We start from the raw sequence: 113,437 nt of genomic DNA, 5'->3' as shown, positions 1-113,437 counted from the left end.
GTCAAGGTTGATGACGACTGCTTCCTGAATGCGCCGTTGTTCTTTCAGTCTCAAACTTACAAAAAGTTTGACTATTACGGCCGAAAACTCACGCGAGTGGTCGGGCAAATGGACCGCACCTGGCACCAATCAAAATCAACATCGGCGCGGGGCCGTTTGGAACTGGATAAATCCCCGGAGCCTTCGTTGTATGCCGATGGCGGTTCTGGTTATACGCTCAGCCGCACCGCAATGCAGGCGGCCCTTTCCGCTGCCAAAACCCCTATTGGCCAACAGCTCATTCAGACGTCCTTTATGGAGGACAAACTGTTGGGTGATTTGCTGGCGCTGCGGGGCATTTTTGTCGCTGAGGAGGATTACGTCGTGACCGTCCGGCGGCGTGCACACAAGGACTCCATCCCGGTGCCGTCGTGGCAAAATGGGTTTGACGCCAGTCGCACCGCCCCGGTGCATCTGGTGCACATGGACACAACCGACAAACAGCAAGAGGCCGTGACGCGCTTAGACATCCGCGAGCTGATGCCAAAGAAGATCTGGCCAAGTTTCCAGCCCGCGCGCCTTGGATACCAAAGCAACGCGCTGGAGTTGATATCACCGCAACACAAGGTTGATGCCGCCATAGAGGCTGAGGTCGCCGTTGTCTCCTGTATGCGCAACGAGATGTTTATGCTGCCGCATTTCTTGGCACACTACCGAAAGCTGGGCGTGGGCGCTTTCCTAATTGCCGACAACAGCTCTGACGATGGCACGCTGGAGTATTTGGCAGACCAACCTGATGTCGCGGTGTTCTCGGTGGACACAGACTACCGCTTTGCGCGCTACGGCGTGGCTTGGCAACAGGCCTTGCTGGCCGCCTATCGTGTCGACAAATGGAGCCTTGTGGCAGACGCCGACGAGTTGCTGGCGTGGCAGGCGGAACAGTTACAAACCTTGCCCAACTTGTTGTCTGAGCCAGAGTTCGCCACGGCAAAGGCGGTGCGTCTCCTGATGCTGGATATGTATCCCAAAGGCCCGCTTGAGGACGCCACATTTTCGGAAAGTCCCTTTGGCGAAGCGGCCTATTGCGATCGTGTTCCCTTCCTCACAAACACCCCCTACCGTGGGCCGTTTTCAGATCAGCCAACTTGGACAAGTGCGCTTCGGCATCGGCTACTCCCTGGCGCGCGTCCTGATTTGTTTGTGGCCCAGAAATTGGCCCTGCTACGCTATCAGCCATGGATGCGCTTGGCCGCCGGCCTGCACTACATTGGTGATGCGCAGTTGGCGCCGCGCGACTTGATCTTGGCGCATTTCAAATACAACGCCGAATTCCGCCGCAAAGCGCAGGCCGAAGTGGCCCGTGGCCAGCATTTCAACAATGCCGAAGAGTATCAGAAATATCTCGCCCTCTTGTCCGAAGGCCGCAGCGTGCTTTTTGACCCAGACCTCTCGGTGCGCTGGACAGAAACGGCCTTCGCGCAAAGCATATTCGCAAAGGCCGCCAACTAAGACGCGGTTTGTGCCATTGGCTCGTTTGAATAATGTTCCAACAGCTCGGTGATATGTACGTCCATTGTTGTTGGCGCACGGGCCGCCGCCCAGTAGGCGTCCAGGTCCACGCCGTTATTCAAAATGGCTGCGATCCGCGCATGGAACGCCGCGATATCGCCTGCGGCAAAGGTCATGTCCGGACTGTTGGCCAACTCTTTGGCTCCGCCCATATCAGACGTCAGCAGCGGTATGTGGCGGCTGTGCAGCTCGATGGCCACCTGCGGTAGATTGTCATGCCACAACACCGGCACCACGCCGACATCAACTTCCGCACACAGTGCGTCCAAATCGTCGTGTGAATACCCATCCTTATGGGTCAGCTCTGCCAATTTGGGCGCCAGATTGTGAAGCCGGGCCGCCATGGCCTCATCATCACTGCGCGCCGCCGCGACAAAGCGCAGCCGTTTGGCCAAATCCTCTGGCAGACTTTCCAGAGCTTCCAAAAGAAACAGGAAGCCTTTGTCCCGCCGCATATACCCCAGATACCCAAGCGCAAACGTGCCGTCTTGCCGCAAAATCGCATCCCGTGGCTGTGTGGTAGCAAAGGCATCTGCCTGTCGCGTGCCGATATAGCTGGTCGCGCATTTGGACGGCTGAAGCCCATAGTGAACCGCCAAATCGCGTACCGCATCTGACACACACAACACCAGGTCGCAGTTCTGGTTGATCGTATCGACCATTGTCTGGCGTCGCACCGCAAAGCCAGCCTCCGATTGCGGAAGGGAGGAGGCATTTGCGCCGCCTGCTTTGGATCCAGAGCGCAGAAGCTTTTTGGCACGCTTTAGAAGCCCCACAGCACGGCGCCCGAAACGCATCGTCCAGACAAACAAAAACTGAAACGCCCAGCTCCCTGGTTCCAGGCCACGTCGCTTCAGCGAATAGGCCAGGCCATTTGCCAATCTCAGGTGATGCGCGTCATGGCCTCCCGTCAGGCAGTTCACACATTTGGTTCCTTCCGCGAAGTCCTCACAGGTTTCGGTTTCTTTGTGCCAAAGGTTCACCTGCGGACAGAACGGGTAGTAGTTGTGCAGGGAAAATACGACTTTCGTCTCCGGCCAGCGCTCCTTGAGTGCCAACACAGAGGCGGGCACACCTTCGAGGTTGTTGAAGTGTACAACATCATAGGACCCGGTCTTTTCGATGAAATCCATAAACACAGCCTGAGTGGCCGCATGCTCCACCTGTGCAGTGTCGCCAAAACTGTGGTGGGCTGGCGCCAATACCCCGGAGTTCACAATGTCAAAGTGCTGTGGCTTGCCAGCATTTTTGCCATGCCGCAAGGCTTCCCATCGCGGCTGTTTGGCGGGCAAATCATAAGACAATCCAGCGGACAGAAAGCTCACATCCACGTCGACTCGACCTTGCAACGCTGCCATGACATTGCGCTGATAAATCGAAACGCCGCCGCCACGGTTCTCCGCGTCCTGATAGTCGACCCAGTTGTAAAAGAGTATCTTCACTTTTTGCCCGACTTCGAAAGGCCAAGCTTTTCCTCGATGGCGGCGAGACGCGCTTCCGACGCATTGCTGCTTTGCTGAATGCGTTGGCGCAACACAGTGTTTTCGTGAAGAAGTAATTGCACCAAATTTAGCATTTCCATGCGTTCGGTTGTATCGCCGCGCGGCGGATAATTGCCGAGCGCTTTGGCAACAGAGGATGTTTGAGAGTTCGACTTGAGATCTTCTAGACCCTGGCGGGATTGTTCAACAATGTCAGGGAACGTGAGCTGTGCTATGCTGTCCGGCCTTTGCGCCTCCAGCTGATTTACAAGATTTTTTCTGAGCCATTCGCTTCTTTCTTTGGTCAGGCACAGGTTCTGCGTAATGCGCGTCAGTTCCAAATAACGTTCTTCAAGACGCGCGTTGATGCCGTTGTCCGGTAAAATCCAGCGACTCCTATTTTTTCCGTCAAATGGAATATCGAGTATCGATAAGAAGTCGCGAAAAAGTGCTCCATCCTTTCTAAGATCCTCGGTATAGGCGCGCACAACGACGGCCTCTTGCCCAAAAATGGCCATCCATGGACGTAGCGCCAGACCAAAGTCATAGTGGATGGGTTCCATCACATTACAGACCGCGTTGTTGAAGTCAGGAACAGGCTGTTTGAGTTTGACCAGCTGATTATACCACGATCTCAAATGTGCGTCCGGACGTCGCAAATATGCGATGATCTTGAAGTTAAACTCGCTTTGCACTGGCGATATGATGTCTTTGAGCAGTTGCGCGGCTTTTGGATTGGCCCCCATGCGCATGAACTCTTCTGAACTGATAAGTATCGACGGGCATTTGCTCTGACGCACATAATCGAAAAAGCTGTGCCAACGTTCTTTCGCAGGAGTTTGGTCGCGGAAGCCATACATCAGCTTGGTCATACCCGCTTCACGGTAAATGGAAAAAGCCATCTGAGAATGCTTGGCAAAGTGGGCAAACTGATCTGGGTAATCGACCCCTTTGTTCCAAAGTTTGCCGAGGTTTTGCAAAGTATCTCGGTTGCTATCCAAAAAGACCTGCAGCGCTGTGGTGCCGGTTTTGTAATGCCCGATGTGGAGGTAGATCGTTTTGCGCATGAATATTTAGCTTAACAAGGTTTGAGTTTGAAAAGAGATATCAATGATTTGCTTTGTGTCGTGAAATAAGCTCCAAATGTGCTTCCACTGCATCGTTGACGTCATCAAAATACTGGAGTTGCCCGTCCGAAAGGACAATGCCTGAATCGCAAAAACTGCGCACCTGACCCATTTCGTGGCTGACCAAAATTGCGCTGGAAGACTTCATACGATCTTGAAAAAGCTCCCGACTTTTTTCTCGAAAAACGGCATCTCCTACTGCGGTGACCTCGTCGACCAAATAGGTGTCAAAGTGGATGCCCATCGATGCGCCAAAAGCCAATCGCGCTTTCATGCCAGATGAATAACTGCGAACCGGCATGTAAAAGTGGTTTCCCAGCTCAGCAAAGTCGCGCACAAACGCACACAATTCGTCGCTGTCCACACCATAAACCCGTGCGATGAACCGTATGTTTTGCACCCCTGTCAGGTTTGCGTGAAACGACCCGGCAAACCCAACCGGCCAAGAAATTGATCCATCGCTCACGATCTGCCCCGAGTCCGGACGCAATGTTCCAGCGATGATTTGCAACAGAGTGGATTTGCCAGCGCCGTTTCTTCCGAGAAGTGCAAGCGAGCGACCGCTGGGCAACTCCATACTGAGATTATTGATCACAACTTTCTTGTGACCTCGCACCCGAAAGCTTTTGACCAAATTTTCAATCCGCACCACGTGTCTGTCTCGCCTTAGCCGCGATCTCGAATGGAATAATACACTAGTGTCACAATGGACCATGCCAAAAAGAGGCAGGCCGCCACCAGCGCCGCCAAGGTAAAGCGTTTGGGATACTCACTCGATTCTGCGAGTGTCGGTGGCACAAAAGTGGCTAGATACCGGCTTTGGCGTTGCGCTTTTGCACGGGCCACTTCAACTGCAGCCAAGGTAGCGCGATAGGTTTCTTCCGCAAACTCCCGATCAACAATCAGTCCTTCGTATTCCGCGATCAAATCTGGGTAGTCCTCCTGTCCTACACCCGTCTCTATCGACTCGGTCGCAAAAGCTTCACGTTCGAGCGTGATGCGGTCTTTGATTGCGTTGATACGCCGTGTCGTTTGCGACAATCGCGGGTCCGTGGCAGACGCCGTATCTTTGAGCAGATCGAACTCAATAAGCGTTTGAGCCAGTTGCTGTTGCAAGTTGTTCATCACGCCCATCCGACCTTGGATGTCTGACGTTGGGTCGACAATGCGTGTGCGCGTTCGAAAGGCGGTCAGGGCTTCCCGCGCCTCTTTGAGGCGGGTTACAGATGTCTCCAAATCCTCGCGCGCATATCGCATGGCGTCGTCACGAGCTGTTTCGTTGAGCGCGTTGATCATAGATTGGCTGTGGTTGACGATGCTTGTTGTGATGGCATGCGCTGTGTTTGGATCAAACGCTTGCACGCGGACATCAATCAGTCCGGATGAGCTGTCCAAAGACACTTTAACAATACGTGTCCAAAAACTCTCCAGGTCTTCAATCGTCGCATCCGGCCACAAAGCGAAGACGGGATCTTCCTCCCAATATTGGCTATAGTGCGCACGCAAACCAACGCTGTCCTCCACCAGACGCACCATGCGTTGGCTTAAAATAAACTGGTACAGAATTTCGCCATCACCGCTTGAGTTGCCGCCCGCCAATTGGGCCAAGCCCCCCAAAATTTCTTGCGCTCCAGCGCTTTCTTCTTGACGAACGGTGAATCCAGTTACCGACCCATATTGGTCTTTTGCCACCCACCACAGATACCCAACGGTCGCGAAGATTGGTAACACAACCATGAGTACAAAAGATGCGACTATCACCCAGTGGCGTGTGCTCATTTTCGCCGCTCTGGCGGGTGGCTTTGCTTTCACTTTTGGCTGATCTTGCGGTTTTTTTTGAGCAGGAGCAGGAGCAGGAGCAGGAGCAGGAAGTTGTGTCTTTGGCGTTTCTGGTTTGGCGTTTCCCTCTGTCTCTGGTGGGTTTTGTGGTCTCTTATTGGCGTCGTGTTTTCCGCTTGGCGGCCCACCGGGCGTTTTGTTGGCGTTTTGTGGTCCACCAGCGTTTTTTTGCGTGGCTTTCTGTGGCTGCTTTTTTACCCCAGGCGCCGCTTTCGCAGGCCCGTTCCCGGTGGGTGGGTTGGCGACAACTTTTAAGCTCTCAGGTGCTCCGGCTGCCGCGCCGGCTTTGGCAGGACTCTTGGTCGCATTTGGCTTTGGCTGTTTCGGTGTGGTGTTGCCATTCTTAGAAACAGAATCCTGCGTAGCTTTAGGTGCACCTTGCTCCTGGGATGCATCTGACATTATGTGCCTTTACAAAGCATAATTGAAATTTGGTCCGTTTTTAGCATACTTCTCTCCAGAAACGCTAGCATTGGAAATCCTATTCATGTCCACCACTGGCAGTTCTTCGCTTCCACCACCGCAGAGACCAAGAAGCACCCGTGCGCCCAGATTTGCCACGTTACGGTCTATTATGGCATTGATGCTTCGCGAAATGGGCTCGCGTTATGGCCGCTCCCCAGGCGGATATCTGTGGGCGTTTCTGGAGCCTTTGGGTGGCATTCTGATACTTACAATTGGGTTTTCTCTGGTGATGCGCACGCCGCCGCTAGGAACCAGCTTTTTGTTGTTTTACGCAACAGGCATGCTGCCATTCACGCTGTATATGTCTCTGTCAAACAATATTATGCAGTCTTTTAGGTTCTCGCGATCCTTATTGATGTACCCGGCGGTGACATGGGTGGACGCTGTGCTCGCACGGTTCATTCTCAACACGCTGACAGGATTGATCGTTATGATTTGTCTATTGGTTGGCGTCGTTGTTGTGTCTGACACACGGGTCATTTTGGACTTTTCGGCCATGTTTACCGCTGTGTGGATGACTTGCCTGCTTGGGCTGGGCATCGGCGTATTGAATTGTGTGTTCCTTGGCATGTTTCCGGTTTGGGCACAGGTATGGAGTATCATCACCCGGCCATTGTTTATTTTGTCTGGGATTTTTTTTCTGATCGACGGTTTCCCAAAGAATGTTCAAAAGCTGATGTGGCTCAACCCTTTGGCCCATCCAATCGCAGAAATGCGGTCCGGCTTTTATCCAAGCTATCGCGCCGAAAATGTTGATGTTGTCTACGTTGGGCTATTCGGGTTGATAACGCTTTTCTTGGGTGTGGTGCTTTTGGTGCGTTATCATCGGGATATCCTCAACAATTGAGGGCTCGCCAGGTTATTCTGCCTGTTCCCACTTCAAAACTGATCCATGATCCACTGACGTACGCTTCAAAAGCCCGTCCCACATTGCGTGGCGCAGCAACCTAAGAAACACGCGTCGCTCGCCTTTGTGATGTCGGGTTTTTAAAAGCCACTTGGGAAACACAACAAACAGCAACGGCACAAAAAATAGGCCAGATGCCTCTCTATACAGCATCAGTAAATTGCGATGGTAGTAGTAGACTTTCCAAAGCGGCCGAAACCGGCGGTCGTCGTCTCCAAAAGTGGAGCAGTCATGCTCAAACCGCAGGTCAGGCATAAAACCAATGCGCCCACCCGATTTGCTGAGCGTCAGCGTATAAAGCCCGTCTTCGCCATAGACAAACAAGCGCCCGTCGGGGAAGCCAATTTGGGCGATTGCCTCACGTGACACAAACAGCCCTACAAAAGAGGACACATCAATCTGCTTGGGCGCGCCCTGGTAATCCTCCGGCGTGATGTGAAACCCGTCACGCCCGCCGCGCCCAAGCAAGGTGCGCAGAAACACTTTGCCGTGCCAAAACGGGTTCCGGGACGGGCGGTTCATGTCACATATCGCCCCATCCGGGTAGTAGACCGCCGCTGCAAGGGCATCCCATTGGCTGACGTCCATACCCTGAAACCGCTCGAAAGTGCCTGCTGTCGGGCGCCCATCGTCGTCCATCATCACAATCCAGTCGGGATCGTAGGTTTTAGTGACCAAACGCATGCCATGCTCAAACCCGCCAGCGCCCCCAAGATTGTCGGACATATGTTCCACAATCAGCCGCGGATCACGCTGCGCCGCAAGCCAGTCTCCGGTGCCATCGGTAGAGGCGTTGTTGACCACGAGCACTTTTTCCAGCGCATCAACTGGCACGTCCAACAGGCGGGCCACGGTCTCTTGCAGTTTTCCCAGGCGGTTGTAGGTGACGACAACAGCAATCAGTCGCTTCATGGATGGGGCTTCCCGCGCTCAAAAAACTTGGTCTCTTATGGGGCAACACATCCCAATTTCACTGCCGACTGTCAAATCCCGCGGTGCTGCGCACGTGACAAGCTGACAAGGGATTGATAGCACTCGCTTATTGTTTGCAGAAGTCCTTGAGGTCGCGGGTCATGAAGGTTGAAATCACAAAATTAGACGGTGTGTTGCGGCTCACCCCGGATCGGTTTGGCGACAGTCGTGGCTTTTTTAGCGAAAGCTGGAACAAGCGCCGCATGGCCGACGCGGGCATTGATCTGGACTTTGTTCAGGACAACCATTCGCTCTCTTCCAAAGTCGGCACGGTGCGCGGCTTGCACTATCAAACCCCGCCCCATGCGCAGGCCAAACTTGTCCGTTGTGGACAGGGCGCCCTTCTTGATGTGGCGGTGGACATCCGCGCCGGGTCGCCAACCTTTGGCCACTGGGTCAGCGCCGAACTCACCGCCGAAAACGGTTGCCAACTTTTGGTGCCGGTGGGATTTGCTCATGGGTTTGTGACGCTGCAACCGGACACAGAAATCATCTACAAATGCACCGACTACTATGCCCCCGATTGTGACCGCGCCATCGCACATGATGATCCTGCGCTGGGCATTGAGTGGGGGGTAGATCCCGCACAGCGCACGCTCAGCGACAAAGACACAGCCGCGCCAAATTTGGCTGATTTAGAGACTGTTTTCACATGGGAAGGTGCCGCATGAGGATCCTTGTAACCGGCGGCGCAGGCTTCATTGGATCCGCCGTCGTGCGGCTCGCCATCGCCCGCGATCATCAAGTGGTCAATCTGGATGCACTGACCTATGCGGCCTGCCTCGACAATGTCGCCTCTGTTGCTGACAGTCCGAACTATGCCTTTGAGCATGCCGACATTCGCGACGGCACAGCCTTGGCCAAAATCTTTAACAGGCATCAACCTGATGCCGTCATGCATTTGGCTGCCGAAAGCCATGTGGACCGCTCGATTGACGGCCCCGGCGCCTTCATCGACACGAATGTGACCGGCACCTACACCTTGCTTGAAGCGGCGCGCACCTATTGGGAAGCGAAGGGCAAGCCAGCACAGTTCCGCTTCCATCACATCTCCACCGATGAGGTTTACGGCACCCTGAAGGACGAGGGCCAGTTCACCGAGGAGACGCCCTATGCGCCCAACTCGCCCTACGCCGCCTCCAAAGCCAGCAGCGACCATTTGGTGCGCGCCTGGGGCGAGACCTATCAACTGCCTTTCGTGATTACCAACTGCTCCAACAATTACGGGCCGTTCCATTTCCCGGAAAAACTGATCCCGGTCGTCATCCTGAATGCCCTCGCGGGCAAGGACATCCCCGTCTACGGGCAGGGACTGAACGTACGGGATTGGCTTTATGTCGAAGATCACGCCGACGCGTTGATCACTGTTCTGGAGCAAAGCGAAAACGGCCGCACCTACAACATCGGCGGCGAAAATGAGGCGCGCAACATCGATCTGGTGGAAAGCATCTGCGCCATTCTGGATCGCCTGCGCCCCGCAGATCGACCCTATGCCAGCCAAATTACCTTTGTGCAGGACCGTCCCGGCCATGATTATCGCTATGCCATCGATCCCTCGCGTCTGCGCGAAGAGCTGGGTTGGCGTCCCTCGGTGACCTTGCAGCAGGGCTTGGAGAAAACCGTGCAATGGTATCTCGACAACCCCGATTGGTGGCAAGCCTTGCAAGCGCGAGAAGGCGTTGGGACACGTTTGGGGACGTCCAAAGGGACCTGAGCACACAATCCGGCGGAGAGTAACGATGAAAATTCTTGTGTTTGGCAAAACCGGTCAAGTTGCGCGCGAGCTGCAAGCCTTGGCGGGCGCAGATCTCCAAATCGAGGCGCTCAGCCGCACAGAGGCGGATCTTCTGGACCCGGCGGCCTGTGCTGCTCGCATTGCGCAAACCGATGCAGACGCCGTGATCAACGCCGCCGCCTATACTGCTGTCGATCAGGCCGAAACAGAGACTGATACAGCCCAAATCATCAACGCCGATGCGCTGGGCGCGATGGCCAAAGCTGCCGCAGAGCGTGGTCTGCCTTTCCTGCATATCTCCACCGACTACGTGTTTGATGGCGAGGGGCAGGGCGCCCGCGCGCCTGATGATCCCACTGCGCCAATCAACACCTATGGACGCACCAAATTGGCGGGTGAAGACAATGTGCGCGCCGCCGGTGGACCTCATGTGATCCTGCGCACCAGCTGGGTGTTCTCCGCCCATGGCGCCAACTTCGTGAAAACTATGTTGCGCCTCAGTGAAACCCGCGACGCGTTGACCATCGTGGCAGATCAGCACGGCGGCCCGACTCCCGCCGCCGACATCGCCGCGACATTGGTCGCCATGGCGCGCGGCCTGATGGACGGCAAAACCGGCGGCACTTACCACTACAGCGGCGCGCCATCCACCACCTGGGCCGACTTCGCCCGCGAGATCTTCCACATCGCCAACCGCCCGGTCACAGTGACCGACATTCCCAGCACAGACTTCCCCACCCCGGCAAAACGCCCGCTCAATTCCCGACTGGATTGCGCCACGCTTCTGTCGGATTTTGCCATTACACCTCCCGATTGGAAGGCGGGCCTGACCCGCGTGATTGCACAACTGGAGCAGGGCACCTCATGACCACGCGCAAAGGCATCATTCTGGCCGGTGGCACCGGCTCCCGGCTGTATCCGATCACCATCGGCATCTCCAAACAGCTGCTGCCGATCTATGACAAGCCGATGATTTACTACCCTTTGTCGGTGCTGATGCTGGCTGGCATCCGCGAGATCGCCATCATCACCACGCCGCAGGATCAGGCCCAGTTTCAACGCACGCTGGGCGACGGCAGCCAGTGGGGCCTCAGCCTCACCTACATCGAGCAGCCAAGCCCCGACGGCCTGGCTCAGGCCTACCTCTTGGCCGAAGACTTCCTGAACGGCGCGCCAAGCGCCATGGTGCTGGGTGACAACATCTTCTTCGGCCACGGCCTGCCGGAACAACTTGCGGCTGCCGATGCGCGCCCCACGGGCGGTACCGTGTTTGGCTATCGCGTGGCCGATCCGGAGCGCTACGGCGTGGTCGATTTTGATGCCTCCGGTGCGGCGCGCCACATCATCGAGAAACCCGCCAAACCGCCGTCGCCTTACGCGGTCACCGGCCTCTATTTCCTAGATGGCACCGCGCCAGATCGCGCCCGCACCGTGACGCCTTCGGAACGGGGTGAGCTGGAAATCACCACCTTGCTGGAAACCTATCTGACCGAAGGCGCGCTTCAGGTCGAACTCATGGGCCGCGGCTATGCCTGGCTTGACACCGGCACCCACGCCAGCCTTTTGGATGCGGGCAATTTTGTGCGTACCTTATCGGATCGTCAGGGCCAACAGGTTGGCAGCCCCGAAGAGATCGCCTGGAGCAAAGGCTGGATCAGCGACGCAGAGCTTGCCGCCCGCGCAGAGGTGCTTGGAAAGTCCGGCTATGGCGCCTATCTCGCCGCGCTTCTGGCGGAAAAATAGGCACTAATTCGTCTGAACTCAGCTCTCCGCCAAGTCCTTCAATTCATAAATCAGGTTCAACGCCTCCCGCGGGCTGAGCGTATCTGGCGACACATCGGCCAGTTTCTCCTGCAACGGCGACGGCCCACTGGGCGCAGCTGCCACGGGTGGAGGCGCCACAGCAAACAGCGGCAGATCATCAATCAACGCTTTCTGCGCCTTGCCTTCCCGCTCACCTTTTTCCAGGGCATCCAGAACCACCCGCGCCCGATCCACCACCGCCGCAGGCAAGCCTGCCAGCTGCGCCACTTGCACGCCATAGCTGCGATCCGCCGCCCCCTGCGTGACCTCATGCAGGAAGATCACTTCACCTTCCCACTCCCGCACCGCCACGGTCGCATTGTCCACGCCGGCCATCTTCCCAGCCAACTGCGTCATTTCATGATAATGCGTGGCAAACAGCGCCCGCGACTTGTTCACATCATGCAGATGTTCCAGCGTTGCCCATGCAATCGACAACCCGTCATAGGTCGCTGTCCCACGACCAATTTCATCCAGAATCACCAGCGCCCGGTCGTCGGCTTGATTGAGGATCGCGGCGGTTTCCACCATCTCCACCATAAAGGTCGAGCGTCCTCGGGCGAGGTCATCACTCGCGCCAACACGGCTGAACAGCTGGCTCACCAGCCCTATCCGCGCGCTGTCGGCGGGCACGAAGCTGCCCATCTGCGCCAACAGCGCGATCAGAGCATTCTGCCGCAGAAAGGTCGATTTACCGGCCATGTTCGGACCGGTCAGCAGCCAGATGCTCGCCGCATCGCCTCCGGACAGGTCACAGTCATTGGCCACAAACGGATCACCAGACTTGCGCAACGCCGCTTCAACCACCGGATGCCGCCCGCCTTCAATGGCAAAATCACGGCTCTCATTCACCTCTGGACGGGTCCAGTTGTCATTGGCCGCCAGTTCCGCCAGTGCCGCTGCCAGGTCAAACTCCGCCAACGCTTTGGACGCCGCCGCCACTTGCCCAGCCCGATCCAAAATCGCGCCTTTTAAGCTGTCATAGAGCCGCTTTTCGATCTCCAACGCCCGGTTCCCGGCGTTGAGAATCTTGGTCTCCATCTCGCTCAGTTCCACGGTGGTGAAACGCACCTGATTGGCCGTGGTCTGGCGGTGAATGAAGGTCTCTGACAAAGGCGACGACATCATCGCATCCGCATGTTTCGCGGTGGTCTCGATGAAATAGCCCAGCACATTGTTGTGCTTGATCTTCAACGCCGCAATGCCGGTCTGTTCGGAATACTGCGCCTGCATACCCGCAATCACGCCACGGCCCTCGTCGCGCAACTCACGGCTTTCATCCAGCTCTGGATCAAACCCGGGCGCAATAAATCCCCCGTCGCGCGCCAGTAACGGCGGCTCCGCGATCAGCGCATCTTCCAATAGGTCGAGCAGTTCCTCATGCCCTTCCAGCGCCGCACGCGCCGTACTCAAATCTTCCGGCAATTCTCCGTCATACCCGCGCGCCGCCAGTTCCCCGGCCTGTCCAAGCCCATTGCGCACCGCCGCCAAATCCCGCGGCCCACCACGGTCCAGCGACAGCCGCGACAAAGCCCGGTCCAGATCCGGCACCTTGCGCAACGCCTCACGCAAATCAGACGCCTCACTGCGATGCTCCGCCATGTAAGACACAGAATCCAGCCGCCCGCGAATGCTCGAAAGCCGCAGAGACGGCGAGGACAACCGCTGCTCCAACAACCGCGCCCCGCTGGCCGTGACCGTCCGGTCAATTGTCGCCAAAAGCGACCCAGCCCGACCACCAGACAGGCTCGCCGTCAGCTCCAAGTTTCGCCGTGTCGCTGCATCAATTTGCATCACACCCTGGGTCGCCTCGCGCACCGGTGGCTGCAACAGCGGCAGTTTGCCTTTCTGGGTCAGCTCCAGATAATCCACGATGGCCCCAAGCGCCCCGGCTTCCGGCCGTGTGAAGGTCCCAAAGGCCTCCAGAGAGGAGGCTTTGAATAGCGCAGACACCCGCTTTTCCGCTGAAACAGAGTCAAAACTGCCTCGAGAAACAGATGTCAACGGCACGCCCATGTCTTCTACCACAGGCCCCAGATCCGCCTCAGTGCCCTCCGCCACCAAAAGCTCGCTTGGCGCCAGCCGTGCCAATTCCGGTCCCAACCGTACCGGCGACAACGGCATCACATGCAGCGCGCCGGTGGAAATATCTGCCCAGGCCAGCGCCGCCTCATCGCGTACCACGGCATAGGCGCCCAAAAAATTGTGCCGCCGCGCATCCAGCAAGCTGTCTTCGGTCAATGTGCCCGGCGTCACCAGCCGCACCACATCGCGTTTCACCACCGCCTTATAGCCGCGCTTCTTTGCCTCTGCCGGGCTCTCCAGTTGCTCGCAGACCGCGACGCGAAAGCCCTTGCGAATGAGCGTCAGGAAATAGCCCTCGGCCGCATGATGCGGCACGCCACACATGGGAATGTCGTTGCCGTCATGTTTGCCGCGTTTGGTCAGGGCAATATCCAACGCCTCTGCCGCCGCCACCGCGTCGTCAAAAAACATCTCGTAGAAATCGCCCATTCGGTAGAACAACAACGCATCCGGATACTGCGCTTTGATCTCCAGATATTGCGCCATCATCGGCGTGACGCCCGGCTTGCCGCCTTTCACTGCTCAGAACCCCCCAAGGTTTGGTTCCCCCCAGATAGCAAACCCCATCCCCTATCGAAAAGCGCAAAACGCGCGTAGGACTGGATTGGTAATAGACAAAGCATCAAAAAATTGATCACCTGATCAAAAATCAAAACAAAGCGGACCCCATGGCGATCTACAACCTCGGCAGCATCAACGCGGATTACTTCTATCACGTGCCGCACCTCCCCGGCCCCGGCGAAACGTTGGCGGCCACGGATATGACTCGCGGGTTAGGAGGCAAAGGCGCCAACATGAGCGTGGCCGCCGCGCGGGCCGGGGCACATACCGCCCATATCGGTGCCGTTGGCGGCGACGGCAAATGGGCCATTGATCGCATGACCGAGTTTGGCGTCGACACCCGCCACATTGCCACACTGACAGACACCCCCATGGGCCAAGCCCTGATCTATGTGGATGACGCCGGTGAAAACAGCATTGTGCTGCTCAATGGCGCCAACTTCCAAATCCCCGATCAAACCATCGCCAGCGCGCTGGCGGAGGCCTCCCCCGGCGACACGCTTCTGATGCAAAATGAGACCCTAAGTCAGCTGGGAACAGCCAAAATGGCTCGTAGCCTCGATCTCTACATCGCCTATGCCGCCGCGCCGTTTGATGCGTCAGCCGTCACCGCTGTGTTGCCCTATCTCGACTTCCTGATCCTCAACGAGGTCGAAGCCGCGCAGCTGGAAGAGGCCACCGGCAAAACACCAGAAGCGCTGGGCGTTACCGATGTGATCATCACCCTTGGCGCCAATGGTGCCCGCTGGATTCACAACGGTACTGCGCGCGATTTCCCCGCCATGCCGGTCACCCCCGTGGACACCACCGGGGCAGGGGACACCTTCACCGGCTACGTGCTGGCCGCGCGGGATCGAGGCCTGCCAATGGAGCAATGTATCGCGCTCGCCATGCGCGCCGGCGCCTTGATGGTCACGCGCCAAGGCACCGCCGACGTGATCCCGGACCTCAAAGAAGTCGACGAGGCTCGCTTCTAAGCGTGACCTTGTCTTTCTCATTCCAAAAATATCCTGGGGGAGTCGCCTTTGGCGACGGGGGCAACGCCCCCATCCTTCAGTGTCCTACAAACGGCGCGTCAGAGCCCCAAAGCGCCTTCACCCGCGCATCCCGACCACAGGCCTTGCGATAGCGTTTATACGCCTCACTCTGTTTCTTAGGACCAAAGCGGGTCAGCACAATCTTGGACCCTTTGTAGTAATCCTGATGATAGGCCTCAGCCTTGTAGAATTTTCCCTCGCGCAGGATCGGCGTCACAATGGTCTGACCCAATTGCGCCTGAGCTTTGGCCTTGGCGCTCTCTGCCAGACCCTGTTCCACCTTGTTTGCCACAAAAATCGCCGTGCGATAGCTGTCGCCGCGGTCACAGAATTGCCCACCCGCGTCGGTCGGATCGACGGAGCGGAAGAACAAATCCAGCAATGTTTCCCGTGTCACCGTGTCCGGATCAAAGGTGATCTTCACCGCCTCATAGTGGCCGGACCCGCCTTTGGTCACATCCTTGTAGCTCGGGTTCTTGGTGGATCCGCCGGTGTAGCCGGAGACCACGCCGCGCACGCCAGGTACGCTTTCAAAGTCACTTTCCACACACCAGAAGCAGCCGCCCGCCACCACCAGCGTATCGGTGCCCATCGCATGGGCGCGGTGGCCATGCGCCAACCCTCCCAACAGGATCAAAACGGACAGGGCCACGGTCTTCAGGTTCTGAAATCTGGTCATTGCGACACTCCTTCTTGCCGCCACCCTGCGCGCAAGATTGCTCCCGGCTCAATCCCTTGAAACCGGATGTCACAGCTTGGTGAAGCAAGGTGAAGTCCGGTTACAGCAGCCACTTTGTGCGGCCAGGACGATAGACTGGCGCCACTCTCCGAAACACCGTGGCCACTGTCAGCCGCTGGTCAAATCCCAAGGTGCGCCGTTTGGAATAGAGCAGATCCAGCCGCGCTTTGCGGGGCACACAGCGTCGCTCATAAACCGCCTCTGTCTCTTCCGGCGTTTTACACTCTTCCAACAGGCGTTCTTCGGTCCGATGGTAAATCAAAGTTGCCAAACCGGTCACGCCGGGGCGATCTTTGAGCACCTCCGAATACAGCTCGGGAAACCGTTCCACATAACGGCGCAGCGGCGGACGCGGGCCGACAAAACTGATATCGCCTTTCAGGATGTTGAACAGCTGCGGTAACTCATCCAGCCGATACCGCCGCAAAAATTTGCCGGTTTTGGTGATCCGATGGGTTTTGTCGCCACCGGACACACCGCTGTCCCGATCCACATTTCTCATGGTGCGGAACTTGTAGAGTTTGAACCCCTGCGTCGGTGTTTTCATGCGCTCCGACACATAAAGGATCGGCCGCCCATCGCGGATCAGGATCATCACCGCCACAATCAACATCACTGGCCACAAGATCAGCAGCAGGAACAGCACCCAGCCAAGGTCCATCATCCGCCGCCCAAAGGTGGTGCCGTGCCCGATCATGCCTGTGCCTCTGTCAACCTGCGCCATTCCGCAATCATTTCTTGAGGCGGTACCACAAGCGTTTGCCCCGTCAAGCGCCGAAGCCGCGCCATAGACATCGACACTTCCGCCACCGCCATTTCCGGCGCCGGGCGCCACACAAACGGGCATTGTGCGGCTTCGAGCAACTCATGCATGGCAACTGGATTGGAGGCCGCAACGTTAATTACGTCCGGCATGGCGTTAGCGGACAGCAGGCTCGCCACCGCGTGCCAGATCACGGTAGGTGTGGCGTAGCTGCGGATTGGACTTTGGCCAATGTCAAAAGCATCCAGCGTCACCGGTTGACCACTTTGGATCGCGCGAAACAAGCTGTCCGCCCCAACAACATTTGCCAATCGCAAAACCGCTGATTTTGGTTCAGGTGATTGACCTGAATCGTCCGAAAACAGGCTCTGTTCCATCTCAATCTTGGCCACGCCATAGGCATTCACCGGCGCCAGAGCACCGCCTTCAGTCGCCTCTCTTGCTGGTCCGTAAACCGCGCTGCTGGAACAATGCAGCACCCGCGCTGCACCGCTGTCTTGGGCGATTTCCACCGCTCGATGCGCCAGCGTGATGTTGTCGGCCAAATCCCCTTTGCCCGGCACCACGCCCCAAAGGGCCAGCACCGCATCGGCCTGCGGTGGCGGGTCTTCTGAGTAGACCCAATCGACACCTGCGTCTGCTTTCCGTCCGCCCCAAACAACCTGCCAGCCAGACAGCGACTCAGGCGCGACAGCCAAGCACGCCCGCAGCAATCGCCCAAGCTTTCCGGTGCTGCCCAGCACCAACAGGGTTTTTGAGGAGGAAGACGGCACAGCGCCCAAGTCTGTCACAGAAGTCAAAAGTCAAAAGTCCAAATCAATTGCACCCTCTAAAGTGCCGCCACGACACCTGCTGTCAACCGCGTGAAACGTATCCAATATGTAAAATTCAGCTTGGAAACCCCGCGTGACACAGATAGCGTCCCGTGACTTTGCCATAGGGAGCGCTCCATGACCGATCACGTCACCACCCACCAGGCCGCCGAAGACGCCCGCAACGAAGAGATCAAGATCTGGCTCAACGGTCGTGTTGTGCCCAAGGCGGAGGCAGTGGTGTCTGTCTATGACAGCGGCTTTATGCTCGGGGATGGCGTGTGGGAAGGGCTGAGGCTTTATGACGGCCACTGGGCCTTCCTGGACGAGCATATGGACCGCCTGTTTGAGGCCGCCAAAGCCATCGATCTGGACATCGGCATGGACAAAGCCGGCGTGATTGCAGCCTTGGAGGCCACTCGCGCCGCCAATGAGATGACCACCGATGCCCACGCCCGCCTGATGGTCACGCGCGGCGTGAAAACCCGCCCGTTTCAGCACCCCTCGCTGAGCCAGCAGGGGCCAACGTTCACCATCATCATGGAACATTCCAAACCGTCGATCCCGCGTCCAATCCGGTTGGCGACCGTGCCGCACATTCGCGGCTTGCCGATGACGCAGGACCCCAAGCTGAACTCCCACTCCAAGCTTAACTGCATTCTTGCCTGCATCGCGGCGGAGAAAGCCGGTGCGGATGAGGCGCTGATGCTCGACATCAATGGCTTTGTGAACACCACCAATGCCTGCAACTTCTTTATTGTGCGCAAAGGCGCGGTTTGGACCTCCACCGGCGACTACTGCATGAACGGCATCACCCGCCAAAAGGTGATTGACGTCTGTCGTGCCGACGGCATCCCGGTGTTTGAGCGCAACTATTCTCTGGTCGACACTTATGGCGCAGACGAGGCGTTTCTCACCGGCACCTTTGGCGCACAGACTCCCGTCAGCGAGATTGATGGACGGCCGATCTGCACTGGCGAGATGGGCGAGATGACCAAGCACATTCGCGCGCTCTACAAAGATCTCGTTGCGCAAGACGCCCTGCCGTAAATCCCAAATTCGCACTGTCGCGATACAGCCGCGATACCGACGCAATACCGATAGGAGTTTGCCCCGTGAAAATTGCCATGTGGAGCGGCCCCCGCAACCTTTCAACCGCCATGATGTACGCCTTTGGCAACCGCGCCGATTGCGCCGTGGTGGACGAGCCCTTCTATGCCGCATACCTCGCAATGACCGGTCTCGATCACCCTATGGGGGCGGAGATTTTGGCGTCCCAAGATCAGGACCCCAACAAGGTCGCGTCGGGCCTCATTTCTGCCAATCCGGACGGCAAACCGCACTTCTACCAGAAGCACATGACCCAACACATGATCGACGGTGTGCCCCGCGACTGGATGCAAAAGGTCACCAATGTCTTCCTGCTGCGCCACCCTGCGCGCGTGATTGCGTCTTATGCGGCCAAACGTGAAAACCCATCCCTCACCGACATCGGCTTTCCGCAGCAACTGGAGCTGATGCAGTTGGTTTCAAGTTGGGGCCAAACACCGATTGTGATCGACAGCCACGACATCCGCGACAATCCACAGGAAATGCTCGAAAAACTCTGTGATGCCATTGGTTTAAAGTTTGACGCAGCGATGCTGTCTTGGCCCAAAGGCGGCCACAAAGACGACGGTGCCTGGGCGCCCCATTGGTATGGCGCCGTCTGGGAGTCCACGGGTTTTGCAGGTGCTGAAGGTCCGCTTCCGGAGGTGCCCGACGGTTTGCAGCCGATTCTACAAGCGGCGCTGCCTCTCTATGAGGAGATGAAAGCGCACAAGCTTTAATGAAAAAGGCGGGGATCATCCCCGCCTTGTTTTCTTAGGTCAGCAGCTGGCCCAGCTTCATCGCCGTGCCCATGTCGCCAGACACTTTGAGCTTGCCCAGCATCAACGCGGTGGTGGGTTTCAGGTCACCGGCCAGCAGCTTTACAAGGTTCTCCTCAGAGATCGACACGGTGCAATCGGTTTCGCGGTCTTCCTGCGTGGCCGTGTTGTCTGCCAGAACCACAACCCCGGCATCGCCGCAGTCAAATTTCAATGTGCCGTCAAACGTCCGGTCTTTCAGCCCTTCGGCCATCTGTGCCGCGATTTGTTCTAACATGTGATCTTCCCTAAGTAACCTTGTTGCTCAAGTGGTTGCAGCCAACCAACTTTGACGCAAGGGTTACGTCGGGCCACTTAACGAACCGTTAAAACTCCCGCCAAGCGCGACATTCAAATCAACAAAATCAACTGATCTGTTGCGAATGTCCAAAGCCGCCTGGTTTTGCGTCTCCAGAAACCCGCGCTCCGCGTCCAGCACTTGCAGGAACGACGCCTGCCCCTCGCCATAGGCCTTGCGCGCCAATCGCAGAACCTCGGCCGAGGCCTCCACTGCCTTTTTGGACAGTTCCACCGCGCGGGTGTTTGCTTGCAGCGCAAACAGCGAACTGCGCACTTCCTCCACGGCCAGCACAATTTCCTTTTCCCAAGCTGCCTGCCGTTCTGCCATCAATCCTTTGGCGGTTTCCACTTTGCCACGCCGCACTGGCAGATCGTACCACGGGATGTCCAGTTCAATCCGCAGAAAGGCCGCCAGCGGGTCAAATCCTGAACTGTTCCCGGCCACATTGACGTTCCCTGTCAGCCCGAGGCTTGGGTACAAGTCTGCCTCTGCGACCCCGACCAGAGCCACCGCTTCCGCTAGTTTTTTCTCTGCATAAATCACATCTGGCCGGTTGCGCAGAAGGTCCGCAGGCACACCGGTTGAGACAACGCTGGTTTTGGGGCTGGGTTGCGGTGCGCGCACATCCAGATCGTCCCGTTCTGCCAACTCCGTGCTGCCGACCAAGGCGGTCAACCTGTTGACCATACGTACAAAAAGGATGCGCGCATCGGGCACAGTGGAGCTTGTGCGCAACACCAGCGCATTGGCCTGCGCCACGTCCAACTCCGTGGCACTACCGTCTTCGGCCAGCGATTTTGTGGCCTTCAGCGTCTCCTCGCGGCTGCTCAAAACGCGCTGCAAAATCCGATCCAGTTCTTGGGCATAGCGCATGTCCATATAGGCGGTGACCACCTCGTCCACATAGAGCAACGTCCAGACATCAAGATCGGCATAGCTGGCTTCCAGCCGTGCAAATGCCGCCTCTTTTTCCCGTTGCAACTTTCCAAACAGGTCCAGTTTCCACTTGGCCTCAGCCCGCACAAACCCAGACGTTTCAGCCGCATCCCCGCCGCCGCCACTGCGCCGGACCTCGCCCACGCGTGTGGTGCCGCCAATTGGAAATCCGGCCGAAGCCAGAATGCCTTGCGATTGCTGAATACGCGCCGCAATGCGTTGAATGTCTTTGTTGTTCTCAAGCCCGTAGCCAACGATTTTGTTCAGGAGTGAGTCGTTAAACGAGGTCCACCATTTGGCATCATGCTTGCGTGCCACGCCTGCGGGCTGTTTCTTCAGGAAATTCTTGGCAAGGTCAGTCTCCGGCCGCGCATAGTCTTTTCCGGCAGGGGCAATGGCGCAGCCGGACAGCAACCCCAGCATCATGCTGCGCCGTGTCAGACTGCCTGCAAACTCTCTGCTCATGCTCTACCTGTGACGCCTTATGTGTGCGCCTTATGCTTTTTGTGCTGCGGCCTCCGCTGCCGCTTCATGTGCCAGGGGTTCGTCCCAATCCACCTCGGAAATCTTCAAATCCGGCGTGTCGGTTTCATAGTTGGGCGTCATAATCTGCACCCCGTTTTCGTTAAACACATCGGTGATGTTCTTGTGCAATTCGCTCAGCAACAACGGCAAAGACGACCCGCGCGTGGTGAACGCGTTGATCTGATAGTTGGTCGCAAAATCCAACAGCCCGGTCACGAGAACAAAGGGCTCTGGTGACTTCTTCAGCCCCTTCGTGCGCCGCGCCGCCTCTATCAACATGGCCTCCACCTTTTTGCGCGGCTCTTCGTAGCCGATGCCCACCGTCGTATGCAGCAGCAGCCCCTTGCCGTCGATTTTGCTGGAGTAGTTGATCACCTCAGAGGACAAAAGCGTGGCGTTGGGGATCGAGATCAGCTCATTTTTGACCGACCGTAGATAGGTCTCCATCAGCCGGATTTGCATCACGTCGCCGTAGTGATCTCCCACGCGAATGCGGTCGCCCACGTTCATCGACCGTTTGTAGAGCACAAACAGGCCGGCCAGCACGTTGGAGATCACCGAGTTGGACCCCAAGGACACCATCACCCCCACAAGGATGGTCAGTCCCTGAAACGCCGCGGAGTCCGATCCCGGAATATAGGGGAAACAGATCACCGCCGCCGTCAGCACAATGCCACCACGGATCAGATTGTAGGTTGGCCAAACCCAGTGATCTTCAAAAGATTTTAACTCGATCACGCCCTGCTCAACACTTTGGAAAAACAGATACACGCCCTTAATCATCCACCGGGCAATCGCGGCGATGATCAGGATGGTGATCAGATTGGGCATGTAGCCCACAAATCCCAACAACAGCCCAATGATTGGGTCCGTAACATAGCGGATCAACAACGCCGCAATCGGCCGTGTGTTGGGGAAGGAGTGCAGCACAAACGACAGGTAGTAGTAAAACCCTGTGAAGAGCGTGATGTCGACCAGCAGCCGGATCAGGAATTTGGCAATGTTGGACACCGCCTGACTCTGCACAATATCCCCCGTGGCTTCCTGAATGCCCCTTGTGCGGTGCTCAACGATACCGGCCACCAGCCGGGGCACGCGCCGTCTTAGCCACAACAAAATGCCGCAATAAAAGGCAAACACCGCTGACCACGCCAGCGCCGTCAAGGTGCTTTGGGAAAAGGCCTCATCGGTGCGGTTGGCGCGATAGCGCAGAATGGCTTCTTCGATGGCTTCTGCATGCAGCGAGGCCAACACCGGCAACTCCATCTGCTCGTAATCGGCATCGGCCTGAGTGGTCACACTCACCATCACCCCATCAGCAAAGATCGTCTGGCCCAACTCGCCGCGCTCGATGCCCATGACAACTGTGGTTGCTTCGCTGCGTTCCGCCACCTCGACCACGCGTTTGGCCACCAGCGCGGCGCGCTCTTCGGCAGGCAGGGCGGTAGAGCCGCGCACCGCAAACAGCTGCTCCCCGTCCACTTCCACCGCCTGCACAAAGACTTCGTCGTCCACCGCCGGCGGACCTGTGTCCTCCACCTCTTCTTCTTGCGCCCAAGCCACGCCAAAGCTCAGCAGCAAAGCTGCAAAAATGCGCAAAAATTGCGTGAGTATCCCCATCCCAACTGCCTCCCCGGCGCAGTCCGTGCCTGTTGAAAACGTCTTTTTAGAAACGCTAACTGCCATGTCGCGCTTCTCAAAGGATTTTCTGGCAAGACTGAGGGCCGGAAACAAAAAAGCCCGCCACAACGGGCGGGCTTCCTTGGAATGGGTTGGCTTAGTTGCCGGTGCGTTTGTTGCGCATCGCGATCAGTTTCAGACGCAGCGCTTGCAGCTGGATAAAGCCCGCAGCGTCTTTCTGATCGTAAGCACCTGCATCATCTTCAAAGGTCACGTGCTCTTCAGAATAGAGCGAGTGGTCAGACCAACGGCCCACGGTGGTGGCGCTGCCTTTGTAGAGTTTCACACGCACAGTGCCGGTGACATGTTCTTGGCTCTTGTCGATCGCCGCCTGCAGCATCTCGCGCTCAGGGCTGTACCAGAAACCGTTGTAGATCAGCTCTGCGTACTTCGGCATCAGCTCATCTTTCAGGTGCATTTCGCCACGGTCCATGGTGATGGACTCGATGCCACGGTGCGCCTCAAGCAGCACGGTGCCGCCCGGGGTTTCGTAGATGCCACGGGATTTCATGCCCACAAAACGGCCCTCAACGAGGTCCAAACGGCCAATGCCGTGCTTGCCGCCGTATTCGTTCAACTTGGTCAGGATGGTCGCCGGGCTCATGGCCTCGCCGTTGATGCTGACCGCGTCACCTTTTTCAAAGCCGATCTCGATGAACTCAGGCTCGTTTGGCGCGTCTTCAGGATGTACGGTGCGCTGGTACACGTAATCCGGTGCCGCGATGGCTGGATCTTCCAGAACTTTGCCTTCCGAGGAAGTGTGCAGTAGATTTGCGTCCACAGAGAACGGTGCTTCGCCACGTTTGTCTTTGGCCACCGGAATCTGATGTGCCTCGGCAAACTCAAGCAACTTGGTGCGCGAGGACAGGTCCCACTCCCGCCAAGGTGCAATCACCTTGATGTCGGGGTTCAACGCGTAGGCTGCCAGCTCGAAACGCACCTGGTCGTTGCCTTTGCCGGTTGCGCCATGCGCCACGGCATCTGCGCCAGTGGCTTCGGCAATCTCAACCAGGCGTTTGGAGATCAGCGGACGCGCAATCGAGGTGCCCAGCAGGTACAGACCTTCATAGACCGCATTGGCGCGGAACATCGGGAAAACAAAGTCGCGCACAAACTCTTCTCGGACATCTTCGATGTAGATGTTCTCTGGTTTGATGCCCAGCAGTTCCGCCTTCTGACGCGCTGGTTCAAGTTCTTCGCCTTGACCCAGGTCCGCGGTGAAGGTCACCACCTCACAGCCATATTCGGTTTGCAGCCACTTCAGGATGATCGAGGTATCCAGGCCACCGGAATAGGCCAGCACAACTTTCTTCGGAGCCGACATGTTTCTTCCCTTCGTCCATATAACGTTCGCGCGATAGCGGTTTTTGGGTCTGTGGGCAAGGCGAGCAGATCGCCGCACTTGCTTTTCTTGCCCGAGTTCTGCCAGATGCAGGCGAAATTAGGCATATTCATTCACGTAAAGGGGTACACCAATGCGCGGCTTTGCACTTTTGCTTCAGTCTTTTCGGCTGATCTTTGGAAACCTGTCGCAATCCTTGCGCCTGTCTTCGCCGTTGGTGGCGGTTCTGGTGGCTGCTCTCCTGATGTTTGGGCCTAGCTATTTTATCCAAGACGTTGATCCAACGAGCGCCAACGCGCTGCCTCCTAGCGCATTTTTGCTGCAGTTTTTGACGCTCGTTGTAACGATGTGGGTGGCAGTTGCGTGGCACCGTTTTGTGCTGCTTGAAGAATACCCTGATGGCGTGTTGCCTGCGTTCCACGGCGGACGCATGCTCGCGTATTTCGGTTATGGTGTTTTGCTTGGTGCGGTTGTCGGCGCAGCCACGCTTTTGGTGGTCGTGCTAGTTGGACTGGCTCTGTTTGGGGCGCCGGTCCTGATGATTGCTGCAATTATGGTAGTAGTTATCGTCAGCGGTTGGACGTTCTATCGTTTGTCACCTATTTTGCCCGCCACTGCCATTGGAAAGACGATGCGGATGAAAGAGGCTTGGGCAGCAACCAAACCTTCGTCTGGGTCTATTCTTAGCGCGGTTGTCGTCTTTGTTGTGACCATTTTCGCTCTAGCGTTTTTGGGCGCGTTGATAGGCGGTGTAATCCCCATGCTAGGGGGCCTCATCTTGTTGGCGTTTAATTGGCTTTATATTCTTCTGGGCGTCAGCTTTCTGACCACTCTTTACGGCGTCGCGGTCGAAGGCCGCTCGATCGACTGATCGACGACCTTCCCCTTGCCAAAACCTTCGGCTTCGGCCACTCAGGGCACATGAGCGAATTTCGTAAATGTGCCCGCACTGCCGAAGCCGCCATGCGCAGCGTTTTCCCCGCCACGCCTCTGCAGCTGAATGCCCACCTCTCCGCCCGCTTTGGCGCCGACATTTGGCTCAAGCGCGAAGACCTCACGCCTGTGCGGTCTTACAAGCTGCGTGGGGCGTTTAATGCCATGCGCAAAGTGCGCACCGAAAATCCCGACCAGCGGATATTTGTCTGTGCCAGCGCGGGCAACCACGCGCAGGGTGTGGCCTATATGTGCAAACATTTTGATGTGATGGGCGTGATCTTCATGCCGGTCACCACACCGCAACAGAAGATTTTTAAGACGCAGGTGTTTGGCGGCGACAACGTCGAAATCCGCCTTGTTGGCGATTATTTTGACGACACACTGGCCGCCGCACAGGCCTATTGTTCCGAGGCTGGTGCCGCCTTCCTGTCCCCGTTTGACGATGATGACGTGATCGAAGGCCAGGCCTCGGTTGCGGTCGAGATCGAAGACCAACTTGGCAAAACACCAGACCACATCATCCTGCCGGTCGGCGGCGGTGGCCTGTCGTCTGGTGTGTTCAGCTACTTTGGTGCGGAACCACACTACACGCTGGTTGAGCCCGAAGGCGGCATTAGCCTCGCCGCCGCGTTAGATGTCGGCGCCCCAACCACCTTGGCCCATGTCGACAGCTTTGTGGACGGTGCCGCCGTGGCGCGGATAGGCGACAAGACCTTTGCCCGCCTAGCCGATCTCAGCCCGGAAGATGTGGTGGCCGCTCCTGAAGACCGCATCTGCGCCACCATGCTGGAGATGCTCAATGTCGAGGGCATTGTGCTGGAACCTGCCGGAGCTTTGGCGGTGGACGCGCTCACCGACGTGGCGGATCAGATCAAAGGCAAAACCGTGGTCTGCGTGACCTCGGGTGGCAACTTCGATTTTGAGCGCCTGCCTGAAGTCAAAGAACGCGCGCAGCGTTACTCAGGTGTCAAAAAATACTTCATCTTGCGCATGCCACAGCGTCCGGGCGCCCTGCGCGATTTCCTGGAAACCTTGGGACCGGAAGACGACATCGCGCGCTTTGAGTATCTCAAGAAATCCGCGCGCAATTTTGGCTCGGTTCTCATAGGCATCGAGACTCGGAAGCCGGAAAACTTCGACGCCTTGTTTGAGCGGATAGAAGCTGCCGGCATGACCTACACCGACATCACCAATGACGAGACGCTGGGTCAGTTTGTGCTCTAGCGCACCAGGGCGTTTTGCTGAAGCAATTTGGGGCAACGTCGCTACTGGCCAAATGCGAGGTCGCCAAGGGCCAGTTGCATGGCCTTTTGCATAGCTGCATAGCAACCCAACACTGCATCGAAACACACAACGATTCGCCCAGGGCACTCCTTGGGCGATCACATCTCGTTTTCTAAAGTTGCGCCGTTTCCGGCCGTATCAGGGGGCTGACTTTCAAGCGGCGGCGAGTTTTTGCGCAAACACGCCTTTGCTTTCTTCAAACGACGCGAGGATTGCGGGCACATCCACGGTGTCGCCTTTGCCTGCCGCGGCCGCTGCTTCACCGGCTTGGCACAGTTGCGAGAAGGTTTGGAAACCAAGGTTTAACGCACCGCCTTTAAGAAAGTGCAGGTCCGCTTCGAGCGTGGCAATGTCCAGGTTGTCGCGCAGGCGCGCAATCACTTCCTCAACTTCGTCAAGAAAGAGCTCCACCACTTCACCAAAGTCTTCCGCGCCGATTTCGTCGCGCAGTTCTTCTACTCGTTCCCAGTCAATCATGGGCATTTCCTCATCATTCACCCCTCGACAATGACAGAAAAGTGTTAACAAATCCTACACGATAAAATTTGAACTATCTCATTTTTACTTTTGACGGCATGTTAAGTAGCAAGAACATAGTTGTGTTACGAAAGAAGTCAAAACTTGTGCGAAGGTCAGGGAAGTTTGTCGACCAACACTGTACATTCTGCTGAAAACAATGACGCGCCTGATGTGGGCGTGATCAAACGTGTGCTGCTGGTTGATGACAGCCGCGTTCAGCGTCGCATCCTGAGCTTGTCGCTCAAACGGGATGGTTATGATGTGATCGAAGCCGCCTCCGGTCAGGAGGCGCTCGATATTTGTCGCGAAGAACTGCCAGATCTGATTCTGTCGGACTGGATGATGCCGGGCATGTCTGGTCTGGAATTCTGTCGCGCCTTCCGTGAGCTTAGCACAGACACCTATGGCTACTTCATTCTCTTGACCTCCAAGAGTGAAAAAACCGAGGTTGCTCAAGGCTTTGACGCCGGTGCGGATGACTTCCTGACCAAGCCTGTGAACGGCTACGAACTGCGCGCGCGGATCTCCGCAGCGGAGCGTATCCTGCGCATGGAACGCGAACTCACCGACAAGAACAAGGTGATCTCGGAAACGCTGGACGAGCTTCAGCGTTTGTATGACTCGCTGGACAACGACCTGCTCGCCGCCAAGAAGCTGCAGCAATCACTTGTGCCCGAACGGTTCAAGGATTTTGACCGCGGCGCGGTCTCGCTGTTGCTGCAGTCCTCCGGCCACGTAGGCGGCGATCTGGTGGGCCATTATAAGATCAGCGACACACGAATCGGTTTGTATGCCATCGATGTTTCGGGCCATGGAATCAGCTCTGCGTTGATCACGGCACGACTCGCTGGCTACCTATCGGCGACTTCGCCGGAGCATAATGTGGCGATGCAAGTGTTGCCGGATGGCAGCACAACGCACCTCCCGCCCGCCGAAGTTGTTGCCCGTCTTAATGAAATCATCCTCGATGAGATGGAGACCGAGCACTACTTCACCATGCTGCTCGCCGATGTCGATCTTGTCACAGGACACGTTATCCTTGCACAGGCTGGGCATCCGCATCCTGTGATTCAGCGCGCCGATGGCTCTATTGAGCAAGAAGGCCCCGGTGGTCTTCCGGTGGGGTTAATTCCAGGTGCCGAGTTCTCGCAATTCTGCATCGACCTCAACAAAGGCGACCGTCTGTTCCTGTTGTCTGACGGCGTGACCGAATGCCCGGACACGGGCAATGGTCTCTTGGGCGAAGAAGGTCTTGAGGCCCTAATGGTGGATTTGGCCGGTCACGCTCTAGAGGATACGCTGCAAGCCATGGTCTGGAAACTCGATGAGTTCTCCGGTGGCAAAGGCTTCCCGGATGATGTGTCCGGCATCTTGCTGGAATATCGCGGCGACTAAATAAACTTACCGTAGAAACTGCGCCGCAAAATGCCGGTCACCGGCATTGCCCAGCTGCGCGGTGGCTGCTGCGAGGCCCATCCAAACCGCCTCATGTCCCGGCTCACTTGGCGGGCCAATCCGCAAAGTCGGCGTCGCCATATAGATGGTGCAGAGCTTTTCGGCCCAGAGGTCATACTCCGGCATAAACGTGAACCGCCGAAACGCGCCCAACCGCCGTGGTTTGGCAATGCGGTACCCGGTCTCTTCAAACACTTCCCGCGTCAAGGCCACCACCGGGCTCTCCCCCGGATCAATGCCGCCACCAGGCAGCTGAAACTCCGACACCGGCTCCGCTTGATGGGTCAGCAACATCTGCTCCCCTTTGAGCAGAACCGCATAGGCTCCAGGGCGCAATTTATAGGTCACATCCCGACGCGGCGGTGTTCCGAAACGTGGTATCATGCGTGAAACCCCTTTTTATCGCCCTTGCTGGCCCTATATGGTCGCGGTATGGCAAGGGAAGGCCGATAAGGAAACCCCATGAAAGCTGCAAGCACAATTGCCTGGGACGACACAGTGCTGCCGTTCCAGTTGGACAACTCTGATATTCGCGGGCGCGTGGCCCGTCTTGATGGCGTGCTCTCTGGCGTCCTCAAACAGCATGCCTATCCTGAAAAGGTGGAGGCGTTGGTGGCCGAGATGGCCCTGCTGACCGCATTGATCGGCCAGACCGTCAGCCTGCGCTGGAAGCTGTCGCTGCAGGTGCAGACCAACGGCCCGGTGCGCATGATCGCCACCGATTACTACGCGCCGCAAAACGAAGGTGAGGTGGCCCGCATCCGCGCCTATGCCAGCTTTGACGAGGAGCGCCTGACCGATGGCACCCCGTTTGATCAGCTGGGCAACGGCTACTTTGCGGTGCTGATCGACCAAGGCGATGGCATGAAGCCCTATCAAGGCATCTCCGGTTTGGTGGGCGGCTCGCTTCAGGCGTCTGCTGAGGCGTATTTTGCCCAGTCTGAACAGCTGGCGACACGTTTCTCGCTGAAGTTTGGCAAATCCACCGAGCCTGAAGTGGGCGAGCATTGGCGAGCTGGCGGCATCATGCTGCAGCACATGCCCAAGGCCAGCCCCGAAGTCTCCGGCGAAGGTGGCAGCGGGGAAAGCGGCTATCTGCTGGCCAAAGATGTGGTCAATGAGGAAGACGCCGAAAACTGGAACCGCGCCAACATCCTGTTGGATTCGGTGGAAGATCTGGAAATGATCGGACCCTCCGTGCCGCCAACCGATCTTTTGGTGCGTTTGTTCCATGAGGAAGCGCCGCGGGTTTATGATGCGCAGTCGGTCAAGTTTGGCTGCACCTGTTCGGAAGAGCGCGTGCGTCAGTCCCTGTCGATCTATTCGGCGCGGGACATAGAAAAGATGACCACGCCAGAAGGGCGCGTGACGGCGGACTGCCAGTTCTGTGGCACGCACTACGATCTGGATCCGGCCACCGTGGGCATGCCGCCCAAGGATCGCTCCAAAGGTGGCAGCGCTGATGCCGCAGGCGCCTGATCCGCTCCAAAACATCAAGGCCGCGTTGTCCCGGGACAGCGCGGCCTCTTCTGATTTTGATCTCAACCCCGATGTGGTTTTGCCCAAAGGCCGTAAACTGCGCCCTGCGGGGGTGCTTGTGCCGATTGAGATCAAACAGAACATTCCCCATGTCATTCTGACCAAACGCGCCAGCCACCTGAAACACCATCCGGGGCAGATATCCTTTCCCGGCGGTAAGCAGGATGAGGGTGACGCAAATGTGATCGCCGCGGCTCTGCGCGAGGCGCGCGAAGAGATTGGCCTGCCTTCCAATAATGTCGATGTGCTGGGCACCTTGCCCACCCATGAAACCGTCACCAGCTTTCAAATCACACCGGTTTTGGGCCATGTTAGAGACGCTTTTGACGTGATCCCGGAGCCGGGGGAAGTCGAAGAAGTCTTCTCCGTGCCGCTGGCCCACGTGACCGATCCGGCGCTCTTCTCGATCCAATCCCGTCGCTGGCAAGGCCAGCGCCGCCACTACTTCACCGTGCCTTTTGGCCCCTATTACATCTGGGGCGCCACCGCTCGCATTCTGCGCGGTCTGGCAGAGCGGGTGTCTGGCACATGAAGGTCACCGGAGATTGGCTTACGGCTGCGCCAACACAGGCGGTTTGCGCCATGTTAGAGACACATGGACACCAAGCCTTGCTGGTTGGCGGCTGCGTGCGCAACGCGCTTTTGGGCGCGCCGGTGAATGACATCGACATCTCTACTGATGCTCGTCCAGAGCGGGTGATGGAACTCGCGAAAGGCGCCGGCCTCAACGCGATCCCAACCGGCATCGACCACGGCACCATCACTGTGGTGGCCGATGGCATCCCGCATGAAATCACCACTTTCCGCCATGATGTGGAAACCGATGGTCGTCGCGCCGTTGTCGCCTTCTCCGACAATGTCGAAGACGATGCCCGCCGCCGCGACTTCACCATGAACGCGCTTTACGCCCGATCTGACGGCACCGTGGTGGACCCCTTAGGCGGCATCGAAGATCTCAAGGCCCGTCGCTTGCGCTTCATCGACAACGCCGAGGACCGCATTCGCGAAGACTATCTGCGCATCCTGCGGTACTTCCGCTTTCACGCCTACTACGGCGACCCGGCCGAAGGCATGGACCCAGAGGCGCTGGCGGCCATCGCGGCCAACATCGATGGGTTGGCTTCGCTGTCGCGCGAACGAGTCGGTAGCGAGACCGTGAAACTGATGGGTGCCCCTGATCCGGCCCCGTCAGTGGCGGCCATGCGCCAGACCGGAGCGCTTACTGCCATCCTTCCGGGCACGGATGACCGCGCCTTGGCGCCCCTCGTGCATCTGGAAGAGATGCATGCGGTGGCCATCGACCCAATCCGCCGCCTGACGGTTTTGGGCGGCGACAACATTGCCGAGGCACTTCGACTGTCCAACAAGGCCGTCCGCCATCGCGACGTGTTGCGCAACGGGCTGGAGTCGTCCGACGCCCCCGGCGCGCTGGGCTATCATCACGGTGTTGAGGCCGCGACGTCCATCTTGCTCTTGCGCGCGGCTGTTTTTGAAATGCCGCTGATGTCGGATGATCTGGCCGCCGCGCAAAACGGGTCAGAGGCGCAGTTCCCGATCCGCCCAAAGGACCTGATCGAGCGCTTTCAGGGCGCGGCGCTGGGCAAGGCGCTCAAAGAACTCGAATCACGTTGGATCGCGTCCGGCTTCGCGCTGACAAAGCCCGAGCTACTTGACACGCTGTCCTGATTTTGCCGCGCTGATCCGGCCTGCGTGTTGCGCCGCCAGATCACGCAACACCTTGCGCACGTTGTGTTTACCCGTTCACCCGCCACAAGGGCCGCGCCTCCGCGAAACAGTCAAAATACCGACACAATACCGACGTGCCAAAGGTCGGGTAAATCATAGGTTGACGTATACGCAACACTGCGCCAGCATGCCGACAACTCAAACATGAGAGGGAGTGCATGATGTATCGCGGGATCTGGTTTTCATAAGCCTATCTGACCGCTGTGGCGGCCAGAGATGGCAAGTCACTTCATTTTGCACAATCCACTGTTTTTTCAGGACATTCTCATGTTCAAGTTCTTCGAGACCCTTGTTGACCCCTATTGCGACTACGACGAAGTAGATACGCCTCCCACCAAGCTGTGGCCTTTTATGCGGGAATACGCGCAGCCATTCCGCAAAGTCTTTGTTTTTGCTACGATAATGTCGATCATTGTGGCCGCGGTAGAGATCGGTCTTATCGCCTACATGGGCCGGATTGTGGACCTGTTGAGTGGCGACCCGTCCCAAGTCTGGGCCAACCACGGCACCGAGTTCATTCTGGTGATCCTCTTTGTGCTGTTCCTTCGTCCTGCGCTGCAAGCCTTTGACGTGCTCCTGCTCAACAACACGGTGCTGCCAAACTTCGGCACCCTGATCCGTTGGCGGGCCCATAAACATGTTTTGCGTCAATCGGTTGGCTGGTTTGAGAACGACTTCGCAGGCCGCATTGCCAATCGGATTATGCAGACGCCCCCGGCGGCTGGCGAAGCGGTGTTTCAGGTGTTTGACGCCATCACTTTCTCCATCGCTTATGTCGTTGGTGCAGCCATCCTTTTGGCCGATGCCGACCCGCGTTTGGTGCTGCCAATGCTGGGCTGGCTGGTGCTCTATGGGTTCTTGGTAAAATGCACGGTGAAACGGGTTGGCCCCGCGTCGCAAAAGGCCTCTGATGCACGCTCCAAAGTCACCGGTCGTGTGGTGGATGCCTATACCAACATCCACTCGGTGAAGCTTTTTGCGCACAACAAGCGCGAGCTGGATTATGCCAAGGAAGCCATTGAATACTCACGCGAAACTTTTCAGGCGGAGATGCGCATCTTTACTATGATGGATGTGATGTTGGTCATGTTGAACGGCCTCTTGATCGTAAGTGTGGTGGGCTGGGCCATCTGGCTCTGGATGCAGGGCTTGGCCAGCGTAGGCGTGGTCGCCGCCGCCACCGCCCTGAGCCTGCGTCTGAACGCGATGACCGGCTGGATCATGTGGGCGTTGACCTCGTTCTTCCGGCAGTTGGGTGTGGTGGCTGAAGGCATGGAAACCATCGCCCAACCGATTGATTTGGTTGATGCGTCCAGCGCCAAGCCGCTAGATTTTGCCGACGGTAAAATTGAGCTGCAGCAACTCACGCACCACTATGGTCGTGATAGCGGCGGCTTGGACAATATCTCGCTGACCATTGCGCCAGGCGAAAAGGTGGGTTTGATCGGCCGCTCCGGCGCGGGCAAGTCCACGTTGGTGAAGCTGCTTTTGCGGTTCTATGACGCCGAAAAGGGGCAAATTCTGATTGATGGTCAGGACATTGCCTCGGTCACGCAGAACAGCCTGCGCGATAAAATTGGCATGGTGCAACAGGATAGTTCGCTGCTGCATCGGTCTGTTCGCGATAACTTGCTATACGGTCGTCCAGACGCCTCAGAAGCGGACATGATCGCGGCGGCAAAAAAGGCAGAGGCGCATGACTTCATTCTGGATCTGGAAGATCCGCAAGGGCGCACCGGCTATGATGCCCATGTGGGCGAGCGTGGAGTAAAACTGTCTGGTGGTCAGCGTCAGCGCATCACTCTGGCGCGTGTGATCTTGAAAGATGCGCCGATTCTGCTGCTGGATGAGGCCACCAGCGCCTTGGACAGCGAAGTTGAGGCCGCGATTCAGCGCACGCTTTATGGCATGATGGCGGGCAAAACCGTGATCGCCATTGCGCACCGCCTATCCACGATTGCGGAGATGGACCGCATTCTGGTACTGGATCAGGGCCGAATTGTAGAGCAGGGCAGCCATGCCGAACTGTTGGCGCAGAATGGCCTTTATGCTGGCTTCTGGGCACGCCAGTCCGGCGGTTTCCTGAACGCAGACGAAGCGGCCGAGTAAAATTTGACCTCATGCCCGTCCCCCACTAAGGGACGGGCATGAGCCAGATTGAGATCCAGCGTTTGGGGCTGCACGGCGACGGGATCGCCAATGGCCCAATCTATGCCCCTTTGACCCTACCCGGCGAGACCGTGGAGGGGGACATTGACGGCGACGGCCTGACCAACATGCGGGTGGTGACTCCGTCCGAGCATCGTGTGAAAGCGCCTTGCCGCCACTTCAAGTCTTGTGGCGGGTGCCAGTTGCAACATGCCTCCGACGCGTTCCTCGCGGATTGGAAGGTGGACGTGGTGCGCCAGGCGCTTGCGGCGCAAGGTCTGGAAACAGTCTTGCGCCCAATTGCGACCTCTCCGGCCAAGTCCCGCCGCCGCGCCGTGTTCTCAGCACGTCGCACCAAGAAGGCGGCCTTGGTTGGGTTTCATGCCCGCGCGTCCGACGTCATCGTCGAGGTTCCAGACTGCCAACTTCTACATCCGGACCTTTTGCCTGCCCGTGATGTGATTGCGCATCTGGCCCAGATTGGCGGATCGCGCAAAGGCGAGTTGAGCGTCACTGTGAACCTGTCTGATGCAGGTCTGGACCTGTCCATTGTCGGCGGCAAAGAGTTGGACGGCCCACTGCTTGCGCGGATGGCGCAGGAAGTGGAGCGGTTCAAACTGGCGCGTCTGACGTGGGATGGTGAGGTGATTGCCACCCGCGTTGCCCCTGCCCAAAGCTTTGGCGCTGCCTCCGTTGTGCCCCCCCCCGGTGCGTTCTTGCAGGCCACAAAAGAAGGTGAATCGGCGCTACTGAGCGCGGTGGAAAGCGCAATCACGCAAGGCGATCGTGGCATTGACCTCTTTGCAGGCTCAGGCACGTTCACTTTGCCCTTGGCGGCTCAATACCAAATGCACGGTGTCGAGGGTGAGAAGGCCATGATCCAGGCTTTGGACGTCGGATGGCGCAAATCTCAAGGTCTCAAGCAGGTGACCTCTGAGGCACGGGATCTGTTCCGCAATCCGATTGTGACGGAAGACTTAAACTATGATTTTGCCGTGATTGACCCGCCGCGTGCCGGAGCAGAGGCTCAGGTTGCGGAACTGGCAAAATCCGACCTTGCAGAAATCGCCTATGTGTCGTGCAATCCTGTGACTTTTGCGCGGGATGCGGCTGTTCTGACTAAGGCTGGCTATCACCTTGATTGGGTGCAAACCGTTGATCAATTCCGCTGGTCTTCCCATGTGGAATTGGCTTCAAGATTTGTTCGGAAATAGCTGCTATCACGCAGCCGTGAGAGGCCAAAACGGCCAAAATCTGATAGACGACCTCAAAATGAGGCAGGGTACATAAAGGACCTACATGATGCGTTTGGTTTCCGCGCTGTTGATTGCGGTGTTGACGTTTGGCTTGGCAAGCTGTTCCAGCAAATTTATGCGATACAACGGGCCGGAAGTGACCCGCGTTGCGGTGTTCAAGGAGCAGCGTAAACTGTATCTCATGCACCACGATAAGGTGTTGAAATCCTACGATATGCACCTGGGTTTCCAGCCGGTTGGACATAAGCAAGTGGAAGGTGACGGCAAGACGCCAGAGGGCGATTACTACATCGACCGCCGCAATCCTAACAGCCAGTTCTACCTGTCGATTGGCGTATCCTATCCCAACGCAGCAGATCGCGCGAATGCGGCTGCATTGGGCAAATCACCCGGCGGAGACATCTTCATCCACGGACGTCCCAAGAAGTATCGGGACGGCAAGGATGATTGGACGGCGGGCTGCATCGCGGTCACGGATCGGGAAATGCGCGAGATTTACGCGATGGTGAACAACGGCACCGTGATCTCGATTTACCCCTGAAAATCGGCAAGCTGCACCGCTGTGCGCTTGCCCATCACCAGGGTCCACCAGATTTTGCCGCTGTCTTCTTGGAACCAGGCAAAGCCCATGTCCTGCGCTTGCGGGTCCAGGATCACGGCGCGGGTGTCATCCTGCTGCATCCAAGCCGCAAGAGTTTCGACCTCTGATTCGTAGGTTTCGCTGATGGTTTCACCGGCAAGCGTGCCGGAATAGCCAACGCGGGCAACGCGATCCAGAGGTGAAGATCCGTCAGAGCCAAAGTGCCAGGGGCGATTCTGCAGAGACATATCGCGGGAGTGGGTTGCGGCTGCGGCGTTAAGCTGGGCATTCAATTCGACGGCCGGAGCACCAGAGGCGGCGCGTAGGGCGTTGATAGAGTCCAATACCTGATATTGCACTTTGGATGTGCTGCTGCCGGAGATCTTGTATTGCTTGGTGCTGGAACCGCCTGCACCACAGCCTACCAAACCAAGAGCTGCTACCAGCAAAAGAGCAATTGCACGCATTGTATTCCCGTCCCAAAAAATTGAATGGCAGAGTCCTAACCGTCCAAAGTTGCCATGAAAACCCACATCGGCGTGACATTGCTCTTTTAACGTTTGATTGATTTGCGACTGCGGCTTTCCGGCCATATGATCGCCCGGTCTTTTATATGTGGGTTCTGGAGGAACAAATGGCTGTAGATCGGTCTAATAAACTTGGTCGTCGTGCCTTTTTGGCGAGCGGTGCAGCTTTTCTGAGCGCGCCGGCAATTGCACAAACCGAGACCGGAACCACAGAGGTGGAGCGGGATCTGGACGAGATTGTCGTGCGCAACATCTCGAGCTTCCGCTCGCTGGATTGGGCTCCCTATTTTGACAACCTCAAAAACGGCGCTGTGCTGGTCGACGTCACATCGCGCGCCTTGCATTATTGGTCTGAAGACGAGTCCGTATACAAACTGTACCCTACATCTGTGCCTCTGACCGAAGATCTCACACGTCGCGGGCGCACCAAGGTGGTGCGTAAAGTGGACGGTCCAAGTTGGCGTCCGACACCATCGATGAAGAAGCGCAATCCTGAATGGCCGGACTACGTGGGTCCCGGACCTGATAATCCCTTGGGAACACACGCTCTTTATCTGAGTTGGACCTATTACCGGATCCACGGAACCCATGACACGCGCAAAATTGGCCGCCGCTCGTCCAACGGGTGCATTGGGCTGTACAACGAACACATCTCCGAATTGTTTTCGTTGACAAAAGTCGGCACGCAAGTGTTGCTAATTTGACGACATTTAGACCTTGGTAGGGGCGTTTCGGCAATCTTGGGTTTGCAAAGCCAACATTTTGCTGTTTAGACATTTCCTACGAGGTAAGTCTTGGGTGCTTGTCATCGCCCTCATTGTATTGGTGGCAAGCGAATTCTGGAGGATACTATGAAGAAACTCGTTCTCGCTGCTGCTCTGACTGCTGCTGCTTCCACCGCATTCGCGGGCTCCATGGCCGATCCGGTTGTTGAACCTGTTGTGATCGAAGAAGCTGCTGGTAGCTCCGGCAATGACGTTTGGGTTCCGCTTCTGCTGCTGGTCATCGTGGCCGCGGCTGCAGCTGCATCCTAAGTCGCACTAAAGCGATCTGAAAATAGAAAAGGCGGAGCTTGGCTCCGCCTTTTTTGCGTTCGGGACCTGGGTGTACCGATGGGCGCACCCGACGTGTCTGGTTGGGCTATTTCACCCAACCTCCCAGGTTTTCATCGATGATTTGACACAGAGCTGAGATGTGAGATTCATCGCCGTTCAGGCAAGGAATGTAGAGAAAGTCCTCGCCTCCGGCTTCCTCAAAGCTCTCCTTGATCTCTTCATTGATCTCTTCCAGTGTTTCGATGCAATCGGCAGAAAAAGCTGGCGCAATGACTGCAATGTTGGTTTTGCCGTCTTCTTTCGCGAGGCGGGCTACTTCTTCTACTGTGTAGGGGCGCAGCCAGTCTTCCGGGCCAAATTGCGATTGGAAAGTTGTGCACAGATCAGTGTCTTGCCAACCCAGCCGCTCTTTCAGCAGGCGCGTGGTTTTCTGGCATTGGCAATGATACGGGTCGCCCTCCATCAGGTAGCGCTTGGGCATGCCGTGATAGGATACAACCAATAGGTCGGGGCGCTTTTCTGCTTTGGCATAGGCATCCTCCACAGATTTTGCCAAGGCGTCGATGTAGGCCGGATGTTCAAAATACGCAGGTACGGTGCGCGCAGCCGGTTGCCACTTTTCTTTCATCAGAGCACGGAAGAACTGGTCGTTGGCAGTCGCGGTGGTGGCGCCTGCATATTGTGGGTACAGCGGAAAAAACAGGATGCGCTCACAACCTGCGGCGACCATGTTCCGGACCTTCGAGATCGTCGATGGGTTTCCGTACCGCATACAGAAATCCACCATGATCTGATCGCCGTATTGGGTTTCCAATGTCTCTTTGATCTTGGCGGTTTGATCCTTGGTGATCACCATCAACGGGCTTTCACCGCGCTCTTTGTCCCAAATGGATTCATACGCTTCCCCACTTGAAAACGGACGTTTTGTCAGGATGATCAATTGCAACAAAGGCTGCCATTTCCAGGACGGATAATCGATCACACGTTTGTCAGATAGAAATTCGTTCAGATACCGACGCATGGGCCAATAGGTATGGTCATCTGGCGTGCCGAGGTTGGCCAGGAGAATGCCGGTTTTGCCACGGGCCACTTTCGGGTGGTCTTTGGGGGCGTGGGCCGGGCATGTAGCTTGGGTCATGTGCTGAGGTCCGTGTAAGTGAGTCACTTTGGCAATTTGATTTCAGACGTGCTGAGCGCGTCCGCGAGACGAGTTGTGGCTGAGCCGGGGCGCAGCGGTTGTGGCTGGCTGGCATCCGGTGCCCAACCAGTGAGGAATATCAATTCGAAGGTCGCCGGGATGCGTCCGGAGTCCATAAATGTCTCTACGTAGATTTCACAGGCCCGGATCAAAACGGCGCGGCGTGTCGGGCGCCTCAGGCGATCGGCAAGAGCATTGCCTTCTCCCATTGCGCGCAAATCTTTCATAAGCGCCCAAGGGGTTTCGTAGGTCACTGTTAAGGGAACGGTGTCTGCAACCGGCAAGGCCAGCCTCGCCCGCTGCAACAGCGCGCCAAGGTCGCGAATTTCTCCCATTGGAGCAATCCGCGGAGACAGGCCACCGGTGATTTCCACCTCAGCCTGTGCCAATGCGGCGCGCAATTCATGCAGGGTTTTCCCGCCAAATGTCACGGCGAGAAAAAAGCCGTCATCTTTGAGCGCGCGCCGACATTGAATGATTTGCCCAACCGGATCATCGGCCCAATGTAGCCCCAGGCCATGGATCACCAGATCATGGTGCTGGATTTGCAGATCCAGAACATCATTGTCGGCCACAATCTTCGCATCTGGCAAACATCTCTGCCAGGTGTTTGGAAATCCGGTCACGATGGCTGGCGACGTAAACCCTCTGTTAACCATGCTGAGGCGATCCTGAACTTCGGTAATGGCTGAATCGTGCAGAAACATGCCGATGTTCAGGTCTGCGCGGGCGCGATTGCGGCGCAGAGCGTTTTTGTCAGTGAGGCGAGGGGTATTTTGCATGCTGCGGACAATAGGCAGGTGAAGGCGAAGTTTCAAACCGCGATACACCTATTGTTTCCCCCAAGATGTGTGGCTTGTGGCCACATGGTGGAAAGTGATTTTGGGCTGTGTTCGGCGTGTTGGGCGGAAACCACGTTCATTGGCGGCGCCGTGTGTGATGGTTGCGGTCGCCCAGTAACTGCGGAGGCCACGGAGTGTCGCGTTGTTTGCGACGCTTGCCTGTCGGATCCCCCGCCATGGGCGCGGGGACGATCTGCGATCTTGTATCGCGGTGCCGGCCGCAACTTGATCCTGGCTTTCAAACATGGCGATCGCACGGACATAGCGTTACCGGCGGCGCAATGGCTCCACCAAGCGGTACGCCCGCTCCTGAAAGGCGTCGATGTGATTGCTCCGGTGCCGCTGCACCGCCTGCGTTTTCTGAAGCGGCGGTACAACCAGGCCTCCTTGTTGGCAAAGAACTTGGCGTCTCATTCAGGTATTCCGTTTTGTGCCGATCTTTTGATGCGTCCGAGAGGATTGGGTGGGCTGGAGGGGTTAGGCGCTGCTGAGAGGGCGGAAAAACTGCGAGGGGCAATCGAGCCAAATCGGCGAAGGGCGCATATGATAAAGGATGCTAAGGTTCTTCTTGTTGATGATGTTTTGACCAGTGGTGCAACATTGCGCGCCGCGACACAGGCCTGCCTCACTGCAAATGCCAAAGAAGTGTGTGTGGCAACACTGGCGCGCGTTGCAAAGGATGCCTAAATGCCGGACAACGGAAAACAGGAAATCATAAGGACACGCCATGCAGCCGGTTGAGATTTACACCAGCCCACTTTGCGGGTTTTGCCACGCCGCCAAACGGCTTTTGACCCAAAAGAACGTCTCGTTTGTCGAGATCGATGTTTTGCAAGACCCTGACCGCAAGCCGGAGATGATCACACGGGCGAACGGTGGCCGCACTGTGCCGCAAATTTTCATTGGCGACACACATGTTGGCGGGTGTGATGATCTCTATGCGTTGGAGCGCGCGGGTAAGCTTGATCCTTTGTTGGCGGCATAATTGACCATGCGCGCGGCCTTGCTTCAAATGACGTCTTCGGACTTGCCTGAGGAAAACCTGGCAACGGCGAGTGCCATGCTGTGCGAGGCTAAGGAGCAAGGGGCAGAGTTTGCCTTTTTGCCGGAGGTGATGAATTGCCTGTCGACAAGCCGCAGCCATCAGGAAGACGTGCTCAAGCTGGAAGCGGAAGACGCGACGCTTACAGGACTTCAAGCCTTGTGTGCGGAGCTGGGCCTTTGGTTGCTGGTTGGCAGTCTCGGTTTAAAAACCAACGATACGGACGGGCGTTTCGCTAACCGGTCGTTTGTGATCTCTGCGGCCGGGGACATCGTTGCACGCTACGACAAAATCCACATGTTTGATGTGGATGTGACGCCGGAAGAGACCTATCGCGAATCTGATGGCTACCGGCCTGGTGAGCAGGCGGTTGTTGCGAAGACGCCCTTTGGAAATCTTGGATTGTCCATTTGCTATGATGTGCGATTTGGCCAACTGCATCGAAAGCTTGCAAAAGCAGGTGCGGAGATCCTGACGGTGCCTGCCGCCTTTTCTCATATCACCGGTGCGGCACATTGGGAGACTTTGTTGCGGGCCCGTGCGATTGAAACCGGCTGTTTTGTGATTGCACCTGCGCAAACAGGGAAACACCCTGCCACCAAAGGACAATCGCGCCGCACTCATGGGCATTCTATGATTGTCGCGCCTTGGGGAGAGGTTTTGGCCGATGCAGGTACAGAACCCGGGGTCACGCTTGTTGATCTTGATCTGACATTGGTTCAGAAGGCCCGCAGGCAGGTGCCGTCCCTACAACATGACCGAGACTTCAGCGGGCCCTAAATGAACGACAAAAGCGGATTGGCGATTACGCTGTTTGGCGAGATTCTGATGGTGGATCAGCTTGCGCGCTCCCGTTTGTCCAAGGTTCTTCCCAAGGGCATGGAGCTGTCGCATTTTTCGGTGCTCAACCATCTGGATCGCTCCAACGCGGAACGTAGTCCGGCGCAACTTGCCAAGACGTTCCATCTTACCCGTGGCGCGATGACCAATACGCTCCACAAGTTGGAGACCGCAGGTTACGTGCATATTCGTCCGGATTGGGACGATGCACGTCGTAAGATGGTGGCAATCAGCCCGGCAGGCCGGCAGGCCCGCGATGCGGCTCTGGCCAGCATGGAGCCGATCATCAATGACATGGTCAGCCGTTTGGGGGATGACCGGGTGCGCGCAGCGCTCCCGATCTTGCGCGAGTTGCGGTTGAAGCTCGAAGAGTAGACGGTCAGGATTTTGTGCTGGCGGTTACGTAGTTGACGCTCAGGTCTTTGTCCGAAATCGACCACTGCCAGCTGATCGGATTGAACACAAACCCCTTGCGATCCACCGGTGTCAGGCCGGATTGTTCGATCAGGCCGAACAACTCGTCTGGCGTGATGAACTTGTGCCATTCATGCGTGCCTTTGGGCAGCCAGCGCATGACGTATTCCGCGCCGACAATCGCCATCGCAAAGCTCTTGGGATTCCGGTTAATGGTGGAGCAAATGTGCAAGCCGCCGGATTTGAGCAGTTGCTGACAAGCGGTCATGTAGCTCAACGGATCAGCGACATGTTCAACAACTTCCATATTCAAAACGACGTCAAATTGCTCTCCGGCTTCAGCCATCGCTTCGGCTGTTGTGTGGCGATAATCGATGGTCAGCCCTGATTGCTCGGCATGAATACGTGCCACCGGCAGGTTTCCCCCAGCGGCATCTGCGCCAATCACCTCGGCCCCAAGACGCGCCATTGGCTCTGACAGCAAACCGCCACCGCAGCCAATGTCGAGCAGACGCAGCCCCTCAAAAGGGCGCGCGGAAGATAAGTCGCGATTGAACTCCGCGGCAATCTGCGTCGTAATGTAATCAAGGCGGCACGGATTGAGCATGTGCAACGGTTTGAACTTGCCGTTGGGATCCCACCATTCAGCCGCCATGGCTTCAAATTTGGCCACTTCGGCAGGGTCTACCGTGGTATTGGTGGCTTGCATTTTCAACTCTCCATGCTCATTTGGGCGTCGCAACCATTATAGGTAGGACATGGACAAAAACTCGGGCCAAAAGCGCGCAGTGCACTACCTTTATCCTCCGGTCGAGCCCTTTGACCAGAGGATGCTGGACGTGGGAGACGGGCACAGCATCTACGTCGAACAATCGGGCAATCCAAGGGGGTTGCCGGTTGTTGTGGTGCATGGCGGCCCCGGCGGCGGATCCAGTCCTGCGATGCGGCGGTATTTTGATCCCAATGTCTATCGTGTGATCCTTTTTGATCAGCGTGGGTGTGGCCATTCTCGCCCGCATGCCGAAGTGGAGAACAACACCAGCTGGCACCTGGTGGCGGATATGGAACGTATTCGGGATACGCTGGAGATTGACGAATGGATTGTCTTTGGCGGCAGCTGGGGTGCAACCCTGTCACTTTTGTATGCGCAATCCCATCCGGCGCAGACGGTATATCTGGTTCTGCGAGGCGTGTTTCTTATGACTCAATCGGAGCTGGATTGGTTCTATGGCGGTGGCGCCGGTCATTTCTGGCCGGAACCGTGGGCGCGGTTTGCTGAACTGGTGCCAAAAGAAGAGCGTGGCGATTTGATCGAAGCCTATCACCACCGCCTTTTCTGTGGAGATCGCGCCACCGAAATTAAGTATGCGCGCGCCTGGTCGGGGTGGGAAAATGCGCTGGCCTCTGTGTACTCCAATGGGTCCAGTAGGGATGCACCCGCTGAGTACGCGCGCGCGTTTTCGCGGCTAGAGAATCACTACTTCCGCAACAGGGGTTTTTTGGAGACCGACGGACATATTCTCGCGAATATGGCGGTACTCAAAGATATTCCGGGATACATCGTGCAGGGTCGGTATGACATGATCTGCCCGCCAAAGGCCGCCTATGATTTGGCGTCGGCTTGGGGGAAAATGGCCGATCTTCGGATCATTCGGAACGCGGGCCACGCCTTGTCGGAGCCCGGGATCAGCGCGGAGCTTGTGCGCATCATGGACGATTTGGCGCGGATTTAGCAAAACGGCTGGACATTGCGGCGAGATGGCTTTCTCATCTACCCCCGACTTACCGGAGTTTGACTTTGTCGCGCATTAGCAGACGTAGCCTTTTGACAACCGGTGCCGCAGCAGGTGTGCTGGCGGCGTCAGGTTTGGGTTTGGCTGCAGCCACGCCCAAGGCTGGTGGAACGTTGCGCGCTGTTTTGCCTGGCGGGCGGACGAGCGACACCTGGGATGCGCGCACGCACGACAGCCTCTTCATGATGGCGGCGAGTCATGGCGCGGTGTTTGATTGTTTGACTGAAATTGGTCCCGACGGGGCTCTGCGCGGAGAGTTGGCGGAAAGCTGGACCGCCAGCGCGGATGGACGGGTCTGGACATTTGATCTGCGAAAAGATGTGCAGTTTCACAACGGCAAATCATTTGTGGCGCAGGATGTGCTGGAGACCTTTGCCCTGCACATGGGGCAACACACGTCGCCTGTTGAGCCACTTCTTCGTGGCGTGTCCGAGCTAAAGGCAGTTGGGCCTAATCAGGTTCAATTTACTCTTCACGCGTCAAATGCGGACTTCCCTTATTTGCTGTCTGACTACCATTTGGTTATTTATCCTGCCGGCTACGTCGAGTTGGCGATACAAAACGGGATTGGCACAGGTCTCTACAAGGTCGAGGAGTTTTTGCCGGGGCAAGTCTTGCGCGCGCATCGTGTGCCAAATCACTACAAGGGCGAGAAGGCCGGTTTCTTTGAGGCGCTACATTTTGTAAACGAAACCGATCCATCTGCTCGATTGAATGTGCTGCTCGAAGGGGAAGCGGACGTCGCCGGGCAAATCGCGCCGACCCATGCGCGGAAAATTGCGAGCCATAAGGGCCTGACGCTTCAGAACTTGGCAGGCAATCAGCACTACAGCTTTGCCATAGGGGAGCATTTGAACGCGCAGCAAGCAGATGCTGTCCGGCGTGCGGTGAAATATGGCTTGGATCGGCCCGCGTTTGTACAGTCCAGCCTGCAGGGTTTCGGTCAGGTTGGCTGGGACACGCCGATTGGTCCAGCGAACCCCTATTTCTCTGACCAGTCCGATTTGGTGACGTATGATCCGGAGCGGGCTAGGTCATTGTTAAAAAATGAGGGTATTAAGCGCTTGTCCCTTGCCGTGTCGCCGCAGTCGATGCGGGATTTCGCGCCAGTTCTGGAAACCTTTGGGACTCAAATGGCGCAAATTGGCTTGCGCGTCGAAATTGCTCAAGATCCTGCAGCTGCGTCGCTCCATTTTTCAGCGGGTCGCGCGACCGAGGACTGGGCGATGTCCGCCTACCTCGCAAAAGGCGGAATGTGGAATCACGCAACATGGCAAGATCGTCAGGTGGATGAACTACTCTCTAAGGCGCGATCTGAAATGGATGCACTTAAGCGACAGGGCCTTTATGGGGAACTACAGCGCCTTGTGCAGCGCGATGGCAGTCTTGTTGTCCCGGCCTTTGCCAATCATCTCCAAGCCACTTCCGAAAATATCGGTACCCCCAAAACCATTGGCGCGCATTATGCACTCGACAACGCGCGTTTCGCCGAACGCTGGTGGCGGGCCTAGGCATATTTCCTCTGGGGGCTTGCAGACTCAGCCTTGTCAACGTATATCCCTCTCAACAGCGGCGCGGTCGGGTTAGCCTGAACGCTCCACCGGGAAAGATCGACGGGCCGCGGGCCCGTTTTTTTGTGTTTGGAAGAAGCCTATGAGTGACCTCATTGCCAAAGCGGCGATTGACCGCAAGCTGGCAGATATTGTTGCCCCAGTCATTGAGGACATGGGGTTTGAATTGGTGCGCCTGCGTCTGATGGGTGGCAAGACCCACACGTTGCAGATCATGGCTGAGCGGCCTGGTGGCGGCATTGAAGTGGATGAATGTGCCCAGATCTCCAATGCGGTGAGCGCGATTCTGGACGTCGAAGACCCGCTCGCGGATTCGTACACCTTAGAAGTTGGCAGTCCTGGTGTGGACCGTCCATTGACACGGATGAAAGACTTTGAAGCCTACGAAGGCTATGAAGCCAAAGTCGAAACCGCTGAGCTCATCGACGGGCGCAAGCGGTTCCGCGGCATTCTGGCTGGCATCGAAGGCGAAGATGTTTTGATCAACATCGAGGATCAAGGCGAAACCGTTACGGTGGGCTTGAACTTTGACTGGTTGGCCGATGCGAAGCTGATGCTGACCGACGACCTTATCAAAGAGATGCTCAAGGCGCGCAAAGAAGCGGGCATTCTGAACGAAGACGAATTTGACGACATCGAGACCGGCGAAGAAGCGTCCGGCGAGTCTGAGGAGTAAAATCATGGCAATCACCTCTGCAAACCAGCTCGAGCTGCTTCAAACCGCCGAAGCGGTGGCGCGTGAGAAAATGATCGACCCGGGTCTCGTGGTCGAAGCGATGGAAGAATCGCTTGCCCGTGCCGCCAAGAGCCGCTACGGCGCTGAAATGGACATTCGCGTGTCCATCGACCGCAAAACCGGCAAAGCGACATTTACCCGTGTGAGGACAGTGGTTGCCGACGAAGAACTGGAAAACTACCAGGCCGAGTTCACCGTTGAGCAGGCCAAGCAGTACATGGAAAATCCAGAAATCGGCCAGCAGTTCATCGAAGAAGTGCCGCCGGTTGAAATGGGCCGTATTGCCGCGCAATCCGCCAAGCAGGTGATCCTGCAGAAGGTTCGTGAAGCTGAGCGTGACCGTCAGTATGAAGATTTCAAAGACCGCGCAGGTACCATCATCAACGGCGCCGTGAAGCGCGAAGAGTTTGGCAACGTGATTGTTGACGTGGGTGGTGCAGAAGCCGTGCTGCGCCGCAACGACAAGATTGGCCGCGAAAGCTATCGCTCCGGCGACCGCGTCCGCGCCTACATCAAAGAAGTGCGCCGTGAGCCACGTGGCCACCAGATCTTCCTGAGCCGTACCGCGCCAGAGTTCATGGCCGAGCTGTTCAAGATGGAAGTGCCTGAAATCTATGATGGCATCATCGACATCAAGGCTGTGGCCCGTGACCCGGGCTCGCGCGCAAAGATTGCTGTAATCTCCCACGATGGTTCGATTGATCCAGTTGGTGCCTGTGTTGGTATGCGTGGCTCCCGTGTTCAGGCGGTTGTTAATGAGCTTCAGGGCGAAAAAATCGACATCATTCCTTGGAACGAAGATCAGCCGACCTTCCTTGTGAACGCGTTGCAGCCTGCGGAAGTGTCCAAGGTTGTTTTGGATGAAGAGGCCGGCAAAATCGAAGTGGTTGTGCCTGACGAGCAGCTGTCTCTGGCCATTGGACGCCGGGGTCAGAACGTGCGTCTGGCAAGTCAGCTGACTGCGCTGGACATCGATATCATGACTGAGGCCGAAGAATCCGAGCGTCGTCAGAAAGAGTTCGAAGAGCGCACCAAGCTGTTCATGGAAACTCTGGATCTGGACGAATTCTTTGCTCAGCTTCTCGTGTCCGAAGGTTTCACAAACCTCGAAGAGGTTGCATATGTTGAGATTGACGAACTGCTGGTTATCGATGGCGTGGACGAAGGCACCGCTGGTGAACTTCAGGCCCGTGCGCGTGACTACATCGATGCACAAAACAAGGCTGCACTGGATGCGGCCCGTGAATTGGGTGTTCAGGACAGCCTGGTTGCATTTGAGGGTCTGACACCCCAAATGATCGAAGCGCTGGCCAAAGATGGCGTTTTGAACCTTGAAGATTTTGCGACATGCGCAGATTGGGAACTGGCCGGTGGCTGGACAACCAACGGCACTGAGCGTGTGAAAGATGACGGTGTGCTGGAGCCATTTGGTGTCACACTGGAAGAAGCGCAAGATATGGTGATGACCGCACGCATTGTGCTGGGTTGGGTTGACCCTGCCGAGTTGGAAGCGGACGCCGTAGAAGGCGAAGAAGAAACTTCCGAGGAGGCTGAGGCCTGATCTCAGGCCTCGGAGGGCGTGAGATGAGCCGCGGTGGCCGTCCCGGCAAAAAGGGCGACACGCCAGAGCGCAAGTGCATTGTCACCGGCGCTGTGGCGCCAAAAGAGGGGTTGATCCGTTTTGTGGTCGGCCCGGACGCGCAGGTTGTGCCAGATGTCACCGGCAAGTTGCCTGGACGGGGCATGTGGGTGACGGCATCGGTATCTGCACTGGCGAAGGCATCTAAAAAGGGTGTCTTTTCCCGCGCTGCCAAACAGCAGGTCACAGTGCCTGAAGATTTGGTGGGCGAGGTGTCTAGGCAACTGGGACGACGCACGGTTGAGCTTATCAGCCTGGCGCGTAAATCCGGCTCTGCTGTGACCGGATATGAGAAAGTTAAGGACTGGCTTGTCAAAGATGAGGCCGAGGTCCTGCTGCAAGCGAGCGATGGCTCGGAACGTGGCAAATCGAAACTACGGCCTCCTTATGGAGGTCACCACATAGATTGGCTCACATCTGCCGAATTGGGTTTGGCATTTGGGCGACAAACTGTGATACATGGAGCGCTTGCGTCTGGCGGACTCACAAAACGTGTTGTAGAGGAAGCCCTAAGATTAAAAGGCGTACGCGAAGAAACGGTGGCAGCGGCCTCCGGGAAGGACAAGACAGCCAGATGAGCGATAACGACGGTAAAAAAACCTTGGGTCTGCGCGGCGGCAACCGCCCCGGCAATGTAACGCAGAGCTTCAGCCACGGACGTAAGAAAAATGTCGTGGTGGAAACCAAGCGTAAGCGCGTTGTGGTGCCTAAGCCCGGCGCGGCCAAAACTGGCGGCGGTTCGGCGAAGCCAGGTGGCGACCCTTCTCGCCGCCCATCCGGCATTTCTGATGCGGAAATGGAGCGCCGTCTGAAGGCGCTACAGGCTGCTAAAGCCCGCGAAGCCGAAGACGCTGCAAAGCGCGAAGCGGAAGAAAAAGAACGCGCGGAAGCCCGTGAGCGCCGTCGTTTGGAGGCGGAAGCCAAAGAACGCGAACAGCGCGAAGCCGAAGAGCGTGCCCGCAAGAAAGCGGAAGAAGAAGAACGCAAGAAAAAAGAAGCTGCCGAAGCTGCTGCGAAACGTGCGGCTGCCGAAGCTGCTGCTCCTGCGCCGTCTTCCACACCGCAAGGCCGTGGCGCACCATCTGGCAAACCAGCACCAGCTGCAACACCGCGCAAAGCGGACCGTGAGCGTGAACAGCGTGGTCGCGGCAACAAAGGTCGTGATGATGGCCGTCGTTCCGGCAAGCTGACACTGGGTCAGGCAACCGGTGGCGAGAACAACCGTCATCGTTCCATGGCGGCGATGAAGCGTAAGCAAGAGCGCGCGCGTCAGAAAGCTATGGGTGGTCAGGTTGAGCGCGAAAAGGTTGTGCGTGACGTGCAGCTACCGGAGGCCATTGTGGTGTCGGAGCTTGCAAACCGTATGGCCGAGCGTGTTGCCGACGTTGTGAAAGAGCTCATGAAAATGGGTATGATGGTTACGCAGAACCAGTCGATTGACGCGGACACTGCGGAATTGATCATCGAGGAGTTCGGCCACAAGGTTGTGCGCGTTTCCGACGCGGACGTGGAAGATGTGATTGCTGATGTTGAGGACAAGGAAGAAGACCTTCAGCCGCGTCCTCCGGTCATCACCATCATGGGCCACGTTGACCACGGCAAAACCTCGCTTCTGGATGCGATCCGCGACGCGAAGGTTGTGTCCGGCGAAGCAGGCGGCATCACCCAGCACATCGGTGCGTACCAGGTAAAAACCGATGATGGCGTAACGCTGTCGTTCCTAGATACGCCAGGCCACGCCGCCTTTACCTCCATGCGTTCGCGTGGTGCTCAGGTAACGGATATCGTGGTTCTGGTTGTGGCTGCTGACGACTCGGTCATGCCGCAAACAATCGAAGCGATTAACCACGCCAAGGCGGCCGAAGTGCCAATGATCGTAGCGATCAACAAGATCGATAAACCTGCCGCCGATCCAAACAAAGTGCGCGCAGAGCTTCTGCAGCACGAAGTGATCGTGGAAGCGATGTCTGGTGAAGTGCAGGACGTCGAAGTTTCTGCACACACTGGCCAAGGTCTGGACGAATTGCTCGAAGCCATTGCGCTGCAAGCAGAAATCCTGGAGCTGAAAGCCAACCCGGATCGTGCAGCACAGGGTGCTGTGATCGAAGCGCAGCTTGATGTGGGCCGTGGTCCTGTGGCGACTGTTCTGGTTCAGACCGGTACGCTGAAGCAAGGCGATATCTTCGTTGTGGGTGAGCAGTACGGTAAGGTTCGTGCGCTGATCAACGACAAAGGCGAACGCGTCAAAGAAGCTGGTCCATCGGTGCCTGTTGAGGTGCTTGGTCTGAACGGCACACCGGAAGCCGGTGACGTTCTGAACGTGACCGAGACCGAAGCCCAGGCGCGTGAAATCGCGGAGTATCGTGAGCAGGCTGCCAAGGACAAACGTGCGGCAGCTGGCGCAGCGACCACGCTGGAACAGCTGATGCAGAAGGCCAAGGAAGACGAGAACGTCGCCGAGCTGCCAATTCTGGTGAAGGCGGATGTTCAAGGTTCTGCTGAGGCCATCGTTCAGGCGATGGAAAAAATCGGCAACAACGAAGTGCGCGTCCGCGTGCTGCACCATGGTGTTGGCGCGATCACTGAGACCGATGTCGGTTTGGCCGAAGCCTCCGGTGCCCCGATCATGGGCTTCAATGTCCGTGCCAACGCATCTGCGCGCAACACTGCCAACCAAAAGGGTGTGGAGATCCGGTACTACTCGGTGATCTATGACCTCGTGGATGATGTTAAGGCGGCTGCTTCGGGTCTTCTGTCTGCAGAAATCCGTGAGAACTTCATCGGCTACGCTGCGATCAAAGAAGTGTTCAAAGTTACCGGTGTCGGCAAAGTGGCTGGTTGTATCGTCACCGAAGGTGTGGCGCGTCGCTCCGCCGGTGTGCGCCTGCTACGTGACAACGTGGTGATCCACGAAGGTACTCTGAAGACGCTCAAGCGCTTCAAAGATGAAGTGGCGGAGGTTCAGTCTGGTCAGGAATGCGGTATGGCATTTGAGAATTACGACGATATCCGCGCTGACGATGTGATCGAAATCTTTGAGCGTGAAGAAGTCACAAGGACGCTGGATTAATCCAGCGTCTTTCGTGACACCGTACACAGAAAAGAAAAAGGCCGCCTACGTGAGAGGCGGCCTTTTTCTTGGATGGTTGCACTCTTAGGAGATCGGCTTCCCAGAGTACACCGTGTCTCCGACGCGGATCGAAACCCGCCCGTCTGGCAGGTTTTTGATCACCTGTCCTTGAATAGAAACACAACTTCCAACTGTGATCGTCTTAAGCATGTCAAAAATCCCCATTTGATTGACATCGATGAAACAGTAAATTGGTTAACATTTGGTGCATAGGCGCCCGTCACATAAGTTTCATGTTAGGACACAATCAAGCCTTAGGAAAGCCGTCGGTTTCGCAAACTGCTACAAAATGTTGCTCAAAAGTCGACCAATTGCACAGTTTGTGCCCTCAAAGCCAATCTCTGAGGACTGGAATTAACGGAATATCGGCGGGCGGCATCTCGTAATTTCGCAGGTCTTTCGCTCTGACCCAAGCCAATGTCTGCCCCTCCTGCGCCGACGGAATGCCATTCCATTTGCGACAGGCGAAGAGTGGCATCAGCAAATGGAAATCATCGTAGCTGTGGGACGCAAAGGTCAACGGCGCTAAACAGCTTTCCCAGGTGTCGATACCAAGCTCTTCTTTCAGCTCGCGTACCAGGGCGACCTCAGGCGTTTCGCCCGCTTCGATCTTCCCGCCTGGAAACTCCCACATCCCGGCCATGGACTTCCCTTCTGGCCGTTGCGCAAGCAAAATCCGACCGTCGACGTCGATCAAGGCAACGGCAGCAACAAGAACGGTCTTCATGAGCGGTAATCTGCGTTAATGGTGATGTAGCCATGGGTCAGGTCACAGGTCCACATCGTGTCCTCAGCGTCTCCTAAACCTAGATCGACATGTACGACGATCTCTTGTCGCTTCATATACGTGGCGCCGTTTTCCTCTTTGTAAGAAGGGGCCACCCAGCCGTTTTCAGCCACGAGCACATCGCCAAACCGAATGCTCAGCAAATCCCGATCCGCCGCAGCGCCAGATTTACCAATGGCCATCACAACGCGGCCCCAGTTTGGATCTTCGCCAGCGATGGCGGTTTTGACGAGTGGGGAATTTGCAATGGCAGAGGCATGGATGCGGGCGTCCGACTTGGAAGCCGCCCCGGTCACTTTTACCTCGACAAACTTGGTCGCGCCTTCTCCGTCGCGAACCACTTGGTGCGCTAGATCTCGCATCACGTCGTGCAACGCGGTTTTGAAGCCCTCAGAAGCGCTGGAGACTTCAACTTCTGACGCTCCTGTGGCGGCCACAAGCAGGGTATCAGACGTAGACGTATCGCTGTCCACGGTGATGGCATTGAAGGTGATTTCGTTGAGATCAGACACCAGTGTTTGAAGCTCCGCGCGGCTGATCTTGGCGTCGGTGAAGATGTAAACCAACATTGTCGCCATGTCGGGCGCGATCATGCCGGACCCTTTAGCGATGCCGGAGATATTGACCGTCTGGCCGCCGATTGTGACCGATTTGAATGCACCTTTGGCAAAGGTATCTGTCGTGCGAATGGCTTCGGCGACGTCCTCAATGCGGTTGTCCGAGAGACCGTTGTGTAAGTCGTCCAGCTTCGCGGTGATCCGGTCGTGCGGCAGTGGTTCGCCAATCACGCCGGTCGACGACGTGAACACCCGGTTTTCCGGCAGCCCAGTGCACGCAGCGACGGCCTGCGTCACAGCCCTGACCGAGCTTTCCCCATTGCTGCCTGTGAAAGCATTTGCGTTGCCGGCGTTTACTAGAATGGCTGCCCCTGCAGGATCATCTGAACCAATCTTGACTTGGCAATCCAACACTGCAGCTGACCGCGTCGCAGATTTGGTGAAGACCCCGGCTACCACGCTCCCTGGTTGCAAAACAGCCAGCATGACGTCCTTGCGCCCGCTGTACTTCACTCCCGCTTCAACAGCAGCGAAGGATGCGCCTTTGATTATGGGAAGGTCCGGGAACCGCTCGGGCGCCAGAGGAGACACATGTTCAATCTTGGCCATTTACCGATCCTGTACCGGGTTTTGGTTCAACAGATCGGTTTTTGCCAACACGTTTGGGTCAATTGCCTCTGCACCGGTACGGTCTACATCTGCCTCGGAAGCAGTCGTCGCGATGAAGGCCTCTACCGCGCGACGCTGGGCATCGTTTTCGAGCTCGGTTCGGGCGTCCTCAAAAGAAGGAGCGAGTGATTTGCGAGCGTCGTTCAACAGAATCAGATGCCAGCCAAATTGGGTTTGCACAGGCGCAGAGATTTCGCCGACAGCGAGGCCCATCACAGAGTCTTCAAAGGGTTTGACCATTTGCCCCATCCCGAACCAGCCAAGGCTTCCGCCGGAGGCGCCAGACGGTCCGGTGGATTTGGCCATCGCGGTCTCGGCAAAGTCAGCGCCGTCGGTCAGGTCTTTGCGGATCGCCTTTGCCTCTTCTTCAGTGGCAACAAGAATGTGGCTTGCGTTGAACTCGTCTTCGCCGACAAAGCCTTGGTATTTGTCGTCGTAGGCGGCGCGCAACTCGTCTTCGCTCAGTTCGTTCTGCAGCACAAAACCTTCCAGCGCTTCGGCCGCCAGCAGGGTGCGGCGCTCGTTGTTCAACGCAATCTCAACCCGTTGGGGAATGGCTTCGCCCAGGCTTTGGGCGAGCGCGGTTTGCTGCACAAGCTGATCCAGGATGCTGTTGAACAGGACATCACTTGGAATTGATTGATACTGCTCAGGCAAACCTGCGCGCACCGAGATCATTTCCCCAAGTGTTATGACTTCCCCGTTTACGGAGGCAACAACGGTGTCAAGCGACGGCGCATCCTCGGCAAAGGCAGGCAGCGCACCGCAGAAAGCAATCACGCCGGCACGCAAGAAATTGAGGTGTTTTGACATCGTTTTGTCCTTGGCTTGTGCCGCGCGGGTTGGCGGCGTTGACACTGTTCCTGACGCCCCTTACATCGCTTTGTGTTCAAGGCAAACAGGCTGTTTCCCCGTTTCTAGGAGCACAGAGCCGGGACAGCAAGAATTAGCCACGCACGAAAGCGTCAACGAAGGACAAGTTATATGCTCGGTTTCGGAAAACTCGCCAAAAAAGTGTTTGGCACGCCAAACGATCGCAAGGTCAAGGCGACGCGACCGATCGTAGAAAAGATCAACGGGCTTGAAGCAGAATTTGAGAAGCTGACAGACGACGGCATCAAAGACAAAACCAAAGAGTTGTCTGAGCGTGCGAAAGGTGGCGAATCCCTTGATGCGCTTCTGCCGGAAGCCTTTGCCAACTGTCGTGAAGCCGCAAAACGTGCCTTGGGTCTGCGGGCCTTTGATGTGCAGTTGATGGGTGGCATCTTCCTGCACCAGGGCAACATCTCGGAAATGAAGACGGGTGAAGGTAAAACCCTTGTGGCGACCTTCCCAGCCTATCTGAACGCGCTCACCGGCAAGGGCGTGCACGTCGTGACCGTGAACGATTATCTGGCAAAACGTGACGCGGAATGGATGAGCAACGTTTTTGGCGCTTTGGGCATGACCACTGGCGTTGTGTACCCGCAGCAGCCAGAGGACGAGAAACGCGCAGCGTATGCCTGTGACGTGACTTACGCGACCAACAATGAGCTAGGTTTCGACTATCTGCGTGACAACATGAAAGGCGAGCTCGCCGACATGTCCCAGCGCAACCACCATTTCGCGATTGTGGACGAAGTCGACAGTATCTTGATCGACGAAGCACGGACGCCATTGATCATTTCCGGTCCCTCGCAGGACCGTACGGAAATGTACATCGCGATCGACAAACTGATCCCGGATTTGCAGGATGATCACTACACGGTGGATGAGAAGTCCAAGAACGTGACCTTTACGGATGACGGTAACGAGTTCCTTGAACAGCACCTGCATGCGCGTGGGCTGCTGCCGGAAGGCCAAAGCCTTTACGATCCGGAAAGCACAACCATCGTCCACCACGTGAACCAGGGTTTACGGGCACACAAGCTGTTCACCAAGGACAAGGACTACATTGTCCGGGACGCGCAGGTTGTGCTGATCGACGAGTTCACCGGCCGCATGATGGCGGGCCGTCGTTTGTCCGAAGGCCTGCATCAGGCGATTGAAGCCAAAGAAGGCTGCGATATTCAGCCTGAAAACGTGACCCTGGCGCAGGTGACCTTCCAGAACTACTTCCGTCTATATGACAAACTGGGTGGCATGACCGGTACCGCGGCCACGGAAGCTGAAGAATTCCAGGAAATCTATGGCCTCGGCGTGGTCGAAGTTCCAACCAACCGCGGTGTGGCGCGTGTGGACGAAGACGATGCAGTGTATCGCACTGCACGTGAAAAGTTTGATGCAATTGTCGAGACGATCAAGGAAGCCCATGAAAAGGGGCAGCCGATCCTTGTTGGTACAACATCGATTGAGAAGTCCGAATTTCTGTCTGGCTTGCTTGAGAAAGCGGGCGTGAAGCACAACGTTCTGAACGCGCGTCAGCACGAGCGGGAAGCACAGATTGTTGCAGACGCTGGTAAACTGGGCGCTGTGACCATCGCGACCAACATGGCGGGCCGTGGTACCGACATTAAACTGGGCGGCAATGTCGAGTTTAAGGTGCTTGAAGCCATCGCAGCCAACCCAGAGGGTGATCACGAGAAAATCCGTGCGGATATTGAAGCGGCGCATGCCGGCGACGAGCAGGCGGTCAAAGACTCCGGTGGTCTTTTTGTTCTGGCAACCGAACGCCATGAAAGCCGCCGGATCGACAACCAGCTGCGCGGTCGTTCAGGCCGTCAGGGGGATCCCGGTCGGTCGTCTTTCTTCCTGAGCTTGGAAGATGATTTGATGCGTATCTTTGGCTCTGACCGACTGGACAAGGTTCTGTCTTCTCTCGGTATGAAAGAAGGCGAAGCGATTGTGCACCCTTGGGTGAACAAATCTCTGGAACGCGCCCAGGCCAAAGTGGAAGGCCGCAACTTTGACATTCGTAAGCAGCTTCTGAAGTTTGACGACGTGATGAACGATCAGCGGAAGGTGGTATTCTCTCAGCGTCGTGAAATCATGGAAGTGGCCGACCTGTCCGAGATTGTGCAGGACATGCGTCACGAAGTGATCGGCGACATGGTGGAGCAGTATTTGCCACCTAAAACCTACGCGGATCAGTGGGACACAGAAGGGCTTTATGCGTCTTCAATTGAGCACCTTGGCGTGGACGTGCCCGTGATCGAATGGGCGGCTGAGGAAGGTGTGGATGATGACAACATCCGCGAGCGTCTTGAAGATGCGGCAGACGAAATGATGGCAGCAAAGGCCACCAACTTCGGTCCAGAAGCCATGCGCATGATCGAGAAGCAAATCTTGCTTCAGACCATTGATACAAAGTGGCGTGAGCACCTTTTGACGCTTGAACATCTGCGCTCTGTTGTTGGTTTCCGTGGGTATGCCCAACGTGATCCGCTCAATGAGTACAAGAACGAAGCGTTCCAGTTGTTTGAAAGCATGCTCGACAGCCTGCGTGAAGATGTGACCACAACCCTGTCACGTGTGCGGCCTATTTCCGAGGAAGAGCAACAGCAGCTGCAGCAGGAGATGGTGATGCGTCAGCAGGCTTTGATGGCGCAGGCTCAGGCCGGCTCCACACCGGCGCAGGCCGCCCCAGAACCAACTGGCGAAGCGCTGGCGGGCTTTGATGAGAATGATCCGTCGACTTGGGGCAACCCTGGCCGGAACGAAGCGTGTCCTTGTGGATCAGGCAAAAAATTCAAACATTGCCACGGTCGACTGGCCTGATCTGCGCCATAAACCGACAGACAAAGATCAAAAGGGTGCCTTATGGGCGCCCTTTTTGTTTGGGAATCTGCCGAAAGAGCAGTAGCCAAAACAGGAGCAACCATGCCCATTCCGAAACATGCTTACCGTCGGTATGCGTTGTCCTTTGCCACCGTGTCGATGGCGATGTGTATTGGTTTTGCAATGCAGACGTCAGAAGCAGCTGTGCTGGCGCATGATGAGACAGGCGAGTCCTTCACTTCAGAGCCGGTAAACCCGTTCCCGCAAAGCCTCGTAGCGCCCCAAATATTGGGTGCGGCTACTCTACCAAATATGCCGAGTGACTACGGGCATGGAGTGGAACTGTTGCAGGAACCCGTGTTGTTGGCTGTCGCGGATGATATCCCGGTTGGCATTTTGCCAACGGAAGAAAGACCGCCTCGGTTGGGTTGTGCGCTGGACATGTCAGCTGAACCGGCGGCGGGGGCCTTGATTGATGTGCGTTTGACTGCGCCTTGTCGTGCGGGCGATACGGTCATGTTTATGCATGAGAATCTGATGTTCCACATGCTGTTACCTCAACACGGTGCATTGAAAGTGTTGATCCCGGCGCTGGACGAGGCAGCGGAGGTAAGTGCTTCTTTTGCAAATGGCGATACAGCGCAAGCTACGACAGTTGTGGACAGTCTGGCTTTTTATGACCGCGTGGTCATTTCCTGGATGGGGCAAGGCGGCGCCGAGCTTCACGCTAGGGAATTTGGTGCCGCATACGGGGAGGCTGGACATGTCTGGCGGGAGCACCCGCGCGATGTTGGTGCGTTAGCCGGCGGCGAAGGTGGCTTCCTTGTGTCTTTGGGAAATTCGGACCTGTCCGTTGCCGGCCAAGCCGAGGTCTATACCTTTCCAACGGGTATCTCGAGCCAGATTGGTGATGTCAAAGTGAGTGTTGAGGCCGAAGTGACAGCGGCCAATTGCGGTAAGCTCTTGAAAGTACAAAGTCGCGCGCTGCTGCAGGGGCGGGTGGACGACCAGCATGACCTGGAACTGCAAATGCCGGATTGCTCGGCGGTTGGTGAATTTCTGGTGTTGAAAAACCTCGTGGAAGACCTGACAATCGCGCAAAATTAAGCTGGCGGTCAGGACATCATCATGATGCAATTTCGTGCGGCGGTTTGCGCCGCACTTTTCGTTTTGGTTGGGGTATCCTCAAGCTTGGCGCAGGACGTGTTGTTGAAATCGCACGACGGCGAGGTCGAGATTTCGGGCACTTTGTTGGGCTTTGATGGCGAGTTCTACCGCGTGGAGACTGTCTATGGTGAACTGACCGTGGACGGCTCCGGGGTGTGGTGTGAAGGGCCGGGATGCCCCAATCTTATCAAATATGTAGCCGAAGTCGCGATCTCCGGGTCGTCCACCATGGCCGAGGTGTTGATGCCAGCGTTGCTTGAGGCTTTTGCGCTCAACGAGGGCTATGTTGTGACCCGTGAGAGCGAGTCGGTGCATCGGTTCACCTATCACCTGAGCGAGCCAGACACGCAGCAACGCTTGGCGACCTTCGATTTCCTTGCCAGCAATGCGGATGAGGGGTTTGCGGATCTATTGGCAGATGAGGCTGACATCGCCATGTCGCTGCGGGAAATTCGCCCACGGGAGGCGCAACTGGGCTATGAGGCCGGTTTGGGGGACATGGAGGATGCCAATCGCAGCCGTGTTCTGTCGCTTGATGGGATGGTCCCTGTGGTGTCGGTTGGGAACCCTGTGTCATCCCTGTCGCTCAACCAGTTAGCGCATGTTTTTGCAGGGAAAATCTCCAACTGGAATGACCTTGGCGGACCGGATGCTCCGATCACCTTGCATCTTCTGACAGCCCAATCGGGGTTTGCGCAGGCGGTGGAGGATCAGTTGATGGAACCTTCCAAGATGTCACTGGCAGACGCAGTGGTGCGGCATGACCGGAATCTTGCGATGGTGAGTGCGGTGGAGCGGGATCCGTTTGCGATTGGCATCGCGTCTTATGCCGAGACGGGAAACACCAAACATCTGACGTTGACCGGCCAGTGTGGGTTCTCGTTGGCAGCGTCCCGGCGCACGATCAAGACAGAGGATTATCCGCTTAACGCCCCGATGTTCTTGTATTTTCCAGCGCGACGGTTGCCAAAACTGGCGCGGGATTTCCTGAGTTATACACGGAGCCCTTCGGCGCAGATTGTCATTAGGCGAGCGGGGTTTGTAGATCAGACCGCGGAAGAGATCGCGATCAACCATCAAGGGGATCGGTTTGCCAATGCGATAGCCTCCGCGGGCAAAGAGGTGTCGTTGGACGCAATTCAGGGCATGGTAGGCACGCTGTCGGGTATGAAAAGGCTGTCCACATCCTTCAGATTTCAGACCGGATCGACCAAGTTGGATGCGCAATCGCGATCTAACGTTCAGCAGCTGGCACGGGCGCTTGAGGCGGGGAGGTATGACGCCAGAAGTCTTTATTTTGTTGGGTTTTCTGACGGTGAGGGACCGGCCACGGGGAACCTGCAGATTGCCGAGAAACGCGCCAATGTGGTGAAGGAGGCTGTTCTGTCTGCAGCAGAAACAGCAAACCCGGAGCGGATTGATTTGCAGGTGCATGCCTTTGGCGAGGCGATGCCGATGGCCTGTGATGACAGCGCCTGGGGGCGGCAGGTGAATCGGCGGGTCGAGGTGTGGGTTAAGTGACCTACAAAAGGCCTTCGCTGCGGAAGCTGAGTTCCTGAGATTTCCCAATGATTATATGATCATGCAGGGTCAGGCAGAGTGCCTGACAGGCCTGATTGATCTGCTGGGTCATAGTGATGTCAGCCTCAGATGGTGTCGGATCACCGGACGGGTGATTGTGGACCAGAATCAAGGCGCTGGCGTTGAGTTCCAGGGCGCGTTTGGCCACTTCTCGGGGGTAGGCTGGGACGTGGTTTACGGTGCCTCGGGCCTGAGCTTCGTCGGCTATGAGCGTGTTTTTTGTGTCTAAAAACAAAACTCTAAATTGTTCGGTGTCGCGATGCGCCATGGTAGTGTGGCAATAGTCCAGCAGCGCCTGCCAATCCGACAGCACACGGCGATGCATGACGCGGGCGCGGGCGAGGCGGTGGGCGGCGGCTTCGACCACTTTGAGCTCACAGATGACCGCGTCACCGACGCCTTTGATCTCAGTCAGTCGGGCTGTCGGCGCGCTCACCACACCATTAAAATCTCCAAATATTTCAAGGAGTTTGTGGGCAAGCGGTTTTACATCTTGGCGCGGTATGGCGCGGAAGAGCAGGAGTTCCAGCAGCTCGTAATCCGGCAAAGCTTGCGCGCCGCCAGACAGGAAACGCGTGCGGAGGCGTTTGCGGTGGTCAGCCACATAAGAGGGCAATTTGCCGGACGGTAGCGGCGCGACAGGGGCTTCATCCGCTTCAAAAAGCGGGAGCGGCCTTTGCACAAAGTCACGCGGCTTGGACATGTCTTAAGAATGTCCAAACAGGGTAAATCAAAGGTTAATAGCACCTAAGATTGGCCGGTTTGGGACGTCGGTATTACGTCGGTATCGCGACTGTTTTGCGGAGGTGCGGGTTTTGTTAACTTTTGCGACCAGAAACGCGGTTGTGGTGGCCTCTGGAACCTGAGAGTGTGACGCCAACAAAAATGAGTGTTTGGCAGGATAGATGATGAAACGTTTTTTGATGCCCCTTTTGGCCGGTGTGGTTTTGGCCGGTGCTGCGCAGGCGCAGACCATTGACCGGATCAAAGAGACCGGATTGCTGAAATTGGGCTATCGTTTGGATGCGGCGCCGCTGTCGTTTCAGACAGAAGAAGGTGGCCCGGCCGGATATACGCCAATGGTCTGTGCGGAGTTGGCGCAGGGCATCTTGAACACCATCCAGATTCCGAACCTGGACGTCGAATTTATACCTGTGGGCATGCAGGACCAATTTGAGAAAGTGGCAGTAGGAGAAATTGATCTGCTGTGTGGTGCGTCAACCATCACCTTGGGCCGACGTGAGCTTGTCGATTTCTCTATTCCGACCTTTGCCGATGGCACCACAGTGATGTTGCCGATCAACGGGTCCGACAGCTTTGCTGATTTGGCGGGCAAAAAGCTTGGCGTACGTCGTGACAGCACAACAGAGACGGCCTTGAACAACACATTGGCCTCCACCGCGACTTTTGCCGAGGTGGTGCGGTTCAACGACCATGGCGCGGCAATGACTGCGATGGAGAATGGTGAGATTGATGCCTATTTTGGCGATCAGGCCATTTTGGCGGGGCTGTGGATCACCAGCCCGCAGCGTGAAAACATCAAAGTAAGCAATAACCTTCTGACGGTAGAGAAACACGGGTTGGCAATGGCGCGTGGCGACACAGAGTTTCGTCTGATGATCGACCGGCTGCTGTCCAGTATGTATGCGCGCGGCATCATGCAGACAATCTTCCAACAGACGTTGCCCGGCGTGCAGCCAGGTGACATTCACCGCGCGGTCTTCACCATGGCGCCGATTGTTGAGTAGTCGTCCGGTTCGCGGCTGTTTTTGAAGTCCCGCTGAATGGCCCAAGGACTCCCTTTTGGACTTGGGTCATTTTGCCAGGTGCGAACCGCTGCACAAGGACGTCCTACTGCTCTTCTCTGCATTCCCTCGCCAACCCATTGAGTTCGGCGTCGTCAATTAGCCCTGTCACATCATGGTAGACGGAAGCAGCTGCCAGGCATCCCACACCTCGCGGTTCAGTGTTTGGATGCCACAGGTACCGAAATGCGGCTCCGTGGGTGTCTTTGTTGTTCAAGATGAACTGGGAGTAACTGGCGGTCACCTCTGGCACTCCCGAGAATGACTTGAGGAACACGTGTTGAATGAACGGCGGAAAATCCAGCAACTGAGCGGGTTTCTCTAAGAAGAAGACCCACACATCTGCCGTCCAGGGATTCTCTGGACTCACAACGATCGACAGTGCTGAGCTTTCAGCGTCAAGCTTTCGAAGATGCTTTGAGAAATCACCCGGAGCCCCGAAAGGGAGAACGGTAATTTGTCTTCCAAGCTTTTCATATATTGGCATTGAGTTGGAGCGTTCCGCTGCCGCGGGGGTGAGGCAATAGAAGAAAGATACAGTGCAGAGAACTAGGTGAGAGAAAACGCTGCTTGGGGACAATTTCGTGCTCGATTGTGATTAAGGTTCGCGCCACACTTTATTGGTATGACAGGAGAAGGCAAATGGGCGTAACGCCTCGTGTTGTTCTGGCTGTCACAGAGAGATTTTCGTGACAGAGATCATCATTACAAAAAAGAGCGCCAGAATTTGGCGCTCTTTTTGATTTGACGGAGGGGCTAACAGTCTAGCCCTTCATGCTGTCCCAAAAGCCTTTGACGGAGCTGAAGAAGCTGCTGCTTTCCGGGTTGTTTTCCTCGGACAGCTCTTCGAATTCACGCAAAAGCTCTTTCTGGCGGCTGGTGAGGTTCACCGGGGTTTCCACCGCCAGTTCGATCATCATGTCGCCTTGGCCGCCGCCGCGCAGGGCGGGCATGCCTTTGGAGCGCAAGCGCATCTGGCGGCCGGACTGGGACCCGGCCGGGATCTTCACGCGCGAGCGGCCACCGTCGATGGTGGGCACTTCGATGTCACCACCCAGTGCGGCGCTGGACATGGAGACCGGCACGCGGCAGTAGAGGTTCACTCCGTCCCGCTCAAAGATCTTGTGCGGGCTGACTTCGATGAAGATGTAGAGGTCGCCGGAAGGGCCGCCACGCATGCCAGCTTCGCCTTCACCTGCCAGACGGATGCGGGTGCCGGTTTCCACACCTGCCGGGATGTTCACGGACAGGGCGCGGTCTTTTTCAACACGGCCTTGGCCGCCGCAAGACTTACAAGGGTTCTTGATGATCTGTCCCAGACCCGAACAGGTCGGGCAGGTGCGTTCCACGGTGAAGAAACCCTGTTGCGCACGCACCTTGCCCATGCCGGAGCAGGTCGGACAGGTGGCGGGCTCGGCCCCACCTTCGGCACCGGAGCCCGAGCAGCTGTCGCAGCTGACGGAGGTTGGCACGTTGATGGTCTTTTGCAGGCCGGAGAAGGCTTCCTCAAGCGTCACACGCAGGTTGTAGCGCAGGTCGGCGCCACGGGAGGCGCGTTGACGCCCGCCGCCGCGTTGGCCGCCGCCGCCCATAAAGTCGCCAAACAGGTCGTCAAACACGTCAGAGAAGGCGGAAGAGAAGTCACCACCCGGGTGACCGCCACGTTGACCGCCGCCGCCCATGCCACCTTCGAAGGCGGCGTGGCCGAAGCGATCATAGGCCGCTTTTTTCTCGGCGTCCTTGAGGACTTCGTAAGCCTCGTTGGCCTCTTTGAACTGCGCTTCGGCGTCCGGATTGTCCGCGTTACGGTCCGGGTGCAGCTCTTTGGCTTTCTTGCGATAGCCTTTTTTGATTTCGTCTGCCGAGGCCCCTTTGCTGACGCCAAGCACCTCGTAAAAGTCACGTTTTGCCATGGGGGGTACTCCTTTGGCTGAACTGAAACGGGCCGATCCGGATGATGCGGACCGGCCCGATTTTTCAGTTCCGAGGGGGCGACTTAGCGCTTGCTGTCGTCCAGATCTTCGAAGTCGGCGTCGACGATGTCATCGTCAACCGCAGGACCTGCGTCCATGTCTGGCGCTTCTTCACCGGCTTCTTCCTGAGCCGACTTGTAGATCGCTTCGCCCAGACGCATTGCCACTTCCATGACGTTCTGGATGCCGGACTTCAGCTTCTCAGCTGTGACGTCGTCTTTTTCCAATTCGTCTTTCAGCGCGGCCACGGCCAGCTCGATGGCTTCAACAGTGGATGGGTCCACCTTGTCGCCGTGCTCGGCCACCTGTTTCTCGGTGTCGTGTACGAGGCTTTCGGCCTGGTTGCGGGCTTCGATCAGCTCGCGGCGCTCTTTGTCTGCCTCGGCGTTGTCCTCGGCATCCTGCACCATCTTTTCGATGTCCTCGTCAGACAGACCACCGGACGCTTGGATGGTGATCTTCTGCTCTTTGCCGGTGCCTTTGTCAGCCGCACCTACAGACACGATGCCGTTGGCGTCGATGTCGAAGGTCACTTCGATCTGAGGCATGCCGCGTGGGGCAGGCGGGATGTCTTCGAGGTTGAACTGGCCGAGGATCTTGTTGTCCGCTGCCATTTCGCGCTCACCCTGGAACACGCGGATGGTCACGGCGTTCTGGTTGTCTTCGGCGGTGGAGAACACCTGAGACTTTTTGGTTGGGATGGTGGTGTTGCGGTCGATCAGACGGGTGAACACGCCACCGAGGGTTTCGATACCCAGGGACAGCGGGGTCACGTCCAGAAGAACAACGTCTTTCACGTCGCCCTGCAGAACACCGGCCTGAATGGCGGCGCCCATGGCCACAACTTCGTCAGGGTTCACACCTTTGTGTGGCTCCTTGCCGAAGAATTTGGTCACTTCCGCGATCACTTTTGGCATGCGGGTCATGCCACCCACGAGAACCACTTCGTCGATCTCGTTTGCGGACAGGCCGGCATCTTTCAGCGCGGCGGCGCAAGGCTTCAGCGACGCTTTGATCAGGTCGTTCACCAGGCTTTCCAGCTTCGCACGGGTCAGTTTGATGACCATGTGCAGCGGGGTGCCGGAGGATGGGTCCATGGAGATAAACGGCTGGTTGATCTCGGTCTGGGAAGAGGAGGACAGCTCGATCTTGGCTTTCTCTGCCGCTTCTTTCAGACGCTGCAGCGCCATTTTGTCTTTGGTCAGGTCGACGTTGTGCTCTTTTTTGAACTCATCCGCGAGGTAGTTCACGATGCGCATGTCGAAGTCTTCACCGCCAAGGAAGGTGTCGCCGTTGGTGGATTTCACTTCAAACAGGCCGTCGTCGATTTCCAGGATGGTCACGTCGAAGGTACCGCCGCCGAGGTCGTAGACCGCGATGGTTTGGGTGTCTTCTTTGTCCAGACCGTAGGCCAGCGCGGCTGCGGTTGGCTCGTTGATAATGCGCAGCACTTCGAGGCCAGCGATTTTGCCGGCGTCTTTGGTGGCCTGACGCTGGGCGTCGTTGAAGTAGGCAGGTACGGTGATCACAGCCTGGGTCACGTCTTCGCCGAGGTAGGACTCAGCGGTTTCTTTCATCTTGCCGAGGATGAAGGCGGAGATCTGCGATGGGGAGTATTTCTCACCCTTGGCTTCGACCCACGCGTCGCCGTTGCCGCCGTTGATCACGGAGAACGGCATGTTCTTCAGGTCTTTGGCCAGAGCCGCGTCGTCCTGACGACGGCCGATCAGGCGCTTCACACCAAATACGGTGTTTTCCGGGTTGGTGACGGCCTGACGCTTGGCCGGCTGGCCAACGAGGCGCTCGTCATCGGTGAACGCGACGATGGACGGCGTGGTGCGCGCGCCTTCGGCGTTTTCGATTACTTTTGGCTGGGAACCATCCATGATGGCTACGCAGGAGTTTGTTGTACCGAGATCGATACCAATCACTTTGCTCATTTTTGATCCCTTCTACTTAAGGCGATATTTCAGGTCGGACCCGTTATGGCATCCAAGCCTGATCCACTTAGCACACGGCGGGTAAGCCGAAATGCGCTTCGCAGCGTATATAGGGAGCAAGAATTACTGCTGCAAGCATCTCGAAAGGGGGATTGTGGCCCAAACGCTACAAATTATGCTGCATTTTAAATATGAGGGCGGAGAATTTGGCAGAACCCTTAAAAATTGCCGGTTTTGAGATTTTCAAAGACTGTCTGACCCCTGAGGAGCAGGCTGCAATGGTCTCGGATTTACGCGCGGTGGCGCAGGTGGCGCCGATGCGGCATCCGGTGACTCGCTGGGGCAAGCAGATGAGTGTGAAAATGACCAGCGCCGGGCGTTTGGGCTGGATCAGCGACAAACGAGGCTACCGCTATGAGGCGCGCCATCCCGATGGCATGGCTTGGCCGCCGATCCCGCAGCGCATTCTGGATCTGTGGCAAAGTAAAACCAATTTGGCGCGGCAACCAGATTGTTGCCTGATCAATTTCTACGGCGAAGGCGCGCGCATGGGGCTGCATCAGGACAATGACGAAGGCGATTTTTCCTACCCAGTGTTATCCGTGAGCCTGGGGGACGACGGGTTGTTTCGCATGGGCGGGACCGAGCGTGGCGGCAAGACGCAATCGGTCTGGCTAAAGTCCGGTGATGTGGTTGTGATGGGTGGCGCGGCGCGGCTGGCCTATCACGGAGTCGACCGGATTCGCTTTGGGAGCTCGTCTGTGTTGCCGGATGGCGGACGGATCAACATCACGCTGCGGGTGGTTGCTGATCCGGTTTAGGTTTGTGCTGTTAGTGCATAGCGATCGAGCAGCAGCCCGCGTAGAGCGTTGCGCTTTGATCATGGCGCAGGAACAGGCCGACCTGGAGACCAAACATGCGGTCTGACATGCCGTCATTGCATTCGGCGCGGCGTATTTGCGCGGAGGAGTCAGCAAAGCCGAGGGCGTAGAGGTCTGTGCGACCACTGGCGGGCACAATCAGACCCGCGCCAGGGATGTCGATCTGGGTTTCCGGCGTTCTGATAGCGACGCCTTGGCCCTGCGTGATGTCGGCAGACCAGAAAGGTTCTGTGCCAAAGCAGGTCAGCGCGTGAGCCAATGCGTAGTCGGGATTGTCTTCGTGGCGCGCAAGGTAGCGCATCGCAACCCAACCGCTGGTTTCGCCCAAATTGACGCGGCCCCATGTGCCGGCGTCGTTGGTGGCTGTGACCTCGATATTTTTTGCGTCGTGGGCAAGGGTGCCGCGCTTTTCAGCACTGCCATTGGGCTGGGCGCGGACATTGAGTGTGTCGTTGGCGGCGACGCCCGTCACGTTGAAAAGCGCGGGGAATGGGTCGGCTAAGGCAACGAAAGGCCACAACAGAAACAAAAGGACAAAGCGCATCAGCGACGGGCACTCCAAGACAAGGATGCGTGTTTGCGGGTGTAGAATTCGCCCATCAGGCCCACCATCAACAGCACCATACCAACGATGATCGGATACTCGATGGAGGAGTTGCGCGGGAAATAGTTGATAAAGGCAAAGCCGCGTGCCTGGTCGATACAGTGAAACAGCGGGTTCCAGTCAAACATCGCCAGCATGAACGGCGGCAGGGTGTTGGCCACAAACATCTTGCCGGAGGCGATCATATTGGCGCGGGCGTAGATGGTGTTGGCGATGCCGACAAAGGTCGGGAACCAAGGTTTGAGGGCCAGAAAAACGGTGCCGATGGCGAGGCCGGTGAACCAGGCCAGCAGCAACATGCCAAAGGTTGGAATGGGCTGATCGATCTCAAACGGGGTGAAGGCGACGTGGTAGACAAACAGGATCGCAGCCAAAGAGAGCACTTGAATATAAAGCGTGCCAAGCGCGGCGGACATGATCGCGATGATGGTGTTCATCGGCGCGTGTTTCATCATCGGCGAGGAGGGACCCTCGGAATTGACCACTGACCCCATGGTTTTGGTGTGGGTCATAAACAGGAAAACGCCGGACATGATGTAGATGAGGAAGTCACCGCGCAGGGCCGCGCCGCGCAGGCCGAGCACCGAGAACATTACGTAAAACGCCATCACGAAGATCACGGTTTGCAGCATATTCATGACAATCGACATAAGCGCGTTGCCATGGCTTTTGCGCACGCTTCGGACAATGGCGTGGTAGATTAGTTCGGCGATATTAAGTGCCGACGCGAAGGTCGTTTTGGGTGCGGATTGCTGAAACATTGCCTGTGCCGGTTGCGGAGCGCCCTTAATATGGCAGGGATTTCTTGCCGTTCTGTTACGCAGAGAGCATAAGGGGCGCGATGGAAATAAACAACAAATGCCTTTTAGGAGACCTCCTTTGAATTACGACAGTTTGATCCCGGTTATTCGCAAGCTGGCCATTGAGGCTGGTGCCGAAATTATGAAAATTTATCAAGCGGATGACTTTGATGTGAAAGTGAAAAGCGATGACAGCCCAGTGACAGCGGCAGATGAGGCAGCAGATGCGCTGATTTCGGCCGGTTTGCGGGCGGCATTTCCGGATGTGATGCTGGTGACCGAGGAACAGGCAGAGAGCCACACAGCGAAAGGCGATACATTTTTGATCGTTGATCCGCTGGATGGCACCAAAGAGTTCATTCATCGCCGTGGCGATTTCACCGTGAACATTGCCTACGTCGAAAACGGCGTGCCGCAGCGTGGTGTGGTTTACGCACCGGCCAAGAACCGCATGTTCTTCACGCAAGCTGACGGTCAGGCGGTGGAAGAGACCGGCGCGTTTGACCCGGAGACCGTGGGTGAGGTCAAAGCGATCAATGTGGCGGACAGCGACAACGCGGCGCTTTACGTCGTGGCGTCCAAGTCCCACCGCGATCAGGCGACCGACGATTACATCAACAAATACAATGTCAAAGACATGAAGAGCGCGGGGTCCTCGCTGAAGTTCTGTCTGGTGGCCACGGGTGAGGCGGATGTCTATCCGCGCGTTGGTCGCACTATGGAGTGGGACACCGCTGCGGGTCATGCGGTGCTGTTGGGCGCTGGCGGGGATGTTGTGCGCTTTGATGACCACACGCCGCTGAAGTACGGTAAAGAAGATTTTGCCAACCCGTTCTTCATTGCCTACGCCCCTAAAGTGGAGCTGAAAGAAGCCTGATGTCCGTCTTGATCGTCATCCCGGCGCGGTACGCGTCCACACGCTATCCCGGCAAACCGCTGGCGGAACTCAAAGGCGCAAGCGGGGAGGTGAAAAGCCTGATCCGGCGCAGTTGGGAAGCCGCCTGTGCGGTGAAGAGCGTGGATCGCGTGGTTGTGGCGACGGATGACGATCGCATCAAGGTGGCAAGCGAAGCCTTTGGCGCAGAAGTGGTGATGACCTCGCCAGACTGCGCCAATGGCACCGAACGCTGCGCCGAGGCGTTTGACGTTTTGGGTGGCGGTTATGAGATTGTGGTGAACCTGCAGGGTGATGCACCGCTGACACCGGCTTGGTTTGTGGAAGACCTGGTAGAAGGGCTGCGCAACGATCCGGTGGCAGAGGTTGCGACGCCGGTGTTGCGCTGTGACGGGCGGGCGCTTAATGGCTTTTTGGAAGATCGTAAGGCCGGGCGTGTGGGCGGCACCACGGCGGTGTTTTCCAAAGACCGCCATGCGCTCTATTTCTCCAAGGAAGTGGTGCCGTTCACCGATGCCACCTTTGCCGATGAGGACGAAACGCCGGTGTTTCACCATGTCGGGGTCTATGCCTATCGGCCCTCTGCGCTGGGCGCGTATCCGCGTTGGGACGCCGGACCACTGGAGCAGTTGGAAGGGCTGGAGCAGCTGCGGTTCATGGAGCAGGGTCGGCAGGTGCTTTGCGTCGAAGTCGCGGCGCGTGGGCGGCAGTTCTGGGAGCTGAACAACCCGGAAGACGTGCCGCGAATTGAGGCAATGATGGCGCAGATGGGCACCGCATGAGCTTGCCCGCCGGACAGCCAACCATCAGCGTGGTGGTGGTGAGCTGGCGGCGGCCGGAGGCGCTTAAGCGTGCCTTGGTGGGCATCTCGCAGCTGCGTTATCCCGCGTTTGAGGTTGTGGTGGTCGCAGATGCTGCTGGATTGGCGGCGGCCAAAGACTTGCCGTTTGGCGATCAGCTCAAAACGGTGGAATACGAAACCCCCAACATTTCGGCGGCGCGCAACCGGGGGATTGCCCATGCGGCGGGCGAGGTTGTGGCGTTTATCGATGACGATGCGGTCCCGGAAACCGGCTGGCTGCACCATTTGGCGGCGCCGTTTGCCAAGCCAGAGGTGGCGGCAGCGGGCGGATATGTGCGCGGGCGAAATGGGATCAGCTTTCAGTGGCAAGCGCAGAGTGTCGATGGCACGGGCGCGGGGGTGCCGTTTGAGATCCATGGTGATGATCCGGTGGTATTGACCCCCAATGCGGAGCGGGCGATCAAGACCGAAGGCACCAATATGGCGTTTCGGCGCGAGGTGCTGGCGGAGCTTGGCGGGTTTGATCCCGCGTTTCACTACTATCTGGATGAAACCGATCTAAATCTTCGGCTGGCGGCAGCGGGACACAAGACCGCGATTGTGCCACGGGCCGAGGTGCATCATGGCTTTGCGGAGAACCGGCAGCGGACAGGAGCGCGGGTGCCGCGGGATCTGAGCGAAATTGGGGCCAGCAAGGCGGTGTTTTTGCGCAAGCATTGCCCGGAGGGTCAGCGCGATGCGGTGTGGAAAGCCTTTTGCCAGGGGCAGCGGCGGCGGTTGCTACGCCACATGGTGGCAGGCCACATCATGCCCGGCGATGTGCGCCGGCTGATGCGCGGTCTGCAGCAAGGTTACGCGGAGGGGCAGAGCCGGGCGCTGGGCCAAACGCCGGAGTTGACACGCGCGGCGGAGGGCTTTGCGCCTTTGGAGGTTGAGGTCGGTCCACAGGTGGTGATCTTTGGGCGCTATTGGCGGCGGCGCGCGATATTGCGCGAGGCCCGGCAAGCAGCGCAGGACGGCAAGCTTCCTTCAGTATTCATCTTCTCTCGCACAGGGTTATTCCATTCGGTGCGCTTCGATCCGGCTGGGTTCTGGATGCAGCGCGGCGGGCTGTTTGGGCGCTCTGAGCGGCGCCAGTCGCTGTTTCGCATCGGCGGTTTTGGCGCGCGGCTTAAGCAAGAATTTCAACGGGTTGCGGTGCAGCGGCTTTTGTCAGAAACGCTGTTGCCCAAACGATTGCAGACAAAACAACACGCTCAGAAACGGAGCAGATCATGACGCAGGATCAACAACGCACCGCCTTGGTAACAGGCACCGCCGGGTTCATTGGTTTTCACACCGCAGAGCGGTTGTTGCAGGAGGGCTGGAAGGTTGTCGGGTTGGACGCGATGACCGACTACTATGATGTGACCCTGAAAGAGCGGCGTCACGCAATCCTGAAGCAGAGCGGGCAGTTCACCGCTGTGGAAGATCGGCTGGAGGGCGACGGTGTCTTGATGGGGCTGTTCGCTGCGCACAAGCCGGATGTGGTGATCCACCTCGCGGCACAGGCAGGGGTGCGCTACTCGATTGATGCGCCTCGCTCTTATGTGGAGGCCAATCTGGTGGGCACATTTGAGTTGCTGGAGGCCGCGCGGGCCTATCCGCCGCAGCACATGTTGCTGGCCTCTACCAGTTCGGCCTATGGCGCCAACACCGAGATGCCTTATGCGGAGACCCATAAGGCTGACAGTCAGATGTCGTTTTATGCGGCCACCAAGAAGGCCAACGAGGTCATGGCGCATTCCTATGCGCATCTTTATCACCTGCCGACCACGATGTTCCGGTTTTTCACTGTTTATGGCCCCTGGGGGCGGCCGGATATGGCGCTGTTCAAATTCACCAAGGCGATTTTGGAGGGAAGCGCGATCGACATCTATAACCACGGCTATATGAGCCGTGATTTTACCTACATCGATGATCTGGTGACCGGCATTGTGAACCTGATTGTGGCCGCGCCAGAGGCGGCGGAGGGTCGCGAAGGTGCGCGCGAGGGCGACAGTCTGAGCCCGGTGGCGCCGTGGCGTGTGGTGAACATCGGCAATGGGCAGCCGGTGCAGCTGATGAAGTTTGTTGAGGCCATTGAAGCGGCGCTGGGCCAGGAGGCCAAGAAGAACTTTATGGACATGCAGCCGGGCGATGTGCCTGCGAGCTGGGCGGATGCGCGACTGCTGGAACAGTTGACCGGCACCATCCCGCAAACGCCCGTGGCAGAGGGTGTTGCGAAGTTTGTGGCGTGGTATCGCGAGTATTACGGCGTTTAAAAGCGCTTAGGATTCGCCCACAACGGAGAGCGCCGGAGTCTTGGGTGGTGTCAGCGCGGCAACTTCGGTGTCTTCGTTTTCAACATAGCGCCGCAGGGTTGCGGTCAGCAGGTTGAGGTCGCGGGCTTCGATGGCGCGCCGGAGTTCTTGCAGCGCGCTGGCGATTTGCAGCTCCGAGAGCATTTTTTCCTGCGCGCGCATGATTTTGGGATGCGGCGTGGTGAGCATGTCGCTGCCGATCAGCAGCTCCTCATGCATTTTTTCGCCCTCTTGCAGGCCGGTGAAGGTGATCGCGATGTCGCCAGCCGGGTTGGTTTCGTCCCGGATAGAGTGGCCTGCGGCCTCGATCATTTTGCGGGCCATGTCGTGAATTGAGACAGGCTCGCCCATATCCAGCACAAACACATCTCCGCCACGGGAAAAGCTGCCCGCCAGCAGCACCAGACGTACCGCTTCATCAATGGTCATGAAGTAGCGCGTGACCTCTGGATGGGTCACAGTCACAGGGCCAAGGTCGCGGATTTGTTTCTGGAACAACGGGATGACAGAGCCGGACGACCCCAGCACATTACCAAAGCGCACCATGGAAAACTTGGTGTTCTCAGACCGTTTGGCGAGATCCTGAATGACAAGTTCTGCCATTCTCTTGGTGCAGCCCATCATGGAGGACGGGCGCACGGCTTTGTCTGTGGAGACAAGAATAAAGCGATCCACGCGGGCCAGGCGCGCCTCCTCTGCAAGCACACGGGTGCCGATCACGTTGTTGCGCACGCCTTCAAACACGTTGGTTTCCACAAGGTTTACGTGTTTGTAAGCCGCGGCGTGGAACACCACTTCGATCTGATGCTTCATCAGGGTTTCGCGCATCAGTTCCGGATGTTTGATGCTCCCCAGAACGGCGGTCATGCGCAGACCGGGGTTTTCCTGTTTCAGCTCGTTGGCGATTTTGTAGAGCGCGAACTCGCTGTGGTCGACCAGCACCAGTTCCTGAGGTCGGCAGCGGGCAATTTGGCGGCAGAGTTCGCCGCCGATAGATCCGCCAGCGCCAGTCACAAGAATGCGGTGGTCGCGGTAGGTGCTTTCGGTTTGCGGTAGTTCGCTTTCGACAGCGTCACGGCCCAGTAGGGTGTCGAGCTGGATCGGGGCAGCGGCGGTGGCTTCTTCCCCGCGCAAAACGATGTCGGCAAAGGAGGGCAAGGCCAGCACTTCGCAGCCCAGAGCGGACAGGCGTTTGCCAATTTGCAGCCGCACGGATTGGTTGGCAGACGGCATGGCCAGAACGACACGGTCGATGCGGTTGCGGCGGACAATGGCGGCAATGCGCTTGGGGGAGTGGACCTTAAGCCCCAGGATGGTGAGCTTTTGCAGGTTTGGATCGTCGTCGACAAAGCCGAAGGGTTTGAACTCGTGATCGGTTTGCAGCGCGGCGGCCATTTGCTGGCCGGTCTGGCCCGCGCCATAGATCAGCACCTGTTTGCGGGGCATTTGGGTTGTGTAGATACGCTCGACAATGCGCAACATCACAAAGCGGCTGCCAACCGAAAGGAAGGCAAACAGGGCGCCAAACTCCAGCATGGTGCTGAGCGACAAATGGGACGGGCCGATGGCTTCAGCAACCACATAGCCGGTGACGGACAGGGCCACGGCAACGATGAAAACTTTGGCCACTTCGTCAATGCCGAAGGTGTTGAGTTTCACGCGGTTAAGGCCAAAACCGTGCAGGGCGACTGCGCCCACCGCCAGTACCGCGGGGAGGTACCAGGCCACGGTCATCCATTGGGTCGATTCGGCGGTGTTAGAGAAGGCCACGCACAGCGCAAAAATGATCGCCGCGAGATCGACGCACAAAAGCACAATCGCTTTCTGCAAGTGCGTCAGGTTCGTTAGAAGTTTGAAAAGCATAATGTTTGCTCACAAATCGGGCTAAATTGGATCGTTTAAAAATACGTCTTGAGCTTTGCTCAGAAATGTAGGGAATTCTTCCCGAAAGAGTATTTGTCTTTGGTGGTAGTGGCATGCCGCCTTGAGCGGGCACGATTAACTTATATTACACGGTACTCAAAATTTGAATTGGTTTCTAAACCATTTGTTAACACCTGCCAACACTGCGTGGGTGCTGCCCAAAAAATAGGCAAAGGTCTGCCTGTGGGGTGTGTCGCGGAGATGTTGGCAGAGTCCGGCGGGACACAACAGGTGGAAAAGTTAAGAGTGAGCGCTTGTTTTTGGGCAGAGACCGGTTCTAAAAGAGTGAAAAATTTATGAGGCGAATTATGCGGCGAGTGGGTTTGAAGGCAGTTTTGGCGCTTGCCATGCTCTCCATTGCTGGGTGTTCGCTGCCGCGTGGCGGTCCAATCGCATCTGAACTTGTCGGTGAGTCTGCTGTGCCGCAAGACATTCAGGTCGCAGAAGTTACCCGACAAAATGTCTCCCAGATCGGAAAGTGGCCGGAGACCGGCTGGCACGGACATTACCATTGGTTTGCCCGATCGCCGGGCCCCAAAAGCCGGATTATCCAGACCGGCGATCAGGTCACGCTGACGGTTTGGGACAATCAGGAAAACTCACTGTTGCTTGGTCCGGCGGATCGGTCCGTGCCGCTGCGGCCGGTGGAAGTTACGGAAGCGGGTACGATCTTTGTACCTTATGTGAATGACATTATGGTGGCGGGGCTGACGCCGTATCAGGCGCGGGAGAAAATTCAGGGGCAGATGACCCCGATTGCACCGTCCGCTCAGGTTCAGATCGATGTGATTCCCGGGCCATCTAACTCGGTGGATGTGGTCACAGGAGTGGCCTCTCCCAGCCGGTTGCCGCTGTCGGATCGTAATGTCTCTATTCTGTCGGTGATTGCACAATCTGGTGGGGTGAGTGAGAGCATTACCAACCCGCTGGTGCGGTTGCAGCGGCAGGGGAAGTCTTACGAAATTCCACTGGATAGCTTGCTGAAAGACCCGGCCAAGAACGTGATCATGCGCGGTGGCGATCAACTGATTGTCGAGGAAGAAGAGCGGTATTTTGTGGCGGTGGGCTCCACCACCAAAGAAGAGTTGGTCTATTTCCATCAGGAGCACATCACGGCGCTTGAGGCGGTGTCTTTGCTGGGCGGGCTAAACGATGCCCGCGCCAACCCACAGGGGCTGTTTGTGTTGCGTCAGTACCCGGAGTCCGCCGTTCGTCAGGATGGCACCGGCCCGGCGTCCCAACATGTGATTTTCCGGTTCGATCTGACCAAGGCGGATGAGTTGTTTGGTGCCAAGAACTTCCATGTGCAGCCAGCGGATATTGTGGTTGCCAGTGAGTCGGCAGTGAAACCGGCACAGGCGGTGATTGCGCTGGTCGGCTCGTTGTTTGCCATTTCGAACGTATTTAATTGATGCGGATATAAAAAGCGCCCGTTAAAAGGGCGGTGTGGGAAAGACTCGGACGGCTTGCTTTGTTTGTGTAGAAATGGACGCAAAATCGTGTTATCGCCGAATGTAATTTAAAACAGAATTTTTATCATCTAATCGATAGTTTGTAGGTTGGTGTCCAGCTATGTGGCGCCACAGCACAGTGACCAGAGAGAGCGACCAATGCAGCGTAAAGTTACCAAGGCCATTTTTCCTGTAGCGGGCATGGGGACCCGGTTTTTGCCGGCGACAAAATCAGTACCCAAGGAAATCATGACATTGGTGGATCGTCCGTTGATCCAATATGCGATTGATGAGGCGCGTGAGGCGGGAATCACGGAATTCATCTTTGTGACCTCGCGGGGCAAAGGCGCGCTGGAAGATTATTTCGACTGTGCACCCCAGCTGGAACAGACGCTGCGCGAAAAAGGAAAAACCGACCTGTTGGCTGCTGTTGAAGCGACCAATATGGAAAGCGGAGCAATTGCCTATATCCGCCAACACAAGGCGATGGGGCTTGGCCATGCGGTCGCCTGCGCAAGTCGTTTGGTGTCGGATGAGCCCTTTGCAGTGATCCTGCCGGATGATGTGATTGCCGGCGAAACTTCCTGTCTGAAGCAGATGGTCGACGCCTATCAGGAAACCGGTGGGTGCATGGTGGCCGCCATGGAAGTGCCTCCGTCCAAAGCCTCGTCTTATGGCGTGCTGGATGTGAAAGAAGACATGGGGTCAATGGTCTCTGTCAAAGGCATGGTGGAGAAGCCAGCGCCAGGGACCGAGCCGTCCAATTTGGCGGTGATTGGTCGTTATATTCTGACTCCGGAGATCTTCGCCAATCTCAAAGGGCAGGGCGAAGGCGCAGGCGGTGAAATCCAGTTGACCGATGCAATTGCTGCTGAGATTGCCAAGGGCGAAAACGTATTTGGTTATCGCTTCCAGGGCCAGCGGTACGATTGCGGTTCCAAAGCGGGCTTCTTGCAGGCCACTGTGGCCTTTGCGTTGGAACGCGATGATCTGCGTGATGAGCTGTCCCAGTATCTTGAAGAGCTGGTGGTGGCCCGCCGCGCCGCGGAATAAGAGCCCCTGAAAGGATTTCTACTGTGAACCACGTAATCGTCACGGGCGGCGCGGGCTACATTGGCTCGCACGCGTGCAAAGCTTTGGCACAGGCCGGCTTTGTGCCTGTCACTTTCGATAATCTTGTCACCGGTTGGGAAGATGCGGTCAAATTTGGCCCCTTTGAAAAGGGCGACCTGCTGGACCGCGCGCGGCTGGATGAGGTGTTTTCTGCATATGAGCCGGTCGCGGTCATGCATTTTGCAGCATTGTCTCAGGTTGGCGAAAGCATGAAGGCGCCAGGGAAATACTGGCTTAACAACGTCCAGGGCTCTCTGAATCTGATAGAGGCGACGGTGGAAGCTGGGGTGCGCAATTTTGTGTTCTCTTCAACCTGTGCGACCTATGGCGACCATGACAATGTGACGCTTGATGAAAGTGTCGAGCAATTGCCGATCAATGCCTATGGGGCGTCAAAGCGGGCCATCGAAGATATGCTGCGCGATTTTGATGCGGCCTATGGGCTGCATTCGGTGATCTTCCGGTATTTCAACGTGGCGGGCGCGGATCCGGAGGCAGAGGTGGGCGAATTCCACCAGCCGGAAACCCATCTGATCCCGCTGATGTTGGATGCGATTGACGGGAAACGCGATGCGCTGACCATTTTTGGCACGGACTACGACACGCCCGATGGCACCTGTATTCGAGATTACGTACATGTGTGTGATCTGGTGGATGCGCATGTGCTGGGGCTCAAGCGTCTTTTGGATGGACATGGCAGCCGGGTGTTCAACCTGGGCACTGGCACCGGGTTTTCTGTGCGCGAAGTGATTGACCAATCCCGTGCGGTGACCAATCGGGCGGTGCCTTACAATGAGGGGCCGCGCCGTGCTGGCGATTGCACCAAGCTGGTCTCCGGCTCGACACGGGCGGAGAAAGAGCTAGGGTGGGAGCCGAAACGCTCCAAGATGGACCTGATGATTGCCGATGCATGGAGATGGCATCAGACCGGGCATTACGACAAGTAATCCCCCCGCTCGACTTCTGGAAATGACACGGGTGCTGGCCCTTGCCGGGCGGCGCCCGTCTGGCGTGGACCGGGTGTGTCTGGCGTATCTGCGCGCAGTGTTGGCGGATGATGTGCCGTGCTTTGGCTTGGTGCGGACCGGTTTGGGTTATGTGCTGCTCGATCAGATAGGGATGCGCACCTGCCTGGAGGCGATAGAAGGGCAACGAGACTGGCCTGCCCCGGATTTTGTGTCCCGGTTGCGCCACCGCGCGGGTAGTCCGCGACGGGTGCCGGACACGATGGCCCGGCAGATGGCGATTGCGCGGGCGCGGCCTCGTGGTTTGGGGCGCATGTTGCGGCGGTATTTGCCCACGGGGAGTGTGTATCTCAACGTGGATCAGACCACGTTCACAACTCGTGTGGCGCGGGCTGTGAAGCGTGTAAAAGGCGGTAAGATCACGGTGTTTTTGCATGACACTATTCCGTTGGATCATCCGCAGTACCAGACGCCGAAGTCGGTGGAAAAGCTGGCGGCCATTCTGAAGCGGTGTGCCAGCTACGCGGATTTGATCCTGACCAACTCGCACGTTTCGGCCAGTGACATCACCCGCCACATGGCGCCTTTGGGGGAGGTGCCTCCCGTGGAGGTTGCGCATCTTGGGGTGGAGGATGATTTTTTCGAAAGCGAGAACAATGACGTGAGCGTTAGCGTGGCTGCGCCCTATTTACTGTGTTTGGGCACCATTGAGCCGCGCAAGAATATCGGGTTCCTGTTGGACCTGTGGGAAGGAATGGCAGAGCGGTTTCCAGCGAGCGAGATGCCACATTTGGTGATCGCGGGACGCCGTGGGTGGGAAAGCGTCGACGTATTGGCGCGGCTCGAATCATCGCCTCTAAGGGGTCAGTTTCTGTTGGAATTTAATGATTTAGGGGATTTGGAACTGAAGTCCTTGATGGCGGGTGCGGCTGGCTTGCTGTTCCCGAGCCATGCGGAAGGATTTGGCTTGCCCCCCGTTGAAGCCGCGGCGATGGGGGTGCCGGTGGTGGCCAATACCTTGACGGTTTTGCGGGAAATTCTTGGGGATTATCCCATTTACGCAAGCGTTTCAGATGTTTATCTATGGGAAACAATCATTCAGTCCCTGGTCACCGCACAAGAGGCTGAAAAAGAAGCAAATCCGCGTTTTTCCCCACCCACTTGGGAGGCGCATTTCAATACGGTCTTAAGGGTCACGTGATACACCCTGTAGCTGGACCTTCAAAGATTGGGAAAGGTTGAGGACAGGGGTGAGTGCGCTGCAATCATATCGGCTTCGGATCAGACGCCGGCATCGTCTTGTGCGCGCGATCCGGAAGCGGCGTGAGCTGCGCAGCATGGCGGACCGCACGGCGCAGATCAAACCGTCGGACCTGCTGGCGTTTTCAACCCTGCGCAACGAGCATATTCGCCTGCCGTATTTTCTCGATTACTACCGCAATAAGGGTATCAATCACTTCCTGATGGTGGACAACGACAGCGATGACGGTTCGCTGGAGTATCTGATGGAGCAGCCGGATGTGTCGGTGTGGCACACCCGCAAGAGCTATAAAAAGTCCAAGTTTGGCGTGGATTGGCTCAACTGGTTGCAGTTCCGCTATGGCCACAATCACTGGTGTCTGGTGGTCGATCCGGACGAGTTCTTTATTTATCCATTCTGCGACACGCGTCCGATCCGGGCGCTGACCGATTGGCTGGATGCGAGTTCGATCAAATCTTTCAGTGCGATGCTTTTGGATATGTATCCGCGTGGGCCGATCACGGAGCAGCCCTATCAGGCGGGGCAGGACCCGATGGAGATCGCCTGCTGGTTTGATGCGGGCAACTACACGATGACAAAGAACCCGCAGTATGGAAACCTGTGGATTCAAGGTGGGCCACGGTCGCGGGTGTTTTTCCCAAATGAGCCGGAACTGGCCCCGGCGCTGAACAAAATTCCACTGGTGAAGTGGAACCGGCGCTATTGTTATGCCAGCTCGACCCATATGCTTCTGCCTCGTGGTTTGAACCAGGTGTATGACGAGTGGGGCGGGGAAAAAGCCTCTGGCCTGCTGCTGCACGCGAAGTTTCTGGATACGTTCACCGCCAAGGCGGAAGAGGAGCTGGTGCGCAATCAGCATTACTCCGCAAGTGTGGAATACACGGCCTATGCCGAGCGGCTTCGGGATGCGCCGGAGCTGTGGTGCAAATGGAGTGAGAAATACATCAACTGGCGCCAGCTGGAGATTCTGGGCCTCATGTCCAAGGGGAACTGGGCATGAGTGTGGGCATTCTCATGTTGGTGCACACCGCCTTTGACCGCGCAGAGCAAGTGGCGCGGCACTGGACCAAATACGGTTGTCCGGTGGTGATCCATGTGGATGCCTCGGTGAAGCCCAAGGCGCATAAGAAGTTTGTCAAAGCGCTGGAAGATGTACCGGATGTACGCTTCTGCAAGCGGCACAAATGTGAATGGGGGGACTGGGGGCTGGTGGCCGCTAGTCAGTCGGCAGGGGAGACCATGCTGGCCGAGTTCCCGGAGGTGCGCCACATCTACCTGTCTTCCGGGTCTTGTTTGCCCTTGCGACCAGTGCAGGAGTTGAAAGATTATTTGGCGGCGCGGCCGCGGACGGATTTTATCGAGAGTGCGACCACGGCGGATGTGCCCTGGACCGTGGGGGGATTGGACGCGGAGCGGTTTACGCTGCATTTCCCGTTCTCCTGGAAGAAGCACCGGTTCCTGTTTGACAAATGGGTGGATATTCAGCGTTTCCTGCGGGTGAAACGGAAGATCCCCAATGGCGTTGTGCCACATATGGGCAGCCAGTGGTGGTGCCTGACACGGCAGACGTTGTCGGCGATTTTGCAGGATCCGGATCGGGACACGTTTGATCGCTACTTTAAGCGGGTGTGGATTCCGGACGAGAGCTATTTCCAGACCTTGGCGCGGCTGTATTCGAGCAATATCGAGAGCCGGTCGCTGACGCTGTCGAAGTTCGACTTTCAGGGAAAGCCGCATATCTTTTATGACGACCACTTGCAGCTGTTGCGGCGGTCTGATTGCTTTGTGGCGCGCAAAATCTGGCCGCGTGCCAGCAAGCTGTATAACGGCTTTTTGCGCAGCCCAGAGGGCGCCATCAAGATGAGCGAACCCAATCCGGCGAAGATTGACCGGATCTTTGCCAAGGCTGTGGAGCGACGGACCAAAGGGCGCACGGGGCTTTACATGCAGAGCCGTTATCCCAACGAGGGGTGGGAAAACGGCATGACCTTCGGGCGGTATTCGATCTTCCAAGGGTTTGCGCAGCTGTTTGAGGACTTTGAGCCATGGCTGGCCCGGGCCACTGGGACGCGGGTGCATGGGCATCTTTTTGCGCCGGAAGGGGCAGAGTTTGAGGGCCGTCAGAAAGTCATCAACGGGGCGCTGAGCGACGATCCGAAGTCGCGTGATTACAACTCGATCGCGTTTTTAACCAATCTGGTCTGGAACACGCGCGGCGAGCGGCAGTGTTTTCAGGTGGGGCCACGGGATGAGGGCGCGCCGGTTTGGTTTTTTGCCAAAGACCCCAATGCGCAGGTGTCGGTGATCAGCGGGGCCTGGGCGATACCGCTGTTCAAGTCGAATCTAGATTTTGCCGACATTCGCAAAGAGGCCGCGCGTCTTCAGAAGTTGGAAAACGATCAGCTTTATGCATTGCGCAGTCCCTATGCCAAGGCGCGGGTACGGATCTGGACGTTGGCTGAATTTATCGAAGCGCCGATGGAACCTTTGCAGACTATCATTGACGAGATCGGGCCGGAGAAAGCGCGCCGTTTGGCGGAGGCGCCGACGATGACCGATTTGACCGGATTTGGTCAGTTCCTGCAAAACCTGAAAAACCAAGGCATGCACCCTTACCTGATGGGCGATTTTCCCGTATCTCAGGGGGAGGCCGATCAGAAGAAGCCGCCACGGAAACCCTATTTGGTGCAGTAACGCCCTATGACCAAACCCTTTGATTATTTTGTGGTCTTTGCCGAGATGCGGACCGGGTCCAATTATCTGGAAGCCAATATCAACGGGTTTGAGGGTCTCAGCTGTCTGGGTGAAGCGTTTAATCCGCATTTCATTGGATACCCCAACAAGGATGATTGTCTTGGCGTATCTCTGGAACAACGGACAGCCGACCCGCAGGTTTTGATTGATGCGATGAAATCTAACGACGTGTTGTCAGGGTTTCGGTACTTCCACGATCATGAGCCACGGGTGCTCAACACGATGTTGGAAGACCCGCGTTGCGCAAAGATCATCCTGACTCGCAATCCGCTCGATAGCTATGTGAGCTGGAAGATCGCGCAGGCCACCGGGCAGTGGAAGCTAACCGATGTGCGCCGCCGGCGCGATAGCAAGGTGAAGTTTGATGGCGTGGAGTTCCGGCGCCATGTGGAAGAGTTGCAGGACTTTCAGGTCTCCTTGATGCGGGCGCTTCAGGTGAGCGGCCAAACGGCGTTCTATATTGCTTATGAAGACCTGCATGATCTTCAGGTGATGAACGGGTTGGCGCGGTTTCTGGGGCATGATGAAGAGCTTGAGGAACTGAACCAGAAGCTGAAACGACAGAACCCCAGCCCGTTGTCTGAGAAGGTCTCCAACTTTGGTGAAGTAACCTTAGCCCTGGCGGATTTGGATCGCTTTAACCTCAACCGCACGCCGAATTTTGAGCCGCGCCATGGGGCGGCGGTGCCAAGCTATGTGGCTTGTGCGGCGTCACCGTTGTTGTTTTTGCCGTTGCGGTCCGGGCCAACGGAGGCCGTCACCAAATGGATGGCGAAGATGGATCGGGTGGGGAATGATGGTCTGATCCGCAAATTCAGCCAGAAGAGCCTGCGCCAGTGGAAGAAGGCCCATAAGGGACATCGCAGTTTTACCGTGATCCGCCACCCTGTGGCACGTGTGCATGCGGCGTTTTATGACTGCATACTGGCGGCAGAACAGGGGCCCTACAAGAAGCTGCGCAATACATTGCGGCGGGTGTACAAGATGCCGCTGCCCAAGGATCCGCCAGGGGCGGAGTATACGGCGGAGGCGCATCGAGCCGGGTTTGTGGCGTTCCTTGGATTTGTGAAGGCGAATCTGGCGGGGCAGACCAGCCTGCGGCAGGATTCGCATTGGGTCAGCCAGACCACGGCGTTGCAGGGATTCGGCGATCTGTCACTGCCGGATATGATTGTGCGCGAAGATGAGATGATGAGCTATCTGCCCGCGCTGGCGATGCAGGTGGGGCGCATGGATGCGCCGGACCCGGTAACGGTGGACACAGGGTATCCGGTGGCGCTTGAAGAGATCTACGATCAGGAGATCGAGAAGCTGTGTCAGGATATCTACAAGCGCGACTATATTGCGTTTGGGTTTGACAGCTGGACGTAAAAATGCGCCGTCAGCGGGGCTGCGGCGCGTTGAATGTCTCTTATCGGCCAGCTTAGGCTGCCTGAACCTTGTCGCCTTCGGTCAGGATCGTGAACAACGTGGCCGCGTCCGGGTTGGCGCGCAGCTTGGCGCAGATCGCGGACTCGCGCAGGTGACGGGACACTTTCGCCAAGGCTTTGAGGTGCTCGACACCGGCCTCTTCCGGGGCAAACAGCGCGAAGGCGATGTCGATTGGCTGGCGGTCCACCGAATTGAAATCAACTGGCTTTTCCAGAAGGATGAAGGCGCCGACGACGCTTTCCAAGCCTTCGAAGCGGGCGTGTGGCAAAGCCACCCCGTGGCCCACGCCGGTGGGGCCAAGGGTTTCGCGTTCTATCAGAGCTTCGACAACCCCAGGCGCGTTCAGCCCGTAAGCTGACTCGGCCAGGTCGCCAAATTCTTGCAACAAACGCTTTTTGCTTGAGGCGGCTGTGACAACACGTACCGCCTCAGGCTTGAGGATGGTAGAAAGGTCCATAGGGCCTGTATCTCCGGAGCGCGCTTTGATGCGCTTACTCACTTATGCTTGCGGATCGATCCAGCCGATATTGCCGTCCTCACGGCGATAGACCACGTTCAATCCGTCTTTACCTTCGTTCTTGAAGACAAGCACCGGGGACCCTGCAAGTTCCATCTGCATCACGGCTTCGCCAACGCTTAGGGACGGGATCTTGGTCTCCATCTCGGCAACGATGACTGGCTGCAGGGTGTCGGGCTCGGCCTCATGTTCTTCAGCTTCAGGCGCGAGGATATACGAGGAAGCGCCGAAAAGTTCAACCGGGTCCTGACGTTCCTTATGGTGATCCTTCAGTCGTCGCTTATACCGACGCAGTTGTTTGTCCATTTTTTCCGCACAACTGTCAAAAGCGGCGTAGATTTCAGTTTCATGTGCTTTGGCTTGGGCGGTCAGTCCGGTGGACAGATGCACCGTGGCCTCGCAGACATATTCGTGCGCGTGTTTGGAGAACGTGATCGTCGCGTCGGTAGGTCGGCCGGCGTATTTGTCGAGCACACTGCCAAGCTCCGTTTTCACGTGAGTTTGCAGAGCATCACCAACGTCGATGTGTTTTCCGGTAATCTGATAGCGCATCCTGTCTCCTTTTCGATGACATGTCGGACCACGGGCTTGAGATGCCCGTTATCAGTTAGGTCCGAATGCTGGAAATCGACATTGCCAACCCTTGCGAAAGACCGGGCCTTTTTGCGAAGGCCGCCACGGTCACAGCGGGGAGTCGATCAAATGTCATGCGTCCATTTGAGTAGGCAGACGGTTAAGAGTCAATGATCGAGCGCAAGATTGTGCGCTTTTCCGCGTGTGTCAGGAGATGCGGAAGTTTTCGCCCAGATAGACACGGCGCACGTTTTCGTTTTCCACCACCTCGTCCGGGGTGCCGGACATGAGCACCTTGCCGTCATGCAGGATGTAGGCGCGGTCGACAATTTCCAGCGTCTCGCGCACGTTGTGGTCGGTGATCAACACGCCGATGCCACGTTTCTTGAGGTCCGCGACCAGATGGCGAATGTCGCCCACCGAGATCGGGTCCACACCTGCAAATGGTTCGTCCAGAAGCAGGTATTTGGGATCGGCGGCCAGACAGCGGGCAATTTCCACGCGGCGGCGTTCACCACCAGACAGGGCCAGTGCAGGGGCGCGGCGCAGGTGCTCGATGGAGAACTCGCTCAGGAGCTCCTCAAGGCGCTCACGGCGCTTGTGGCGGTCTTTGTGGGTGATGTCGAGGATAGCGGTGATGTTGTCTTCCACCGACAGGCCACGGAAGATCGACATCTCTTGCGGCAGATAGCCGATGCCCAGCTTGGCGCGGCGATACATCGGCAGGGTGGTCACGTCCCGACCGTCGATGGACACACGCCCGCCTTCGGGCACCAAGAGGCCTGCGACCGCATAAAAGGTGGTGGTTTTACCGGAGCCATTTGGACCCAGCAGCGCAACAACTTCGCCGCGCTGCAACTCCATGGAGAAGTCTCGGATCACCACGCGCTTGCGATAGGCCTTGCGCAGGCTTTGCACCTGTAGTCCGGAGCTGCCTTTGGTGACGGAGAGATCGGGTTTGGCCATGGTTACTGAGACTTCAGAACTGTTTTCACATTGCCGCTCATCTGCGCGGTGTTGTCTGTTAGATTGAGGCGCATTTTGTCCGCGGTGATGGTGGTTTTGGACTGTACGACCGTCACATTGCCGGTCATTTCGACGGTGCCATCATCGATGCTGTAGATCGCTTGATTGGCCTCGGCCGCATCGGGCCCTTGGACAAGGAGCACGTTGCCTTCCGCCACGAGGCGGGCGATGGCCTGGGTTTCCTGATTGTAGTGCACGTTCACCTTGTCGGCGGTCATGCGCATGTCACCTTGGGAGACATCCACTTTGCCCTCAAACACGGCGCTGCCGTCAGATTGATTCACCGAGAGAGTCTCGGCGGTGACTTCGACCGGCAGGCCGGTATCTTGTTGGATCTGGCCAAAGCCAACCTGGAACCCCTGTGCCATCCCAGCGACGGGAACCACCGTCAGGAGGGAAATTGCCAAAGCACGGATCAAAAACACAGGGTCACCTCGTCTCAGTTTGCGGGCGTGTATAGCAGTCGCACACCTTTTGTGAAAAACAAATAAATTTCATTGTTTTCCCCAGATGGGCGCAGGGCCATGCGGCCTGCTTCCAAGGTGCCAAGGCCGCTTTCGGCCAGAATTTCACCGGCGGTTTCGGCGCGTGCGTCTTCCAGGCCAAAGATCATGGTTTCGGTGGTGATGGTGTAGCCTGCAGAGGTGACAATCTCGACGTCGCCGTCAAGCTCGACCTCGTTAAACGTGCTGCTCATCTCACCCGCTTCGGCGCGCACAGTGATTTCGGTGCCGTCGGTGGTGCTGATCAAAGCGCCGACTTGTTCTGCGATGATACGAGAGGGGTCGTCGATATCCGGATGCGCGGTGGCGGAGGTCAACGTGATGTTGTGGCCATCGTCGGTTTGGCCGGCGATATACGGCGCGGTGATTTGTCGGTCGCGCAGACGTTTTTCGAGCTCCACATCCGCAAAGGGAATGGCGCTTTCGAGATCGACTTCGTGAGAGATCAGGAAAAGCGTGGACAGGATGCCGAGTGCGGTCAGGGGCAGCAGCACCTTCAGCCAGGCAACCAGGTTGGAATATGTGAGGCGGCGCACCACCGGTTTAGCCGAGCCCGGCGCGCAGGCAGTCGTGGATGTGCAAGAGGCCCTCGGGGGTGCCTGCGCCATTGGGATCGATCACAAACAGACACGTGATCTTGCGTTGATTCATGATGGCCACGGCTTCTTCGGCCAAGGCGCCGGGCGCAATGGTTTGCGGATCGGCGGTCATAACTTCCACGGCGGTGCGGTCCAGCAGACCGTCCATATGGCGGCGCAAGTCCCCATCGGTGACAATGCCGAGGAGCGCGCCGGTGTCATTGGTGACGCCAACAACGCCAAAGCCTTTCTGGCTGATTTCCAACAAGGCATCACTCATTTGGGTCTGCGCGTCGATCAGAGGTAGGGCCTCGCCGACATGCATCAGGTCACGCACACGAGAGAGCTGCGCGCCCAGTTTGCCGCCGGGGTGGAATTCGCGGAAGTTTTCCGGGGTGAACTTGCGGTGCTCCATCAGGGCCACAGCAAGGGCGTCGCCCAGCGCGAGGGTCATGGTTGTGGTGGTGGTTGGCACCACGCCGGTGCCACAGGCTTCTTCGGCTTTGGGCAGGATCAGCCCGACATCACTTTGCTTGATCAGCGTGCTGTCGGGACGGCTGGCGACGCCGATCAGCGGGATGTTGAAGCGGCGCGTATAGGCTACCAGATCGGCCAGCTCCGGAGTTTCGCCGGAGTTGGACAGCACAAGCGCAACGTCGCCTTGTGCCATCATGCCCAGATCGCCGTGGCTGGCCTCGGCCGGATGCACAAAATGGGCCGGGGTGCCGGTGGAGGCAAAGGTCGCAGCGATCTTGCGGGCGATGTGGCCGGATTTGCCCATGCCAGAGATGATCACCCGGCCATTGGCGGAGAGCAGCAGTTCAATGGCTTCACCAAATTCGGCGCCCAGGCTGTCGCCCAAGGCAGAAAGCGCCGCGGTCTCGATGGAGATCACACGGCGGGCGGTGTCCAGAAAGGTTTGCTTGTCGGCGTCCGTCATGGGGCGGCTCCGTTAGTGCGCAAAGATGTCCTGTTCCGGCCAGCCGGCCAGATCCAGTTTGGCGCGCGTCGGCAGGAAGTCAAAGCAGGCCTGGGCCACTTCGGTGCGGCCTTCACGGGCAAGACGTTCGTTCAGTTTCTCGCGCAGACCGTGCAGGTACAAAACGTCAGAGGCGGCGTAGTCGAGCTGTGCGTCCGTCAGGGTTTCAGCACCCCAGTCGCTCATCTGCTGTTGCTTGGACACATCGACGCTCAGCAGTTCCTGAAGCAGGTTTTTCAGGCCGTGGCGGTCGGTGTAGGTGCGCACCAGTTTGGAGGCGATTTTGGTGCAATAGACCGGCGCGGTGAGGGCGCCAAAGGCGTGGTACATGGCGGCAATGTCAAAGCGGCCAAAGTGGAAGAGTTTCAACACATTTGGGTCTTCGAGCATTTTGCACAGGTTCGGCGCCTCGGTTTGGCCTTTGGCGACTTGCACAAGGTGGGCGTTGCCGTCGCCACCAGACATCTGGATCACACAGAGGCGGTCGCGATGGGGGTTGAGCCCCATGGTTTCGCAGTCAATCGCCACAACCGGGCCAAGGTCCAGGTCGTCAGGCAGGTCGTTTTGATAAAGGAAATTTGCCATAGGTGCCTCAATGTCTCTGATGACAAGCACTTACGGCTTTGTGCGGCGTGTTTCAATGTTTCGTGGGGGATTGTTGTTAATGTGGCATGGGGTTGCTTAGAGGGTTGCTTGGGGCGCGCGGCTTTACGGCGTGGGCGCGACATCCTAAGTATCGGCCATGGATAGCAAAGCCCCCCAAACCGCGAGCGATGACCTGCGTGCGACGCTTGAGACCGAAGCCCGCAAAGATGGGCCGCGTGTGCAGCGGATTGAAGTAGAGGGCCAAGTGTTCTGGATTAAGCGCGTGGAGCAGCTGGGGTTGCGGTACCGCTTGCAAAAGGGCGATCCGCGCAAGGCGTTCGAGCGCGAGCGGTTGGCGTACCGCGAGATGAACGCCGTGCAGGCGCCGGTGCCGCGGTTGGTGGCCGAAGGGCCGGACTTTCTGGTGCTGCCGGATTGCGGATTGGATTTGCGCAAGCTTTTGGAGCGACAGGAAGATGCGTCCCGGCGAATCCAAATGCTAGTAGATGCAAGTAAGATGCTTGCAGAGTTTCATAACCTTGGATTTGCCCATGGGAGACCTAGTCCGAAAGACATATGCCAAGTGGATGGCCGGATGTTGCTGCTGGATTTTGAGCGCTACAAACACGCCAACAACACGCCGGTAGGACAGGCGCGGGATTTGGTGGTGTTTGCGTTTAATGTGGCGGCGCATTCGCCGCAGATGCGGGGTAGCTTGCGCGAGGCAATGGTAGCCTATCGGGACAATGCGGATGCCGCGATCTGGCCTTTGGCGCAGCGTTGGTGCCGGTGGTTGCGGTGGACCGCATGGGTGACCAAACCGTTGCAGAAGCGGCCGGAGGGGCGGGCCTTAGAGTTCAAAGCGATTCCGGTGGTGATGGACTTGTTTTTGTCTGAGGACAAAACGCTGGTGTGATGCGGCTTAGGCTACGGCGTAATCGCGATCAGGTGGTTGTCCCACTGCAAGGCGTGCTGCGCGGTGGTACTTTGTAGGGTGCCGATGATGCCTGTGCCGGTGGTGAAGACAAACCCATCCGATGTTGGGCCAATACCACAGACATCTTTTGCCGAAAGGATCGCGCTGGGCTGGCCGGTTCCGGTGTCAAAGACATGCAGAACATTGCCGCGCGGCGAGGTGATGGCGACGAGGTTGCCATCGTTTGAGAGGGCCACGCTGCCGGCGTAGCCTTGCAGGTGTTGTTGCGCTTTTGGCGGAGCGGTGAGGAGTTTCACCTCTGTGCCGCGTTGGTGCAGACCAAGCAGGGGATGAGTGGCGGATTTGCTGCCTTGCCACTGCATGGCAAAGGCGACCATACCGTCCTGACGTACCGCGAGGTGACGGATGGAGTTTTTGTGCAATGCCGCAGTCAGTGTGATCTTCTCAAGCGGGGTTCCGGTGGGGCTCAGATAGCTCAGGTTTGGTGCCATCACCGGGATGTTGAGCTTGCTGCGGCCCATGTCGGGGTGGGTTTCGATGCCGCCATTGGCCACCACAAGGGCTTTGCCATTTGGCATGAGCTTGAGGTCATGCGGGCCAACGCCGCCGGAAGAGAATTCGCCAATTCGAGCGTAGTTTCGGGTGACATCCCAAACGCCAATGACGCCCTCGCCCCCTTCATAGTCATTCTCGGACGTGAAGAGTGCGGTGCCGTCAGCAGAGAACGTGCCGTGGCCGTAGAAGTGGCGGCTTTCCGGAGCTGTGAGGGTTTTCAGGACCGCACCATCGCGGCAATCCATGACCAAGGCAAAGGTGCCTGGACGACGGGCGAAGGCGACTGCTTCGGCACGTTCGGGATGGGCCGCGGCGGTATGGCCACGGGCGGGCAAGGGGATGGTAAAGGTGATCTCGCCTGTGGTGGTTAGCCCAGCGAGCAGAAAGGTGCCGTCAGGGGCGCGGGCGGCCGAGAGGTAGTCAGGTGTGCCAACGCTGCTCCAGCCTGCGCTGGGCAAAAGGCTGGTGGCGGCCAGGCCAGCAAGCATGCGGCGGCGGGTGACCATCAGTCGCCGTCCAGTGCGTTGAAGCCCGCTGTGACGTCGAGGGCTGGGCCAAGTTCCTGCAAGACGATGTCGCGGATGTTGCCGATGTATTGCTGCAGGATTTCGACGCGCAGGCGTCCTTGGATGTCAGAAACACCGGCGAATACGGGATCGTCTTGTAACTCTTCCGCGTGTGAAAGTGCGCTCTCAAAAGCGGCGGTGAGATTGTCCGAAGGGGAAGGCGATTGCGCAGACAGTATTGATGCGAGTTGCTCCAGAGAGGAAAGCGACACCGAGATATTTTGCAGACTGCGTCCGGATCGACGCGCTTCGGCGCGACGGGGACGGGGTTTGTCAAAAGTGCCCAATGGACGGCCAAGACGGGCTTCCTCGTTGAATTGCAAACCTGTGTCGAGGGCTTTGAACAACTCGGCAACGGCAGCGAGGTCTGTCGTGTAGGGTCCTTCTGGGGAGGGCGTGCGCATCAGGGTGGCATAGGTGGATTGCCAATCTGTCAGAATGGCGTCGGCATTGCGGTTGATGTCATTGGCAACCGCCTGGATCAAAGAGCAACGGTAGGCGTCGTCTCCGAGTTGGCTGATGCGGTCGTCGTAGAGCAGGAACTCCATGGCAAAAAAGCCGCGTGCCGCTACAGAGACTTCAGAAAACTCAGCTGGATCAGCGACTACCGGGTCTTCGGCAGCAATCAACTTAGAGAGGGATTTGGGCGTAAACCCTTTGGTGTCGGGCCAAAAGGCGAGGGCAAAGGCGCGTTCGTCGGCCTCAGTAGGGCCAAAGCGCAGGTGATTGACCGCCATCCAGGCGTCAAAGCCTTTGTGGTAGGCGGTACGGAGGGCCTCGGAGTCGCTGCGGCAGTCGGTGGCGGCGGCGGATTTCAAAGCTTCGGAAGCGTTGGCCAAGGACGTGAAGCCGGGCAGGATGTGATCGGTGATTGCCGTGTCCACAAGGGCGGCGGAATCTTGGGCCCAAACCGGTGTGGACAGAAGCAGCGAGGCGGCAAAGGCGATCATGCGCATGGGTTAGAGACTCTCCAGAAAACGTATGAGGGCGGTACGATCGGCGGGTGGCATGTCGATCACTTTGGTTTTTTGACCTTCCGCTTCGCCGCCGTGCCAGAGGATGGCTTCGAGGATACTGCGGGCGCGGCCGTCGTGCAGGAATTGCGTGTGGCCGGAAACCTGACCGGTGAGGCCAATGCCCCAGAGTGGTGGTGTGCGCCATTCCTGGCCGGTGGCACGGCCTTCGGGGCGGTTGTCGGCCAGATCCGGCCCCATGTCATGCAACAACAAGTCGGTGTAGGGCCAGATTAGCTGAAAGCTTTGGGCGGGCTGGTCTTCAAGGCGGTGGGTCACAAAAGACGGCGTGTGGCAGGACGCGCATCCGGTGGTGTGGAAGACTTCTTTGCCGCGCAACACCTCGGGGTCGTCCACGTCGCGGCGGGCGGGCACAGCGAGGTTGGCGCTGTAGAAGGTCACAAGGTCGAGGCCAATTTCGTCAACTTCAAAGACGCGCACGTCGCCGTCTCCGTGGGGGGCGTTGATGCACTCGACCTGCGCGGTGGTGCAATCGCCATGACCCGCTTCAAACAGCGGAGTTGAGATTCCAATGTCGGCAGCAAAGGCCGCGGCGGATTGTTGGCGTAGGGTTGGCGCGGCAGCTTTGAGGCCAAAGCGGCCCAGCATCGGGCGTTGATATTCAACCGACCAGGTGATGTTGGGACGGCCGGAGATGCCATCGCCATCAGTGTCGTTTGGATCGGCGTTTGCGAGAATGTCTTCGGCGGGAATGGCGTCTAGAAGGCCAAGGCCAATCATTTGCGGTGCGACGCGCGGGCTGACCATCACATCAGGGTGAAGGGGGCCATAGCCAAGGTCTTGCAGCGCATAAGAGGGGCGCCGCAAAGTGGCAGTCTCGCCGCCGGACAGCGCGACGTCGAACTCTTCGAAAGAAACTTCGATTCGGGCTTCGGCGGGGTGGCCGGGCAGGTTGAAGTCCTGGATTTGGGAGCCGTAGGTTGGCTCTGGCCGCGTGGCGAGAAAGTCTTCGATTTCGTAGATCTGATCAGCCTGCTGCCCGGGAATGGCCAGCTTAATGGCGAAAGACAGCGCGTCGTCGTTTGGGCCATCCGGGGCGTGACCACGCCCGGATTTCTGATGGCAGCCCAGGCAATTGCGGGCGTTGTAGAGCGGGCCAAGTCCGTCGGAGGCCAGTGTGGAGCTGGGCGAGGACACCCAGAGCTTATCAAACATCGCTTCGCCCATGCGGAAGGTCAGGCCGTCTTCTTTGCTGAGATTGGCGGAGGGCTGTTTGAAGGCAAAGGCGTCATTGCGCGCCGGAACGGTCGCAGCGCCGCCAGGGTGGGACTCAAACTTCTGTGGTTTTGAGAAATCGGTTGGGACGGCTGTGACACCTTCAATGCGCTGTGTCTCGGCGTTGGTGCGGGGCACCACGTTGAGGTGACGGTCATCTAATGCGAGTGCCGCAGAGGTGGCGAAGAGTGCGCAGAAGACCGTGGCTGAGGAAGTTCGCATGGCTGGCCTTGGAATAGAAAAAGGGGCGGCGGGATGGCCGCCCCTTTGAAGTCTTATTGGCTTGAGGCCAATTTACTCGAAAACGGCATCCGGGTTGTCGAGGCTGTCGGAGCCTTCAAACGCGAGGCTGTCGAGGCCCAGAGCTTTTACAGCGGCTTCGATGGATTTGGTCTGATCGACCAGACCGTTTACGCCACCCATCACCAGTGCTTCACCAGCTTCGTTGCCGCGCTCCAGCATCTGGTCATAAGAGAAGCCGGATTCCGCAGCGGTTTTGATGCGGCCGAGGGACATCATGGTGGTGGAGAGCTTGCCTTGCAGCTCTGCGTCCAGATCGGCGTTCACTTCTGCCACCAGGTCAGACACGGAGGGGCCAGACACGAGGGAGCCGTCCACACGCACATATTCGCCCAGGTACACGTTCTGGATGCCCAGACCGTCGTAGTAGTGGCTGTTGTGGGTGTTGTCAGAGAAGCAATCGTGCTCTTCTTCTGGGTCGTTCAGCAGCAGGCCAAGGCGCATACGCTCACCAGCTTGCTCACCGTAGGACAGGGAGCCCATGCCGGTCAGAATGGCCACGAGGCCAGCGTCTGCGTCGCCGGTTACGGTAGAACGGGCTTCGCCGTCTGCGGACCACTGCGCCGCCATGAATTCCAGATCGGAAACCAAGAGGTCGGTGGCAGCTTTCAGGTAGGCGGCGCGACGGTCACAGTTGTCGCCGGTGCAGGCGTCGCCGGCTGCGAAGTCAGTCCAAGGGCGGTCACCTGCGCCGTGGTTGTGGCCGTTTTTGTCCTGGCCCCAGAGCAGGAATTCGATGGCGTGGTAGCCGGTCGCAACGTTGGCTTCTACGCCGTCCGCTTCGTGCAGGCTTTCCAGCAGGGCTGGGGTGATGTCAGCAGCGTCGATGGTTTCACCGGCAACTTCGAAAGAAGGATTTGCAACGATGTTCAGCGCGGCCAGCGGGTTTTCATCAGTTGGGCCACCGTAATCGGCGTCCACATAATCGATCAGGCCTTCGTCCAGTGGCCAAGCGTTCACTTTGCCTTCCCAATCGTCCACGATGGCATTGCCAAAGCGGTACACTTCGGTCTGCTGATATGGCACGCGGGAAGCCAGCCATGCGCCCTGAGCGTTGTGCAGTGCTTCGGCGGATGGGTTTTCGATCAGCGCGTTCACGGCCGCTTGCAGCGTTTTGGTGGTGGTCAGGCTGTCTTCGTATTTGGCGGCGGCGATGTCGGCGTAGTTTGCAACAACATCGGCTTTGGTGGCGGCAAATGCAGGTGCGGTCAGTGCGAGCACGGCCGCGGAAGTGGTTAAAAAGTGACGAGTCATGGAATCCATCCCTGTTGAGAATTTGGCTCATAACTGACTAGTTTTGTCGGTTTCGTCAATCCTTATTAATTTTGTATGCTTTTAGGTGCGGCGCTATGTCCCGCATCCAAAAGTGTATAGAAAATAGAGGTTACTGCTCGTCGAGTAGGTGTTCGTAGCGTGCATCAGTCAGAGTTTTGAGGAAAGCGACAATGGCATCGACCCGTCGATCATCCAAGGCCGGGCCGTGGGTGAGTTCTTCCACTGCTAAGGTTGCGGGCACTGCGGGCATGCGGAAGGTCTCGCCGGTTTCCGGGTTGGTGTGGCGCTTTACGTCGGTGGTATTAAATTGATTGTAGAACAGCACCACAGTGCGGAGATCTTCAAACACGCCGTTGTGCATATACGGGCCAGTGACCGCCACGTTGCGCAGGGTCGGTGTTTTGAATTTGCCACGCAGGGTTGGGTTGCCGTCCATGTCGGGGTGGGCGGCGAGGCCGGTATCCACGGTGCCATGCGTCACGCCGTTCAGATCACGTAGGGCCAGATTCTCCGGCACGCCAATGTTGTGATATTCGTAGTTGGTGAAGGTCTCCTGCGGGTCCAGCTGGCTCTTTCCAAGCTGGTGGCAGAGGTTACAGTTGGTGAACTGCTCAGAGAAGAACAGCACACGGCCGAGGTCCTCTTCGCGGGTCAATTCGACCTCTCCGCGCAGGAAGCGGTCGTATTTACTGTCAAACGGCGAGAAAACTTCGGTGCGTTCAAAGGCGGCGATGGCGTCGGTCATGGCGGTGTAGCCGGATTGGGGATCGCCTAAGACGTCGTCGTCAAACAGTGCCGGGAAGGCTTGGGTGTAGACCGGATCTTCCAGCAGGCGGGCGATAACGGCGGCTTCGTCAGCCATACCCATCTCGATGGGGTTGAGCGGCGGACCACCAGCTTGATCTTCCAAGCGGTTGGCGCGGCCATCCCAAAACTGACCGCCCGCCCAAATGCCATCTGCGTTTTTGTGAAACTCCGGAGTGAAGCTGGCGTAGGCGGCGCTGGGCGCGTTGCGGTCCCCAAGAGAGTGACCGTCATCGCCAATCGAGGCCATGCCGCGTGGATCGGCAAAGCCATACTCCGGATCGTGGCAGGTGGCACAGGATTGCGTGCGGTTGGCCGATAGGTTCACGTCAAAGAACAGACGTTCTCCGAGGGCTTCTAGGGTGGTGGGGACGTCTTCCGCCAAAACTGGCGAGGAGGCGAGCACACATGCAATGGCGAGAGAGCGATACATTTGGGTGTCTCATTTCTGACTTGTTTTGTCAGCTTTGCGCCCGTTTGTGGAAATCGTCAACGGACACTCTTGTCGCAGGGACTAGTTTGCATCCGTTTCCCGGCGATCGGCATGGCGGCGCACGGCGCCCGGCGGAATGCCAAACACGCGTTTGAACGCCCGATGAAAAGTCGGTTCAGAAGAGTACCCTAGTTCGGCTGCAATGGCGCTGATGGGCTGTGTGGTGCGCAACAGATGGTCCCGTGCCAGATGCATGCGCCACATAGTGAGATAGCGTTTCACGGACATATCAATTAGGTTCGTGAACTTTGCCGAGAACGCAGAATGGGACATGCCTGCCGCCTGAGCCAGAGAGTGCACGCTCCAGTCTTTGTCAGGGTACTGATGAATCTGCACCAATGCCCGGCCAATCTGCGGATCCCGTACAGCACGAACCCAGCCGCTTTCCACGCCGCCGCGCGTGTTGAGCCATGTGCGGATGGCTTCGATCACCAACACATCTGCAAGCCGCGTGATCACCATTTCTCCGCCCGGGCGCTGCTCTTGCGCCTCATCTGCGATGAATTGCATCGTCCCTTGTAGCCAAGCCGTGCTGCTTTGAGACCAACGGCTGATGTGCAGTTGATCCGGCAGCAGCGCCATCAAGATACTGCTTGCAGCATGATCCGGCCGCATCACACCATACATGAGTTGCGTTGTTTCGCCGCCGCCGCCAAAGGACAGCGTTTCGTACACCTCAGACACAGGCTCAACGGGCAACTGATCAAGAGGGGTTGCTGTACAATTTGGGTCGCTGAGCACTTCATGCGCTTTGCCAGCGGTCAACAGTAGAAAATCGCCCTGCGCCAACGCCATATCCGGCGCACTGCTTTGGCGCAGGTAGCATTGGCCCCGCGTGACCACAAGAAATGTCATGACGTCTGGCATGGCGGGTACGGCAATGCCCCAAGGCGCTTTAAGCCGTGATTGGCAATAAAATGTTCCCGTCAATTTCAGCAGATGAAAGATTTCGCCAAAAGCATTGCGTTTCACCGTTTGCGATTGGGCGGGATCAAAAGGAATTGGGGAGCGTGTGTTCATGACAAATAAGACAACACCTAAATCAGCTCGCGTCTAGATATTCTGGACGAAAAGCTAACAAATCAGTGGATACGGGCATTAATCGTCGCAGTGTGGCGTCCTAGATTTGGCTTGCTAGTCAAGAAAGGAACGACCAATGACTTCTCTTTTTACCAAAACCGTCCTTCTATTAAGCGCAGGTGTCGCCCTCGCCATCGGTGGGTTGCTGCTGTTCTTTCCGGATGTGTTGCACCACTCCGTCGGCATTGCCGAAGTGTCTGACATAAACCTGCGCAGCGAGTTGCGCGCTCCCTCCCTTGTTCTTTTGGCTGTGGGAGCCCTGTCCCTCAGGGCCATCTGGAACTCCAGTTGGACAGTGGCCGCATTATCGGCTGCGGCAGTAATCTACTTTGGATACGGCGGCGCCCGCATGGTTGGTATGTTGCTCGACGGCCTGCCCAATGCCGCTTTGATTCAAAGCACCGTGATCGAATTGGTGCTGGGAGCCCTTTGTGTATTGGCAATAAGGCTGCAGGGTGAAACCGCAACCCAAGCGGCGTGAATATCCCAACCGCACGCAAAAAAGGGCCGTTCCCCTTCGGGCGGCCCTTTTTGATGTGATCAACCAACCGATCAGCGGTCGCGGAATTGCGCTTCGCGCTTTTCCATGAAGGCTGCCATGCCTTCTTTTTGATCTTCGGTCGCAAACAGCGAGTGGAAGGCGCGGCGCTCAAACAGCAGACCTTCGCGCAGGGAGCTTTCAAAGCTGCGGTTCACAGCCTCTTTGGCGGTGCGCGCGGCGATCAGAGATTTTTCCGCGATCTTTTGGGCGGCGCTCATGGATTCTTCCATCAGCTTTTTGGCAGGCACAACGCGGGACACAAGCCCGGAGCGCTCTGCTTCTGCGGCGTCCATGAAACGGCCGGTGAGGTTCATGTCCATGGATTTGGACTTGCCCACGGCGCGGGTCAGGCGCTGGCTGCCGCCGATGCCGGCGATGACGCCGAGATTGATCTCTGGCTGGCCAAATTTCGCGGTCTCAGACGCGATGATGAAGTCACAGGCCATGGCGAGCTCGCAGCCACCGCCAAGGGCGTAGCCGGAGACTGCCGCGATGACGGGCTTGCGGATGTCCTGGATGCGGTCGCCAAACTCGGCAAACAGGTTGGTGAGGTTCACGTCTGCGAAGCTCATCGAGGACATTTCTTTGATGTCCGCGCCCGCAGCGAAGGCTTTCTCAGAGCCGGTGATCACGATGCAGCGCACTTTGTCGTTGGCATCCGCGCTTTCCAGAGCATCCTGCAGTTCGCCGATCAGCTGTTGGCTGAGCGCGTTCAGGGCGTCCGGGCGGTTGAGTTTGATAAGGGCGACGTGGTCTTCGATTTCGACGATGATCGTCTCAAAAGCCATGAGTAATGCTTTCATTGTTCCGGTCAGGAGTGATTGATTATCATTTGATACATATGGATCAAGCTATCTTTGGCATTGCGCACAGTAGAATGACGAGCGGCCAGATTGGGTGATTCGGCTTATTTTACTAGTGCAATCGGGGGTTTTGCAGGGTTCCCCCTCCCGTCCGTAGACGTCAAAAGTGTGTTGAAAATACCCCAGTTCGCCGTCGGCTTGGCGAAAGTCACGCAACGAACTTCCCCCGGCCTCGATGGCCTCCTGCAGCACCTGACGGATGATGGGCACAAGACTGTGTACGCGGGCCTGTGAGATGGCCCCAGCTTTGCGTTTTGGCGCTATCCCTGCGCGGAACAGTGCTTCGCAGACATAGATGTTGCCCAAGCCCGCCACGATGCGTTGATCCAGCAGGGCTGATTTGATCGGGGTGTTTTTTCCGGCGAGTCGTTCAGCCAGATAGGATTCGTGAAAATCATTGCCCAGAGGCTCCGGCCCAAGTTTGGCGATCAGCGGGTGGGTTTCGGTGTTGTCCGAGGGCAGGAGGTCCATCGCGCCAAAACGGCGCGGGTCGTTGAAGGTGATGCGCGCGCCGTTGTCCATGTCAAACACCACATGGTCGTGTTTCTCGGCCTGAGGATGGTCATGGGCAAACTGTCCCAGCGGGTCGCCGGAGACCGTCATGCGGCCGGACATGCCAAGGTGGATCAGCAGCGACTCGTCAGTGTCGAGGTCCGCGAGGATGTATTTGGAGCGGCGGCGCAGTTGCGTGACCTTGGCGCCGGTGAGCCGTTCCGCCATACGCTCGGGGAAAGGCCAGCGCAGATCAGGGCGGTTGACTTGCGCGCGGGCAATGGTGGCGCCTTCCATGGCCGGTTGCAATCCGCGGCGCACGGTTTCGACTTCAGGCAGTTCGGGCATTTGTGCTCCTACAGATCAACTTGGCAAAGAATGCGCAAAGACTTGCAGGATACGCAAGCGGGGGTGATGTGGTTTGCATTTGTCGGGTGCCAAATCAGCGCATTGTACCTGTTTGGACGGCCCTATATGAATGTGGCAACCAAGAGGATTTCGCATCATGGCGGACAGCAAAAACACCACCCATTTCGGCTTTGAAACCGTGCCGGAAAGCGAAAAGGCCGGGCGTGTTCAGGGCGTATTTGGCTCGGTTGCCAGCAAATACGACATTATGAATGACGTGATGTCGATGGGTATTCACCGCATTTGGAAGGATGCGATGATGGATTGGCTGGCGCCACGTCCGGGGCAGAAGTTGCTCGATGTGGCTGGTGGCACCGGGGACGTGTCGTTCAAGTTTCTGAAACGGGCCGGTCATGGTCATGCGACTGTCTGCGACCTGACTGAGCCGATGCTGGTCGAAGGGCGCAAACGGGCCGAAGCGGACCATATGGCCGAGAGCCTTGATTGGGTTGTGGGAGATGCGATGGCGTTGCCGTTTGAGGACAACACCTTTAACGTTTACACAATCAGCTTTGGCATCCGGAATGTGACCCGTCCGCAGGAAGCGTTGAATGAAGCGTTTCGGGTGTTGCGGCCCGGTGGGCGGTTGATGGTGCTGGAGTTCAGCCAGATCCCAAATGACATGATGCAGAAGGTCTATGACCTCTATTCTTTCAACATCATTCCGCAGATGGGCAAGGTGATCGCCAATGATCGCGACAGCTATCAGTATTTGGTGGAGAGCATTCGCAAGTTCCCGGATCAGGAGACTTTCCTTAATATGGTGAAGACCGCCGGGTTTGAGAATGCGAAGTATCGCAATCTGACCATGGGCATTGCCGCGCTGCATTCGGGTTGGAAGCTGTGAGAGGTCCGCACAACATTATCCGCTTGATCCGCACCGGCGCCACGTTGGAGCGCACTGGCGCGATGAAGGTGGTGATGGATGCCTTTGAGGCGCCAACCCTTGTGCGCGTTGTGCTGCGCGGGTTGGTCTGGCCGTTTCAGTGGCTGGGCTACAAGGGCGATCCCGATGCGCCGGCGTTGCCACGTGCTTTGACGGCTTTGGGGCCTGCCTACATCAAATTTGGTCAGGTGTTGTCGACTCGTCCGGATGTGGTTGGCGGAGATTTGGCTGGTGAGTTGCGGGTTCTGCAGGATAAGCTGCCGCCGTTTGATTTGGCTACTGCAAAGGCAGAGGTCGAATCCGAGTTGGGCCAGCCTGTGGATGAGATTTTCTCCGAGTTTTCCGAGCCGGTGGCCGCGGCGTCGATTGCGCAGGTGCATCGGGCGCGATTGCGGGAAACCGGTGAAGAGGTGGCGGTGAAAATCCTGCGGCCCGGGATCGAGAAAGCGTTTCGCAAAGACATCGATGCTTTTTATTTTGCGGCCAATACCATTGAATTCCTGTCGCCCGGCTCGCGCCGCTTGCGGCCGCGGGATGTAATCGAGCACTTTGATCGAGGTGTGACGTCTGAGCTGGACCTGCGTCTTGAGAGTGCCAATGCCAGTGAATATGCGGCCAATTCGGCAGAGGATCCTGGGTATCAGGTGCCTACCGTTCAATGGGAGCATTCCGCGCGCCGCGTGATGACGCTGGGTTGGGCGGAAGGCACTCCTATTGGCGATAATGATGCGCTGGATGCAGCGGGACATGATCGTCACGCGCTGGGCAGTCGGATTTTGGAGCTGTTCCTGAATCATGCGCTGCGCGACGGGTATTTCCATGCGGATATGCATCAGGGCAACATGAAGGTCGCCGCCAATGGCGACATTATTGTCTATGATTTTGGCATCATGGGCTACATCGACGAGTACACACGTCGGGTCTATGCCGAGATTCTGTATGGCTTCATTCAGCGGGACTACAAACGCGTGGCCGAGGTGCATTTTGAGGCGGGTTATGTGCCTGCTGATCAGGATGTGGATGAGTTCGCGCGGGCCTTGCGGGCTGTGGGCGAGCCAATTTTTGGCATGGACGCCACGCGGATCTCGATGGGACGGCTGTTGAACTACCTGTTTGAAGTCACCGAACGTTTTGGCATGGCAACCCGCACAGAGTTGATCCTATTGCAGCGCACAATGGTGGTGGTCGAAGGGGTAGCGCGGTCGCTTGATCCGCGTGTGAACATCTGGGATGTGGCGAAGCCTGTGGTGTCAGCCTACATTCAGGAAAGCATAGGCCCGCGCGCCGTGTTGAGCGATCTGGCTAAGACCGCGCGTGTGCTGTCGCGCTTTGGGCCAAGATTGCCGGCAATGGTCGAAGCGGCGTTGATTGCGCAATCCGAGGACAAGGTTGAGCGGTCGCGCCCAGTGTGGCCCTGGATGATTTCTGGCATTGGGCTTGGGGTGTTTGGCACCGTGGCGACATTGGCTTTTGGCCTGGCGCTCTGGCACTAGTTTACAGACCAGCAGACATGAAAAAGGCTCCCAGTGGGCGCCTTTCTTTTTGAGGGCAAGGCCTCGAAATTTGTGCGGACTTAGAGCAGACCGGCATGCGCCATAGCGGCGTCGATCTGTGCCTTGGTGGCGTCGGTCAGACCGGTCAGTGGCAGGCGTACCTCTTCGTTGCAAAGGCCAAGGCGGGACATAGCGTATTTCGCGCCGACCAGACCTGGCTCTACAAAGATGGCTTCGTGCAGCGGCATCAGTTTGTCCTGATACTCCAGAGCTTTGGCATAGTCGCCCGCCAGCGTGGCGGCCTGGAACTCGGCGCAGAGTTTTGGCGCGACGTTGGCTGTCACAGAGATGCAGCCGACACCGCCGTGTGCGTTGAAGCCAAGTGCGGTGGCGTCTTCGCCGGACAGTTGGATGAAGTCAGCGCCACAGGTGGCACGTTGCTGGCTTGGGCGGGCCAGATCGCCGGTGGCGTCTTTTACACCTACAATGCGTGGCAGCTTGGCCAGCTCCCCCATGGTTTCCGGTGTCATGTCGATCACGGAGCGGCCCGGAATGTTGTATATGATGATTGGAAGTTCACAGCAGTCATGTACCGCGGTGAAATGTGCGATCAGGCCGCGTTGGGTTGGCTTGTTGTAGTAAGGCGTCACCACGAGAATGCCATCTGCGCCAACTTTCTCGGCGTGTTGTGCAAAGCGGATGGCTTCCAAAGTGTTGTTGGAGCCCGCGCCTGCGATCACTGGCACGCGACCGGCGGAGGCTTTAACAACCTCTTCGACAACGGTTTCGTGCTCTTCGTGGCTCAGCGTTGGGCTTTCGCCGGTGGTGCCCACGGGCACAAAGCCATTGGTGCCTTCACCAATGTGCCACTCGACGATCTTCTTGAGCGTTTCCAAATCCAGCTCGCCGTTCGTAAACGGCGTGATGAGTGCGGGGTAGGACCCTTTGAACATGGCACGCTCCTTTTAATGCGTAGCTGGGCGGAATTGCCCATTTTGGTAAATCGCGCGGACCCTAGCGGGAAGTTGCCCACTTGCCAAGATTGTGAGTTGAGGCCTTCGGGTGCGCGGCGTATCTTGCGGGTTCTATCCTGTCTGGCATAGGAAAATGCAAGCCATGTTGCGTCTTTTTCTGACTCTGTTTGTGGCCTTGCTGGTCGCTGTTCCCGTAAATGCGCAGTTTCGCGATGAGTTGCGTGCGGCTATGACCTCGATCCGCGCCAAGGATTGGGGCGGCGCGGCCAAGGCGGTGCGCGAGACCGATCAGGTGACCCGTGACATTGTGGAATGGCACCGGTTGCGCGCGGGCGAAGGCTCGGCGGATCAGGTTTTGGCGTTTCTGGATCGGCGCGGGGATTGGCCGGGGTTGCCCTATTTGCGTAAGCAGTCGGAAGCGGCTTTTGACGACGTGAGCGATGAGATGGCGCTGTCGTTCTTTGTGCATGGCCCGGCGCAGACCGCCGAAGGCGCGCTGGCGCAGGCCAAAGTGCTGACTCAGGCAGGCGAGGATGGCGCGGCGCAGGCCACGATTGTGGAAGCCTGGCGCACCATGGCGATGAACAGCACGACCAAAGCGGATTACCTTGCACGCTATGGCGATTTGCTGAAGCCGCATCATACGGCACGGCTGGATGCGATGCTGTGGAAGAATTGGACCTCCAATTCGGAGGCGATGTACGCCCATGTGCCCGAGGGCTGGGTGGCACTGGCCAAAGCGCGGCTTGGGCTGCGGGCGATGGCCAAAGGGGTCGACGGGTTGATCGCGGCGGTGCCGGACAGTTTGCAGGGTGATCCGGGGCTGGCGCATGAGCGCTTTGTCTGGCGGCATCGCAAAGACCGCAACGACAGCGCCATTGAGCTTATCCTGGCGCGCAGCAAAGCGGGCACGTTGGGGGAGCCTGAGGAATGGGCCCCACGGCGCCGGTCTTTGGTGCGCAATCAGATGCGGGCGGGGAACTACAAAACCGCCTATGCCTTGGCGGCGACACATAAGCTGACACCAGAGGCGGGCTATGCCTATTCCGATTGTGAGTGGCTGGCCGGGTATTTGGCGTTGCGCTTTCTCGACCGCCCCGAAGAAGCTGCCGCGCATTTCCTGAATTTTGCCCAGTCGGTGGAGACGCCTATTTCGCTAGGTCGCGCTGGCTATTGGCTGGGCCGTGCCTATGAGGCGATGGGCGACAAGACCACCGCGCAGCAGGCCTATGTGGCGGGCGGTGCGCATCAGACCAGTTTCTATGGGCTGCTGGCGGCGGAAAAGGCAGGGATTGCACATGATCCGGCTTTGTCCGGTCAGGAGCGGTTCCCGGATTGGCAAAAGGCCAGCTGGACCACCTCAAGCGTGCACAAAGCGGCGCGGGCTTTGTTGGCGGCGGGGGAGCTGAGCCTTGCGGAGCGGTTCTGGGTGCATCTGAGCGAAACGCAGGATCGCACGGGTTTGGGTCAGCTGGGGCAGATGGCGTTGGATCTTGGGCAGCCGCACATTGGGGTGATGCTGGGCAAGCAGATGGTGCGCATGGGTGTGACTTTGCCGGGGCCCTATTATCCGCTGCATCCGCTGGTCGACCAAAAACTGCCGGTGGCCGATGAGTTGTCCTTGGCCATTGCCCGGCGGGAGAGTGAGTTTGATCCGGTGGTGGTCAGCCATGCAGGCGCGCGGGGTTTGATGCAGCTGATGCCGGGCACCGCGCGGGATGTTTCGGCGGAGATTGGTGAGGTTTATGTGTTGGGCAACCTGACCTCTGATCCGGGATATAACGCGCGGTTGGGCAGCGCCTATCTGGCTGGCCTGGCGGAGCAGTTTGATGGCAACATCATCATGATTTCGGCGGCTTACAATGCTGGCCCGAGTCGTCCTGAGCGATGGATGGCAAGCAACGGCGATCCGCGTGGCGGGACTGTTGAGGCCATGATCGACTGGATCGAGATGATCCCGTTTAACGAAACCCGCAACTATGTGATGCGGGTGTCCGAAAGCCTGCCGGTCTATCGCGCACGGTTGGGCAAGGACCCGCATCCGGTACCGTTTGGTCAGGAGATCACGGGCGGCACCATCAAGGTGCGCTAAGGCTTCAGGCGGATTGGCGTTCCCGCCACCATGTGAACAACCCAGCGGCCAGCACGATGCCCGCGCCTATGGCCACGTTCAGGCGCAGGGTTTCGCCAAAGGCGGCCATGCCAAGCGCGGCCGCAAAGGGCAGTTGCAGATAGGCAAAGGGCTGCACGGCGCTGGCCTCGGCGACCTCATAGGTGCGGATCAGCAACCAGTGTCCGAAGACACCAGTACAACAGAGCGTGCCCATCCAGATCCAGTCGCGGCCCGAAATCGGCTCCCAGAAAAACACGCCAATCGCGGTCATGACGATGCAGCCGATCACACCGGTGTAAAAAAAGCTGGTCTGACCAGTGTCACCGCGGGCGACGTAGCGGGTCATTAGCCCGTAGACCGCGAACATCAGTGCGCCAACGAGCGGAACAATGGCGGCGGGGCTAAAGACACCGGAGCCAGGTTGCAGGATGATCAGCACACCAATCGCGCCGACACCAATGGCGGCCCAGCGGCGCCAGCCCACCCGCTCGCCCAAAACAGGCCCGGACAGCGCGGCGATGATCAGCGGGTAGCAGATAAAAATGGCGTGGCTCTCAGTAAGGCCTAGCAGAGTGAAGGCCACCACGGTCACGCAGATTTCCAGCGCCAGAAGCGCACCACGGCCAATTTGCAGCAGCGGGAATTTGGTGCGCGCCACTGCCTTGATACCGCCGGGTTGGCGGGAAGACAGCGCAATGACAAACAGCGCAAAGAACCAGTAGCGGATCATCACCACGAGGTAGGTGTTGTATTCGCTTGCCAAGTGGCGGGAGATGCCGTCTTGCAGCGCAAAGACCAGCGTGGTGAGCGACATCAAAAGGATGCCGAGGCGGTTGTTGGGCTGTGTCATGTTGCGGGTTTTTCACAATGGGTCATGTGGCGTTTGCGGCCAAAACCCGGGGCGCGGGTGACGGTGAAGCCTGCGGCCTCCAGGTTTCGGCGTACAAAGCCCGCGGCGGTATAGGTCGCGGCGGTGCCGCCTGCTTTGGTGTGCGCGCCGACTTGGGCCATCAGGTCTGCGTCCCAGAGTTCGGGGTTTTTGGCAGGCGAGAAGCCGTCCAGAAACCATGCGTCCGCCTCAAAGCTTTGCGCCGCGAGGGTTTCACGCGCGTCGCCAATCACCACGCGGGCGTGGATGCCCGCAAGCGTGGCAAGGGTTGGGTCTTCCGCATAAGCGGCCACTAGGCGGGTGGCGTAATCGCTTAATTCCGGAAATGCTGCCAAAGCTTTTTCCATTTCCTCGGGACTCATCGGGAAGGCTTCAAAGGTTGTGAAAGACAGCGGCGTGGTTTGGCCGCTTTCGTCCCAGGTTTTCCAGACCGTTAGCAAATTGAGACCGGTGCCAAAGCCCAGCTCGGCAATGTGGAAGCCGGGAGCAAAGCGGGCGGGCAAGTGGTTGCCGTCCAAAAACACATGGCGTGTTTCGGCCAGCCCGTTGTCGAGGCTGAAATACGGGTCATCAAACCGGGTGGACACCGGGATGACGTTGTCTCGCCAATCGAGATCCGCGTGCTGGTCGCTCATGTCGCTTTGCCTTATGGAGGTGACGGCGCATTTGACCACAAATGAAGGGATTGGCAATGGTGGACGTGACCGTGATGGGAGCCGGAGCTTTTGGGCTGTCCGTGGCCTGGGCCTGTGCCAAACGTGGGGCCAAGGTGCGGGTGATTGATCCTGGTGGTGTGGGTGCCGGTAGCAGCGGCGGATTGGTCGGCGCTTTGGCGCCGCACACGCCGGAAAATTGGAACGTGAAGAAGGCGTTTCAGTTTGAGAGTCTGATTATGGCCGAAGGCTGGTGGGCCGAAGTCGAGGCGACCGGTGGCGTGAGCGCAGGCTACGGACGCACGGGGCGCATACAGCCGGTGAAAGACGCACGCGCATTGGAGCTGGCGAAGGCTAGGGCAGAGAGCGCCAAAGAGCTGTGGCAAGGCAAGGCGCAGTGGCAGGTTGTGGAGCGGGATACCCTTAGCGATTGGGCGCCGGAAAGCCCAACGGGCTGGGTGATCCACGACACCTTGAGCGGGCGCATGTTCCCCCGGCGCGCCTGTGCAGCCCTGGCGGCAGCGTTGCGCAGCAAGGACTGCGAGATTGTTGCGGAGGGCCCGCGGGTTGGCAAGGTGGTCTGGGCAACAGGGTGGCAAGGTTTGCTCTATCTGTCTGAAGACATGGGCAAACCAGTGGGCAATGGCGTCAAGGGACAAGCGGCGTTACTGCGGCTGGATCAATCCTCTGCGCCACAATTGTTTGCCGATGCTGTGCATATTGTCCCTCACGCCGATGGAACTGTGGCGATCGGTTCTACAAGCGAGCGAGAATTTGACGATCCTTCAAGCACGGATGCTCAGCTTGATGATGTGCTGGCGCGGGCCTATGCGGCGGTGCCAGTCTTGAAAGATGCGGAGGTTATTGAGCGCTGGGCAGGCGTCCGCCCCCGTGCCAAAAGCCGTGCGCCGATGTTGGGCAAACACCCCACCAAGGATGGCGCATTCATTGCCAATGGCGGGTTCAAGATTGGCTTTGGCATGGGACCAAAAGCGGGCGAGGTGATGGCCGATCTGGTGCTGGAAGGGCGGGACGAAATACCGGAGGCCTTCCGTCCCGAAGCCTCGCTTTAGGCTTTATTGGATGCCTGCTCTACGTCCGCTTTGAGCGCATCCATGAGTGTCGTCACGGAGGCCGTATAGCGCTCGCTGACAAACTGGCCATTGTCATCAAAAGCGTTGCCGCTGTCGGCAATGCCCACTTCTGGCGCCAGGGTGATGCGCGGGCGAAACGCCACAAGACAGCTGCGCAGCATAGTCTGTGCGCGCACGCCACCGGCGCGGCCAGCGGCGGCGCTCATTAAGGCGGTGGGCTTGCCCACCATGGGCTTTTCCCAATGGCGGCTGATCCAATCGAGTGCGTTTTTTAGTACGCCAGTGACTGCGCCATTGTATTCCGGGGTTGAGATCAGCACCGCGTCAGCTTCGGCGATCTGGTGCACCAACAGTTTGACCGCTTCGGGAATGCCGCTGTTGCTTTCGAGGTCGCCGTCATAGAGCGGGATGTTCAGATTGGCCTCAACGTAGCTGTCCGCGCCATAGAGGCGAGCGGCTTCGCGCAGCAGTTTGCTGTTGGTGGAGTCCGTGCGCAGCGCGCCAGACATTCCGAGCAGTGTGTGAGGCATAGACCAATCTCCTTGTTCGCGTGTCCATTACGTAAGGAAAAAGGCGCCGCAATCAAGCGACGCCTTTCAAACAGTGGTTGTGTGGTTCTGCGTTGCCTTAAGTCGCGGTGGGCAGGATCACAATTTCCACACGGCGGTTCTGGCGCCGTCCGTCTTCGTCGAGGTTGGAGGCGATGGGTTGATCCTCACCGCGGCCAATGGTGTCGATCCGGCTGACCGGCACGCCATTGGTGAGCAGCACATCGGCCACCGCATTGGCGCGGCGCTCAGACAGGGTTTGGTTATGGCTGGCCGATCCGGTGTTGTCGGTGTGACCCAGAATTTGCACGGTGCTGTCTGGGTATTTCTCCAGGCTGGTGGCAACTTTGGCGAGGTCGTCTTGCAGGCTGGCATTGACGGAATAGCTGTCGACGTCAAACAGGATGTCCTGTGGCAGCGTCAGGATCAGACGGTCGCCGGTGTTTTCGATGCGCACGTCGTCATCCAGTTGAGCCCGCAGTTCAGCCTCTTGTTTGTCGAGCACGTTGCCGATGATGGCCCCGGCACCGGCGCCAAGGGCGGCACCCATCAACGCGTCGCCATCGGTCACGGCGGCAATGCCTGCACCGGCCAAGGCGCCAATCAGCGCGCCGTTTTTGGTTTTGCGATATTGGTCACGTTCTGCGCCAGATCCAGCGACATAACCGGGGTCGGTACAGGCCGTCAGGCCCAGCAAAGCGACAGCGCTCAGGGAAAGGGGAAGTGTCTTCATCTCGTTGCCTCAAGTATGTATCGCCGTTTGTCGGCTTTTGCGGCTTGTATACTTGGTTTTGCGGCCTGCCCCAAGCAAAGAGACGGGCGGTATCGGCAAATTGATGCCGAATGTGCGTTTAAGCTTCCGCGCGGGCGGACTCATAGGCAAGCAGCGCGCGTTTCACTGGCAAGCCCCAGTGATAGCCGCCCAAGCCGCCGGACTTGCGCATGGCGCGGTGGCAGGGGATCAGCCAACTGACCGGGTTGCGACCGACGGCGGTGCCAACCGCGCGCACGGCACGCGGATTGCCAATGCTGCGGGCAATCTCGGCATAGGTGGTGACCTCGCCTGATGGAATGCGCATGAGCGCTTCCCAAACCTTGATCTGCAACGCAGAGCCAATCATATAGACCGGCACTTTGTCATGGTCGGCCTGCTCTGCCTGATATGCGGCAAGCACCCAAGGGCGCAGAAACATAGGATCTTCGACAAAATTGGCGTTGGGCCAGCGGGAGAAGAGATCTTCCATGGTGGCCTCAGCCCCGGTCTCGGCGGCAAAGCCAATGCCACAAATGCCTTTTTCTGTACCCGTGACCAGCGAGAGGCCAAAGGGGCTGTCAAACCAGCCCCAATAGATGGTCAGCCCCTCGCCGCGTTTGGCGTAGTCCCCGGGGCTCATGGCTTCCCAGCGCAGAAAGAGGTCATGCAGGCGACCGGAGCCGGAAAGCCCTACAGAATTGGCGGTGTCCAAGGTGGTGAAATGGTCGTGCAGCAGCACCTTGGCGTGGCCCAAGGTCAGATATTGTTGGAACCGTTTGGGTGAGACACCTGCCCAGCGGGTGAACAGGCGCTGGAAGTGTGCGGGGCTCATGCCCATGGCCTTGGACAGGTCGTCTAGCGACATGTTTTCACCACCCTGATCGATCAGCTCAATCGCACGGCGCATGACGTTGTAGTGATAGCCTTCGGTCATGTCATTCATCGGTCGCACTCCTGTCTTGAGCGTATCCTAATTGGCGGGTGGGGGTGCGGCGACCCGAAAATTGCGCAAAGGGCACCTCTTGACTTTGAGAAAAAATGATACACCTATGTCTCATGTTGAAAAAATCAGAAGCTAAAATCATAGAGGCGGGATTCTCCGTCTTCTCCGCAAATCCCACAGCCACCTTGGCGGACGTCGCCAAAGAAGCGGGTGTGGGGCGTGCGACGTTGCATCGCCACTATGCCGGGCGCGAGGACCTTATGGCCGCGCTGGCAGTGGTGGCGATGCAGGAACTGGATGATGCCATTGAGGCGGCCACCGAGGATGCGCCGAGTTACACAGAGGCGCTGCGTCTGAGTTTAGAGGTGATCATTCCTCTGGCGGATCGGCAGATGTTCCTTGCAAATGAACCGCTGGATCATGTGCCGGAGGTGCTGGAGGCCTACACTCAGCAACTGGAGGAAACCGCAGAGGCCGTTGACGCGGCGAAGGAAGAAGGTGGGTTTGACGCTGATGTGCCGACCGCCTGGATCGTGCAGGCGATTGAAACGCTGACCTATGCCGCCTGGACCGTGGTGCGGGATGGCGATGCCACGCCAGAGGAGGCCGCGGCGCTGGCTTGGCGTACTTTGCAGTCGGGTTTGACGGGAGGAGCAAAATGATACCGGAGCAGTTTATCGGATTGGCCGAACGGGTGGACGAGGTGTTCTTCCTGATCGGGGTGGCTATTCTAGTCATCGAGATTGCAGAAGCCTGGTTCAAAGGCTCTTTGAAAGGCAAAACCTGGCTAGAGATGCTGGCGAGCGCGTCGACACAGGTGCCCTATCTGTTGCTCGAAGCGACGATGATGACGGCGCTTTACTTCGGGCTCTATGTCTTTAGCGAAACCGTGGTGAGCTGGCATCTGCCAACCACAATGCCGTGGATTGTGCTGGCGATTTTGATTGCGGATCTGACCTACTATTGGGAGCATCGGATTGCGCATCGGGTACGGCTCTTGTGGACGCAACACGCGGTGCATCACTCCAGTCGGGACTATAACATTGTGACGGCGGTGCGTTTTGGTCCGCTGGAAAGTCTGTGGTCCTTCATTGCGCATATTCCCATGATCTTGGTTGGTTTCAGTCCGGACGTGGTTCTGGGATCGGTGATCCTTGTGCAGGCTTATCAGACTTGGTTGCACACCGAATTGATCGGCAAGTTGGGGCCGCTGGAATGGGTTTTGAACACGCCGAGCCATCACCGTGTACACCATGGTTGTGACAACAAGTATCTGGATAAAAACTACGGTGGTATCCTGATCATCTGGGACCGGATTTTTGGTAGCTTTCAGGTGGAAGAAGAGCGTCCGCGCTATGGGCTGACCACAGATTTTGACAGCCAGAATCCGGTGAAAGTCTGGTTTTCTGAACTGCCCGGACTGTGGCGTGACATCAAGCGCGCCAAGACCCGACGGGAGCTGTGGGGGCGGCTGTTTGGGCCGCCGGGCTGGAAACCATAACTGCGGCGAATTGCGGGGGCGGGTTGCGAAGACCCGCCCCCGTCACCTATGTAGCGCGCAACCGATGTTGAAACGCGCAATTTTGAGATCCCATCCATGAGTCTACGCGACAAAATCGGGGCGTTTATCGACCGCCCTGCCTTTCGCAACGCCATCCTCGGCGTGATCCTTTTCAATGCCATAATCCTTGGCATGGAAACCTCCAAGCCGCTTATGGAAGCCATTGGGCCGGTGCTGATCACGCTGGACGCACTGTGTCTGGCGATCTTTGTGGGGGAAATCCTCGCCAAGCTTTACGTGCAGCGTGGCAACTTCTTCCGCGACGGCTGGAACCTGTTTGATTTCATCATTGTCGGCGTGGCTCTGGTGCCGGCCGCCCAGGGTCTATCGGTACTGCGGGCGTTGCGGATCCTGCGCCTGTTGCGGGTGGTGTCAGTGGCGCCCTCGCTGCGCCGCGTGATCGAAGGGCTGCTCAATGCCTTGCCCGGCATGGGGTCCGTCTTCCTGCTGATGGCGCTGATTTTCTACATCGGCGCGGTGATGGCGACCAAACTGTTTGGCGCCGCTTTCCCGGCTTGGTTCGGCACCCTTGGCAAATCCGGCTACTCACTGTTCCAGATAATGACGCTGGAAAGCTGGTCCATGGGCATCGTGCGTCCGGTGATGGAGGCTTACCCCTTCGCCTGGATGTTCTTTGTGCCGTTCATCCTGCTGACCACCTTTGTGGTGCTCAACCTTGTGGTGGGTCTGGTGGTGAACTCCATGCAGGACGCGCACCATGTGGAGGCTGAGGCCGAGACCGGCAACTACCGCGATGAGGTGCTGAGCCGGCTCGATAAGCTGGAAGAGATGCTGCGCGACGCCAACAAACGTTGACGTCCCCATGGCTCAGAAGCTGACTTTGACGTCGCCTTCGTAGATCATCTCGCCTTCAAACCACGTTTGGTTGACCACCGCGCCGTGGATTTGGTTGAGCGGGATGTCAAACAGGTTGCGGTCCAGCACAATAAAGTTGGCGCGTTTGCCGGGGCGGATGGAGCCAATTTCGTCCTCCATGAACATCGCATAGGCCCCGCCCATGGTGTAGGCCTTGATCGCTTGCTCCAGCGAGATATGGCTGTCGGTGCCCAAAAGCACGCCGTTGGGGCCGTCTCCGGGCGCGCGGCGTGTGACCAGCGTTTCGAGGTTTGTCCATGGATCGGCCTGCGCCTGATTCCAATCAGAGCCAATAGCCACATTCACTCCAGACCGCAGGATCGGGCCAATGCGCCAGACGGTTTGCAGCATCTCCGGGCCCAGATCGGCCTCTGCCGCGTCGATGATTGGGCGCGGAAACCAGAAGGACGGGGAAAACTCCATCACCACATTGCCGTACTTCATCCGGTCGATGTCGGCGGTGTCGATGATCACATTGTGCGCCACGTGATTGCGCAGGGCACGCACCTTTTCCACACCGTTCTGCTGCATCGAAAGCTTGGTGCCCTCAAGTACAATCTCCGTGCCGCGATCCCCGGTGGAGTGCACCATCACGCCAATGCCTCGGGCGTTATAGTCGACAATCTTCTGCCGCAGTTTCTCCGGTGGGGTCATGGGCAGGCCGTTGTAGTCAGTGCCCGGATAGGTCTCTTTGATCAGCATCGTGCGGCCAAAGGGAACGCCATCAGCAAACAGCTTCACCCCATCGATGCGCACATGATCGGTCTCAAATTGCGCCGGGTTTTCAAATAAGGCCTCGTTGGAATAGAGCCGGTAAAAATCGACCTCATAGGGCGTCATCGAAACCTGCATCTTCAGCAGGCCTTCGTCGTCCATGCGCTTCAGTCCGTTGACCCAGTTTGCGTCCCCCTGCGCCACCTTGATGCCGGTGATACCCATCGAGGACAGACGGGGCATCACATCGGTCGCCGCCTGATAAAGGTCGTCTTCAGTGTAGTTGGGGGAGTGTTTGAACACTTCCTGCATCGCCGTTTCATAGAGCAGCCCGTTGATCGCGCCATCCTCCGTGCGGCCAAAATAGCCGCCCACCGGATCGGGGGTGTCGTTGGTGACGCCCGCCACTTGCAAGGCTTTGCTGTTGGCAATGGCGATATGGCCGGTCTCATCCTCGATCACCACCGGGCGGTCGGGCACAATCGCGTCGAGATACGCCGAGTTCAGCGGCGTGTCGGTAAAGGTGCCCCAGCTGAACGCCGCCCCAATGATCCAAGGTTTGTCCGGCACGGACTCGGCATAGGCTTTGATCTTGGCGTCAAACTCCTCAGGCGTCACCGGAACGGCGGCAGAGGTGGAGAAATCCACGTTTTCGATCAATTGGGACCGCAGGGGGTGGATGTGCGCGTCAATCATGCCCGGCATGGCAAAGCGGCCACCCAAATCGACCAAATTGGTGTCTGGCCCTGTTAGGGGGGCCACCGTGTCGGCATCGCCAACTTTCACAAAGCGCCCGTCGATGATCGCGGCGGCCTCGGCCCAGGGTTGGCCCTCTTCCACAGTGTAGATTTTTGCGTTGGTGATGATGGTATCGGCAGTCTGCGCAAACGCAGGCGCGGCCCACACCGCGCAGCTCAGCGCAAAAGAAACACGAAAGGGGCAGGTCATGGCAAAACTCACAGATCAAAAGGCAGTTGGTGTCTGTGAGTGTTGCAGGTGACGCGGTCGCCATCAAGTCCGGCGCACCCGCCCAGCGCCCACATAAAAAAGCCGCCCGTGCGATCCACGCAGGCGGCATTCTCATAGGGTTTCTGTCGTAGGTGCCTTGAAGATCAGACCTTCAGGTTGCGGGCCGAGTCCTTGATGGCGTCGTACTGCCCGGATGGGCGGAACCGCCACAGGTAGTCGGCCATGATCGCCTCCGGTGCGAGCGGCTTGATACCAAGCGCGTCAAAGCCTTGCGCGTCGTCACTGACCATATTGTCTTTCTTGAGCAGCTTGAGCTGGTCTTTGGTGATCACAGAGTTGTGGAACAGACCAAAAGTCAGCGCCTGTAGCAGGCCAAAGCCGGTGGCCATCAGGCCGCCGACAAAAAACGGCAAATTGGCGATCAGCTTGCGGCGGTGGATCACTTTCAGCATCTCAGACACCCAGCCACGCAGGCTGTCGACCTCTGGGCCACCCAACTCATAGGTGCCCGACGCCTCGCCTTTGATGCCCATCACGGCAGCTTGGGCCACGTCATCCACATAGACCGGCTGGAACTTAGTCTCGCCGCCCACCAGCGGCAGCACAGGCCCCAGACGGGACATGGCGGCAAAGCGGTTAAAGAACTCGTCGTCCTGACCAAAGATCACCGACGGGCGCAGGATCATGGCGTTTGGCATGAGCTGCAACACGCCCTCTTCGCCCTGCGCTTTGGACAGGGCATAAAGGCTGTCGCTGTCTTTGTCGGCGCCAATGGCAGAGATATGCACCATGTTTGCGACACCCTCGGCGGCGGCGATGCGGGCGATGCGCTCCGCCCCTTCGTGCTGCACAGCGTCAAAGGTGTTTTTGCCACGGTCTGACAAGATGCCCACACAGTTCACCACCGCGTCCGAGCCTTGCATAACCGCTTGCACAGAGGCGTCGTCGCGGATGTTGCAGAACACAGGCTCCACCTGACCCACCGAGCCGTAGGGCTTCACAAACATCGCTTCATTTGGGCGGCGCACCGCGACCCGCACAAGCCAGCCTTCTTTTGCCATGCGGCGGGCGATGTGACGTCCGACAAAACCGGAACCGCCAAAGATGGTGACAAGTTTGGACATGGGTTGCCTCCGAGGTAGACCAATTAGAGATGGGATAGCGCCGATGGCGTTTCAGAACAAGCAACAAAGGCGCGACCGCGACAAGAAACCCCTGTGTTTTTTGTGGAATTTGATGGGTCTTGGGGCCGCGTGAATTTGCGCAGGGGAGAAAAAACAAAAAAGGTCCGAGAATCGCGTTGACACCCCCCGCCCCTAGGCTTAAACGCCTGTCTCACCAACCCGTGCCCAGATGGCGGAATTGGTAGACGCGCTAGCTTCAGGTGCTAGTGTCCGTATGGACGTGGAGGTTCGAGTCCTCTTCTGGGCACCA

At 57.6% G+C, this 113,437-nt stretch carries 107 protein-coding genes, 1 tRNA gene and 1 pseudogene (1 of these 109 cut by a window edge); 57 read left to right on the top strand and 52 right to left on the bottom strand.

The window, feature by feature from the left end:
* Positions 1-1,488 carry the 3' end of a glycosyltransferase gene (locus tag MK208_RS15245; RefSeq protein ID WP_294118100.1) on the top strand. It extends 4,128 nt beyond the left edge of the window, so 1,488 of the gene's 5,616 nt are visible here — the last part of the coding sequence; its start codon lies beyond the left edge, outside the window; its stop codon occupies positions 1,486-1,488.
* Here MK208_RS15245 and MK208_RS21105 read toward each other — a convergent pair.
* The 5 genes from MK208_RS21105 to MK208_RS15225 all read right to left on the bottom strand — a co-directional run bounded on the left by MK208_RS21105 (position 1,485) and on the right by MK208_RS15225 (position 6,397).
* A complete protein-coding gene (locus MK208_RS21105; protein ID WP_366011174.1) occupies positions 1,485-2,210 on the bottom strand; it encodes a glycosyltransferase in 726 nt (241 codons plus the stop codon). The genes MK208_RS15245 and MK208_RS21105 overlap by 4 nt on opposite strands.
* Positions 2,211-2,761: 551 nt before the next feature.
* Complete coding sequence (locus MK208_RS21100) at positions 2,762-2,845, bottom strand: hypothetical protein (protein ID WP_366011171.1); 84 nt, start codon at positions 2,843-2,845, stop codon at positions 2,762-2,764.
* 141 nt (positions 2,846-2,986) lie between these two features.
* Positions 2,987-4,096: a hypothetical protein gene (locus MK208_RS15235; RefSeq protein ID WP_294118096.1), complete on the bottom strand. Its 1,110-nt coding sequence runs from the start codon at positions 4,094-4,096 to the stop codon at positions 2,987-2,989.
* A gap of 40 nt (positions 4,097-4,136) precedes the next feature.
* Positions 4,137-4,808, bottom strand: a complete 672-nt coding sequence (locus MK208_RS15230; RefSeq protein ID WP_294118093.1) for an ABC transporter ATP-binding protein — start codon at positions 4,806-4,808, stop codon at positions 4,137-4,139.
* Between the two features lie 14 nt (positions 4,809-4,822).
* Entirely contained in the window at positions 4,823-6,397 is a 1,575-nt protein-coding gene (locus MK208_RS15225; protein ID WP_294118091.1) for a sugar transporter, read from the bottom strand.
* Between the two features lie 172 nt (positions 6,398-6,569).
* Between MK208_RS15225 and MK208_RS15220 the strand changes: the two genes are divergently transcribed.
* Positions 6,570-7,307, top strand: a complete 738-nt coding sequence (locus tag MK208_RS15220) for an ABC transporter permease (RefSeq protein ID WP_294118089.1) — start codon at positions 6,570-6,572, stop codon at positions 7,305-7,307.
* Positions 7,308-7,319: 12 nt separating this feature from the next.
* On the opposite strand, the gene MK208_RS15215 is transcribed toward MK208_RS15220, so the two are convergent.
* The gene (locus tag MK208_RS15215) at positions 7,320-8,279 is read right to left on the bottom strand and encodes a glycosyltransferase (protein ID WP_294118087.1); all 960 of its coding nucleotides are present in this window, start codon (positions 8,277-8,279) and stop codon (positions 7,320-7,322) included.
* 161 nt (positions 8,280-8,440) lie between these two features.
* Here MK208_RS15215 and rfbC point away from each other — a divergent pair, with 161 nt between their 5' ends.
* From rfbC to rfbA, 4 genes are read left to right on the top strand one after another with little or no spacing between them, the layout of a single operon-like run.
* Positions 8,441-9,010 carry a dTDP-4-dehydrorhamnose 3,5-epimerase gene (rfbC, locus tag MK208_RS15210; protein ID WP_294118083.1) on the top strand — a complete coding sequence of 190 codons (570 nt, stop codon included), beginning with the start codon at positions 8,441-8,443 and terminating at the stop codon, positions 9,008-9,010.
* Entirely contained in the window at positions 9,007-10,053 is a 1,047-nt protein-coding gene (gene rfbB / locus MK208_RS15205) for a dTDP-glucose 4,6-dehydratase (protein WP_294118080.1), read from the top strand. The genes rfbC and rfbB overlap by 4 nt, the downstream gene beginning before the upstream one ends.
* 25 nt (positions 10,054-10,078) lie before the next feature.
* Entirely contained in the window at positions 10,079-10,942 is an 864-nt protein-coding gene (gene rfbD, locus MK208_RS15200; RefSeq protein ID WP_294118078.1) for a dTDP-4-dehydrorhamnose reductase, read from the top strand.
* Positions 10,939-11,817 (top strand): glucose-1-phosphate thymidylyltransferase RfbA, encoded by an 879-nt coding sequence (rfbA, locus tag MK208_RS15195; RefSeq protein ID WP_294118076.1) that lies wholly within the window; start codon positions 10,939-10,941, stop codon positions 11,815-11,817. The genes rfbD and rfbA overlap by 4 nt, the downstream gene beginning before the upstream one ends.
* A gap of 18 nt (positions 11,818-11,835) precedes the next feature.
* Here the strand turns inward: rfbA and mutS are convergent, their stop codons facing one another.
* Positions 11,836-14,451, bottom strand: a complete 2,616-nt coding sequence (gene mutS, locus MK208_RS15190) for a DNA mismatch repair protein MutS (RefSeq protein ID WP_294118141.1) — start codon at positions 14,449-14,451, stop codon at positions 11,836-11,838.
* A 179-nt stretch (positions 14,452-14,630) separates the two neighbouring features.
* Here mutS and MK208_RS15185 point away from each other — a divergent pair, with 179 nt between their 5' ends.
* Positions 14,631-15,500: a ribokinase gene (locus tag MK208_RS15185; RefSeq protein WP_294118074.1), complete on the top strand. Its 870-nt coding sequence runs from the start codon at positions 14,631-14,633 to the stop codon at positions 15,498-15,500.
* Between the two features lie 76 nt (positions 15,501-15,576).
* Here the strand turns inward: MK208_RS15185 and msrA are convergent, their stop codons facing one another.
* From msrA to MK208_RS15170, 3 genes are all read right to left on the bottom strand, one after another.
* Positions 15,577-16,239, bottom strand: a complete 663-nt coding sequence (msrA, locus tag MK208_RS15180) for a peptide-methionine (S)-S-oxide reductase MsrA (protein WP_294118073.1) — start codon at positions 16,237-16,239, stop codon at positions 15,577-15,579.
* A gap of 100 nt (positions 16,240-16,339) precedes the next feature.
* Positions 16,340-16,996, bottom strand: a complete 657-nt coding sequence (locus tag MK208_RS15175; RefSeq protein WP_294118072.1) for a sugar transferase — start codon at positions 16,994-16,996, stop codon at positions 16,340-16,342.
* Positions 16,993-17,853 (bottom strand): NAD-dependent epimerase/dehydratase family protein, encoded by an 861-nt coding sequence (locus MK208_RS15170; protein WP_294118070.1) that lies wholly within the window; start codon positions 17,851-17,853, stop codon positions 16,993-16,995. Before MK208_RS15170 ends, MK208_RS15175 begins: the two co-directional genes overlap by 4 nt.
* Positions 17,854-18,012: 159 nt before the next feature.
* On the opposite strand from MK208_RS15170, the gene MK208_RS15165 reads away from it, so the two are divergent.
* On the top strand, positions 18,013-18,924 hold the full coding sequence (locus MK208_RS15165) for a D-amino acid aminotransferase (protein ID WP_294118065.1): 912 nt from the start codon (positions 18,013-18,015) through the stop codon (positions 18,922-18,924).
* 65 nt (positions 18,925-18,989) lie between these two features.
* Positions 18,990-19,703, top strand: coding sequence for an HAD family hydrolase (locus MK208_RS15160; protein WP_294118064.1), 714 nt, complete (start codon positions 18,990-18,992; stop codon positions 19,701-19,703).
* Positions 19,704-19,737: 34 nt separating this feature from the next.
* On the opposite strand, the gene MK208_RS15155 is transcribed toward MK208_RS15160, so the two are convergent.
* The 4 genes from MK208_RS15155 to MK208_RS15140 form a co-directional block, all read right to left on the bottom strand.
* Complete coding sequence (locus MK208_RS15155; protein WP_294118062.1) at positions 19,738-20,019, bottom strand: SCP2 sterol-binding domain-containing protein; 282 nt, start codon at positions 20,017-20,019, stop codon at positions 19,738-19,740.
* 63 nt (positions 20,020-20,082) lie between these two features.
* Positions 20,083-21,483, bottom strand: a complete 1,401-nt coding sequence (locus MK208_RS15150) for an efflux transporter outer membrane subunit (RefSeq protein WP_294118060.1) — start codon at positions 21,481-21,483, stop codon at positions 20,083-20,085.
* A 30-nt stretch (positions 21,484-21,513) separates the two neighbouring features.
* Entirely contained in the window at positions 21,514-23,163 is a 1,650-nt protein-coding gene (locus MK208_RS15145; protein ID WP_294118058.1) for a mechanosensitive ion channel domain-containing protein, read from the bottom strand.
* Positions 23,164-23,320: 157 nt separating this feature from the next.
* Complete coding sequence (locus MK208_RS15140) at positions 23,321-24,547, bottom strand: argininosuccinate synthase (protein WP_294118056.1); 1,227 nt, start codon at positions 24,545-24,547, stop codon at positions 23,321-23,323.
* A gap of 151 nt (positions 24,548-24,698) precedes the next feature.
* Here MK208_RS15140 and MK208_RS15135 point away from each other — a divergent pair, with 151 nt between their 5' ends.
* Positions 24,699-25,436 (top strand): hypothetical protein, encoded by a 738-nt coding sequence (locus tag MK208_RS15135; protein WP_294118053.1) that lies wholly within the window; start codon positions 24,699-24,701, stop codon positions 25,434-25,436.
* A 50-nt stretch (positions 25,437-25,486) separates the two neighbouring features.
* The gene (ilvA, locus tag MK208_RS15130) at positions 25,487-26,725 is read left to right on the top strand and encodes a threonine ammonia-lyase IlvA (protein ID WP_294118051.1); all 1,239 of its coding nucleotides are present in this window, start codon (positions 25,487-25,489) and stop codon (positions 26,723-26,725) included.
* A 213-nt stretch (positions 26,726-26,938) separates the two neighbouring features.
* Here ilvA and MK208_RS15125 read toward each other — a convergent pair whose 3' ends face one another.
* Positions 26,939-27,262 (bottom strand): Hpt domain-containing protein, encoded by a 324-nt coding sequence (locus tag MK208_RS15125; protein ID WP_294118050.1) that lies wholly within the window; start codon positions 27,260-27,262, stop codon positions 26,939-26,941.
* Between the two features lie 165 nt (positions 27,263-27,427).
* On the opposite strand from MK208_RS15125, the gene MK208_RS15120 reads away from it, so the two are divergent.
* Positions 27,428-28,699 (top strand): SpoIIE family protein phosphatase, encoded by a 1,272-nt coding sequence (locus tag MK208_RS15120; RefSeq protein ID WP_294118048.1) that lies wholly within the window; start codon positions 27,428-27,430, stop codon positions 28,697-28,699.
* A gap of 6 nt (positions 28,700-28,705) precedes the next feature.
* Here the strand turns inward: MK208_RS15120 and MK208_RS15115 are convergent, their stop codons facing one another.
* A complete protein-coding gene (locus MK208_RS15115) occupies positions 28,706-29,143 on the bottom strand; it encodes an NUDIX hydrolase (RefSeq protein ID WP_294118046.1) in 438 nt (145 codons plus the stop codon).
* 78 nt (positions 29,144-29,221) lie between these two features.
* Between MK208_RS15115 and MK208_RS15110 the strand changes: the two genes are divergently transcribed.
* The 6 genes from MK208_RS15110 to MK208_RS15085 all read left to right on the top strand — a co-directional run bounded on the left by MK208_RS15110 (position 29,222) and on the right by MK208_RS15085 (position 35,989).
* Positions 29,222-30,238 (top strand): Hsp33 family molecular chaperone HslO, encoded by a 1,017-nt coding sequence (locus MK208_RS15110; protein ID WP_294118044.1) that lies wholly within the window; start codon positions 29,222-29,224, stop codon positions 30,236-30,238.
* A complete protein-coding gene (locus tag MK208_RS15105) occupies positions 30,222-30,830 on the top strand; it encodes a CoA pyrophosphatase (RefSeq protein WP_294118042.1) in 609 nt (202 codons plus the stop codon). The genes MK208_RS15110 and MK208_RS15105 overlap by 17 nt, the downstream gene beginning before the upstream one ends.
* Positions 30,827-31,984, top strand: coding sequence for a CCA tRNA nucleotidyltransferase (locus MK208_RS15100; protein WP_294118041.1), 1,158 nt, complete (start codon positions 30,827-30,829; stop codon positions 31,982-31,984). Before MK208_RS15105 ends, MK208_RS15100 begins: the two co-directional genes overlap by 4 nt.
* A gap of 327 nt (positions 31,985-32,311) precedes the next feature.
* Positions 32,312-34,153, top strand: coding sequence for an ABC transporter ATP-binding protein (locus MK208_RS15095; protein ID WP_294118040.1), 1,842 nt, complete (start codon positions 32,312-32,314; stop codon positions 34,151-34,153).
* Positions 34,154-34,191: 38 nt separating this feature from the next.
* The gene (locus MK208_RS15090) at positions 34,192-35,406 is read left to right on the top strand and encodes a class I SAM-dependent RNA methyltransferase (protein ID WP_294118039.1); all 1,215 of its coding nucleotides are present in this window, start codon (positions 34,192-34,194) and stop codon (positions 35,404-35,406) included.
* A gap of 88 nt (positions 35,407-35,494) precedes the next feature.
* Entirely contained in the window at positions 35,495-35,989 is a 495-nt protein-coding gene (locus MK208_RS15085) for a L,D-transpeptidase family protein (RefSeq protein WP_294118037.1), read from the top strand.
* Here the strand turns inward: MK208_RS15085 and MK208_RS15080 are convergent.
* On the bottom strand, positions 35,980-36,495 hold the full coding sequence (locus tag MK208_RS15080; protein WP_294118035.1) for a CAP domain-containing protein: 516 nt from the start codon (positions 36,493-36,495) through the stop codon (positions 35,980-35,982). The genes MK208_RS15085 and MK208_RS15080 overlap by 10 nt on opposite strands.
* 167 nt (positions 36,496-36,662) lie before the next feature.
* On the opposite strand from MK208_RS15080, the gene MK208_RS15075 reads away from it, so the two are divergent.
* Together MK208_RS15075 and MK208_RS15070 are read left to right on the top strand one after the other, a co-directional pair.
* Positions 36,663-37,259 carry a L,D-transpeptidase gene (locus tag MK208_RS15075; protein WP_168591138.1) on the top strand — a complete coding sequence of 199 codons (597 nt, stop codon included), beginning with the start codon at positions 36,663-36,665 and terminating at the stop codon, positions 37,257-37,259.
* 147 nt (positions 37,260-37,406) lie between these two features.
* The gene (locus tag MK208_RS15070) at positions 37,407-37,589 is read left to right on the top strand and encodes a hypothetical protein (protein WP_283424386.1); all 183 of its coding nucleotides are present in this window, start codon (positions 37,407-37,409) and stop codon (positions 37,587-37,589) included.
* A 106-nt stretch (positions 37,590-37,695) separates the two neighbouring features.
* Here MK208_RS15070 and hemH read toward each other — a convergent pair whose 3' ends face one another.
* Both hemH and MK208_RS15060 read right to left on the bottom strand, forming a co-directional pair.
* Complete coding sequence (gene hemH, locus MK208_RS15065; RefSeq protein ID WP_294118024.1) at positions 37,696-38,748, bottom strand: ferrochelatase; 1,053 nt, start codon at positions 38,746-38,748, stop codon at positions 37,696-37,698.
* 23 nt (positions 38,749-38,771) lie between these two features.
* A complete protein-coding gene (locus MK208_RS15060; protein ID WP_294118022.1) occupies positions 38,772-39,590 on the bottom strand; it encodes an SAM-dependent methyltransferase in 819 nt (272 codons plus the stop codon).
* On the opposite strand from MK208_RS15060, the pseudogene MK208_RS21095 reads away from it, so the two are divergent.
* The 5 genes and pseudogenes from MK208_RS21095 to MK208_RS15040 all read left to right on the top strand — a co-directional run.
* Positions 39,504-39,800, top strand: a pseudogene (locus tag MK208_RS21095) (double zinc ribbon domain-containing protein); the annotation flags it as partial. The gene MK208_RS15060 and the pseudogene MK208_RS21095 overlap by 87 nt on opposite strands.
* 75 nt (positions 39,801-39,875) lie before the next feature.
* Positions 39,876-40,337, top strand: a complete 462-nt coding sequence (locus MK208_RS21090; protein ID WP_366011169.1) for a phosphoribosyltransferase family protein — start codon at positions 39,876-39,878, stop codon at positions 40,335-40,337.
* 40 nt (positions 40,338-40,377) lie between these two features.
* Entirely contained in the window at positions 40,378-40,635 is a 258-nt protein-coding gene (gene grxC, locus MK208_RS15050; RefSeq protein ID WP_294118016.1) for a glutaredoxin 3, read from the top strand.
* A 6-nt stretch (positions 40,636-40,641) separates the two neighbouring features.
* The gene (locus MK208_RS15045; RefSeq protein WP_294118012.1) at positions 40,642-41,472 is read left to right on the top strand and encodes a carbon-nitrogen hydrolase family protein; all 831 of its coding nucleotides are present in this window, start codon (positions 40,642-40,644) and stop codon (positions 41,470-41,472) included.
* The gene (locus tag MK208_RS15040; protein WP_168590904.1) at positions 41,473-41,907 is read left to right on the top strand and encodes a MarR family transcriptional regulator; all 435 of its coding nucleotides are present in this window, start codon (positions 41,473-41,475) and stop codon (positions 41,905-41,907) included.
* A gap of 4 nt (positions 41,908-41,911) precedes the next feature.
* On the opposite strand, the gene ubiG is transcribed toward MK208_RS15040, so the two are convergent.
* On the bottom strand, positions 41,912-42,655 hold the full coding sequence (ubiG, locus tag MK208_RS15035; RefSeq protein ID WP_294118008.1) for a bifunctional 2-polyprenyl-6-hydroxyphenol methylase/3-demethylubiquinol 3-O-methyltransferase UbiG: 744 nt from the start codon (positions 42,653-42,655) through the stop codon (positions 41,912-41,914).
* Between the two features lie 49 nt (positions 42,656-42,704).
* Here ubiG and pip point away from each other — a divergent pair, with 49 nt between their 5' ends.
* The 6 genes from pip to infB all read left to right on the top strand — a co-directional run bounded on the left by pip (position 42,705) and on the right by infB (position 50,755).
* Positions 42,705-43,679: a prolyl aminopeptidase gene (gene pip / locus MK208_RS15030; RefSeq protein WP_294118004.1), complete on the top strand. Its 975-nt coding sequence runs from the start codon at positions 42,705-42,707 to the stop codon at positions 43,677-43,679.
* 242 nt (positions 43,680-43,921) lie between these two features.
* Positions 43,922-45,250 carry an ABC transporter substrate-binding protein gene (locus MK208_RS15025; RefSeq protein WP_366011167.1) on the top strand — a complete coding sequence of 443 codons (1,329 nt, stop codon included), beginning with the start codon at positions 43,922-43,924 and terminating at the stop codon, positions 45,248-45,250.
* A gap of 142 nt (positions 45,251-45,392) precedes the next feature.
* Positions 45,393-45,986: a ribosome maturation factor RimP gene (gene rimP / locus MK208_RS15020; RefSeq protein WP_168590900.1), complete on the top strand. Its 594-nt coding sequence runs from the start codon at positions 45,393-45,395 to the stop codon at positions 45,984-45,986.
* A 4-nt stretch (positions 45,987-45,990) separates the two neighbouring features.
* Positions 45,991-47,607, top strand: a complete 1,617-nt coding sequence (gene nusA, locus MK208_RS15015; RefSeq protein WP_294118002.1) for a transcription termination factor NusA — start codon at positions 45,991-45,993, stop codon at positions 47,605-47,607.
* A gap of 23 nt (positions 47,608-47,630) precedes the next feature.
* Complete coding sequence (locus MK208_RS15010; RefSeq protein ID WP_294118001.1) at positions 47,631-48,263, top strand: RNA-binding protein; 633 nt, start codon at positions 47,631-47,633, stop codon at positions 48,261-48,263.
* Complete coding sequence (infB, locus tag MK208_RS15005) at positions 48,260-50,755, top strand: translation initiation factor IF-2 (protein ID WP_294117999.1); 2,496 nt, start codon at positions 48,260-48,262, stop codon at positions 50,753-50,755. Before MK208_RS15010 ends, infB begins: the two co-directional genes overlap by 4 nt.
* Before the next feature lie 388 nt (positions 50,756-51,143).
* Here the strand turns inward: infB and mutT are convergent, their stop codons facing one another.
* From mutT to MK208_RS14990, 3 genes are read right to left on the bottom strand one after another with little or no spacing between them, the layout of a single operon-like run.
* Positions 51,144-51,542, bottom strand: a complete 399-nt coding sequence (gene mutT, locus MK208_RS15000; RefSeq protein ID WP_294117997.1) for an 8-oxo-dGTP diphosphatase MutT — start codon at positions 51,540-51,542, stop codon at positions 51,144-51,146.
* Positions 51,539-52,768, bottom strand: a complete 1,230-nt coding sequence (argJ, locus tag MK208_RS14995; RefSeq protein ID WP_294117995.1) for a bifunctional glutamate N-acetyltransferase/amino-acid acetyltransferase ArgJ — start codon at positions 52,766-52,768, stop codon at positions 51,539-51,541. The genes mutT and argJ overlap by 4 nt, the downstream gene beginning before the upstream one ends.
* On the bottom strand, positions 52,769-53,641 hold the full coding sequence (locus tag MK208_RS14990; protein WP_294117993.1) for a peptidylprolyl isomerase: 873 nt from the start codon (positions 53,639-53,641) through the stop codon (positions 52,769-52,771).
* Positions 53,642-53,812: 171 nt separating this feature from the next.
* Between MK208_RS14990 and secA the strand changes: the two genes are divergently transcribed.
* From secA to MK208_RS14975, 3 genes are read left to right on the top strand one after another with little or no spacing between them, the layout of a single operon-like run.
* Positions 53,813-56,524, top strand: coding sequence for a preprotein translocase subunit SecA (secA, locus tag MK208_RS14985; RefSeq protein ID WP_294117991.1), 2,712 nt, complete (start codon positions 53,813-53,815; stop codon positions 56,522-56,524).
* A 42-nt stretch (positions 56,525-56,566) separates the two neighbouring features.
* Positions 56,567-57,631, top strand: a complete 1,065-nt coding sequence (locus tag MK208_RS14980) for a translocase (protein WP_294117989.1) — start codon at positions 56,567-56,569, stop codon at positions 57,629-57,631.
* Between the two features lie 21 nt (positions 57,632-57,652).
* A complete protein-coding gene (locus MK208_RS14975) occupies positions 57,653-59,212 on the top strand; it encodes a phosphate ABC transporter substrate-binding/OmpA family protein (protein WP_294117987.1) in 1,560 nt (519 codons plus the stop codon).
* A gap of 1 nt (position 59,213) precedes the next feature.
* On the opposite strand, the gene radC is transcribed toward MK208_RS14975, so the two are convergent.
* Entirely contained in the window at positions 59,214-59,975 is a 762-nt protein-coding gene (gene radC / locus MK208_RS14970; RefSeq protein ID WP_294117983.1) for a DNA repair protein RadC, read from the bottom strand.
* A 202-nt stretch (positions 59,976-60,177) separates the two neighbouring features.
* Between radC and MK208_RS14965 the strand changes: the two genes are divergently transcribed.
* Positions 60,178-61,020: an amino acid ABC transporter substrate-binding protein gene (locus MK208_RS14965; protein ID WP_294117981.1), complete on the top strand. Its 843-nt coding sequence runs from the start codon at positions 60,178-60,180 to the stop codon at positions 61,018-61,020.
* An 821-nt stretch (positions 61,021-61,841) separates the two neighbouring features.
* Here the strand turns inward: MK208_RS14965 and dnaJ are convergent.
* Together dnaJ and dnaK are read right to left on the bottom strand one after the other, a co-directional pair.
* A complete protein-coding gene (dnaJ, locus tag MK208_RS14960) occupies positions 61,842-62,990 on the bottom strand; it encodes a molecular chaperone DnaJ (RefSeq protein WP_294117980.1) in 1,149 nt (382 codons plus the stop codon).
* Between the two features lie 83 nt (positions 62,991-63,073).
* Positions 63,074-64,990, bottom strand: coding sequence for a molecular chaperone DnaK (gene dnaK / locus MK208_RS14955; RefSeq protein WP_294117977.1), 1,917 nt, complete (start codon positions 64,988-64,990; stop codon positions 63,074-63,076).
* Between the two features lie 206 nt (positions 64,991-65,196).
* Between dnaK and MK208_RS14950 the strand changes: the two genes are divergently transcribed.
* Positions 65,197-65,811: an alpha-ketoglutarate-dependent dioxygenase AlkB gene (locus MK208_RS14950; RefSeq protein WP_294117975.1), complete on the top strand. Its 615-nt coding sequence runs from the start codon at positions 65,197-65,199 to the stop codon at positions 65,809-65,811.
* A 10-nt stretch (positions 65,812-65,821) separates the two neighbouring features.
* Here the strand turns inward: MK208_RS14950 and MK208_RS14945 are convergent, their stop codons facing one another.
* Both MK208_RS14945 and MK208_RS14940 read right to left on the bottom strand, forming a co-directional pair.
* Positions 65,822-66,343, bottom strand: a complete 522-nt coding sequence (locus MK208_RS14945; protein WP_294117972.1) for an SH3 domain-containing protein — start codon at positions 66,341-66,343, stop codon at positions 65,822-65,824.
* A gap of 71 nt (positions 66,344-66,414) precedes the next feature.
* The gene (locus MK208_RS14940; RefSeq protein WP_294117969.1) at positions 66,415-67,236 is read right to left on the bottom strand and encodes an ABC transporter permease; all 822 of its coding nucleotides are present in this window, start codon (positions 67,234-67,236) and stop codon (positions 66,415-66,417) included.
* Positions 67,237-67,354: 118 nt separating this feature from the next.
* Here MK208_RS14940 and cysQ point away from each other — a divergent pair, with 118 nt between their 5' ends.
* The 4 genes from cysQ to MK208_RS14920 are packed head-to-tail and all read left to right on the top strand — an operon-like array spanning position 67,355 to position 71,275.
* Positions 67,355-68,152 (top strand): 3'(2'),5'-bisphosphate nucleotidase CysQ, encoded by a 798-nt coding sequence (gene cysQ, locus MK208_RS14935; RefSeq protein WP_294117966.1) that lies wholly within the window; start codon positions 67,355-67,357, stop codon positions 68,150-68,152.
* Complete coding sequence (locus MK208_RS14930; RefSeq protein ID WP_294117961.1) at positions 68,152-68,952, top strand: manno-octulosonate cytidylyltransferase; 801 nt, start codon at positions 68,152-68,154, stop codon at positions 68,950-68,952. Before cysQ ends, MK208_RS14930 begins: the two co-directional genes overlap by 1 nt.
* The gene (locus MK208_RS14925) at positions 68,949-70,250 is read left to right on the top strand and encodes a glycosyltransferase (protein ID WP_294117959.1); all 1,302 of its coding nucleotides are present in this window, start codon (positions 68,949-68,951) and stop codon (positions 70,248-70,250) included. The genes MK208_RS14930 and MK208_RS14925 overlap by 4 nt, the downstream gene beginning before the upstream one ends.
* Entirely contained in the window at positions 70,247-71,275 is a 1,029-nt protein-coding gene (locus MK208_RS14920) for an NAD-dependent epimerase/dehydratase family protein (protein WP_294117957.1), read from the top strand. The genes MK208_RS14925 and MK208_RS14920 overlap by 4 nt, the downstream gene beginning before the upstream one ends.
* A gap of 6 nt (positions 71,276-71,281) precedes the next feature.
* On the opposite strand, the gene MK208_RS14915 is transcribed toward MK208_RS14920, so the two are convergent.
* Positions 71,282-73,177 (bottom strand): nucleoside-diphosphate sugar epimerase/dehydratase, encoded by a 1,896-nt coding sequence (locus MK208_RS14915; protein ID WP_294117955.1) that lies wholly within the window; start codon positions 73,175-73,177, stop codon positions 71,282-71,284.
* Positions 73,178-73,545: 368 nt separating this feature from the next.
* Between MK208_RS14915 and MK208_RS14910 the strand changes: the two genes are divergently transcribed.
* The 7 genes from MK208_RS14910 (at position 73,546) to MK208_RS14880 (ending at position 82,152) form a co-directional block, all read left to right on the top strand.
* Positions 73,546-74,649, top strand: a complete 1,104-nt coding sequence (locus tag MK208_RS14910; protein WP_294117953.1) for a polysaccharide biosynthesis/export family protein — start codon at positions 73,546-73,548, stop codon at positions 74,647-74,649.
* A 198-nt stretch (positions 74,650-74,847) separates the two neighbouring features.
* Positions 74,848-75,741: a UTP--glucose-1-phosphate uridylyltransferase GalU gene (galU, locus tag MK208_RS14905; protein WP_294117951.1), complete on the top strand. Its 894-nt coding sequence runs from the start codon at positions 74,848-74,850 to the stop codon at positions 75,739-75,741.
* A 23-nt stretch (positions 75,742-75,764) separates the two neighbouring features.
* Entirely contained in the window at positions 75,765-76,748 is a 984-nt protein-coding gene (galE, locus tag MK208_RS14900) for a UDP-glucose 4-epimerase GalE (RefSeq protein WP_294117950.1), read from the top strand.
* Between the two features lie 22 nt (positions 76,749-76,770).
* Entirely contained in the window at positions 76,771-77,967 is a 1,197-nt protein-coding gene (locus MK208_RS14895) for a glycosyltransferase family 1 protein (protein WP_294117948.1), read from the top strand.
* A 49-nt stretch (positions 77,968-78,016) separates the two neighbouring features.
* Positions 78,017-79,027 carry a glycosyltransferase family 2 protein gene (locus MK208_RS14890; protein ID WP_294117947.1) on the top strand — a complete coding sequence of 337 codons (1,011 nt, stop codon included), beginning with the start codon at positions 78,017-78,019 and terminating at the stop codon, positions 79,025-79,027.
* Positions 79,024-80,721, top strand: a complete 1,698-nt coding sequence (locus tag MK208_RS14885) for a beta-1,6-N-acetylglucosaminyltransferase (protein WP_294117944.1) — start codon at positions 79,024-79,026, stop codon at positions 80,719-80,721. Before MK208_RS14890 ends, MK208_RS14885 begins: the two co-directional genes overlap by 4 nt.
* A 6-nt stretch (positions 80,722-80,727) precedes the next feature.
* Entirely contained in the window at positions 80,728-82,152 is a 1,425-nt protein-coding gene (locus tag MK208_RS14880) for a sulfotransferase family 2 domain-containing protein (protein ID WP_294117941.1), read from the top strand.
* Positions 82,153-82,204: 52 nt separating this feature from the next.
* Here MK208_RS14880 and MK208_RS14875 read toward each other — a convergent pair whose 3' ends face one another.
* The 7 genes from MK208_RS14875 to MK208_RS14845 form a co-directional block, all read right to left on the bottom strand.
* On the bottom strand, positions 82,205-82,669 hold the full coding sequence (locus MK208_RS14875; protein ID WP_294117938.1) for a PTS sugar transporter subunit IIA: 465 nt from the start codon (positions 82,667-82,669) through the stop codon (positions 82,205-82,207).
* 42 nt (positions 82,670-82,711) lie between these two features.
* The gene (gene raiA / locus MK208_RS14870; RefSeq protein WP_168590870.1) at positions 82,712-83,281 is read right to left on the bottom strand and encodes a ribosome-associated translation inhibitor RaiA; all 570 of its coding nucleotides are present in this window, start codon (positions 83,279-83,281) and stop codon (positions 82,712-82,714) included.
* Between the two features lie 228 nt (positions 83,282-83,509).
* A complete protein-coding gene (lptB, locus tag MK208_RS14865) occupies positions 83,510-84,268 on the bottom strand; it encodes an LPS export ABC transporter ATP-binding protein (RefSeq protein ID WP_294117933.1) in 759 nt (252 codons plus the stop codon).
* Positions 84,269-84,270: 2 nt separating this feature from the next.
* Positions 84,271-84,753, bottom strand: coding sequence for a lipopolysaccharide transport periplasmic protein LptA (gene lptA, locus MK208_RS14860; RefSeq protein WP_294117931.1), 483 nt, complete (start codon positions 84,751-84,753; stop codon positions 84,271-84,273).
* 14 nt (positions 84,754-84,767) lie between these two features.
* Positions 84,768-85,367: an LPS export ABC transporter periplasmic protein LptC gene (gene lptC / locus MK208_RS14855; protein WP_294117928.1), complete on the bottom strand. Its 600-nt coding sequence runs from the start codon at positions 85,365-85,367 to the stop codon at positions 84,768-84,770.
* Positions 85,368-85,374: 7 nt separating this feature from the next.
* Positions 85,375-86,349, bottom strand: a complete 975-nt coding sequence (locus tag MK208_RS14850; RefSeq protein ID WP_294117927.1) for a KpsF/GutQ family sugar-phosphate isomerase — start codon at positions 86,347-86,349, stop codon at positions 85,375-85,377.
* Between the two features lie 12 nt (positions 86,350-86,361).
* Positions 86,362-86,973, bottom strand: a complete 612-nt coding sequence (locus MK208_RS14845) for a ribonuclease D (RefSeq protein WP_294117924.1) — start codon at positions 86,971-86,973, stop codon at positions 86,362-86,364.
* A 157-nt stretch (positions 86,974-87,130) separates the two neighbouring features.
* Between MK208_RS14845 and MK208_RS14840 the strand changes: the two genes are divergently transcribed.
* Positions 87,131-87,889 (top strand): hypothetical protein, encoded by a 759-nt coding sequence (locus MK208_RS14840; protein ID WP_294117923.1) that lies wholly within the window; start codon positions 87,131-87,133, stop codon positions 87,887-87,889.
* A gap of 11 nt (positions 87,890-87,900) precedes the next feature.
* Here the strand turns inward: MK208_RS14840 and MK208_RS14835 are convergent, their stop codons facing one another.
* The 6 genes from MK208_RS14835 to MK208_RS14810 form a co-directional block, all read right to left on the bottom strand.
* A complete protein-coding gene (locus tag MK208_RS14835) occupies positions 87,901-88,971 on the bottom strand; it encodes a DUF1513 domain-containing protein (RefSeq protein WP_294117920.1) in 1,071 nt (356 codons plus the stop codon).
* A complete protein-coding gene (locus MK208_RS14830; protein WP_294117917.1) occupies positions 88,971-89,987 on the bottom strand; it encodes an imelysin family protein in 1,017 nt (338 codons plus the stop codon). The genes MK208_RS14835 and MK208_RS14830 overlap by 1 nt, the downstream gene beginning before the upstream one ends.
* Before the next feature lie 3 nt (positions 89,988-89,990).
* Positions 89,991-91,502, bottom strand: a complete 1,512-nt coding sequence (locus MK208_RS14825; protein ID WP_294117916.1) for a di-heme oxidoredictase family protein — start codon at positions 91,500-91,502, stop codon at positions 89,991-89,993.
* Between the two features lie 72 nt (positions 91,503-91,574).
* Positions 91,575-92,834, bottom strand: coding sequence for an imelysin family protein (locus tag MK208_RS14820; RefSeq protein ID WP_294117915.1), 1,260 nt, complete (start codon positions 92,832-92,834; stop codon positions 91,575-91,577).
* A gap of 130 nt (positions 92,835-92,964) precedes the next feature.
* Positions 92,965-94,092 (bottom strand): cytochrome c peroxidase, encoded by a 1,128-nt coding sequence (locus MK208_RS14815; protein ID WP_294117913.1) that lies wholly within the window; start codon positions 94,090-94,092, stop codon positions 92,965-92,967.
* An 81-nt stretch (positions 94,093-94,173) separates the two neighbouring features.
* Positions 94,174-95,172 (bottom strand): AraC family transcriptional regulator, encoded by a 999-nt coding sequence (locus tag MK208_RS14810; protein WP_294117912.1) that lies wholly within the window; start codon positions 95,170-95,172, stop codon positions 94,174-94,176.
* Positions 95,173-95,308: 136 nt separating this feature from the next.
* Here MK208_RS14810 and MK208_RS14805 point away from each other — a divergent pair, with 136 nt between their 5' ends.
* Entirely contained in the window at positions 95,309-95,713 is a 405-nt protein-coding gene (locus MK208_RS14805) for a DUF4345 domain-containing protein (protein WP_294117910.1), read from the top strand.
* A 71-nt stretch (positions 95,714-95,784) separates the two neighbouring features.
* On the opposite strand, the gene MK208_RS14800 is transcribed toward MK208_RS14805, so the two are convergent.
* Positions 95,785-96,561 carry an enoyl-CoA hydratase gene (locus MK208_RS14800; RefSeq protein ID WP_294118137.1) on the bottom strand — a complete coding sequence of 259 codons (777 nt, stop codon included), beginning with the start codon at positions 96,559-96,561 and terminating at the stop codon, positions 95,785-95,787.
* A 63-nt stretch (positions 96,562-96,624) separates the two neighbouring features.
* A complete protein-coding gene (gene mutM / locus MK208_RS14795; protein ID WP_294117908.1) occupies positions 96,625-97,476 on the bottom strand; it encodes a bifunctional DNA-formamidopyrimidine glycosylase/DNA-(apurinic or apyrimidinic site) lyase in 852 nt (283 codons plus the stop codon).
* A gap of 157 nt (positions 97,477-97,633) precedes the next feature.
* Between mutM and ubiE the strand changes: the two genes are divergently transcribed.
* Together ubiE and ubiB are read left to right on the top strand one after the other, a co-directional pair.
* Positions 97,634-98,383: a bifunctional demethylmenaquinone methyltransferase/2-methoxy-6-polyprenyl-1,4-benzoquinol methylase UbiE gene (gene ubiE, locus MK208_RS14790; protein WP_294117905.1), complete on the top strand. Its 750-nt coding sequence runs from the start codon at positions 97,634-97,636 to the stop codon at positions 98,381-98,383.
* Positions 98,380-99,915: a 2-polyprenylphenol 6-hydroxylase gene (ubiB, locus tag MK208_RS14785; RefSeq protein ID WP_294118134.1), complete on the top strand. Its 1,536-nt coding sequence runs from the start codon at positions 98,380-98,382 to the stop codon at positions 99,913-99,915. Before ubiE ends, ubiB begins: the two co-directional genes overlap by 4 nt.
* An 80-nt stretch (positions 99,916-99,995) precedes the next feature.
* Here ubiB and dapA read toward each other — a convergent pair whose 3' ends face one another.
* Positions 99,996-100,868 (bottom strand): 4-hydroxy-tetrahydrodipicolinate synthase, encoded by an 873-nt coding sequence (dapA, locus tag MK208_RS14780; RefSeq protein ID WP_294117902.1) that lies wholly within the window; start codon positions 100,866-100,868, stop codon positions 99,996-99,998.
* A 163-nt stretch (positions 100,869-101,031) separates the two neighbouring features.
* Between dapA and MK208_RS14775 the strand changes: the two genes are divergently transcribed.
* The gene (locus MK208_RS14775) at positions 101,032-102,981 is read left to right on the top strand and encodes a lytic transglycosylase domain-containing protein (RefSeq protein WP_294117900.1); all 1,950 of its coding nucleotides are present in this window, start codon (positions 101,032-101,034) and stop codon (positions 102,979-102,981) included.
* A 4-nt stretch (positions 102,982-102,985) separates the two neighbouring features.
* On the opposite strand, the gene MK208_RS14770 is transcribed toward MK208_RS14775, so the two are convergent.
* Together MK208_RS14770 and mnmD are read right to left on the bottom strand one after the other, a co-directional pair.
* Positions 102,986-103,852 carry a DMT family transporter gene (locus tag MK208_RS14770; protein WP_294117898.1) on the bottom strand — a complete coding sequence of 289 codons (867 nt, stop codon included), beginning with the start codon at positions 103,850-103,852 and terminating at the stop codon, positions 102,986-102,988.
* Complete coding sequence (gene mnmD / locus MK208_RS14765) at positions 103,849-104,526, bottom strand: tRNA (5-methylaminomethyl-2-thiouridine)(34)-methyltransferase MnmD (protein WP_294117897.1); 678 nt, start codon at positions 104,524-104,526, stop codon at positions 103,849-103,851. The genes MK208_RS14770 and mnmD overlap by 4 nt, the downstream gene beginning before the upstream one ends.
* A 50-nt stretch (positions 104,527-104,576) precedes the next feature.
* On the opposite strand from mnmD, the gene MK208_RS14760 reads away from it, so the two are divergent.
* The gene (locus tag MK208_RS14760) at positions 104,577-105,617 is read left to right on the top strand and encodes an FAD-binding oxidoreductase (RefSeq protein WP_294118132.1); all 1,041 of its coding nucleotides are present in this window, start codon (positions 104,577-104,579) and stop codon (positions 105,615-105,617) included.
* On the opposite strand, the gene MK208_RS14755 is transcribed toward MK208_RS14760, so the two are convergent.
* The 3 genes from MK208_RS14755 to MK208_RS14745 all read right to left on the bottom strand — a co-directional run bounded on the left by MK208_RS14755 (position 105,614) and on the right by MK208_RS14745 (position 107,883).
* Positions 105,614-106,168 (bottom strand): NADPH-dependent FMN reductase, encoded by a 555-nt coding sequence (locus tag MK208_RS14755; RefSeq protein WP_294117895.1) that lies wholly within the window; start codon positions 106,166-106,168, stop codon positions 105,614-105,616. The genes MK208_RS14760 and MK208_RS14755 overlap by 4 nt on opposite strands.
* Positions 106,169-106,265: 97 nt before the next feature.
* Complete coding sequence (locus tag MK208_RS14750; protein WP_294117893.1) at positions 106,266-106,919, bottom strand: OmpA family protein; 654 nt, start codon at positions 106,917-106,919, stop codon at positions 106,266-106,268.
* 118 nt (positions 106,920-107,037) lie between these two features.
* Entirely contained in the window at positions 107,038-107,883 is an 846-nt protein-coding gene (locus tag MK208_RS14745) for a bifunctional helix-turn-helix domain-containing protein/methylated-DNA--[protein]-cysteine S-methyltransferase (protein ID WP_294117891.1), read from the bottom strand.
* Between the two features lie 113 nt (positions 107,884-107,996).
* On the opposite strand from MK208_RS14745, the gene MK208_RS14740 reads away from it, so the two are divergent.
* From MK208_RS14740 to MK208_RS14730, 3 genes are all read left to right on the top strand, one after another.
* Complete coding sequence (locus MK208_RS14740) at positions 107,997-108,545, top strand: TetR/AcrR family transcriptional regulator (RefSeq protein ID WP_294117888.1); 549 nt, start codon at positions 107,997-107,999, stop codon at positions 108,543-108,545.
* Positions 108,542-109,384 (top strand): sterol desaturase family protein, encoded by an 843-nt coding sequence (locus MK208_RS14735; protein ID WP_294117886.1) that lies wholly within the window; start codon positions 108,542-108,544, stop codon positions 109,382-109,384. Before MK208_RS14740 ends, MK208_RS14735 begins: the two co-directional genes overlap by 4 nt.
* 96 nt (positions 109,385-109,480) lie before the next feature.
* On the top strand, positions 109,481-110,260 hold the full coding sequence (locus tag MK208_RS14730) for an ion transporter (protein WP_294117883.1): 780 nt from the start codon (positions 109,481-109,483) through the stop codon (positions 110,258-110,260).
* Between the two features lie 12 nt (positions 110,261-110,272).
* On the opposite strand, the gene MK208_RS14725 is transcribed toward MK208_RS14730, so the two are convergent.
* Together MK208_RS14725 and MK208_RS14720 are read right to left on the bottom strand one after the other, a co-directional pair.
* Complete coding sequence (locus tag MK208_RS14725; protein WP_294117882.1) at positions 110,273-111,982, bottom strand: amidohydrolase; 1,710 nt, start codon at positions 111,980-111,982, stop codon at positions 110,273-110,275.
* Between the two features lie 164 nt (positions 111,983-112,146).
* A complete protein-coding gene (locus tag MK208_RS14720) occupies positions 112,147-113,127 on the bottom strand; it encodes a complex I NDUFA9 subunit family protein (RefSeq protein WP_294117879.1) in 981 nt (326 codons plus the stop codon).
* Positions 113,128-113,350: 223 nt separating this feature from the next.
* Between MK208_RS14720 and MK208_RS14715 the strand changes: the two genes are divergently transcribed.
* Positions 113,351-113,437, top strand: a tRNA-Leu gene (locus tag MK208_RS14715).

The organism is Shimia sp. (assembly GCF_022448905.1).
Lineage (GTDB): Bacteria > Pseudomonadota > Alphaproteobacteria > Rhodobacterales > Rhodobacteraceae > Shimia.
Note: the sequence above shows the minus strand (reverse complement) of the source record. Positions and strands in the feature narration are given on the sequence as shown.

Coding starts and splice junctions, on each gene's coding strand:
- MK208_RS21105 (WP_366011174.1), bottom strand. CDS start 2,210: ATGGTCGATACGATCAACCAGAACTGCGACCTGGTGTTGTGTGTGTCA.
- MK208_RS21100 (WP_366011171.1), bottom strand. CDS start 2,845: ATGATTTGCCCGCCAAACAGCCGCGATGGGAAGCCTTGCGGCATGGCA.
- MK208_RS15235 (WP_294118096.1), bottom strand. CDS start 4,096: ATGCGCAAAACGATCTACCTCCACATCGGGCATTACAAAACCGGCACC.
- MK208_RS15225 (WP_294118091.1), bottom strand. CDS start 6,397: ATGTCAGATGCATCCCAGGAGCAAGGTGCACCTAAAGCTACGCAGGAT.
- MK208_RS15220 (WP_294118089.1), top strand. CDS start 6,570: ATGGCATTGATGCTTCGCGAAATGGGCTCGCGTTATGGCCGCTCCCCA.
- MK208_RS15215 (WP_294118087.1), bottom strand. CDS start 8,279: ATGAAGCGACTGATTGCTGTTGTCGTCACCTACAACCGCCTGGGAAAA.
- rfbC (WP_294118083.1), top strand. CDS start 8,441: ATGAAGGTTGAAATCACAAAATTAGACGGTGTGTTGCGGCTCACCCCG.
- rfbB (WP_294118080.1), top strand. CDS start 9,007: ATGAGGATCCTTGTAACCGGCGGCGCAGGCTTCATTGGATCCGCCGTC.
- rfbD (WP_294118078.1), top strand. CDS start 10,079: ATGAAAATTCTTGTGTTTGGCAAAACCGGTCAAGTTGCGCGCGAGCTG.
- rfbA (WP_294118076.1), top strand. CDS start 10,939: ATGACCACGCGCAAAGGCATCATTCTGGCCGGTGGCACCGGCTCCCGG.
- mutS (WP_294118141.1), bottom strand. CDS start 14,451: ATGATGGCGCAATATCTGGAGATCAAAGCGCAGTATCCGGATGCGTTG.
- MK208_RS15185 (WP_294118074.1), top strand. CDS start 14,631: ATGGCGATCTACAACCTCGGCAGCATCAACGCGGATTACTTCTATCAC.
- msrA (WP_294118073.1), bottom strand. CDS start 16,239: ATGACCAGATTTCAGAACCTGAAGACCGTGGCCCTGTCCGTTTTGATC.
- MK208_RS15175 (WP_294118072.1), bottom strand. CDS start 16,996: ATGATCGGGCACGGCACCACCTTTGGGCGGCGGATGATGGACCTTGGC.
- MK208_RS15165 (WP_294118065.1), top strand. CDS start 18,013: ATGACCGATCACGTCACCACCCACCAGGCCGCCGAAGACGCCCGCAAC.
- MK208_RS15155 (WP_294118062.1), bottom strand. CDS start 20,019: ATGTTAGAACAAATCGCGGCACAGATGGCCGAAGGGCTGAAAGACCGG.
- MK208_RS15150 (WP_294118060.1), bottom strand. CDS start 21,483: ATGAGCAGAGAGTTTGCAGGCAGTCTGACACGGCGCAGCATGATGCTG.
- MK208_RS15145 (WP_294118058.1), bottom strand. CDS start 23,163: ATGGGGATACTCACGCAATTTTTGCGCATTTTTGCAGCTTTGCTGCTG.
- MK208_RS15140 (WP_294118056.1), bottom strand. CDS start 24,547: ATGTCGGCTCCGAAGAAAGTTGTGCTGGCCTATTCCGGTGGCCTGGAT.
- MK208_RS15135 (WP_294118053.1), top strand. CDS start 24,699: ATGCGCGGCTTTGCACTTTTGCTTCAGTCTTTTCGGCTGATCTTTGGA.
- ilvA (WP_294118051.1), top strand. CDS start 25,487: ATGAGCGAATTTCGTAAATGTGCCCGCACTGCCGAAGCCGCCATGCGC.
- MK208_RS15125 (WP_294118050.1), bottom strand. CDS start 27,262: ATGATTGACTGGGAACGAGTAGAAGAACTGCGCGACGAAATCGGCGCG.
- MK208_RS15115 (WP_294118046.1), bottom strand. CDS start 29,143: ATGATACCACGTTTCGGAACACCGCCGCGTCGGGATGTGACCTATAAA.
- MK208_RS15110 (WP_294118044.1), top strand. CDS start 29,222: ATGAAAGCTGCAAGCACAATTGCCTGGGACGACACAGTGCTGCCGTTC.
- MK208_RS15105 (WP_294118042.1), top strand. CDS start 30,222: ATGCCGCAGGCGCCTGATCCGCTCCAAAACATCAAGGCCGCGTTGTCC.
- MK208_RS15100 (WP_294118041.1), top strand. CDS start 30,827: ATGAAGGTCACCGGAGATTGGCTTACGGCTGCGCCAACACAGGCGGTT.
- MK208_RS15095 (WP_294118040.1), top strand. CDS start 32,312: ATGTTCAAGTTCTTCGAGACCCTTGTTGACCCCTATTGCGACTACGAC.
- MK208_RS15090 (WP_294118039.1), top strand. CDS start 34,192: ATGAGCCAGATTGAGATCCAGCGTTTGGGGCTGCACGGCGACGGGATC.
- MK208_RS15085 (WP_294118037.1), top strand. CDS start 35,495: ATGCGTTTGGTTTCCGCGCTGTTGATTGCGGTGTTGACGTTTGGCTTG.
- MK208_RS15080 (WP_294118035.1), bottom strand. CDS start 36,495: ATGCGTGCAATTGCTCTTTTGCTGGTAGCAGCTCTTGGTTTGGTAGGC.
- MK208_RS15075 (WP_168591138.1), top strand. CDS start 36,663: ATGGCTGTAGATCGGTCTAATAAACTTGGTCGTCGTGCCTTTTTGGCG.
- MK208_RS15070 (WP_283424386.1), top strand. CDS start 37,407: ATGAAGAAACTCGTTCTCGCTGCTGCTCTGACTGCTGCTGCTTCCACC.
- hemH (WP_294118024.1), bottom strand. CDS start 38,748: ATGACCCAAGCTACATGCCCGGCCCACGCCCCCAAAGACCACCCGAAA.
- MK208_RS15060 (WP_294118022.1), bottom strand. CDS start 39,590: ATGCAAAATACCCCTCGCCTCACTGACAAAAACGCTCTGCGCCGCAAT.
- grxC (WP_294118016.1), top strand. CDS start 40,378: ATGCAGCCGGTTGAGATTTACACCAGCCCACTTTGCGGGTTTTGCCAC.
- MK208_RS15045 (WP_294118012.1), top strand. CDS start 40,642: ATGCGCGCGGCCTTGCTTCAAATGACGTCTTCGGACTTGCCTGAGGAA.
- MK208_RS15040 (WP_168590904.1), top strand. CDS start 41,473: ATGAACGACAAAAGCGGATTGGCGATTACGCTGTTTGGCGAGATTCTG.
- ubiG (WP_294118008.1), bottom strand. CDS start 42,655: ATGCAAGCCACCAATACCACGGTAGACCCTGCCGAAGTGGCCAAATTT.
- pip (WP_294118004.1), top strand. CDS start 42,705: ATGGACAAAAACTCGGGCCAAAAGCGCGCAGTGCACTACCTTTATCCT.
- MK208_RS15025 (WP_366011167.1), top strand. CDS start 43,922: ATGATGGCGGCGAGTCATGGCGCGGTGTTTGATTGTTTGACTGAAATT.
- rimP (WP_168590900.1), top strand. CDS start 45,393: ATGAGTGACCTCATTGCCAAAGCGGCGATTGACCGCAAGCTGGCAGAT.
- nusA (WP_294118002.1), top strand. CDS start 45,991: ATGGCAATCACCTCTGCAAACCAGCTCGAGCTGCTTCAAACCGCCGAA.
- MK208_RS15010 (WP_294118001.1), top strand. CDS start 47,631: ATGAGCCGCGGTGGCCGTCCCGGCAAAAAGGGCGACACGCCAGAGCGC.
- infB (WP_294117999.1), top strand. CDS start 48,260: ATGAGCGATAACGACGGTAAAAAAACCTTGGGTCTGCGCGGCGGCAAC.
- mutT (WP_294117997.1), bottom strand. CDS start 51,542: ATGAAGACCGTTCTTGTTGCTGCCGTTGCCTTGATCGACGTCGACGGT.
- argJ (WP_294117995.1), bottom strand. CDS start 52,768: ATGGCCAAGATTGAACATGTGTCTCCTCTGGCGCCCGAGCGGTTCCCG.
- MK208_RS14990 (WP_294117993.1), bottom strand. CDS start 53,641: ATGTCAAAACACCTCAATTTCTTGCGTGCCGGCGTGATTGCTTTCTGC.
- secA (WP_294117991.1), top strand. CDS start 53,813: ATGCTCGGTTTCGGAAAACTCGCCAAAAAAGTGTTTGGCACGCCAAAC.
- MK208_RS14980 (WP_294117989.1), top strand. CDS start 56,567: ATGGGCGCCCTTTTTGTTTGGGAATCTGCCGAAAGAGCAGTAGCCAAA.
- MK208_RS14975 (WP_294117987.1), top strand. CDS start 57,653: ATGATGCAATTTCGTGCGGCGGTTTGCGCCGCACTTTTCGTTTTGGTT.
- radC (WP_294117983.1), bottom strand. CDS start 59,975: ATGTCCAAGCCGCGTGACTTTGTGCAAAGGCCGCTCCCGCTTTTTGAA.
- MK208_RS14965 (WP_294117981.1), top strand. CDS start 60,178: ATGATGAAACGTTTTTTGATGCCCCTTTTGGCCGGTGTGGTTTTGGCC.
- dnaJ (WP_294117980.1), bottom strand. CDS start 62,990: ATGGCAAAACGTGACTTTTACGAGGTGCTTGGCGTCAGCAAAGGGGCC.
- dnaK (WP_294117977.1), bottom strand. CDS start 64,990: ATGAGCAAAGTGATTGGTATCGATCTCGGTACAACAAACTCCTGCGTA.
- MK208_RS14940 (WP_294117969.1), bottom strand. CDS start 67,236: ATGTTTCAGCAATCCGCACCCAAAACGACCTTCGCGTCGGCACTTAAT.
- MK208_RS14930 (WP_294117961.1), top strand. CDS start 68,152: ATGTCCGTCTTGATCGTCATCCCGGCGCGGTACGCGTCCACACGCTAT.
- MK208_RS14925 (WP_294117959.1), top strand. CDS start 68,949: ATGAGCTTGCCCGCCGGACAGCCAACCATCAGCGTGGTGGTGGTGAGC.
- MK208_RS14920 (WP_294117957.1), top strand. CDS start 70,247: ATGACGCAGGATCAACAACGCACCGCCTTGGTAACAGGCACCGCCGGG.
- MK208_RS14915 (WP_294117955.1), bottom strand. CDS start 73,177: ATGCTTTTCAAACTTCTAACGAACCTGACGCACTTGCAGAAAGCGATT.
- MK208_RS14910 (WP_294117953.1), top strand. CDS start 73,546: ATGCGGCGAGTGGGTTTGAAGGCAGTTTTGGCGCTTGCCATGCTCTCC.
- galU (WP_294117951.1), top strand. CDS start 74,848: ATGCAGCGTAAAGTTACCAAGGCCATTTTTCCTGTAGCGGGCATGGGG.
- MK208_RS14895 (WP_294117948.1), top strand. CDS start 76,771: ATGACACGGGTGCTGGCCCTTGCCGGGCGGCGCCCGTCTGGCGTGGAC.
- MK208_RS14885 (WP_294117944.1), top strand. CDS start 79,024: ATGAGTGTGGGCATTCTCATGTTGGTGCACACCGCCTTTGACCGCGCA.
- MK208_RS14880 (WP_294117941.1), top strand. CDS start 80,728: ATGACCAAACCCTTTGATTATTTTGTGGTCTTTGCCGAGATGCGGACC.
- MK208_RS14875 (WP_294117938.1), bottom strand. CDS start 82,669: ATGGACCTTTCTACCATCCTCAAGCCTGAGGCGGTACGTGTTGTCACA.
- raiA (WP_168590870.1), bottom strand. CDS start 83,281: ATGCGCTATCAGATTACCGGAAAACACATCGACGTTGGTGATGCTCTG.
- lptB (WP_294117933.1), bottom strand. CDS start 84,268: ATGGCCAAACCCGATCTCTCCGTCACCAAAGGCAGCTCCGGACTACAG.
- MK208_RS14850 (WP_294117927.1), bottom strand. CDS start 86,349: ATGACGGACGCCGACAAGCAAACCTTTCTGGACACCGCCCGCCGTGTG.
- MK208_RS14845 (WP_294117924.1), bottom strand. CDS start 86,973: ATGGCAAATTTCCTTTATCAAAACGACCTGCCTGACGACCTGGACCTT.
- MK208_RS14840 (WP_294117923.1), top strand. CDS start 87,131: ATGGATAGCAAAGCCCCCCAAACCGCGAGCGATGACCTGCGTGCGACG.
- MK208_RS14835 (WP_294117920.1), bottom strand. CDS start 88,971: ATGGTCACCCGCCGCCGCATGCTTGCTGGCCTGGCCGCCACCAGCCTT.
- MK208_RS14830 (WP_294117917.1), bottom strand. CDS start 89,987: ATGCGCATGATCGCCTTTGCCGCCTCGCTGCTTCTGTCCACACCGGTT.
- MK208_RS14825 (WP_294117916.1), bottom strand. CDS start 91,502: ATGCGAACTTCCTCAGCCACGGTCTTCTGCGCACTCTTCGCCACCTCT.
- MK208_RS14820 (WP_294117915.1), bottom strand. CDS start 92,834: ATGACTCGTCACTTTTTAACCACTTCCGCGGCCGTGCTCGCACTGACC.
- MK208_RS14815 (WP_294117913.1), bottom strand. CDS start 94,092: ATGTATCGCTCTCTCGCCATTGCATGTGTGCTCGCCTCCTCGCCAGTT.
- MK208_RS14810 (WP_294117912.1), bottom strand. CDS start 95,172: ATGAACACACGCTCCCCAATTCCTTTTGATCCCGCCCAATCGCAAACG.
- MK208_RS14805 (WP_294117910.1), top strand. CDS start 95,309: ATGACTTCTCTTTTTACCAAAACCGTCCTTCTATTAAGCGCAGGTGTC.
- MK208_RS14800 (WP_294118137.1), bottom strand. CDS start 96,561: ATGGCTTTTGAGACGATCATCGTCGAAATCGAAGACCACGTCGCCCTT.
- mutM (WP_294117908.1), bottom strand. CDS start 97,476: ATGCCCGAACTGCCTGAAGTCGAAACCGTGCGCCGCGGATTGCAACCG.
- ubiE (WP_294117905.1), top strand. CDS start 97,634: ATGGCGGACAGCAAAAACACCACCCATTTCGGCTTTGAAACCGTGCCG.
- dapA (WP_294117902.1), bottom strand. CDS start 100,868: ATGTTCAAAGGGTCCTACCCCGCACTCATCACGCCGTTTACGAACGGC.
- MK208_RS14775 (WP_294117900.1), top strand. CDS start 101,032: ATGTTGCGTCTTTTTCTGACTCTGTTTGTGGCCTTGCTGGTCGCTGTT.
- MK208_RS14770 (WP_294117898.1), bottom strand. CDS start 103,852: ATGACACAGCCCAACAACCGCCTCGGCATCCTTTTGATGTCGCTCACC.
- mnmD (WP_294117897.1), bottom strand. CDS start 104,526: ATGAGCGACCAGCACGCGGATCTCGATTGGCGAGACAACGTCATCCCG.
- MK208_RS14755 (WP_294117895.1), bottom strand. CDS start 106,168: ATGCCTCACACACTGCTCGGAATGTCTGGCGCGCTGCGCACGGACTCC.
- MK208_RS14750 (WP_294117893.1), bottom strand. CDS start 106,919: ATGAAGACACTTCCCCTTTCCCTGAGCGCTGTCGCTTTGCTGGGCCTG.
- MK208_RS14745 (WP_294117891.1), bottom strand. CDS start 107,883: ATGAATGACATGACCGAAGGCTATCACTACAACGTCATGCGCCGTGCG.
- MK208_RS14740 (WP_294117888.1), top strand. CDS start 107,997: ATGTTGAAAAAATCAGAAGCTAAAATCATAGAGGCGGGATTCTCCGTC.
- MK208_RS14735 (WP_294117886.1), top strand. CDS start 108,542: ATGATACCGGAGCAGTTTATCGGATTGGCCGAACGGGTGGACGAGGTG.
- MK208_RS14730 (WP_294117883.1), top strand. CDS start 109,481: ATGAGTCTACGCGACAAAATCGGGGCGTTTATCGACCGCCCTGCCTTT.
- MK208_RS14725 (WP_294117882.1), bottom strand. CDS start 111,982: ATGACCTGCCCCTTTCGTGTTTCTTTTGCGCTGAGCTGCGCGGTGTGG.
- MK208_RS14720 (WP_294117879.1), bottom strand. CDS start 113,127: ATGTCCAAACTTGTCACCATCTTTGGCGGTTCCGGTTTTGTCGGACGT.